Here is a 100,736-nt window from a genome sequence, read left to right as displayed (position 1 = left end):
TCCCGAACTCAGAAGTGAAACGATGCATCGCCGATGGTAGTGTGGGGTTTCCCCATGTGAGAGTAGGTCATCGTCAAGATTAAATTCCGAAACCCCAATTGCGAAAGCAGTTGGGGTTTTGTTTTTGTCCGCAGAAAAGTCACGGCTACTGGATTTCTATGCAATAGCTCGGCGCGTAGCTATCATGCGGGCCTCATTGTGAGGCGAGACCTGCATGCTGACGTTGTTAAAGCTTCTTAAAGATGGCCGATTCCATTCGGGTGAAGCATTGGGTGCTGCCCTGGGCGTCAGTCGTAGCGCCGTGTGGAAGCAGCTTCAGCATTTAGAAGCTGAGCTGGGATTGTCCATTCATAAAGTTCGTGGGCGCGGCTATCAATTGTCCGCGCCTTTGGCGCTGCTCGATCCTTCGGAGATCACTGCCCGGGCGATTTCCTGCGACTGGCCAGTCCAGGTTTACGACTCAATCGATTCTACGAACGCCGAGGCGCTGCGTGCCATAGAGCGGGGGCAGGCTGCGCCCTTTCTTGTGCTCTCGGAGCGGCAGACGGCCGGGCGCGGGCGACGGGGTCGCAAATGGGTCAGTCCCTTCGCTGAAAACGTCTATTACAGCCTGGTACTGCGTATTGATGGTGGGATGCGCCAGTTGGAGGGGTTGAGTCTCGTCGTCGGGCTCGCTGTTTTGCAGACGTTGCGTGAGCTGGGTATTGCAGCCGCTGGATTGAAGTGGCCCAACGATGTTCTGGTGGGTCAGAAAAAGATCGCTGGAATATTGCTCGAGCTGGTCGGTGACCCTGCTGATGTGTGCCACGTGGTTCTGGGGGTGGGAATCAATGTGAACATGCAGTCCGCTGACGAGGTGGACCAGCAATGGACATCCATGCGGCTCGAATCGGGCAAGTTGTTTGATCGCAACCAATTGGTCGCCATGTTGGGGGAGATGCTGCAGCGATACCTGGCTCGTCATCAAGCGGGTGGTTTTTTGGCCATACAGTCGGAGTGGGAGCAAAATCACCTGTGGCAAGGGCGAAGCGTGTCGTTGATTGCCGGTGTCAATCAAATTGATGGTGAAGTGCTTGGTATTGATGGCCAAGGTGCACTGCGCCTGAAGGTGGATGGTGTGGAGAAAGTCTTCAGTGGTGGTGAATTGAGCCTGAGGTTGCGTGATGATTCTTGAGCTCGATTGTGGGAATAGTTTCATCAAGTGGCGCGTGCTTGCGGCGAATGCCGGGCAGGTGCTTGGTGAGGGGGTTGTCGATTCCAATCTCGCATTGCTTGAGGGGTTGGGGGAGCTCAAGGGGCTTGCCCTCACTTTTTGCCGGCTGGTGAGCGTCAGGACGGCGGAAGAGACCGGTGCGCTGACGTCATTGCTGAAGGATACCTTTGATGTGCCGATAGTTTGCGCGGCGCCTGCTCGCGAAATGTCAGGCGTACGCAACGGTTATGAAGAGTTTGAGCGGCTGGGTCTGGATCGCTGGCTTGCAATGCTTGGAGGCTTTCATCTGGCTTCAGGTGCGTGCCTGGTGCTCGACTTCGGTACGGCCGTGACTGCGGACTTTATCGCTTCTGATGGAGAGCACCTGGGTGGTTTCATCTGTCCGGGCATGCCGTTGATGCGCAACCAGTTGCGTACCCATACGCGCAAAATTCGTTACGGAGATCTGGCGGCGGAGCAGGCTCTGGAGAGTCTTGTCCCGGGTCGTGCGACTGTCGAGGCTGTCGAGCGTGGTTGTTTGCTGATGTTGCGCGGCTTCGTAATGACTCAGCTCGAGTTGGCGCGCAGCTACTGGGGTGAGAACTTTGTCGTATTCCTCACCGGGGGGGATGCGAGCCTGGTTTCTGAGGTCGTGCCTCGGGCCAGGGTGGTTCCGGACTTGGTGTTTGTCGGATTGGCCATGGCCTGTCCCTTGTCCTGAGGTTTTTATGCGTTGGTTGTTTCTGCTGCTGCTTGTCCTCAATGGCTTTTACTACATCTGGCATCAACAAGAGGCTCCACTGCGCGCGAAGGATGTCACGCCTTTGAGTCTGTATCGCGGGTCTCAGCAGGATATACGCCTGTTGAGCGAGGCGGGTGACGCCTCCAAAGACAAGGCTAAAGCTGTCTCGCCAGACAATGGCTGCCTTTATCTGGGGGGATATACGCGCCAGGACGCCGCGCAGGCGGTTGAGCGGCGGTTGAGCGGGATGGAGGTCAAATACCAATCCCTGCCCAGAGGCTCGGAAAGCGCAGGGTATTGGGTGCGTATTGCGCCGGAAAGCCGGCGTTGGCTGGACGATCTGCAGCTGCAAAACCTTTCTAAAGAATTCAATGAGTTAAAACATAAAATAATGCCGTGCGAGGGGGTTGCGCCCACTGAGTAGTTTGCATAGAATGGCGCCCGCTCCACAGCGAACACCGGAAACGGTTAGCGATGTGAAGCGAGGTCAACGCAGCTAACCTCAAGATTTAATTGAGAAAATGCTTGACAGAAGGCTGGCATGATGTAGAATGCCGGCTCGCTTAGGAGGGGTTCCCGAGCGGCCAAAGGGATCAGACTGTAAATCTGACGTCTACGACTTCGAAGGTTCGAATCCTTCCCCCTCCACCATTTTTAGCGAGAGCTGTAAGCCTCGCGGGTATAGTTTAGTGGTAGAACCTCAGCCTTCCAAGCTGATGATGCGGGTTCGATTCCCGCTACCCGCTCCAAGTTTACAGGTTTTGCACAGTGTTACGCTCTTGTAGCTCAGTTGGTAGAGCACACCCTTGGTAAGGGTGAGGTCAGCGGTTCAAATCCGCTCAAGAGCTCCATATAACAAGGCAGATATGAAAATATCTGCCTTTGTTTTAGGTGGTTGTGGTTGCGCCTCGTTGTGTTTTCGGGGTTGCCGGTGTCTCAGATGCTGGTGTTGCAGTCGGGATTGCCTGGTAAGTGTTGTAAAGTCTTTTTCGGGTCGGCATAATGGTCGGCCTGATTTTGTTTTAGGTCAGTAGCTCAATTGGCAGAGCGACGGTCTCCAAAACCGTAGGTTGGGGGTTCGATTCCCTCCTGACCTGCCAGATTCACCTGGTGTGTCTGGCTTTCTTTTCACAGGATCTTCATAGATGACTCCTAAAGCTGAAGCTCAAGGCTCTCGTTTCGACCTCCTCAAGTGGCTTGTAGTAGTCGCTCTGGTGGTTGTTGGCGTTGTTGGCAATCAGTACTTTTCTGCTTCGCCGATCCTGTACCGCGTACTCGCATTGCTTGCCATTGCTGCCGTAGCTGCCTTTGTAGGCCTGCAGACGGTCAAGGGCAAGTCTTTCTTTGTACTGGTTAAGGAAGCTCGCACCGAGATTCGTAAAGTCGTTTGGCCAACTCGCCAAGAAACCACGCAGACCACCCTGATTGTGGTGGCTGTTGTTCTGGTTATGGCGTTGCTGTTGTGGGGGCTTGATTCCCTGCTCGGCTGGCTTGTTTCCTTGATTGTCGGCTAAGGGTGTCCCGTGGCTAAGCGTTGGTATGTTGTGCATGCTTACTCCGGTTACGAGAAGCATGTAATGCGCTCGCTGATCGAGCGCGTAAAGCTGGCCGGTATGGAAGACGGCTTCGGCGAAATTCTGGTTCCCACTGAAGAAGTGGTTGAAATGCGTAATGGCCAGAAACGCAAAAGCGAACGCAAATTCTTCCCTGGCTACGTGCTGGTGCAGATGGATATGAACGAGGGTACCTGGCACTTGGTCAAGGATACGCCTCGGGTGATGGGTTTCATCGGCGGTACCGCCGACAAGCCTGCACCGATCACCGATAAGGAAGCAGAAGCGATTCTGCGTCGCGTTGCTGACGGTAGCGACAAGCCGAAGCCGAAGACGTTGTTCGAGCCGGGCGAGTCGGTACGTGTCAATGACGGTCCATTCGCGGACTTTACCGGTGTTGTTGAAGAAGTTAACTACGAAAAGAGCCGGATTCAGGTCGCAGTGCTCATTTTCGGTCGCTCTACTCCGGTGGAGCTCGAGTTCAGCCAGGTCGAAAAGGTCTAGCTGAGCAACAATCCCAACCCCGCAGCCGTAGGCTGTGGGGTTTTGTCGTCACTGGGATAAACGCGCAAGTAACCGGGGAGCCTCTCGAGGCGTTCGAACCCGTAATTGGAGTGCCTCATGGCCAAGAAGATTACCGCTTACATCAAGCTGCAAGTGAAGGCCGCTCAGGCTAACCCAAGCCCACCTGTTGGTCCTGCTCTGGGTCAGCACGGCGTGAACATCATGGAATTCTGCAAGGCTTTCAACGCCCGTACTCAGGGTCTTGAGCCAGGTCTGCCGACTCCAGTGATCATCACTGTCTACAGCGACCGTAGCTTCACTTTCGAAACCAAATCCACCCCTGCTTCGGTTCTGCTGAAGAAGGCGGCCGGTCTGACCAGCGGTTCCGCTCGTCCGAACACCGTTAAGGTTGGCACCGTAACTCGTGCTCAGCTGGAAGAAATCGCGAAAACCAAAAACGCGGATCTGACTGCAGCTGATATGGAAGCAGCCGTGCGTACCATCGCCGGTTCTGCTCGTAGCATGGGCCTTAACGTGGAGGGTGTGTAATGGCTAAGCTGACCAAGCGTCAAAAGGCTATCGCCGGCAAAATCGAAGCAGGCAAGGCCTACAACTTTGTAGACGCTGCTGCCCTGCTGGCCGAGCTGTCGACTGTCAAGTTCAGCGAGTCGTTCGACGTAGCTGTAAACCTGGGTGTTGACCCGCGTAAATCCGACCAGGTCGTTCGTAGCGCTACCGTGCTGCCACACGGCACTGGCAAGACCGTTCGCGTTGCTGTGTTCACCCAGGGTCCAGCTGCTGAAGCCGCTCTGGCTGCCGGCGCTGACCGTGTAGGCATGGACGACCTGGCTGCCGAAATGAAAGGCGGCGACCTGAACTATGACGTAGTGATCGCATCCCCGGATGCAATGCGCGTTGTAGGTCAGTTGGGTCAGATCCTCGGTCCACGTGGCCTGATGCCTAACCCTAAAGTCGGCACCGTGACTCCAGACGTAGCTACCGCGGTTAAAAACGCCAAGGCTGGTCAGGTTCGTTATCGCACCGACAAAAACGGCATCATCCACACTTCCGTTGGCAAGATCGGCTTCGACGCCGTCAAGCTGAAGGAAAACGTTGAAGCCCTGATCGCTGATCTGAAGCGTATCAAGCCAGCTTCCTCGAAAGGCATCTACGTCAAGCGCGTTACCCTGAGCACCACCATGGGCCCAGGTCTGGTTATCGATCAGAGCTCGCTCGACGCGTAAGACACAGATTGGCGCAAGCGATTGCGCCAATTGAAAAATTGGGGTCCCTGCCTGGCGGGGGCTATCCAAGACCGTAGGCGACGCAAGTCTTAAACCACAAGCCTACGCAGATGGTGCTCCCGGTTCCTTACCGAATCAGACACCAAAACGACATCCGGTTTCGACCAGATGAAACGGTAACAAGCAGGAGTTAAACCCGTGGCAATTAAACTCGAAGACAAGAAGGCCATCGTCGCTGAAGTCAACGAGGCTGCCAAAGTCGCTCTGTCCGCTGTCGTGGCTGATGCCCGTGGCGTAACAGTAGGCGCGATGACCGGACTCCGTAAAGAGGCTCGTGAAGCTGGCGTTTACGTACGTGTTGTACGTAACACCCTGCTCAAGCGCGCTGTTGCTGACACTGAATTCAGTGTCCTCAACGACGTGTTCACCGGCCCTACCCTGATTGCGTTCTCCAAGGAACATCCAGGCGCTGCTGCCCGGATCTTCAAGGAATTCGCAAAGGGTCAGGACAAGTTCGAGATCAAGGCAGCTGCGTTCGAGGGCAAGTTCCTCGCAGCTAACCAAATCGACGTACTGGCAACTCTGCCGACCCGTGACGAAGCAATTTCTCAGCTGATGAGCGTGATTCAAGGCGCTACCAGCAAATTGGCTCGTACTCTGGCGGCAATTCGCGACCAGAAAGAAGCTGCTGCAGCCTAAGGCTCGTCAACTTCTCGCGTTTTTTGTTTTTTTCGATGGTCGCGTAGGCCGTCCCCAATATCAGGAATTAGATTCATGTCTATCTCTCAGAACGATATCCTTGAAGCAGTTGGCAACATGTCCGTAATGGAAGTTGTTGAGCTGATCAAAGCTTTCGAAGAAAAATTCGGCGTTACCGCTGCTGCTGCATCGGCTGGTCCAGCTGTTGCTGCTGCCGTTGCTGAAGAGCAAACCGAATTCAACGTCATGCTGACCGAAGCTGGCGAGAAGAAAGTTAACGTGATCAAGGCTGTACGTGAACTGACCGGTCTGGGCTTGAAAGAAGCCAAGGCTGTAGTTGACGGCGCACCTGCCATGGTTCTGGAAGCTGTTGCCAAAGACGCAGCTGACAAAGCCAAAGCAGCTCTGGAAGAAGCAGGCGCTAAAGTCGAGCTGAAGTAAGCATCGACTTTGCTCCTCCAGCCCGAGCGTTAAGCGACAGGCTGATGGCTGGTGGCTCTTGCCACCGGCCTTTTTCCGTTATTGGCAGCCGACTGGGTCGGTGCCGATAACGTGCTGTAACCACCCGATGCGGTGGCGCAAACCATGGGGTTTGCACGATTTTCTGGCTGCTCCCGTCGGGAGGGGCCAAACAAGCAGGTGACCAAGCTGGGGAACGCTGATGGCTTACTCATATACTGAGAAAAAACGTATCCGCAAGGACTTTAGCAAGTTGCCGGACGTCATGGATGTGCCGTACCTCCTGGCCATCCAGCTGGATTCGTATCGTGAATTCTTGCAAGCGGGAGCGACTAAAGATCAGTTCCGCGACGTGGGCCTGCATGCGGCCTTCAAATCCGTTTTCCCGATCATCAGCTACTCCGGCAATGCTGCGCTGGAGTACGTCGGATATCGTCTGGGCGAACCGGCATTTGATGTCAAAGAATGCGTATTGCGCGGTGTAACTTACGCCGTACCTTTGCGGGTAAAAGTGCGCCTGATCATTTTCGACAAAGAATCGTCGAACAAAGCGATCAAGGACATCAAAGAGCAAGAAGTCTACATGGGTGAAATTCCCCTGATGACTGAAAACGGTACCTTCGTAATCAACGGTACCGAGCGTGTTATCGTTTCCCAGCTGCACCGTTCCCCGGGCGTGTTCTTCGACCACGACCGTGGCAAGACGCACAGCTCCGGTAAACTGCTGTACTCCGCGCGCATCATTCCTTACCGCGGTTCGTGGCTGGACTTCGAGTTCGACCCGAAAGACTGCGTATTCGTGCGTATCGACCGTCGTCGCAAGCTGCCTGCATCGGTACTGCTGCGCGCGCTCGGCTATACCACCGAAGAAGTGCTGGACGCGTTCTACACCACCAACGTATTCCACGTGAAGGGCGAGACCCTGAGCCTGGAACTGGTGCCTCAGCGCCTGCGCGGTGAAATCGCTGTCCTCGATATTCAGGATGACAAAGGCAAGGTTATTGTCGAGCAGGGTCGTCGTATCACCGCTCGCCACATCAACCAGCTGGAAAAAGCCGGGATCAAAGAGCTGGATGTGCCTCTGGACTACGTCCTGGGCCGCACAACCGCCAAGGTCATCGTGCATCCGGCTACCGGCGAAATCCTGGCAGAGTGCAACACCGAGCTGAACACCGAGATCCTGGCAAAAATCGCCAAGGCCGGCGTTGTTCGCATCGAAACTCTGTACACCAACGATATCGACTGCGGTCCGTTCGTCTCCGACACCTTGAAGATCGACTCCACCAGCAACCAACTGGAAGCCCTGGTCGAGATCTATCGCATGATGCGTCCTGGCGAGCCGCCAACCAAAGACGCTGCCGAGACCCTGTTCAACAACCTGTTCTTCAGCCCTGAGCGCTATGACCTGTCTGCGGTCGGCCGGATGAAGTTCAACCGTCGTATCGGTCGCACCGAGATCGAAGGTTCGGGCGTGCTGTGCAAGGAAGACATCGTCGCGGTACTGAAGACCCTGGTCGACATCCGTAACGGTAAAGGCATCGTCGATGACATCGACCACCTGGGTAACCGTCGTGTTCGCTGCGTAGGCGAAATGGCTGAGAACCAGTTCCGCGTTGGCCTGGTACGTGTTGAGCGTGCGGTCAAAGAGCGTCTGTCGATGGCTGAAAGCGAAGGCCTGATGCCGCAAGACCTGATCAACGCCAAGCCAGTGGCTGCGGCGGTGAAAGAGTTCTTCGGTTCCAGCCAGCTGTCCCAGTTCATGGACCAGAACAACCCGCTGTCCGAGATCACCCACAAGCGCCGTGTTTCTGCACTCGGCCCTGGCGGTCTGACTCGTGAGCGTGCCGGCTTTGAAGTGCGTGACGTACACCCGACTCACTACGGTCGTGTATGCCCGATTGAAACGCCGGAAGGTCCGAACATCGGTCTGATCAACTCCCTGGCCGCTTATGCGCGCACCAACCAGTACGGCTTCCTCGAGAGCCCGTACCGCGTGGTGAAAGACGCTCTGGTCACCGACGAGATCGTATTCCTGTCCGCCATCGAAGAAGCTGATCACGTGATCGCTCAGGCTTCGGCCACGATGAACGACAAGAAAGTCCTGATCGACGAGCTGGTAGCTGTTCGTCACTTGAACGAATTCACCGTCAAGGCGCCGGAAGACGTCACCTTGATGGACGTATCGCCGAAGCAGGTAGTTTCGGTTGCTGCGTCGCTGATTCCGTTCCTCGAGCACGACGACGCCAACCGTGCGTTGATGGGTTCGAACATGCAGCGTCAAGCTGTACCGACCCTGCGCGCTGACAAGCCGCTGGTAGGTACCGGCATGGAGCGTAACGTAGCCCGTGACTCCGGCGTTTGCGTCGTGGCTCGTCGTGGCGGCGTGATCGACTCCGTCGACGCCAGCCGTATCGTGGTTCGTGTTGCCGATGACGAAGTTGAAACCGGTGAAGCCGGTGTCGACATCTACAACCTGACCAAGTACACCCGCTCCAACCAGAACACCTGCATCAACCAGCGTCCGCTGGTGCGTAAAGGTGATCGGGTTCAGCGTAGCGACATCATGGCCGACGGTCCGTCCACCGACATGGGTGAACTGGCTCTGGGTCAGAACATGCGCATCGCGTTCATGGCATGGAACGGCTTCAACTTCGAAGACTCCATCTGCCTGTCCGAGCGTGTTGTTCAGGAAGACCGCTTCACCACGATCCACATCCAGGAACTGACCTGTGTGGCCCGTGACACCAAGCTTGGCCCAGAGGAAATCACTGCCGACATCCCGAACGTGGGTGAAGCGGCTCTGAACAAACTGGACGAAGCCGGTATCGTTTACGTAGGTGCTGAAGTTGGCGCAGGCGACATCCTGGTGGGTAAGGTCACTCCGAAAGGCGAGACCCAGCTGACTCCGGAAGAAAAACTGCTGCGTGCGATCTTCGGTGAAAAAGCCAGCGACGTTAAAGACACTTCCCTGCGTGTACCTACCGGTACCAAAGGTACTGTCATCGACGTACAGGTCTTCACTCGCGACGGCGTTGAGCGTGATGCTCGTGCCCTGTCGATCGAGAAGTCCCAGCTGGACGAGATCCGCAAGGACCTGAACGAAGAGTTCCGTATCGTTGAAGGTGCTACTTTCGAACGTCTGCGTTCCGCTCTGGTCGGCCACAAAGCCGAAGGCGGCGCCGGTCTGAAGAAAGGCCAGGACATCACCGATGAAGTTCTCGACGGTCTTGAGCACGGCCAGTGGTTCAAACTGCGCATGGCTGAAGATGCTCTGAACGAGCAGCTCGAGAAGGCTCAGGCCTACATCGTTGATCGCCGCCGCCTGCTGGACGACAAGTTCGAAGACAAGAAGCGCAAACTGCAGCAAGGCGATGACCTGGCTCCGGGCGTGCTGAAAATCGTCAAGGTCTACCTGGCAATCCGTCGTCGCATCCAGCCGGGCGACAAGATGGCCGGTCGTCACGGTAACAAGGGTGTGGTCTCCGTGATCATGCCGGTTGAAGACATGCCGCACGATGCCAATGGCACCCCGGTCGACGTCGTCCTCAACCCGTTGGGCGTACCTTCGCGTATGAACGTTGGTCAGATCCTTGAAACCCACCTGGGCCTCGCGGCCAAAGGTCTGGGCGAGAAGATCAACCGCATGATCGAAGAGCAGCGCAAGGTTGCCGAGCTGCGTAAGTTCCTGCACGAGATCTACAACGAGATCGGCGGTCGTCAGGAAAGCCTCGATGACTTCTCGGACCAGGAAATCCTGGACCTGGCTCAAAACCTGCGTGGCGGCGTTCCAATGGCCACTCCAGTGTTCGACGGTGCCAAGGAAAGCGAAATCAAGGCCATGCTGAAACTGGCGGACCTGCCAGAAAGCGGCCAGATGCAGCTGACCGACGGCCGTACCGGCAACAAGTTCGAGCGCCCGGTTACCGTTGGCTACATGTACATGCTGAAGCTGAACCACTTGGTAGACGACAAGATGCACGCGCGTTCTACCGGTTCGTACAGCCTGGTTACCCAGCAGCCGCTGGGTGGTAAGGCGCAGTTCGGTGGTCAGCGTTTCGGGGAGATGGAGGTCTGGGCACTGGAAGCATACGGTGCCGCTTACACTCTGCAAGAAATGCTCACAGTGAAGTCGGACGATGTGAACGGCCGTACCAAGATGTACAAAAACATCGTGGATGGCGATCACCGTATGGAGCCGGGCATGCCCGAGTCCTTCAACGTGTTGATCAAGGAAATTCGTTCCCTCGGCATCGATATCGATCTGGAAACCGAATAACACGTGACGCGAATCGAGAGCGGGGCAGGATTGCCCGCTCTCTGCTCCGCCAGGAGGAAAGGCCTTGAAAGACCTACTGAATTTGCTGAAAAACCAGGGTCAAGTCGAAGAGTTCGACGCCATCCGTATCGGATTGGCATCGCCTGAGATGATCCGTTCGTGGTCGTTCGGTGAAGTTAAAAAGCCGGAAACCATCAACTACCGTACGTTCAAACCTGAGCGTGACGGCCTGTTCTGCGCCAAGATCTTTGGCCCGGTAAAGGATTACGAGTGCCTGTGCGGTAAGTACAAGCGCTTGAAGCACCGCGGTGTGATCTGCGAGAAGTGCGGCGTTGAAGTCGCGCTGGCAAAAGTTCGTCGTGAGCGCATGGCGCACATCGAACTGGCTTCGCCGGTTGCCCACATCTGGTTCCTGAAATCGCTGCCGTCCCGTATCGGCTTGCTGATGGACATGACCCTGCGTGATATCGAACGCGTTCTCTACTTCGAGAGCTACGTCGTTATCGATCCAGGCATGACCACCCTTGAAAAAGGTCAGCTGCTGAACGACGAGCAGTACTTCGAAGCGCTGGAAGAGTTCGGCGACGATTTCGATGCCCGCATGGGTGCCGAAGCTGTCCGCGAACTGCTGCACGCTATCGACCTGGAACACGAGATTGGCCGTCTGCGTGAAGAAATTCCGCAAACCAACTCGGAAACCAAGATCAAGAAGCTGTCCAAGCGTCTGAAGTTGATGGAAGCCTTCCAGGGTTCCGGCAACCTGCCAGAGTGGATGGTGCTGACCGTTCTGCCGGTTCTGCCGCCAGACCTGCGTCCACTGGTCCCGCTGGATGGCGGTCGCTTCGCGACTTCCGACCTCAACGATCTGTATCGTCGAGTGATCAACCGTAACAACCGTTTGAAGCGCCTGCTGGATCTGTCCGCTCCGGACATCATCGTGCGCAACGAAAAGCGTATGTTGCAGGAAGCCGTCGACGCACTGCTCGACAACGGTCGTCGTGGCCGCGCTATCACAGGTTCCAACAAGCGTCCTCTGAAATCCCTGGCTGACATGATCAAGGGTAAGCAGGGTCGTTTCCGTCAGAACTTGCTCGGTAAGCGTGTTGACTACTCCGGCCGTTCGGTAATTACCGTAGGTCCGACCCTGCGTCTGCACCAGTGCGGTCTGCCGAAGAAGATGGCTCTCGAGCTGTTCAAGCCGTTCATTTTCGGCAAGCTGGAAATGCGTGGTCTCGCGACCACCATCAAAGCTGCCAAGAAGATGGTCGAGCGCGAGCTGCCGGAAGTTTGGGACGTTCTCGCTGAAGTGATTCGCGAACACCCGGTTCTTCTCAACCGTGCACCGACCCTTCACCGTCTGGGTATCCAGGCGTTTGAGCCGGTACTGATCGAAGGTAAGGCTATCCAGCTGCACCCTCTGGTCTGCGCCGCGTACAACGCCGACTTCGACGGCGACCAAATGGCCGTGCACGTACCGCTGACGCTGGAAGCCCAGCTGGAAGCGCGTGCGTTGATGATGTCGACCAACAACATTCTGTCGCCAGCCAACGGTGAGCCAATCATCGTTCCGTCGCAGGACGTTGTATTGGGTCTGTACTACATGACGCGTGAAGCGATCAACGCCAAGGGCGAAGGTCGTGTATTCGCGGATCTGCAGGAAGTTGACCGTGTGTTCCGTGCCGGCGAAGCCGCACTGCACGCCAAGGTCAAAGTCCGGATCAACGAAACCGTCAACGACCGTGACGGCGGCAGCGTGACCAACACCCGTATCGTCGACACCACTGTCGGCCGTGCGCTATTGTTCCAGGTTGTGCCAAAAGGTCTGTCGTACGACGTCGTCAACCTGCCGATGAAGAAGAAGGCGATCTCCAAGCTGATCAACCAGTGCTACCGCGTGGTTGGTCTGAAAGAGACCGTTATCTTCGCTGACCAGTTGATGTACACCGGTTTTGCCTACTCGACCATCTCCGGCGTTTCCATCGGTGTTAACGACTTCGTTATCCCGGATGAAAAAGCCCGCATCATCGGTGCTGCCACCGACGAAGTGAAAGAGATCGAGAGCCAGTACGCCTCCGGCCTGGTAACCCAGGGCGAGAAGTACAACAAAGTGATCGACCTTTGGTCCAAGGCGAACGACGAAGTTTCCAAGGCGATGATGGCCAACCTCTCGAAAGAGAAAGTCATCGACCGTCATGGCGTCGAAGTCGACCAGGAATCGTTCAACTCGATGTACATGATGGCCGACTCGGGTGCGCGGGGTTCCGCAGCACAGATTCGTCAGCTCGCCGGTATGCGTGGCCTGATGGCCAAGCCGGACGGCTCCATCATTGAAACGCCGATTACTGCGAACTTCCGTGAAGGTTTGAGCGTACTTCAGTACTTCATCTCCACTCACGGTGCTCGTAAAGGTCTGGCGGATACCGCGTTGAAAACGGCGAACTCGGGTTACCTGACTCGTCGTCTGGTAGATGTGGCGCAGGATCTGGTTGTAACCGAGATCGATTGCGGCACCGAACACGGTCTGCTGATGACTCCGCACATTGAAGGCGGTGACGTTGTAGAACCGTTGGGTGAGCGCGTATTGGGTCGTGTTATTGCCCGTGACGTATTCAAGCCGGGTACCGAGGACGTCATCGTTCCTGCCGGCACTCTGGTAGACGAGAAGTGGGTCGAGTTCATCGAGCTGAACAGCATCGACGAAGTGATCGTGCGTTCGCCGATCAGCTGCGAAACCCGCTACGGCATTTGCGCCAAGTGCTACGGCCGTGACCTGGCTCGTGGTCACCAGGTGAACATTGGTGAAGCGGTCGGCGTTATCGCTGCCCAGTCCATCGGTGAGCCGGGTACCCAGCTGACGATGCGTACGTTCCACATCGGTGGTGCGGCAAGTCGGACCTCCGCAGCCGACAGTGTTCAGGTGAAGAATGGCGGTACCGTCCGTCTGCATAACCTGAAGCACGTTGAGCGAGTGGATGGTCACCTGGTAGCTGTGTCCCGTTCCGGTGAGCTGGCCATCGCTGATGACTTCGGTCGTGAGCGTGAGCGTTACAAGCTGCCGTACGGTGCTGTGATTTCGGTTAAAGAAGGTGACAAGGTCGACGCTGGCGCCATCGTGGCCAAGTGGGATCCGCACACTCACCCGATCGTTACCGAAATGAAAGGTACCGTGACCTACGTGGGCATGGAAGAAGGCATCACGATCAAGCGTCAGACTGACGAATTGACCGGTATGACCAACATTGAAGTACTCGACGCCAAAGATCGTCCAGCTGCCGGTAAGGACATTCGTCCAGCCGTCAAGATGGTCGACGACAACGGCAAGGATCTGTTGCTGCCAGGCACTGACGTAATCGCTCAGTACTTCCTGCCAGCCAACGCCCTGGTCGGTGTAGCGGACGGTGCGAAGATTGCGATCGGTGATGTTATCGCTCGTATTCCGCAAGAAACTTCGAAGACCCGTGACATCACCGGTGGTCTGCCGCGTGTTGCCGACCTGTTCGAAGCCCGTCGTCCGAAAGAAGCGTCGATTCTGGCTGAAGTCAGCGGCACCATCGCGTTCGGTAAAGAGACCAAGGGCAAGCGCCGTCTGGTCATTACCCCGAACGACGGTAGCGATCCGTACGAAGAGCTGATTCCGAAGTGGCGTCACCTGAACGTGTTCGAAGGCGAACAGGTAAACCGCGGCGAAGTTATCTCCGACGGTCCGAGCGATCCACACGACATCCTGCGTCTGCTGGGTGTGAGTGCGCTGGCCAAGTACATCGTCAACGAGATCCAGGACGTTTACCGTCTGCAAGGCGTGAAGATCAACGACAAGCACATCGAGACCATCCTGCGTCAGATGCTGCGTAAAGTTGAAATCGCTGAATCCGGCGATTCCAGTTTCATCAAGGGCGACCAGATGGAACTGACTCACGTACTGGTAGAGAACGAGCGCCTGGCGACTGAAGACAAGTTTGTCTCCAAGTTCACTCGTGTACTGCTGGGTATCACCAAGGCGTCGTTGTCCACCGAATCGTTCATCTCGGCGGCTTCCTTCCAGGAAACCACTCGCGTACTGACCGAAGCGGCGGTAACCGGCAAGCGCGATTACCTGCGCGGCCTGAAAGAAAACGTGGTCGTGGGTCGTCTGATCCCGGCCGGTACCGGTCTGGCTTATCACAGCGAGCGTAAGCGTCGCCGTGATGCAGACAAACCGTTGCGCGTAAGCGCCAGTGAAGTGGAAGCTGCACTGACCGAAGCGCTGAACTCGAGCGGTAACTGAGTTCTGCGGTAAATGAGTGTGAGGCCCTGGTCACTCCGTTCATCGAATCGAGACAAATTGTCGAGATTGGATGAGCGGGGAGGGCGGGGCCTTGCCTTGACTGGGGACAAGATCCTCTTTAGACTCTTGTACCCCTAAATTTGGCGGGAACTCGTTCCTGCCATTTTGCTTTTCTTGCAAGACAATAGCGTCGCAAGACAACAGTGGAGCTAGTAGATGGCAACTATCAACCAGCTGGTACGTCAGCCGCGTAAGCGTATCGTCGAGAAATCCGACGTGCCTGCGCTGCAGAACTGCCCGCAACGCCGTGGCGTGTGCACCCGTGTGTACACCACCACGCCGAAAAAACCTAACTCGGCACTGCGTAAAGTATGCCGTGTGCGTCTGACCAACGGTTTCGAGGTTTCCTCGTACATCGGTGGTGAAGGCCACAACCTGCAAGAGCACAGCGTGGTACTGATCCGCGGTGGTCGTGTAAAAGACTTGCCAGGTGTTCGTTACCACACCGTTCGCGGTTCGTTGGATACTTCCGGTGTTAAAGGTCGTAACCAGGGTCGTTCGAAGTACGGTACCAAGCGTCCGAAGTAATCGGCCGTTTTGCAGTTATTCATTTTATTGAGTCGATAAGAGTAAGGTCGGGCACGTATCCACTGGATCTGTCCCGGGCTAACCTGAAGACCGTTTGAGGGCTTATCAATGCCAAGACGTCGCGTAGCAGCCAAGCGTGAGATTCTGGACGATCCGAAATACGGAAGCCAAATCCTCGCCAAATTCATGAACCACGTAATGGAAAGCGGCAAGAAAGCCGTTGCCGAGCGTATCGTTTATGGTGCCCTGGATACCGTGAAGGCTCGTAAGGCCGGCACCGATCCCCTGGAACTCTTCGAAAAAGCACTCGACGCCATCGCTCCGCTGGTCGAAGTGAAGTCGCGCCGCGTTGGTGGTGCTACTTACCAGGTTCCGGTCGAGGTTCGTCCTTCCCGTCGTAACGCTCTGGCAATGCGCTGGTTGGTAGACTTCGCCCGCAAGCGCGGCGAGAAGTCTATGGCTCTGCGTTTGGCTGGCGAACTGTTGGACGCCGCCGAAGGTAAAGGTGCTGCAGTTAAGAAGCGTGAAGACGTGCACCGTATGGCTGAAGCCAACAAGGCTTTCTCGCACTACCGCTTCTAATTCTAGCGTCACTCATTTTGCGAGGGCTTTATGGCTCGTACTACACCGATTAATCGCTACCGTAACATCGGTATCGTTGCTCACGTGGATGCTGGTAAAACCACCACCACCGAGCGCGTCCTTTTTTACACCGGCAAAAGCCACAAGATGGGCGAAGTGCATGACGGCGCTGCGACCACTGACTGGATGGTTCAGGAGCAGGAGCGTGGTATTACCATTACTTCTGCTGCCATTACCGCCTTCTGGCAGGGTTCGGCCAAGCAGCACAAAGACCAATACCGCTTCAACGTCATCGATACCCCGGGCCACGTAGACTTCACCATTGAAGTTGAACGTTCCCTGCGTGTACTCGACGGCGCGGTCGTTGTGTTCTGCGGCACCTCCGGCGTTGAGCCTCAGTCCGAAACCGTATGGCGTCAAGCCAACAAGTACGGCGTTCCACGTATCGTTTACGTGAACAAGATGGACCGTGCCGGTGCTAACTTCCTGCGCGTGATCGCTCAGATCAAGCAGCGCCTGGGTCACACTCCGGTGCCGATCCAGTTGGCTATCGGTTCCGAAGACAACTTCCAGGGTCAGATCGATCTGATGACCATGGAAGCGGTTTACTGGAACGATGCCGACAAGGGCATGACTCCACGTCGCGAAGCCATCCCTGCTGAACTGCAGGAACTGGCTGAAGAGTGGCGCAACAACATGGTTGAGGCTGCGGCCGAAGCCAGCGAAGAGCTGATGAACAAGTACCTCGAAGGGGAAGAGCTCTCCATCGAGGAAATCAAGGGTGCTCTGCGTCAGCGTACTATCGCTGGTGAGATCGTTCTGGCTGTTTGCGGTTCTTCCTTCAAGAACAAGGGCGTTCCCCTGGTTCTCGACGCCGTTATCGACTACCTGCCGGCTCCAACCGACATTCCTGCCATCAAGGGTACCGACCCGGATGACGAGGAAGTTCAAATGGAGCGTCATGCAGACGACAACGAGCCGTTCTCGGCTCTGGCGTTCAAGATCGCTACCGACCCATTCGTGGGTACCTTGACCTTCGTCCGCGTTTACTCGGGCGTGTTGGCCTCCGGCGACGGCGTGATCAACTCGGTCAAAGGCAAGAAAGAGCGTGTGGGTCGTATGGTGCAGATGCACGCAAACGCCCGTGAAGAGATCAAGGAAGTACGCGCTGGCGACATCGCGGCCTTGATCGGCATGAAGGACGTCACCACTGGTGAAACCTTGTGCAACGCTGACAAGCCAATCATCCTGGTTCGCATGGACTTCCCGGAGCCGGTTATTTCGGTTGCCGTTGAGCCTAAGACCAAGGATGACCAGGAAAAAATGGGTATCGCTCTGGGCAAGCTTGCTCAGGAAGACCCGTCTTTCCGCGTCAAGACTGATGAAGAGACTGGTCAAACGATCATCTCTGGCATGGGCGAGCTGCACCTGGACATCCTGGTTGACCGGATGCGCCGTGAGTTCAACGTCGAAGCCAACATCGGTAAGCCTCAGGTTTCCTATCGTGAGCGCATCACGAAGAACTGCGAAATCGAAGGCAAGTTCGTTCGTCAATCCGGTGGTCGTGGCCAGTTCGGTCATTGCTGGATCCGTTTTGCTCCTGCTGACGAAGGTCAGGAAGGTCTGCAATTCTTGAACGAAGTAGTGGGTGGTGTGGTTCCTAAGGAATACATCCCGGCTATCCAGAAGGGCATCGAAGAGCAGATGAAGAACGGCGTAGTTGCCGGCTATCCGCTGATCGGCCTGAAGGCTACCGTGTTTGATGGTTCTTACCACGACGTCGACTCCAACGAGATGGCGTTTAAGGTGGCTGCTTCCATGGCGACCAAGCAACTGGCCCAGAAGGGCGGTGGTGAGTTGCTCGAGCCGATCATGGCGGTAGAGGTTGTTACGCCTGAAGACTATATGGGTGACGTGATGGGCGACCTCAATCGTCGTCGCGGCATGATTCTGGGTATGGAAGACACGGTTTCCGGTAAGGTGATCCGTGCTGAAGTTCCGTTGGGCGAGATGTTCGGTTATGCGACCGACGTTCGTTCGATGTCCCAGGGTCGCGCAAGCTACTCTATGGAATTCAAAAAATACAATACGGCTCCGTCGCACATCGTCGAAACCGTTACCAAAAAACAAGGCTGATTCAGTCCTTTAGGCAAGGAGTTAATTGTCGTGGCTAAAGAAAAATTTGATCGTTCCCTACCGCACGTCAACGTTGGCACCATCGGTCACGTTGACCACGGTAAAACCACTCTGACCGCAGCTCTGACTCGCGTTTGCTCCGAAGTTTTCGGTTCCGCAATCGTTGAATTCGACAAGATCGACAGCGCGCCAGAAGAAAAAGCTCGTGGTATCACCATCAACACCGCGCACGTCGAGTACAACTCGAACATTCGTCACTACGCTCACGTTGACTGCCCAGGTCACGCTGACTACGTGAAGAACATGATCACCGGTGCTGCCCAGATGGACGGCGCGATCCTGGTTTGCTCGGCCGCTGATGGTCCGATGCCGCAAACCCGTGAGCACATCCTGCTGTCCCGTCAGGTAGGCGTTCCGTACATCGTGGTTTTCCTGAATAAGGCTGACCTGGTAGACGACGCTGAGCTGCTGGAGCTGGTAGAGATGGAAGTGCGCGATCTGCTGAGCACTTACGACTTCCCAGGCGACGACACTCCAATCATCATTGGTTCGGCCCGTATGGCGCTGGAAGGCAAAGATGACAACGAGATGGGCACCACTGCCGTCAAGAAGCTGGTAGAAACTCTGGACACCTACATCCCAGAGCCAGAGCGTGCTATCGACAAGCCGTTCCTGATGCCAATCGAAGACGTATTCTCGATCTCCGGTCGCGGTACTGTTGTGACTGGTCGTATCGAGCGCGGTATCGTTCGCGTACAGGATCCACTGGAAATCGTTGGTCTGCGTGACACTACCGTCACCACCTGCACCGGTGTTGAAATGTTCCGTAAGCTGCTCGACGAAGGTCGTGCTGGCGAGAACTGCGGCGTTCTGCTGCGTGGCACCAAGCGTGACGACGTTGAGCGTGGTCAGGTTCTGGTCAAGCCAGGTTCGGTTAAGCCGCACACCAAGTTCACCGCAGAAGTTTACGTTCTGAGCAAGGAAGAAGGCGGTCGTCACACTCCGTTCTTCAAAGGCTACCGTCCACAGTTCTACTTCCGTACTACTGACGTGACTGGTAACTGCGAGCTGCCAGAAGGCGTTGAAATGGTAATGCCAGGTGACAACATTCAGATGACTGTTACCCTGATCAAAACCATCGCGATGGAAGACGGTCTGCGTTTCGCTATCCGTGAAGGCGGTCGTACCGTCGGCGCTGGCGTCGTAGCCAAAATCATCGAGTAAGCATCTCTTTTGAGATAGCTTCGATGCTTTGAAAAGCCCCCGCTCAGCGGGGGCTTTTTTATTGGGTTGACACCTATCTGGGGCGTCTATAGAATTGCGCCTCCTTTTAACGGGCGTATTGCGCCCGGTGGGAATAGCAGCCGGAGTCTGAAATCCAATGCAAAATCAGCAAATCCGTATCAGGTTGAAGGCTTTCGACCATCGCCTGATCGACCAATCAACCCAGGAAATCGTGGAAACCGCGAAACGTACTGGTGCTCAAGTGCGTGGTCCAATTCCACTGCCTACCCGTAAAGAGCGGTTCACCGTTCTGGTCTCCCCGCACGTCAACAAAGACGCGCGTGACCAGTACGAGATCCGTACTCATAAGCGCGTTCTGGACATCGTCCAGCCAACGGATAAAACCGTTGATGCTCTTATGAAGCTTGATCTTGCGGCCGGTGTGGAAGTGCAGATCAGCCTCGGCTAAGACTCGGTCTTAGTCGTGTAACGCTCTGAAATGGGCGGCCATAGCGGGTGAAAGCCCCGTACACTCATGAGGTTTACAACATGACTATTGGTGTAGTCGGTCGTAAATGCGGTATGACCCGTATTTTCACCGAAGAAGGTGTCTCCATTCCGGTCACGGTCATTGAGATCGAGCCGAATCGCGTCACCCAGTTCAAAACTGAAGAGACCGATGGCTATCGTGCAGTGCAAGTCACTGTCGGCGAGCGTCGTGCTTCGCGTGTAACAGCAGCTCAGGCTGGCCACTTCGCTAAGGCGAACGTTGCCGCTGGTCGTACCGTAATGGAATTCCGCCTTGAAGAAGGCGAGTACCAGGCCGGCGATCTGATCAACGCTGAAATCTTCGCCGCTGGTCAACTGGTTGATGTAACCGGTCAGTCCAAGGGTAAAGGCTTCCAGGGTACGATCAAGCGTTGGAATTTCCGCGGGCAAGATAACACCCACGGTAACTCCGTATCCCACCGCGTTCCAGGCTCTATCGGCCAGTGCCAGACTCCTGGTCGTGTATTCAAGGGCAAAAAAATGTCCGGTCATATGGGCGCTGAGCGCGTGACCGTGCAGTCCCTCGAAGTAGTGCGCGTGGACGCTGAACGCAATCTGTTGTTGGTCAAGGGCGCTGTTCCTGGCGCTACTGGCGGCAACTTGGTTGTACGTCCAGCAGCCAAGGCTCGCGGTTAAGGGGAAGCTGACATGCAATTAAATGTAAATGACGCTCAAGCGATCGAAGTTTCCGAACTGACATTTGGCGGCGAATTCAACGAGACGCTGGTTCACCAAGCAGTCGTGGCCTACATGGCCGGCGGCCGTCAGGGTTCCAAGCAGCAAAAGACCCGTTCCGACGTTCGTGGTGGCGGCAAGCGCCCATGGCGTCAGAAAGGTACTGGCCGTGCTCGTGCCGGTACTATCCGTAGCCCAATCTGGCGTGGCGGCGGTACCACTTTCGCAGCTCGTCCTCAGGATCACTCCCAGAAGCTGAACAAGAAGATGTATCGCGCAGCAATGCGTTCCATCCTTGCTGAGCTGGTGCGTACTGATCGTCTGGTCGTGGTTCAGGATTTCGCCGTTGAAACGCCGAAAACCAAAGACCTGCTGGGCAAGCTGAACAACATGAGCCTGACCGACGTTCTGATCGTGTCGGACGCTGTTGATCAGAACCTGTACCTGGCTGCTCGTAACCTGCCACACGTAGATGTACGTGACGTGCAAGGTTCCGATCCAGTTAGTCTGATCGCATACGACAAGGTGTTGATCACCGTGTCGGCCGTGAAGAAATTCGAGGAGCTGCTGGGATGAACCAGGAACGCGTATTTAAAGTTCTGCTTGGCCCGCACGTTTCCGAGAAGGCTACGGTTCTGGCAGACAAGAAAGGCCAGTTCGTTTTCAAGGTTGCTACTGACGCAACCAAGCTGGAAATCAAGAAGGCCGTCGAAAGCCTGTTCAGCGTGAAAGTAGAGCGTGTAACTACCCTGAATGTTCTGGGTAAGAGCAAGCGCACTGCTCGCGGTCTGGGCAAGCGTAATGACTGGAAGAAGGCAGTTATCTCCCTTCAGCCAGGCCAAGATCTCGATTTCAGCAGCAGTGCTGAGTAAGGAAGGGGTGCATCATGGCAATCGTTAAATGCAAACCGACTTCCCCTGGCCGCCGTTTTGTGGTCAAGGTGGTCAACCAGGAGCTGCATAAAGGCGCTCCTCACGCACCGCTGCTCGAGAAGAAATCGAAGACTGGTGGTCGTAACAACAATGGCCGTATTACCACTCGTCACATCGGTGGTGGTCATAAGCAGCATTACCGTATGGTCGATTTCCGTCGCAACGACAAAGATGGCATCGTCGCCACTGTCGAGCGTATCGAATACGATCCAAACCGTACTGCTCACATCGCACTGCTCTGCTACGCAGACGGCGAGCGCCGCTACATCATCGCCCCTAAAGGCGTGAGTGCTGGCGACCAGCTGATCGCAGGCGCTCTGGCTCCAATCAAGCCAGGCAACGCTCTGCAACTGCGCAACATTCCAGTCGGTTCTACCGTACACGGCATCGAACTGAAGCCAGGTAAAGGCGCACAGATCGCTCGTTCCGCTGGTGCTTCGGCTCAGCTGATCGCTCGTGAAGGCGTGTACGTTACCCTGCGTCTGCGTTCCGGTGAAATGCGTAAAGTCCTGGCTGAATGCCGTGCGACCCTGGGCGAAGTCTCGAACTCCGAGCACAGCCTGCGTTCGCTGGGTAAAGCCGGTGCCAAACGCTGGCGTGGCGTTCGCCCAACCGTTCGTGGTGTTGCCATGAACCCGGTTGACCACCCACATGGTGGTGGTGAAGGTCGTACCTCTGGTGGTCGTCATCCGGTATCGCCATGGGGCTTCCCGACTAAGGGCGCGAAGACTCGTGGTAATAAGCGTACCGACAAAATGATCGTCCGTCGTCGCAAGTAAATAGAGGGATACGACAGTGCCACGTTCTCTGAAAAAAGGTCCTTTTATCGATCTTCACCTACTGAAGAAGATCGAAGTGGCGGCGGAAAAGAACGATCGCAAACCGGTGAAAACCTGGTCGCGTCGTTCGATGATCCTGCCACAAATGGTCGGTCTGACCATCGCAGTACACAACGGTCGTCAGCACGTCCCAGTTCTCGTGAACGAAGACATGGTCGGCCACAAACTGGGCGAGTTCGCCGGTACCCGCACTTATCGCGGGCACGTGGCAGACAAGAAAGCCAAGCGTTAAGGGGTTAGGAAATGGAAGTAGCCGCTAAGTTGTCGGGCGCTCGAATCTCCGCCCAGAAAGCCCGCTTGGTCGCCGACCAGATCCGCGGGAAGAAGGTGGGCGAAGCGCTCAACCTGTTGGCTTTCAGCAGTAAGAAAGCCGCCGAGATCATGAAGAAAGTGCTGGAGTCGGCCGTAGCCAACGCCGAGCATAACGAAGGCGCAGACGTTGATGACCTGAAGGTCAGCACCGTTTTCGTCAACGAAGGGCGTTCGCTGAAGCGCATCATGCCACGTGCCAAAGGCCGTGCTGATCGCATCGTCAAGCGGTCTTGCCATATCACTGTCAAGGTTGCTGACAAGTAACGGAGTCGAAGAGATGGGTCAGAAAGTACATCCCATTGGCATTCGCCTGGGAATCGTCAAGGAGCACACCTCCGTCTGGTACGCAGACGGTCGGACTTATGCGGACTATTTGCTCGCAGATCTGAATGTGCGTGAGTACCTCCAAGACAAACTAAAAAGCGCGTCCGTAAGCCGTATCGATATCCATCGTCCGGCCCAAACTGCACGCATCACCATCCACACCGCTCGTCCAGGTATCGTTATCGGGAAGAAAGGTGAAGATGTTGAGAAACTGCGTCAGGACCTGACCAAGCAAATGGGTGTGCCTGTGCACATCAATATCGAAGAGATCCGCAAGCCGGAGCTCGACGGTATGCTGGTTGCGCAGAGCGTAGCTCAGCAGCTGGAGCGTCGCGTAATGTTCCGTCGTGCTATGAAGCGCGCCGTACAGAACGCCATGCGCATTGGTGCCAAAGGCATCAAAATCCAAGTGAGCGGTCGTCTCGGCGGTGCTGAAATCGCACGTACTGAATGGTATCGCGAAGGTCGTGTGCCATTGCACACCCTGCGTGCCGACATCGACTATGCCAACTACGAAGCTCACACCACTTACGGTGTGATCGGTGTAAAGGTTTGGATCTTCAAAGGCGAAGTAATTGGTGGTCGCCAAGAAGAACTGAAACCACAAGCACCAGCGCCTCGTAAAAAAGCTGCTAAGTAAGGGGTACGCCAAATGTTGCAACCAAAGCGTACGAAGTTCCGCAAGCAAATGACTGGTCACAACCGTGGCCTGGCATTGCGCGGTAGCAAAGTCAGCTTCGGCGAGTTCGCGCTGAAGTCTGTTGCTCGTGGTCGTCTCACCGCTCGTCAGATCGAGTCAGCGCGTCGTGCTCTGACCCGTCACGTAAAACGTGGCGGCAAGATCTGGATCCGTGTATTCCCGGACAAGCCGATCTCCAAGAAGCCTCTCGAGGTTCGTATGGGTAAAGGTAAGGGTAACGTGGAGTACTGGGTTGCCCAGATTCAGCCAGGCAAAGTCCTGTATGAAATCGAGGGTGTTTCTGAAGAGCTGGCGCGTGAGGCTTTCGCCCTGGCTGCTGCAAAGCTGCCGCTCGCCACCTCCTTTGTTAAACGGACGGTGATGTGATGAAAGCGAATGAACTTCGTGAAAAATCCGCACAGCAGCTGAACGAGCAACTGCTCGGCCTGCTGCGCGACCAGTTCAATCTGCGTATGCAGAAAGCAACTGGCCAGTTGGGGCAGTCTCATCTGCTCTCGCAAGTTAAGCGTGACATCGCTCGCGTGAAGACTGTGCTCAACCAGCAGGCAGGTAAGTAATCATGGCTGAAGCCGAAAAAACTGTCCGTACGCTGACTGGCCGTGTTGTCAGCGACAAGATGGACAAAACCATCACCGTTCTGATCGAGCGTCGCGTTAAGCACCCGATCTACGGTAAATACGTTAAGCGTTCGACTAAGCTGCACGCGCACGACGAAACCAATCAGTGCCACATCGGCGACAAAGTCACTATTCGTGAAACTCGTCCTTTGGCCAAGACCAAGTCTTGGGCGCTGGTTGATGTTCTCGAACGCGCTGTGGAAGTCTAAGGACTAGGGGTCGGAGAAATTATATGATTCAGACTCAATCCATGCTCGATGTGGCCGATAACAGCGGCGCTCGCCGCGTTATGTGCATCAAGGTGCTGGGTGGCTCCCATCGTCGTTACGCTGGTATCGGTGACATCATCAAGGTTACCGTGAAGGAAGCAATTCCTCGCGGTAAAGTGAAAAAAGGCCAAGTGATGACTGCTGTTGTAGTCCGCACTCGTCACGGCGTACGTCGTGCTGATGGCTCCATTATCCGCTTTGATGGCAACGCTGCTGTTCTGTTGAACAACAAGCAAGAGCCGATCGGCACCCGTATCTTTGGGCCAGTGACCCGTGAACTTCGTACTGAGAAGTTCATGAAGATCGTCTCGCTCGCCCCAGAAGTGCTGTAAGGAGATCCGACATGCAAAAGATTCGTCGTGACGACGAGATCATCGTGATCGCCGGCAAAGACAAAGGTAAGCGCGGTAAGGTGCTTAAGGTTCTCGCTAACAACCGTCTGGTTATTGGTGGTCTGAACCTGGTCAAGCGTCATACCAAGCCTAACCCGATGTCGGGCGTGCAGGGCGGTATCGTCGAAAAAGAAGCTCCACTGGATGCTTCTAACGTCGCCATTTTCAACAGCGAAACCAACAAGGCTGACCGCGTTGGTTTCAAAGTAGAAGACGGCAAGAAAATTCGTGTCTTCAAGTCGACCCAAAAAGCGGTTGATGCTTGAACACTGCTAGGTAGATGAGACCATGGCACGACTAAAAGAGATTTACCGGAAGGAAATTGCTCCGAAACTTAAGGAAGAACTTAAGCTTTCGAACGTGATGGAAGTTCCGCGCGTTACCAAAATCACCCTGAACATGGGTCTGGGCGAAGCGATCGGCGACAAGAAAGTCATCGAGCACGCTGTTGCTGACCTGGAAAAGATCACCGGCCAGAAAGTCGTTGTGACCTACGCTCGCAAATCCATCGCAGGCTTTAAAGTCCGTGAAGGTTGGCCGATCGGCGTCAAAGTGACCCTGCGCCGTGAGCGTATGTACGAGTTCCTGGATCGTCTGCTGTCGATCTCCCTGCCTCGGGTTCGCGACTTCCGCGGCCTGAATGCCAAGTCCTTCGATGGTCGTGGCAACTACAGCATGGGCGTGAAAGAGCAGATCATCTTCCCGGAAATCGACTACGACAAGATCGATGCTCTCCGCGGTCTGGACATCACCCTGACCACCACTGCCAAGAACGATGATGAAGGCCGCGCTCTGCTGCGTGCGTTCAAATTCCCGTTCCGCAACTGATTGGAGTAGGACCATGGCCAAGATGAGCATGAAAAACCGCGAGCTGAAGCGTCAGCTCACGGTTGCCAAGTACGCCAAGAAGCGTGCAGCACTGAAAGCTATCATCGTTGATCTGAACGCAAGTCCAGAAGCGCGTTGGGAAGCTACAGTAGCCCTGCAGAAGCAGCCACGTGACGCAAGCGCTTCGCGCATGCGTAACCGCTGCCGCCTGACCGGTCGTCCACACGGCGTTTACCGCAAGTTCGGCCTCGGCCGTAACAAGCTGCGTGAAGCTGCCATGCGTGGTGACGTACCGGGTCTGGTTAAAGCCAGCTGGTAAGTACTGTCAAAGTCTCGGTGTCCAGGATCGCAAGATCCTGACCACCGGTGGCCTTGAATCTGGATCAAGCCCCTTTTGGGGCTTGATTCATTTCTGGGGTGTGTCTAGAATACCCGGCTCGCCTGAGCCCGTGTTTTTCATGCCCGGAGATTCTCGGCGACACGTAATAGCCGCAAGGCTAATTTTTTTGTATTAGGAGCGTCTAGCCCATGAGTATGCAGGACCCGTTAGCGGACATGCTAACTCGTATCCGTAATGCCCAGATGGCTGAAAAGTCCGTCGTAAGCATGCCATCTTCCACGTTGAAGGTAGCTGTTGCCAAAGTCCTGAAGGACGAAGGTTACATTGCGGGTTATCAGATCAGCAGCGAAATCAAACCACTGCTGTCCATCGAGCTGAAGTACTTCGAAGGCCGTCCGGTTATCGAAGAAGTGAAGCGCGTTAGCCGTCCAGGCCTGCGTCAGTACAAGTCCGTCGATGATCTGCCAAAAGTTCGTGGCGGTCTCGGTGTGTCTATCGTCTCCACCAACAAGGGTGTGATGACTGATCGTGCTGCGCGCGCTGCCGGTGTCGGCGGCGAAGTTCTTTGCACTGTGTTCTAAGGGGGGATAAGCATGTCTCGCGTCGCTAAGAACCCCGTTAAGCTGCCAGCCGGTGTCGAAGTAAAATTCGCAGGCCAACAGCTTTCGGTGAAGGGTGCCAAGGGCACTCTCGAACTGAACATCCATTCGTCCGTTGAGATCGTTGAAGAAGCTGGTGAGCTGCGTTTCGCTGCTCGCAATGGCGATCAACAGACTCGCGCAATGGCTGGTACCACTCGTGCGTTGGTAAACAACATGGTCCAAGGCGTAAGCCAAGGCTTCGAGCGCAAGCTCCAGCTGGTCGGTGTTGGTTACAAAGCGCAAGCAAAAGGCACAGTGCTGAACCTGGCTCTTGGCTTCTCGCACCCAGTGGATTACGAACTGCCGGAAGGCATCACCGCTGAGACTCCTAGCCAGACCGATATCCTGATCAAGGGCATCGACAAGCAGCTGGTAGGTCAAGTGGCCGCCGAGATCCGCGACTTCCGTCCACCAGAGCCGTACAAAGGCAAAGGTGTGCGCTACGCGGACGAAGTCGTCCGTCGTAAAGAAGCCAAGAAGAAGTAGGGCATAGCAAATGACCGACAAAAAAGTTACTCGACTGCGTCGCGCTCGCAAAGCACGCCTGAAAATGCACGAACTCGAAGTCGTGCGTCTCTGCGTGTTCCGCTCTTCGCAGCACATCTACGCCCAGGTCATTTCGGCCGACGGCAACAAAGTCCTGGCAAGCGCCTCGACTTTGGATAAAGAACTGCGTGATGGTGCCACCGGCAACATCGACGCGGCCACTAAGGTTGGCCAGCTGGTCGCTACGCGTGCTAAGGCCGCTGGCGTCTCGCAGGTGGCTTTCGACCGCTCTGGCTTCAAGTACCACGGCCGCGTTAAAGCGCTGGCTGATGCTGCTCGTGAAGCTGGGCTGGAGTTCTAAGTTATGTCAAATAACGACCAAAAGCGCGACGAAGGCTACATCGAGAAGCTGGTTCAAGTTAACCGCGTAGCCAAAACCGTTAAAGGCGGCCGTATCTTCACTTTCACCGCGTTGACCGTGGTTGGTGATGGTAAGGGCCGTGTTGGCTTCGGCCGTGGCAAGTCGCGTGAAGTGCCTGCTGCGATCCAGAAGGCAATGGAAGCTGCTCGCCGCAACATGATCCAGGTTGATCTGAACGGCACCACCCTGCAGTACGCCATGAAGTCCGCTCACGGCGCTTCGAAGGTGTACATGCAGCCTGCTTCTGAAGGTACCGGTATCATCGCTGGCGGCGCTATGCGTGCCGTCCTCGAAGTTGCTGGCGTTCAGAACGTTCTGGCCAAGTGCTACGGCTCGACTAACCCGGTAAACGTGGTTCACGCCACTTTCAAGGGTTTGAAAGCAATGCAGTCTCCTGAATCCATTGCCGCCAAGCGTGGCAAAAGCGTCAAGGAGATCTTCTGATCATGGCTACCGTTAAAGTTACGCTGATCAAAAGCATGACCGGCCGCATCCCTAACCACAAACTGTGCGTTAAGGGTCTGGGTCTGCGTCGCATCGGTCACACTGTAGAAGTCCAGGATACTCCCGAGAATCGCGGGATGATCAACAAGGCTTACTACATGCTGCGTGTCGAGGGTTAATCGATGAAACTCAATGATCTGAGTCCAGCGCCGGGTTCCCGTCGCGAAAAGCATCGTCCGGGCCGTGGTATCGGTAGCGGTTTGGGTAAGACTGGTGGCCGTGGTCACAAAGGTCAGACCTCTCGCTCCGGTGGCACCATTGCTCCAGGCTTTGAAGGCGGTCAACAGCCGCTGCATCGTCGCCTGCCGAAGTTCGGTTTCGTTTCCCTGAAAGCCATGGACCGCGCAGAAGTGCGTCTGTCCGAGCTGGCCAAAGTGGAAGGCGACATCGTCACCGTGCAGTCCCTGAAAGATGCCAACGTGATCAACGTCAACGTACAGCGTGTGAAAATCATGCTGTCCGGTGAAGTGACTCGCGCTGTCACTATCGGCAAGGGAATCGGCGCCACCAAAGGTGCGCGTGCGGCTATCGAAGCAGCTGGCGGCAAGTTCGAGGAATAAATGGCTAAGCAAGGTGCTCTCTCTGCGCTCGGCAAAGGCGGTATGTCTGAACTCTGGGCTCGTCTGCGTTTTCTGTTCCTGGCGATTATCGTCTACCGAATAGGCGCACACATCCCGGTTCCAGGTATCAACCCGGACCGACTCGCGGACCTGTTTCGACAGAATGAGGGGACCATTCTTAGCTTGTTCAACATGTTTTCCGGCGGCGCGCTGGAACGGATGAGCATCTTTGCACTGGGGATCATGCCGTACATCTCGGCATCGATCATCATGCAACTGATGACCGCCGTCAGCCCGCAGCTGGAGCAGTTGAAGAAGGAAGGTGAAGCTGGCCGTCGCAAGATCAGCCAGTACACCCGCTACGGCACTGTCGTCCTCGCTCTCGTTCAGGCCATTGGCATGTCCATTGGTCTGGCGGGGCAGGGCGTTGCGTTCACTGGTGACTTTGGCTTCCATTTCGTCGCGGTATCCACGTTTGTGGCTGGTGCGATGTTCATGATGTGGCTGGGTGAGCAGATTACTGAGCGTGGTGTTGGCAACGGTATCTCGATGTTGATTTTTTCGGGTATCGTCGCCGGTCTTCCGAGAGCGATCGGGCAGTCTTTCGAGTCTGCACGTCAGGGTGATATCAATATCTTCGCCCTGGTTGCCATCGGTTTGCTGGCAGTAGCGATTATCGGTTTCGTGGTGTTCATTGAGCGTGGTCAGCGTCGTATTGCTGTTCACTACGCCAAGCGTCAGCAGGGCCGCAAGGTCTTCGCTGCGCAGACCAGCCACTTGCCGCTGAAGGTGAACATGGCCGGTGTTATTCCGGCTATTTTCGCGAGCAGCATTTTGCTGTTCCCGGCTTCGTTGGGTGCCTGGTTCGGTCAGTCTGAAGGTATGGGCTGGTTGCAGGACATCTCGCAGTCGATCGCTCCTGGTCAGCCGTTGAATATTCTGCTGTTTAGTGCAGGGATTATTTTCTTCTGCTTCTTCTATACGGCGTTGATGTTCAATCCGAAAGACGTAGCGGAAAACCTGAAGAAGTCCGGTGCCTTTATTCCGGGCATCCGTCCAGGTGAGCAGTCTGCGCGCTACATTGATGGCGTTCTGACTCGCTTGACCATGTTCGGTGCTCTTTACATGACGGCCGTCTGCCTGTTGCCCCAGTTCCTGGTGGTTGCAGCCAACGTACCGTTCTACCTTGGCGGGACCTCGTTGCTGATCGTCGTCGTGGTTGTGATGGACTTCATGTCCCAAGTACAATCGCACCTCGTTTCGCACCAGTACGAATCCCTGATGAAGAAAGCCAACCTGAAGGGTTACGGCAGCGGCATGCTGCGCTGACCCATAAGGTTCGAGGAGTTGGTGATGAAAGTTCGTGCATCGGTGAAAAAGCTGTGCCGTAACTGCAAGATTATTCGCCGCGAAGGTGTTGTTCGAGTAATTTGCAGCGCGGAACCGCGTCACAAACAGCGCCAAGGCTGAGTGTGATTGTGCTTCAAGCCCGGCAGCTAGTGCGCTGCCGGGTTGATTATTTGTTATTACAGCGATATTATCTCGCGCCCTATTTCTTGGCTTCCGGGGCGTAGGTAGCTGTCAATTGGAGTCCCACTGAATGGCCCGTATTGCAGGCGTTAACATTCCAGATAACAAGCATACTGTTATCTCGCTGACCTACATCTATGGTGTTGGTCGCACTACTGCACAGAAAATTTGTGCAGAGACTGGGGTAAACCCAGCAGCAAAGATCAAAGATCTGAGCGACGAGCAGATTGAACAGCTGCGTGGCGAAGTGGCGAAGTTCACCACTGAAGGTGACCTGCGTCGCGAAATCAACATGAAAATCAAGCGCTTGATGGACCTCGGTTGCTATCGCGGTCTGCGTCATCGTCGCGGTCTTCCAGTGCGCGGTCAGCGTACCAAGACCAACGCGCGTACCCGTAAAGGTCCGCGTAAGCCGATCCGCAAGTAATCGCCCCAGCGAATCGACAGGAATTTAATCATGGCAAAACCTGCTGCTCGTCCTCGTAAAAAAGTTAAAAAGACAGTGGTTGATGGCATCGCCCACATCCATGCATCTTTTAACAACACCATCGTGACCATCACCGACCGTCAAGGTAACGCTCTTTCCTGGGCTACCTCCGGTGGTTCGGGTTTCCGCGGTTCCCGCAAGTCCACCCCGTTTGCTGCTCAGGTAGCTGCTGAACGTGCTGGTCAAGCTGCGCTGGAATACGGCCTGAAAAACCTCGACGTCAACGTCAAAGGTCCAGGTCCAGGTCGTGAATCCGCAGTCCGCGCTTTGAACGGCTGTGGCTACAAGATCGCCAGCATCACCGACGTGACGCCAATCCCGCACAACGGGTGCCGTCCGCCGAAGAAGCGCCGCGTGTAATCCAGGAGATTGTAAAGAATGGCTCGTTACATTGGTCCAAAATGCAAACTCGCTCGTCGCGAAGGCACCGATCTCTTCCTGAAGAGCGGCGTGCGCGCGATCGAATCGAAGTGCAACATTGAAGCAGCACCTGGTATCCACGGCCAACGCCGCGGTCGCCAGTCCGACTACGGCACCCAACTGCGTGAAAAGCAGAAGGTCCGTCGTATCTACGGCGTTCTCGAGCGTCAATTCAGCGGCTACTACAAAGAAGCAGCTGGCAAGAAAGGTGCAACCGGTGAGAACCTGCTGCAACTGCTCGAATGCCGTCTGGACAACGTTGTATACCGTATGGGCTTTGGTTCGACTCGTGCCGAATCCCGTCAGCTGGTATCGCACAAGTCGATCAGCGTAAACGGTCAGACCGTTAACGTTCCGTCCTACCAGGTTCGTGCTGGTGACGTGGTCGCTGTTCGCGAGAAAGCAAAAAATCAACTTCGCATTGTCCAAGCTCTCGATCTGTGTGCCCAACGTGGCCGCGTAGAATGGGTAGAAGTAGACACTGAGAAGAAGTCGGGCGTTTTCAAGAACGTTCCAGCTCGCAGTGATCTGTCCGCCGACATCAACGAAAGCCTGATTGTCGAGCTCTACTCCAAGTAAGGGCTAGAAAATAGGTGCATCCATGCAGATTTCGGTAAATGAGTTCCTGACACCCCGCCACATTGATGTGCAGGTTGTCAGTCCAACCCGCGCCAAGATCACTCTCGAGCCTCTCGAGCGTGGTTTCGGCCATACCCTGGGCAACGCGCTGCGCCGCATCCTGTTGTCCTCAATGCCCGGCTGTGCAGTAGTCGAGGCCGAGATTGACGGTGTGCTCCACGAGTACAGCGCCATCGAAGGTGTACAGGAAGACGTAATTGAAATCCTGTTGAACCTTAAAGGTCTGGCTATCAAGCTGCACGGTCGTGACGAAGTTACGCTGACCTTGTCGAAGAAGGGTTCGGGGGTGGTTACCGCTGCCGATATTCAGCTGGATCATGATGTCGAGATCGTTAATCCCGATCACGTAATCGCTAACCTGGCGTCTAACGGCGCCCTGAACATGAAGCTCGTAGTAGCTCGTGGTCGTGGTTATGAACCGGCAGACTCGCGTCAGAGCGATGAAGACGAAAGCCGCAGCATCGGTCGCTTGCAGCTTGACTCTTCGTTCAGCCCGGTTCGCCGTATCGCATACGTGGTGGAAAACGCCCGTGTCGAGCAGCGTACTAACCTGGACAAGCTGGTTATTGATCTGGAAACCAACGGTACTCTGGATCCTGAAGAGGCTATTCGCCGCGCTGCAACCATCCTGCAACAGCAGTTGGCTGCGTTCGTCGACCTCAAGGGTGACAGTGAACCAGTGGTTGTCGAGCAGGAAGACGAGATCGATCCGATCCTGCTTCGCCCGGTTGACGATCTGGAACTGACTGTACGTTCGGCTAACTGCCTTAAGGCGGAAAACATTTACTACATCGGTGACCTGATTCAGCGTACCGAAGTGGAACTGTTGAAGACTCCGAACCTGGGCAAGAAATCCTTGACTGAAATCAAGGACGTTCTGGCCTCCCGCGGTCTGTCCCTCGGCATGCGCCTCGACAACTGGCCGCCTGCAAGTCTTAAGAAGGACGACAAGGCGACTGCCTGATCGTCGTAATCACCGAACGTAGTGTTTGGTAAGGAATGAACCATGCGTCATCGTAAAAGTGGTCGTCACCTGAGCCGCACCAGCTCGCACCGCAAGGCCATGTTCCAAAACATGGCGGTGTCGCTGTTCGAGCACGAGCTGATCAAAACGACTCTGCCAAAAGCCAAAGAACTGCGCCGCGTTGCCGAGCCGCTGATCACTCTGGCCAAGACAGACAGCGTTGCTAACCGTCGTCTGGCTTTCGACCGTACTCGTTCGAAAGCTATCGTTGGTAAGCTCTTCAACGACCTGGGCAAGCGTTACGCTACCCGTGAGGGTGGCTACCTGCGCATCCTCAAGTGCGGTTTCCGCGCTGGCGACAACGCGCCTATGGCGTACGTCGAGTTGGTTGATCGTGCTACTGCTGGCGAAGCTGTATCCGCCGAGTAAGACGTCAGTCTGAAACAAGGAACCGGGCCTAGTGCCCGGTTTTTTGTGCCTGTAAGAAATGTACCTTCGTATAATCCTTGAATCCTTCCCCTTGTCATATTATCGGTTTGGGGGCTGATCATTAGTTTTTATCTATCGATGTCTGCAAGTTAATGAATTTGTAGGTGTAACATTGATGATCAATACTCCTTCTCAGCCGATAGCCGGCAGTTCAAGACCGACAGAGGAAGGAAGATCGCATGAGCCAAAACAAAACGCTTACCACCGCCAGTGGCGCTCCTGTTGCCGATAACCAGAATTCCCGTTCCGCCGGCCCTCGTGGCCCGCTGCTGCTCGACGATTTTCATCTGATCGAGAAGCTTGCCCACTTCAACCGTGAAAATATCCCTGAGCGCCGTGTGCACGCCAAAGGCTCGGGTGCCTACGGTACGTTCACCGTGACGCGCGATATCACTCAATACACCAGCGCGAAGCTGTTTGAGGCAGTCGGCAAGCAAACCCCGACTTTCCTGCGGTTTTCCACCGTGGGCGGTGAGCGTGGTTCGGCCGATACCGAGCGTGATCCGCGTGGCTTTGCCTTGAAGTTTTACACCGAGGAAGGCAACTGGGACATCGTCGGCAACAACACGCCTGTGTTCTTCATTCGCGATCCACTGAAGTTTCCGGACTTTATCCACACCCAGAAGCGTTTGCCACAAAGCAACCTGAAGAGTGCCCAGGCGATGTGGGACTTCTGGTCGCATTCGCCCGAGGCGTTGCACCAGGTCACCATCCTGTTCTCCGACCGGGGTATCCCTGACGGATACCGTCACATGCACGGCTTCGGCAGCCACACGTACAGCCTCATCAACGCTCAAGGCGAGCGCCACTGGGTGAAGTGGCACTACAAGACCAAACAGGGGATCAAGAACCTTGCTCCTGCCGAGGCTGCGCGCCTGGCGGGTACTGATCCGGATTACGCCCAGCGCGACTTGTTCAATGCCATCGAACAGGGGGATTTCCCGAAGTGGCGCGTGTGCATTCAGATCATGAGCGAGGCTCAGGCGGCGGCGCATTACGAGAATCCGTTTGATGTGACCAAAACCTGGTCGCAAAAAGAGTTTCCACTGATTGAAGTCGGAGAGCTGGAGCTCAATCGCAATCCGCAGAACTACTTCGCGGAAGTCGAACAGGCGGCGTTCGGTCCCAGCAATATGGTGCCCGGCGTTGGTCTGTCGCCGGATCGCATGCTGCAAGGGCGGGTGTTCGCCTACGCGGATGCTCACCGCTACCGTGTCGGCACCAACCACCAACAGTTGCCAGTCAACGCTCCACGCAGTCCGGTCAACACCTACCAGCGCGATGGCTCGATGGCCTTTGGCAGCAATGGCGGTGCGGCGCCGAACTACGAGCCGAACAGCTACGTCGAGTCGCCGAAGCAGGCACCTCGTTACGCAGAGCCCGCGTTGGCCCTCAGCGGTGCGGCCGATCGTTACGACCACCGCGAAGACACTGATTACTACAGTCACGCCGGCGCGTTGTTCCGCTTGATGTCTGAACAGCAGAAATCGCTGCTGGTCAGCAACATCGCCGGTGCGATGGCGGGGGTGTCGAGTGATGTGGTTGATCGCCAGCTGCAACATTTCTACAAGGCTGACCCGGCGTATGGAGAAGCAATCGCAAAGCTGCTCAACGTACAGCTTAACGAAGTCTAAATGAGAAGCAGAACCGCCCTTGTTTTGGCGGTTTTTGCGTTATTTCAGCTGGTTTTCTCAGAATATCTTCGCTTTTATTGCGTCTTGCGAGTGACGATACGGGCATGTTGGTTCAAACTACAACTTTCAAGCAGGGAGATGTAGGGCGATGCAAGGCCACCCAGATGTGATCGATTACCTCAACACGTTGCTGACCGGCGAACTGGCCGCGCGTGATCAATATTTCGTTCATTCGCGGATGTATGAGGACTGGGGTTTCACCAAGCTCTACGAACGAATCAACCACGAGATGGAAGAGGAAGCAGGGCATGCTGATGCCTTGATGCGCCGGATTCTGATGCTCGAGGGCACTCCGCGCATGCGTCCGGACGATCTCGATGTCGGCACCACGGTGACCGAGATGCTCGAAGCGGATTTGCGCCTGGAATACAAGGTGCGGGCTGCGCTGTGCAAGGGCATCAAGCTCTGTGAGCAGCACAAGGACTACGTCAGCCGCGAAATGCTGCGGGTTCAACTGCATGACACCGAAGAAGATCATACCTACTGGCTTGAGAAGCAGCTGGGTCTGATCAAGTTGATCGGGCTTGAGAACTACCTGCAATCCCACGCCTGATTCAGTGAATACAAAAAAGCCCCTGTCACCGATGAAGTGACAGGGGCTTTTTCATGGCGCCCGGTTAAGCCCGGTCACGCTCCAGCAGCGGTTTGAGGTAGTAGCCGGTGTGAGACTGCTTCAGCTCTGACACTTCCTCCGGTGTACCGACGGCGATGATCTGCCCGCCCTTGGAACCACCCTCCGGACCGAGGTCCACCAGCCAGTCGGCGGTCTTGATCACGTCCAGGTTGTGCTCGATGACCACCACGGTGTTGCCGTGGTCACGCAGGCGATGCAGCACGTCCAGCAGTTGCTGAATGTCCGCGAAGTGCAGCCCGGTGGTCGGTTCATCTAGGATGTACAGGGTCTTGCCGGTATCACGCTTGGACAATTCGCGGGACAGTTTCACCCGCTGCGCCTCACCTCCGGAGAGTGTGGTCGCCGATTGCCCCAGCTTGATGTACGACAGGCCGACGTCCATCAACGTTTGCAGCTTGCGCGCCAGGGCCGGTACGGCATCGAAGAACTCCCGCGCTTCCTCGATGGTCATCTCGAGGGTCTCGTGGATGCTCTTGCCCTTGTACTTGATCTCCAGGGTTTCGCGGTTGTAGCGCTTGCTCTTGCACACGTCGCACGGCACGTAGATGTCCGGCAGGAAGTGCATCTCGACCTTGATCAGACCGTCGCCCTGGCAGGCTTCACAACGCCCGCCCTTGACGTTGAAGGAGAAACGCCCCGGGCCGTAGCCCCGGGAGCGGGACTCCGGCACACCGGCGAACAGCTCGCGGATCGGCGTGAACAGTCCGGTATAGGTCGCCGGGTTGGAGCGTGGCGTACGGCCGATCGGGCTCTGGTCGATGTCGACGACCTTGTCCAGGTGTTCCAGGCCCTTGATGCTGTCGTGGGCGGCCGCCTCAAGCGTCGTTGCGCCGTTCAGCGCGGTGGCGCTCAACGGGAACAGCGTGTTGTTGATCAGCGTCGATTTACCGGAGCCGGATACGCCGGTCACACAGGTCAGCAGGCCGATCGGAATCTCCAGGTCGACATTGCGCAGGTTGTTGCCGCGCGCGCCCTTGAGCGACAGCGTCAGCTTCTTGTTGCGCGGCGTACGTTTGGCCGGGACTTCGATTTTCACCCGGCCCGACAGGTATTTGCCCGTCAGCGAGTCCGGATGCGCCATGACCTCGGCCGGTGTGCCTTCGGCGACGATATGCCCGCCGTGCACGCCGGCGCCCGGGCCGATGTCCACCACGTAGTCGGCCAGGCGAATGGCGTCTTCGTCGTGCTCGACCACGATCACCGTGTTACCGATATCGCGCAGGTGCTTGAGGGTGCCCAGCAGCCGGTCGTTATCGCGCTGATGCAGGCCGATGGAAGGTTCGTCGAGGATGTACAGGACACCCACCAGGCCGGCGCCAATCTGGCTGGCCAGGCGAATGCGCTGGGCCTCGCCACCGGACAGGGTGTCGGCACTGCGGTCCAGCGACAGGTAGTCGAGGCCGACGTTGACCAGAAATTGCAGGCGTTCGCGGATTTCCTTGAGGATCTTGTCGGCAATTTCGCCACGACGACCGGTCAGCTTGAGCCCGCCAAAATAATCGGACGCATCGCCGATCGGCAGGTTGGTCACCGCCGGCAGGGTTTTCTCGCCGACCCACACGTGCCGCGCCTCGCGGCGCAGGCGGGTGCCGCGGCAGTCCGGGCATGACTGGGTACTGAGGAACTTGGCCAGCTCCTCGCGCACCGATGCCGATTCGGTTTCGCGGTAACGGCGCTCCAGGTTCGGCACGATGCCTTCGAACGGGTGCGAGCGTTTGACGATGTCGCCACGGTCGTTCAGGTATTTGAAGTCGACGTTTTGCGAACCGCTGCCGTGCAGGATGAATTTCTGTTGGTCGGCGGGCAGTTCGTTGAACGGCACTTCCAGGCTGAACTTGTAGTGCGCGGCCAGCGAGCCGAGCATCTGGAAGTAATAGACGTTGCGCCGGTCCCAGCCACGAATCGCCCCTTCGGCCAGGGTCAGTTCGCCGTTGACCAGACGCTTGATGTCGAAGAATTGCTTTACCCCCAGACCGTCACAGGTCGGGCAGGCGCCGGCCGGGTTGTTGAAGGAGAACAGCTTGGGTTCCAGCTCACTGATCGCGTGGCCGCAGATCGGACAGGCGAAGCGTGCGGAGAAGATCATCTCCTCACCCGGCTCGTCGTCCATCGGCGCTACCAGGGCGATGCCGTCCGCCAGTTTCAGCGCGGTTTCGAAGGATTCGGCCAGGCGTTGTTGCAGGTCGGCGCGAACCTTGAAACGGTCGACCACGACATCAATGGTGTGTTTTTTCTGCTTGTCGAGCTTGGGTGCTTCGTCCAGCTCATAGAGCTTTCCGTTGATCCGGGCACGGACGAACCCCTGGGCGCGCAGTTCTTCGAAAACCGACAGGTGCTCGCCTTTGCGCTCGCGGATGACCGGGGCCAACAGCATCAGTTTGCTGCCCTCCGGTTCGGCGAGGACCAGGTCGACCATCTGGCTGACGGTCTGCGCTTCCAGCGGAATGTCGTGGTCCGGGCAACGGGGAATACCCACGCGAGCATACAGCAGGCGCAGGTAGTCGTAGATTTCGGTAATGGTGCCGACCGTCGAACGCGGGTTGTGCGAGGTGGACTTCTGTTCGATGGAGATCGCCGGCGACAGGCCTTCGATGGTATCGACGTCAGGCTTTTCCATCATCGACAGGAACTGCCGGGCATAAGCCGACAGCGATTCGACGTAGCGGCGCTGGCCTTCGGCGTAAAGGGTGTCGAAAGCCAGCGACGACTTGCCGGAGCCGGACAGGCCGGTGATGACGATCAGCTTGTCCCGTGGCAGGGTCAGGTCGATGTTCTTCAGGTTGTGGGTTCGAGCCCCACGAATCAGGATCTTGTCCAAGGTGGCCTCGCTCGGCGGGCGTCGAAAACGTAGGAGTATACGGCCAAATACTGGATGGATGCACACTATCAAACGAGAGGGTTACTGTCTTACATGAAGAGTGTGTCAGCAATGCGCGTCAAAGCGTCGCGATATACCCCGCCAATCGATGGGACTGGTAGAATCGCCGCCGGTTCACATGAGGTTTTTCCATGCACGATCCCCACAGCGAGCGCATGAGTGGTAGCGAGACCCGCGCGGCAAGCGGTCTGGCCCTGGTGTTCGCCTTCCGTATGCTTGGCATGTTCATGGTGTTGCCGGTACTGGCGACCTATGGGATGGATCTGGCCGGTGCCACTCCGGCCCTGATCGGCCTGGCGATTGGCGCTTATGGCCTGACCCAGGCGGTCTTCCAGATTCCGTTCGGTTTCATTTCCGACCGCATCGGCCGTCGCCCGGTGATTTACCTGGGCTTGATCGTCTTTGCCCTCGGCAGCCTGCTGGCCGCCAATGCCGATTCGATCTGGGGCGTGATCGCCGGGCGAATCCTGCAGGGTGCCGGGGCGATTTCCGCTGCGGTCATGGCCTTGCTGTCCGACCTGACCCGCGAGCAGCACAGGACCAAGGCCATGGCCATGATCGGCATGACCATCGGCCTGTCGTTTGCGGTGGCCATGGTCGTCGGCCCGCTGCTGACCCGCGCGTTCGGGTTGTCCGGGTTGTTCCTGGCCACCGGCGGCATGGCGCTGTTCGGCATCGTGATCGTGATGTTCATGGTGCCGCGCTCCACCGGCCCGTTGCAGCACCGTGAGTCCGGAGTCGCGCGCCAGGCATTGATGCCGACCCTCAAGCATCCCGACCTGCTGCGCCTGGACCTGGGCATTTTTGTCTTGCACGCAATGTTGATGTCCAGCTTCGTCGCCTTGCCCCTGGCGCTGGTCGAAAAAGCCGGGTTGCCCAAAGAGCAGCACTGGTGGGTGTACCTGACCGCGCTGCTGATTTCTTTCTTCGCCATGATCCCGTTCATTATCTACGGCGAGAAGAAACGCAAAATGAAACGAGTTTTACTCGGCGCCGTCGTGACGTTGATGCTCACTGAGCTATTCTTCTGGCAGTTCGGCGACAGCTTGCGGTCTCTGGTGATCGGTACGGTGGTGTTCTTCACCGCGTTCAATCTGCTGGAAGCTTCACTGCCGTCGCTGATCAGCAAGGTTTCACCGGCAGGCGGCAAGGGCACGGCGATGGGGGTTTATTCCACCAGCCAGTTCCTCGGCTCGGCACTGGGGGGAATCCTCGGTGGCTGGCTGTTCCAGCATGGCGGTCTGTCGGTTGTGTTCCTCGGATGCGCCGCTCTCGCTGCCCTCTGGCTGGCCTTTGCTGTTACCATGCGCGAACCTCCCTACGTCACAAGCCTGCGCTTGCCGTTGTCGCCCGAGGCGATCCGCGAAGCGGGTCTGGTCGAGCGCCTGAAGGCGGTCGTAGGGGTAACAGATGCAGTCATCGTCGCGGAAGAGGCGGCGATTTACATCAAACTGGACACCGAACTATTGGATCGCACCACCCTTGAGCGCCTGGTGAACAACCCGGCCGGGGCAGCGTGCGTAGCCTAGGAGAACGTTATGGCCCGTGGGGTTAACAAAGTCATATTGGTCGGCACTTGCGGCCAGGATCCCGAAGTTCGCTACTTGCCTAACGGTAACGCCGTGACCAACCTGAGTCTGGCGACCAGCGAACAGTGGACCGACAAGCAAACCGGTCAGAAAGTCGAAAAGACCGAATGGCACCGTGTATCGATGTTCGGCAAGGTTGCAGAAATCGCCGGCGAATACCTGCGTAAAGGTTCACAGGTGTACATCGAAGGCAAGCTGCAGACCCGTGAGTGGGAAAAAGACGGTATCAAGCGTTACACCACCGAAATCGTGGTCGACATGCAAGGCACCATGCAACTGCTGGGCGGCCGTCCACAGGGCGACCAGCAGGGCCAGGGCGGCGGTAACAACTACCAGCAATCCGCTCCGCGCCAGCAGGCTCCACGTCCTGCTCCGCAACAGCAGCCACAGCGTCCGGCCCCTCAACAGGCCGCTCCGCAACCGGCTCCGGATTTCGACAGCTTTGATGACGATATTCCGTTCTAAAGCAGCTGCAAGCCTCAAGCTACAAGCAGCAAGCTGACAAAACAAAACCCGCACTTCGGTCTGAAGTGCGGGTTTTTTTATGGGCGGTGAAAGTTAACTGCAGACTCAGGCCGCGAGGAACTCGTCGGCCGACACCACACTGGCATAGGCAAATGCCAGGGCCGCCATGAACGCCGCATGAACCTGGGCCGCCGGGACCGACACGCCATTGAATTCCAGGTCACGGGTAGCGCAGGCGTCGTGGATCACGGTCACCGTGTAGCCGAAGTCAGCCGCCGCACGGGTGATGCCGTCGACGCACATGTGGCTCATGCTACCCACGATCACCAGTTCCTTGATGCCTTGCTCGTCGAGGATCGATTTCAGCTCGGTTTCGCGGAACGAGTTGACGAAGTGCTTGAGCACCACCGGTTCGTCAGCGCGGTTGATCACTTTGGGGTGCAGCTTCGCGCCTTCGGAGTTCGGGGTGAAGAACGGCGCCTCTGCGGAGGTGAATTCGTGGCGGATGTGCACCACCGGATCACCGGCATCACGGAAGGCCTTGATCAGGCGGACGGCGTTGTCGGCGGCGGCATCGGCGTCGACCAGTGGCCACTTGCCTTGGGGGAAGTAGTCGTTCTGGATATCGACTACGATGAGCGCTTGCTTGGCCATGACTGTTTCCTCGAAGTGTGTTTGGTGTGGAATGAAGTATTGGCGCTGGCAGGCGGTCCGGGGATTGGCCGCACCGACAATAAGAGGGGGAAAACTGACAATGGACGCAGAAAGGGCAATCGCCGAACTCGGTGTGCTGATCTATCCCGGCGCGCAGATGGCGGCGGTGCATGGCTTGACGGACTTGTTCGGGGTGGCGAACCGGATCGCTGCTGAACATCAGTCTGCACAGTTGCCGCTGCTGCGGGTCAGCCATTGGCAGGTCGAGGGTGATCAGCCGCCGGTCCGGGTCTTCGACAGCCTTCCCGGCCCGCAGCGTGCCTTGGTGGCCGTGTTGATCCCGCCATCGATTGCCGGTTTTTCCGAGGGCCAGGCGCCACAGGGCTTGATCCGCTGGTTGCGCGAGCAACATGCCAGCGGCGCGACACTGGGCGGGGTTTGCGTGGGCTCGATCCTGTTGGCTGAAAGCGGTCTGCTCGACGGTCGCAGCGCCACCACCCACTGGACCTCGGCCAAGAGTTTTGCCGAACGTTATCCGGCGATACGACTCAAGGCCGATACACCGATTGTCGATGACGGCGACCTGATCACCACCGCCGGACTGATGGCGTGGTCGGAACTGGGTTTGCGCCTGGTCAACCGGTTGCTGGGACCGAGCATTGCCACAGGTACCGCGCGTTTTCTGGTGGTGGAACACAGCGACAGCGCCAGCGAGTGCGGCAGCAATTTTGCGCCGATCCTCAGTCATGGCGATGCGGCGATCCTCAAGGTGCAACACTGGCTGCAAAGCACCGGGGCGACCGATGTATCGCTGACGGCGATGGCCGAAAAGGCAGGGCTGGAAGAGCGCACCTTCCTGCGACGTTTCCGTTCGGCCACCGGCCTCAAACCCACCGAATACTGTCAGCATCTACGAGTCGGCAAGGCCCGGGAAATGCTCGAGTTCACCAACGGCACCATCGACCATATTGCCTGGACCGTGGGTTATCAGGACCCCGGCGCGTTTCGCGCGACATTCAAGAAAATCACCGGGCTGGCGCCGAGTGATTATCGGATGCGGTTCGGGGTGAGCCCTGGATCGGTTGCACGGTAGTCACATCACACCCGATCTCCTGTGGGAGCGAGCTTGCTCGCGATGAGGGCATGACATTCAACATTGATGTGTCTGGAACACCGCTATCGCGAGCAAGCTCGCTCCCACAGGGTCGGGTGTGTGGGCTGGAGTCGTGCAAAATGCCGGAGTATCAAAGGGCGTCGTGCAGAATAAAACAGGCCCCATGCCATCACTTTCTACGCAACGGGCTGATTTAAAACCCCTCTTTGCGTAACGGGCTTTGGCCTGATCCCTGCACCCCCTTCAACTACATTCATCAAGCGTCGATTGAAGGGGGATGCATGACCCCAACAAACCGCAAGAAACTGGTGGTTGCCCATTCGGTACGCGCCGACGCGCCGCTGCACGAAGTCGAGACCAACCGCGCGCTGGCGCGCTGGCTGGCGCAGATAATGGGACTCAAGTACGGCGGCAGCTACGATCCGCAATTGCACGACGGTCGCGACCTCTACCTGTTGCCGACCCAGACGCTGGTGGGCGCTGAGGCTGCCCGGCAACTGGGGGTCAAGGGACCGGAGGATTTGTGGGGGGGGTATGTCGACCATGATTTCATCTGCACCAAAGCCATCAGTCATGGGCTGCTCAACCACCATGCCCATGCGCCGCCAGGCTGGGCTCCCTTGTTTTCCCAGCGGGTACGCAGCGTCGTACTCGACGGTCTCAGCGTGTTCTGCCTGAAGGATGCTCGCCCGGCGGCGGAACATCTGTTGTACACCGGGCCGATCCGCCTGAAGCCGATACACGCTTGCGCCGGACGTGGTCAGGAAGTGATCCAGAACCTCGACGAGTTCGATGAAATCCTGGCCAGGCCCGAGGCTGACGCGACCTTCACCGAAGGCGTGGTGCTGGAACAGGATCTTGATCAGGTGATTACCCACAGCGTCGGCCAGAGTTTCATCGGTGACAAGGTGCTGAGTTACTGCGGTGATCAATACTTGACCAAGGACGCCGAGGGCGAGGAAGTGTATGGCGGCTCGAACCTGTTGGTGGTGCAGGGCAGTTATGACGATTTACTGAAGCTGGACCTGGCCGATGACGTGCGCATGGCTATCAAGCAGGCGCAGGTGTTCGACAGCGCCGCGGATGAAGCCTATCCGCGTTTCTATGCGTCACGGCGCAACTACGACATCGCTCAGGGCATTGATAGCGGCGGCAAACAGCGTAGCGGTGTGCTCGAACAATCCTGGCGCATGGGCGGTGCGAGCAGTGCCGAGGTGGCGGCTTTGCAGCGTTTCGTCAACCATCCGGGGATGCGCGCGATTCGTGTGTCTTCGGTGGAAACCTACATCGATCAGCCGCTGCCGGCAGATGCCATCGAGGTGTATCGCGGGCCGGCGCAAAGCAGTGACTTTCTTCTCAAGTACGTAACGGTTAAATCCTATGACGGCTAGAAGCGAATCCATTCAGATCGACATCGATAACGAACAGATGAGCGGGACTTTCCTGAGCCCCAAATCGAAAGTCCCCGGCGTACTCTTCGTGCACGGTTGGGGTGGCAGTCAGGAGCGGGACCTGGAACGCGCCAAAGGCATCGCCGGTTTGGGTTGTGTATGCCTGACCTTCGACCTGCGCGGGCACACCGGCGGCACCGGCATTCCCTTGTCCCGGGTGACCCGGGAGGACAATCTGCGCGACCTGCTGGCAGCCTATGACCGCTTGCTCGCGCACCCGGCCCTCGATACTTCGGCGATTGCCGTGGTCGGCACCAGTTATGGGGGTTATCTGGCCTCGATTCTGACTTCGCTGCGGCCGGTGCGCTGGCTGGCGCTGCGGGTGCCGGCGCTGTACCGCGACGAGCAGTGGCACACGCCGAAACGCGACCTGGACAAGCTGGATCTGCGTGATTACCGAGGCACCCTGGTGCGGGCCGACGGCAACCGGGCCTTGCATGCCTGCTCGCAATTCCGTGGGGATGTCCTGCTGGTGCAGTCCGAGACCGACGACTATGTGCCCCACGCGACGATCATGAGCTACCGGGCGGCCTGCCAGCAGACGCACTCAATGACCCACCGCATCATCGACGGCGCCGACCACGCCTTGAGCGACCCGGTTTCCCAACAGGCCTACACCTCGATCCTCGTCGACTGGATCACCGAGATGGTGGTCGGGGAGCGGTTGAGCATTATTCAATCGTCCTGATATCGGGATGTTCTTGCGGGCCTCATCGCGGGCAAGCCCGCTCCCACAGGGATCGAGGGTGTACATAGAATCTGCATCCACCAGCAGACCCTGTGGGAGCGGGCTTGCCCGCGATGGCGGACTAGCAGACACCACAGATCACTTGGGTTTCCTTGAGATTCGTAACGACTTGGCCTTGGCCTCCACCAACAGGTACATCACCAGGGTAATCAACAACGGCAGGATGAAATAAATCGCCCGATAGGCCAGCAGCCCCGCCACCAGGCTGCCCCGCGAAACCTCGTGTTGCAGCAGCGCCACGAACACCGCCTCGAGCACGCCGAGCCCGGCCGGGATGTGGGTGATGACCCCGGCGATGGCGCTGATCAACAGCACGCCCAGCACCAGTGGATAGTCCAGTTTGCTCGGCAGCAAGGTGAAGATCACCGCCGCCATCAGCGACCAGTTCAGCGCCCCGAGGGCCAGTTGCAGCACTGCCATGCGCAGGGACGGGAGGTCGATTTCGATGCCGCGAATCGCCCACTCCCGACGTTTGGCAAAGCGGCATGCCGCCAGGTAGCCGGCGCTCAGCAGCAACAACAAGACCCCTACGCCTTGCAGCGCACTGCTGCTGAGCTTCCAGCCCGGCGGCATGCGCACCAGCCCGCTGCTGAACACAGCGCCGGCAATGACCATGTAGCCGAACCAGTTGGTCGCCAGGCTCAGGCCAAGGATCTTCGCGATGTTGCTCTTGCTGACCCCGAGCCGCGAATACAACCGGTAGCGCATGGCGATGCCGCCGACCCAGGCGCTCAGGTTCAGGTTGAAGGCATAGCTGATGATCCCCACGGGCAGTATCTGCTTCCACGTCAGGTTCTGGCGGATGTAGGTGCGGCCGATCAGGTCGAAGCAGGCGTATACCAGAAAGCTCACCAGGGTCAGCCCCGACGCAATGATCAGCGTGCGCACCTTGAAATCGGCCAGGTTATCGAACACCTCGTTCCACTCGAGGCGCTGGGCGAGCATCGTGAACAACACGATCAGCATCAGGAAAAACAGCATCGTCAGCGGTCGCTTCCAGCGGCTCCAGTGCGACTTGCCCGGGCTTTTGGCGTCAGTTGCCATGTGGGGCTCAGCGCGGTTCATGGTCAGCGCTCCCGGTCGGAGGGGGGATGGGTTTCAGGCGAGGTTTGTGCGCCGGCAACCAACCGGCCCAAGCCGGGAAATGCCGCAGGAAGTGAAACACCAGAAAACCTATGGTCATGTGCCAGACACGCCCGCGCGGCGCGATGTCGCGAGACATGGCCTTGCAATGGTTGTCGCTGAGGTCTTCCAGGCGATCGAACAGAACTCGATTGAAGCCACGGTCGCGGATCAGCACGTTGGCTTCCAGATTCATCGACAGGCTCAACGGGTCGAGGTTGCTGGAGCCGACGGTGCTCCAGTCTTCATCCACCAATGCGACCTTGCCATGCAGCGGGCGGTCGCAATATTCGTAGATCTTCACTCCGGACCTGAGCAGGTAATCGTAGGTCATGCGTGCGGCGAGTTTGGCCACCAGCATGTCCGGTTGCCCTTGCAGGATCAGCCGCACATCCACACCCCGGCGGGCCGCGTTGCGGATATCGCGCAGCAGGCGGAAGCCGGGAAAGAAGTAGGCATTGGCGATCACCACCCGACGCTTGGCCTGGCGCAACACCTGGCGGTAAACCTCTTCAATGTCGCTCGGGTGTTCACCGTTGTCGCGGTACACCAGACGTACCTGGCCATCGTGATCGCTGAAGGCCAGTTCCGAACGTCGCTGCCGACGGCGTTGCCACCAGTATTTGGCGTGCGCCGGGCGACCGCATTGCAGCAGAGCGAAGTGATGGATGTCGGCCACTGCCGGGCCTTGCACCTCCACGGAATAGTCCTGCTTGGCCTCGGGGCCAAAGTCGGCAAGGTGATCGGCAGAAAAGTTGATCCCGCCGATGAAGGCAATGCTGCCGTCCACTACCACTATCTTGCGGTGCAGGCGCCGGAACCAGTTGGTACGGATGCCCAGGCGTTTCGGCGCAGGATCGAACATTTGCAGGTGCACGCCGGCGGCGGTCAGTGCGGTGAGGAACCCGGTACTCAATTCGCCACAGCCAAAGCCGTCGAGGCTGACGGTGGTGCGCACGCCGCGTTGAGCGGCTTCGATCAGGATCTGTTGCAGTTCATTGCCAACCTTGTCCTCGAACAGAATGAAGGTTTCCAGCAGGATTTCACGTTGAGCCTGGCGCAGGGCGTCAAATACCCGAGGAAAATACGCCTCGCCGTTTTCCAGCAACTCGACGCGATTGCTGCCTTGCCAGCCGTATTCGACGTCGACCGCTGTCGGCTCGCGGATCGGTGGAGCGGGGATGTGATCCAGCGTGGTTTTTTCCATCGACTGGCTGCTCATAACTCGATCTCCACCGACAGCGGGACGTGGTCGGACAGGTGCGACCAGGGGCGACTGGTCAGCACTTGCGGATGGCTGGCCTTGAGGTTGCGCAGGTAGATGCGGTCCAGGCGCAGTGCCGGCAGGCGCGCGGGGAAACTGCGCGCCGGTTTGCCGTGGTGCGCGGCGAAGGCTTCGCGCAGACCGCAGGGTTTGAGCAACGCATCGGCGCGCTGACGCCAGTCATTGAAGTCCCCGGCGACGATCACCGGGGCATCGGCAGGCAGGGCGTCCAGGCGCTGGGCGAGCAGCTTCAGTTGCGCCGTGCGGTGACTTTCGCGCAGCCCCAGGTGCACGCAAATGGCATGCACTTCCTGGCCGTCGCCGGGCAGGCGCAACACACAATGCAGGATCCCGCGGTTTTCGTGACCGCTGATGGACACGTCGAGATTGTCGTGGCGGATGATCTGGAATTTCGACAACAGCGCGTTGCCGTGATCACCTGCCGGATACACCGCATTGCGGCCATAGGCGAACTGCGGCCACAGGGTGTCGGCGAGGAACTCGTATTGCGGCATCGCCGGCCAGTTGGTGTAGCGCTTGGGGTGGTGCTCGTGGGTGCCGTGGACTTCCTGCAAAAACACCACATCGGCAGATACGCTGCGCACCGCTTCACGAAGTTCCGGCAGGATGAAACGCCGGTTGAGCGCGGTGAAACCTTTATGGGTGTTGACCGTCAGCACCGTGAAACGGCTAACGGTCGTATTGATGGGCGTTTGTTCGTCGGTGACACCGACCGGCTCGGGAATGCTCATGGCAACACACCCTCGGCGGCAGGCTCGCCGGGGACGGTGGCGGGGTTTTTATCCAGATGCAGACGCTCCAGTAAATGGCGTGCGTCGAAGGGGGCGCGGACTTTGATGTCGTTGTCGAAATAACAGAACACTTCCCGGGATGTGCGTGCCTTTGGCTTCTGCCGGGGCGCGATCAATTGTGGATCAGCCGGTTGTTGGCCGTGATGCCAGGCTTCGATTCGTTCGCCCCAGCGTTTCAATGCTTGTGGGGTATAACCGCTGGCGTAGAGCGCCTCGGCACCATGCAGGCGCAGGTAGACGAAGTCGCTGGTGATGTCTTCGCGGTACGGCCATTTGCCTGCGGTGTCGGCGATGACCAGGGCCGTGTTGTAGCGCTTGAGCAAGCACACGAACAGCGGATCGACAAAGCTTTCATGGCGGATTTCCACGGCATGACGCAAGGGCTGCTTTTTGTAAGCCTTGAGGCTGGCGTGGCCGTTGACGTGAGCATCGTGCTGGCGGGCGAGGGCGGCAGCCTGTTGGGTATCATGGGGCAGTTGGTCGAGAAAGGATTCGAACAACTCGGCATCGAACTTGAAACTGGGCGGGAATTGCCAGAGGATCGGGCCGAGTTTTTCCTTTAGCTCCAGAACCCCGGAAGCAAAAAAGTTCGCCAGCGGCTTGTGGATATCCCGCAGACGCTTGATATGGGTGATGAAGCGTGGGGCCTTGACGCTGAAAACGAAGTCGAACGGGGTTTCGCCGTACCATTGAGCGTAACGTTCGGGCCGCTGCAGGGCATAGAACGATCCATTGATTTCGATGCTGTTGACCGCCCGCGAGGCGAACTGCAACTCGCGTTTCTGGGTCAGCCCCGGGGGGTAGAAATCTCCCCGCCAGGGCGTGTAGCGCCAGCCTGAAATACCGATATGAATCGCCGCCATGTCGCCTCCGGTCTGCCTGCCCTGTCTTAGGGTGACTGCGTGGTGGCGGTGAAAGTTTCGGCGTCGGTACGGACGGTAGAGGTCTTGAACACACCTCTACCCAGGGTTTATCAGTGGCCAGCGATAACGCGCGCGGAGCCCTCAGCCGGCTCGGCGTACACCGGGCCAAGGCGATCAAGACGTCCACTCCACGCCGTCAATGCCAGCGCCACCAGCACCACCAGGCCACCGATCCACGCGGTGTGGATCAACCCCATGTGGGCGACGATCAGGCCCCCGCCCCAGGCGCCAGCGGCAATGCCGAGGTTGAACGCGGCGATGTTCAGGCCGGATGCCACGTCCACGGCATGGGGTGTGTGATGTTCGGCCTGGCGCACCACGTACACCTGCAATCCCGGCACATTACCGAATGCCACGGCGCCCCAGACCAGAACGGTGGCCAGCGCCAGCCAGGGATTGCCGGCCGTGAAGGTCAGCGCGAACAACACGGCGGCGAGTAGGGCAAAAATGATTTTCAAGGCGCTGATCGGACCGCGTTTGTCCGCCAGTTTGCCGCCCCAGATGTTGCCCACGGCCACGGAGATGCCGTAGACCAGCAACACCAGGCTGACGGCGCTGGCGCTGAAGCCGGAGAGGTCCTGAAGTATTGGCGCGAGGAAAGTAAAGGCGGTGAACGTGCCGCCGTAGCCGATGGCCGTCATCGCATACACCAGCAACAGGCGCGGTTGCTTGAGCACCTGCAATTGCTGCAAGAACGACGCGGGCTTGCTGTGGGCGATATTTTTCGGCACGTAGATCAGGCTGCCGATGAAGGCGATGACGCCCAGGGTCGAAACGGCGAGGAAGGTTTCGCGCCAGCCGAAATGCTGGCCGATGAAGGTTCCCAGCGGCACGCCAGTGACCAGCGCCACGGTGAGGCCGGTGAACATGATGGCAATCGCGCTGGCGGCTTTTTCCTTCGGCACTAGACTGGTGGCGATGGTCGAACCGATCGAGAAAAACACCCCGTGGGCCAGGCCGGTGACGATCCGTGCGAGGATCAGCGACTCGTAGCCCGGTGCTTGCCACGCCAGCAGGTTGCCGAGGGTGAACAGCACCATCAACGACAACAGCAGCAACTTGCGCGGAACCTTGCCGGTGAGGGCGGTCAGTACCGGGGCGCCGATGGCAACGCCAAGGGCATACAGGCTGACCAGCAGGCCGGCGGACGGCAGGCTGACGCCGAGGTCGGCGCCAATAGTGGGTAACAGGCCAACGATGACGAACTCGGTCGTCCCGATGGCAAAGGCGCTGAGGGTCAGCGCGAGCAAGGCAATGGGCATGGCTGCAACTCCGGAAGATGATTCGATGGAGCGCAGTGTCGGGATTTTGCTCGTGAGGAAAAATATAGGGATGGACATTTGATATTTGCCTTGGACGCAAAGATCGCAAGAGCGGGTGTTAATCTGTGGCGAGGGAGCTTGCTCCCGCTCGGCTGCGCAGCAGTCGTTAACCCATTGCATGCGGTGTATCAGATGTTTCCGAATGGTAGGTTTTGGGGGCGCTTCGCACCCCAGCGGGAGCAAGCTCCCTCGCCACATGGGGTATCGCCATTCGGCTATCCAGAGCCAATGCCCGAACTTGCCCGGCATTTTTCGATCAGTTCCTTACCGACACAGCCAAAGGAGCGGGTGTTTTGATCAGGCTCAAGACCGCGATACTGCTGGGGGCGTTGCTGTTTGTGGGTAGCGAGCAACTGGAAGCCGCCGCGATACCGGGGCTGCCGGCCGCCGCGACCGCTGCGACGCCGCCAGCCCACCCCGAACCGCTGGTGCAAGGCGGCTTACTGGGGGCCATCAGTTCAAGCATCGACGAGGTCCAGACCAAGCTTGACCTCAACGAAAACCTGCTCGACGCCTGGCGCCTGCGTGCCGACCGCGCGGCCGATGAAGTGGATCAGCTGGTCAATCAGCCTTCGGCCCGCTCGCCCTGGAGCGTCGCTGGCGATTTCCTGATACTGACCTGCGTGTGGGCCGCCGTGTTTGCCTGTCTTTGGCTGCTTGGGCGACTGTTGGCCAAACGCCTGTGCGAACATCGCCTGCTGCTCAGCCGCGAACGCGGCCAGGCCCTGCTCGGTTATGTCTTGCCCTATACCCTTCCGGCGGTAGCCAGCCTGCCCCTGACGATTTATGCCAGCCAGTTTTTGCCGATATCCGCCGGTCGAGCGCTTGCGTTGTGCCTGGCTTATGCCACAAGCGCGGGGATATTTTCCGCGTCCTTGGTGCTGTCGCTGGTGGTGGTGTTCAATGCTGGCCACAAGCGCCGAGCGGTGCAGATTCTCCGTGAGAAGAGTGCCCGGCCATTGTTCGGCATCGGTTTTCTGGTGGCCTTGAGCGATGCCCTGACCAGTCCGCAAATCGCCCATCAACTGGGCAGCAATCTCACCAGCAGCATTGCCGTGTTCACTGGCTTGGCGGCATCGATTTCCTTCGGCTTGCTGGTGATCCGCATGCGCCGCCCGGTCGCTCACGTGATCCGCATCCTGCCGCTGGCCCAGCGTCAAAGCCAGCCGGCATTGCGCGAGACCCTGCGGATATTCTCCGGGCTCTGGTATTGGCCGATCCTGTTGATGGTGCTGGTCTCGATCATCAACCTGATCGGCGTTGGCGCGGACAACCAGAGGGTACTGCGCAGCGCCTTGTTCACCACGGTATTGCTGATTGCCACGGTGTTTCTCAGCACCACGCTGCACCATCTGTTCAAGGCGCGCGGCGAAGCGGACCTGCGCCGCAGCAGCGCCTACAAGGAGCGTTTTCTCAACTTGTCCCACGCCTTGCTGCGCATCGGCATGGCCATTGTGTTCATCGATATCCTCGGGCGGATCTGGGGCGTGTCGCTGTTCGAGTTCGCGGTGAGCAATGCCGTGGGCCGGGCGATCAGTGATTCCCTGAGCCACATCGGTTTGATCCTGCTGGTGACCTGGATGGTCTGGGTGGTGCTCGACACGGCGATTCAGGAAGCCCTGAAACCGCCGACCAACAAGCGCTCGTCACGCCAGCCGAGTACGCGGGTGAAAACCATCCTGCCGCTGCTGCGCAACGCGATCAAAATCATCCTGGTGGTGATCTGCGCGATCACCACCATGGCCAACCTGGGGATCAACGTCGCGCCATTCCTGGCCGGTGCCGGGGTCATCGGCCTGGCAATCGGTTTCGGCTCCCAGCAACTGGTGCAGGATGTGATCACCGGGCTGTTCATCATCATCGAGGACACCCTGTCCATCGGTGATTGGGTGGTGCTTGATTCCGGGCATGCCGGCACGGTCGAAGGCCTGACCATCCGCACCTTGCGCCTGCGCGACGGCAAGGGTTTCGTGCACTCGGTACCGTTCGGGCAGATCAAGGCCGTGACCAACCAGTCGCGGCAATTCGCCTATGCGTTTTTCTCGGTGCAATTCACCTACGACACCGATGTCGACAAGGCCATCGAACTGATCCGCGAGGCCGGGCATTCCATCAGCAACGACCCGTTCCTGCGCTACAACCTGCAAGGGCCGCTGGATGTGTTTGGCGTCGACAGGATGGACCTCAACGGTGTGGTGCTGACGGCGCAATTCCGCACGGTGTCCGGTGGCCAATATGCGGTGAGCCGGGCCTTTAACCAGCGGTTGAAAAAGCTTGTGGATAACTGCCCGTGGGTGAACTTCGCGCAGACTTATCCACAGCAGGCGCTGGTGCCGAGGCATCCGGTTGAAGCGCCACCGGAGGCTGAGCCGGAGCATGCGGCGGTGTTGATGCCGGATCGGCCGCGGTCTCAATAGCCGGTTTTGTACTTGAGGCTTTCAGTGGCTGGTCTGGCCCCATCGTCGGAACGCCGCCCGGAGCAAGCTCGCTCCCACAGTGATCTCTGTTGTGCCAAAAATTTGTATTCACAGAAAATCCCCTGTGGGAGCGAGCTTGCTCGCGATGGGGCCGGTCCAGACGACATTAATGCCGGATCAGTTTGCTGCGCACCTCGGCACTCGCCTGCTGATCCAGCTCCCCCCAAAACTGTTGCTTGCCGGCAATCTCGGCAGCAACCGGCAAACCGTCGCGATACACCAGCCGATTGCTCGCCAGCGCCGGGACTTTCGCACCAGGTAATAGTGTGCCGGCGAGGTTCAGCGGATCGACCCCGCACACCGCGACCAAACTCCCGTCATGGGGCCGACGTCGCATCTCCCGCAGCAATGGAATCGCCTCGGGCAGGGCGAATTGCTCGCCCGCCAGGCCGCTGACAAACCGTCCCCCACGAATCTCGCCGCGTGCCTCCAGGCGATGGAAGGTGCGCAGCAGTTCGCGCCAGCTCGGCAGCCAGTCCGCCTCACGTTCCAGCAAGCGCCAGAACACCACGCCGTAACGATGCAGCAAGGTCATGGCGATGTGTTCCAGGGTCTCGGCCGGCGTCGGTGCGGGACGCTGGTTTTCCACCACAGGGGCCATTGGCGCACGTCGCAACAAGGCCCAGCGCCCGGCGTCGTCCATGCCGCCGATGAATGCACCGCGTCCACGCCGACTGTTGCGCGGCTGGCGCTTGCTGGCCGGGGTGATCAGCGCGCGCAAACCGGCAAAGCTGTCGGCGTTCACCAGCCCCGCACCCACCAGTTCCTGCAGGGCGATTTCCAGTTCCGAACGCAGCAAGTGCGCCTCATGGATCAGCTCGTCGAAAAACAGCGCGCCATGCTGGCTGAGGGCGGCGTGGACCTTTTGCGTTTTCGGCGACAGCTCGCTCACCGGTGTCTGTTCGGTCAAGCCGCTCCAGAGGCCGACCCGGTTGCGCGGCAGCAAGACAATCGGTGTGCTGCGCAATGCGGTGCCGGTGTTTTTGTTTTGCGCAGTCAGGCGCGTCCACACCAGTCTGCCGCTGCGGCACAACTCATCCAGCCAGGTCGCCGAGTAGTCCTTGATCCGTGCGGACAGAATGTCGCTGTCCCAGGCGGAAGCGGCAGCGGGGTAGCCTTCGAATTGCCCGACGATGGCTGGCAACACCGCAGCACCCTGGCCCTGGCTTGCAGTCGACACATGCTGCCAATCAAACAGGAATCGCATGAAATCCTGCAACGCCACCGGTTCGATTTCCCGGCGCAGGCGCTTGACCGTATAGCGGTGAATTCGCGCCAGCAAATGCCGCTCGCACCATTCTTCTTCGGCGATGCCCGGGGTGAAGCGACCGCGCAACACGTAGCCTTCGCGTTCCAGTTGCGTCAGGGCCTGGGTCACTTGTGCTGCGGGCAAGCCGAGTGGTTCGGCAATGCGCTCGAGCGCAAGTGGGCCGAAGGCGCTGAGCCGTGCGCGGATCAGTTCGAGGGCGGCTTCGTCGGGTGCCCAGCTTTCATCGAAGTCTGGCAGCGCTTGCAGCGGTGGCGTCAATTCGGCCTGTGGATAAATGGCCTGCAGGCAGGTCAGGCGCTCCAGCGCCAGCCACAACGATTGGCCGGCATTGATCTGTAAACGGCTCGCGCGTCCGCTGTCGGCCAGGGTCTTGAGCCAGTCGAGCCATTGCGGATTGGCGCCGGCCTCGGCATCGGTGATGCACGCCAGGCTCATCAAGGCCTCGTGCATTTCATCGATACTGGAGGGCACCGGCCAGGCTTCGTCGCGCACGGCGGCAATCGCCTCGGCGTCCAGCGCTCCGAGGTCGTCGGTGGATTGCGGATCGCTCCAGCGCCGATTGAGTACCGCTTGGGTGCGGCGTTCTTCCAGCGGTGCATCGTCGAGAAAGGTGTAGGGGCGGGCGCTGAGAATCTCTGCCGCCAGCGGCGAGGGCGCCGGCAAGTCGCGGCTGATCAGGCGAATGTCACCGCGCTCCATGCGCCGCAACAAGGCCAGCCAGCCTTCAGTGTCCATGGCTTCGTGCAGGCAATCGTCGAGGGTCTGTTCCACCAGCGGATGGTCGGGAATCTCCCGTTCGCCGGCGAGGTTTTCCACGCAGGCAATCTGATCGGGAAACACGCTGGCGATCAGGTCTTCGCTTTTCATCCGCTGGATCTGCGGCGGGACTTTGCGCCCGCCGCTGTAGCGCGGCAGCGCCAGGGCCACGCCGGCATTCCAGCGCCAGCGCACGCCGAACAGCGGCGCGTCGAGCACGGCCTGGATCAGGATGTGTTCGGCGCTGTTGCTGTGCAGGTAGCGCCAGACATCGTCCAGTTCAAAACTGTGGCTGGTGGACAGCGACAGCACGATAGCGTCTTCGCTGGCGGCGGCTTGCAGTTCGAAGTTGAAGGTGCGACAGAAACGCTTGCGCAGGGCCAGGCCCCAGGCGCGGTTGATACGGCTGCCGAACGGCGTATGAATGACCAGTTGGGTGCCGCCGGACTCGTCGAAAAAACGCTCCATCAACAGCGTGTCTTGCGAGGGCAGGGCACCCAGTGTCTGTCGTGCGCGGGCCAGGTAGTCCACCAGTTGTTCGGCGCTGGCGAGGTTCAGGCCCAGGGTCCCGGTCAGCCAGTCGAGCGCTGGCTGCAAGTTACCAGGCGCGGTCCCCAGCAGGTCGTCGAGTTGTGCCTGCAAGCGCGCCACCGCCGAGGACAATTCGGCGCTGCGCCCCGGCGCTTCACCGAGCCAGAACGGAATGGTCGGCGGCTGACCCTGGGCATCCTCGACCCGCACCTTGCCGGTTTCCACGCGCAGGATTCGATAGGAGGTATTGCCCAACTGGAAGATATCGCCAGCGATGCTTTCCACCGCGAAGTCTTCGTTGATGGTGCCGATGTTCAGCCCTTGAGGCTCCAGCAGCACGGCGTAATCAGCGTTGTCCGGAATGGTCCCGCCACTGGTCACTGCGGTCAGTTTTGCGCCACGGCGACCGCGCAGGGTGCGGCTCACGGCGTCGCGGTGCAGGTAGGCGCTGCGCAGGCCCTGACGCCCGTTGTAGCCTTCGGCGAGCATGTGCAGCAGCGCCTGATAGTGTTTGTCGTCGAGTCCGGCGTAGGGCGAGGCGCGGCGCAGCATCTCCAGCAGCGCTTGCTCAGGCCACTCCTGGCAACTGACTTCGGCGATGATCTGCTGCGCCAGCACGTCCAGCGGTGCTTGCGGGATCAACAGGGTGTCGAGTTCACCCCGGCGCACGCAGTCGAGCAACGCGGCGCATTCGATCAGGTCGTCGCGGGTGGTGGCGAACAAGCGGCCCTTGGGCGTGCCGCCGACCTGGTGCCCGGAGCGGCCGACCCGTTGCAGAAACCCGGCAATCGAACGCGGCGAGGCGATCTGGCACACCAGGTCGACGTCGCCGATGTCAATCCCCAGTTCCAGCGATGCCGTGGCGATCAGCACTTGCAGGTCGCCACGCTTGAGCCGCTGCTCGGCGTCCAGGCGAAACTCCTTGGCCAGGCTGCCATGGTGGGCCGCTACGGCGTCCTTGCCCAGGCGTTCGCTCAGGTGCCGGCTCAGGCGTTCGGCCAAACGCCGGGTGTTGACGAAAATCAGCGTGGTCCGGTGCTCGCGGGCGAGGGCGGCGAGGCGGTCGTAGACCAGTTCCCAGACATCGTTGGTCATCACGGCCGACAGCGGCACGGGCGGCACTTCGATGTCCAGGTCGCGGGGGCGGGCGTGGCCGATGTCGACGATTTCGCACGGGCGGTCGCGACCGACCAGAAAGCGCGACACGGCTTCGATAGGTTTTTGCGTGGCCGACAGACCGATGCGCAGCAGCGGCTCGGGGCAGAGTGCCTGCAGGCGTTCAAGGCTCAGGGCCAGATGGCTGCCGCGCTTGCTGGCGGCCATGGCATGGATTTCGTCGATGATCACCGTTTGTGTGGTGCCAAGCATCTGCCGACCGGAGTCGGAACCGAGCAGCACGTACAGGGATTCCGGTGTGGTCACCAGAATGTGCGGCGCCGTCTTGCGCATCGCCGAGCGGTCTTTTTGCGGTGTATCGCCAGTGCGCACGGCGGTGCTGATCTGCAGTTCGGGCAGGCCCATCACACGCAATTGTTCGGTAATGCCGGCCAACGGGGTTTGCAGGTTGATCCGGATGTCGTTGGACAGCGCCTTGAGCGGCGAGACGTAGACCACCAGCGTTGCGTCGGGCAAGCCTTCGGGGCTTTCCAGGCCGCGGTGCACCAGATCGTCGATGACCGCGAGAAACGCGGTGAGGGTCTTGCCGGAGCCGGTGGGCGCGGCGACCAGGGTCGAGCGGCGCTGGCGGATCAACGGCCACGCCCGGGCCTGGGCGGCGGTGACCGCTGCGAACGTGTGGCTGAACCAGGCACTGACGGCGGGGTGGAAGCCGCTCAGGGCACTGTCTGCGGGGATGGGCAGGTTCATGCAGCAAGTTATGCGGGTGGGGGGCGCAAGATGCAAGTACCGCTCGGGATCTCTGTTGACTGACAGGGCCCCCATCGCGAGCAAGCTCGCTCCCACAGGGGGGCGGTGTTCACAAAACCATTGTGGGAGCGAGCTTGCTCGCGATGAGGCCAGTGGCAGCACCACAAATCCCGGACATCTACACTTTACGGATGACGGTTGCGCACTAAACCCGCAAAATGCAACGATTCCGGCAATTACCAACGACATCGCCTGGGGGCGATGTCGATATAGCCATCGTTCCAATCAGACTGGGCCTGCTGACTCTATGCGAATGCGCCTTATGTTACTGGGCGGCGGAAATGCCCTTGGGCAGGCGCTGATTCGCCTCGGTGCGGAGGAAGACATCGGTTTCCTCGCCCCCCGCCCGCCGCAAGACGGCTGGGATGCCGCGAGCCTGACGCAACTGCTCGACGACACCCGTCCCGATGCATTGATCAACCTTGCCTACTACTTCGACTGGTTTCAGGCCGAAGCGGTCAGCGAACAGCGTCTGGCCGGCCAGGAGCGTGCGATCGAGCGTCTGGCGGAACTGTGCCAGCACCACAACATCGTTTTGCTGCAACCTTCCAGCTATCGCGTGTTCGACGGCTCCCGCGCAACGGCCTACAGCGAAAAAGACGAACCCGTGCCCTTGGGCTTGCGGGGGCAGGCCTTGTGGCGGATCGAGCAAAGCGTTCGCGCCACTTGCCCGCAACACGTGCTGCTGCGTTTCGGCTGGCTGCTGGACGACAGCCCGGATGGTGCCCTTGGCCGTTTCCTCGCCCGTGCCGAACAACCCGAAGAACTGCTGATGGCCGACGACCGGCGTGGCAACCCGACGCCGGTCGACGATGCCGCCCGGGTGATCATTTCAGTGCTCAAGCAACTCGATTGCGCAGCGCCGCTGTGGGGCACCTATCACTACGCCGGGCATGAGGCGACCACGCCGCTGGCGCTGGGGCAGGCGATTCTGACCGAAGCCCGCAGCCTGCATCCGCTGGCCATCGAAGCCCCGACCGCCCAGGCCCACGCCGCGCGTCCGGATGCTGCGGAAGAGCCGCAACACGCGGTATTGGCCTGCAAGAAAATTCTGCACACCTTCGGGATCAAGCCACGCGCCTGGCGTGCGGCGCTTCCCGGTCTACTGGACAGGTTCTATCGCCATGGCTGACGGTCCCGTTTTGATCACCGGTGGTGCCGGTTTCATTGGTTCGCACCTGACTGACGCCCTGCTCGCCAAGGGCCATGCGGTGCGGATTCTCGATGATCTGTCCACCGGCAAGCGCAGTAATCTGCCGCTGGATAATCCCAAGGTCGAACTGATCGTCGGCGACGTGGCCGATGCGGCTTTGGTCGCCCAGGCAATGGCCGGTTGCAGCGCCGTGGCGCACCTGGCCGCCGTGGCGTCGGTGCAGGCCTCGGTGGACGATCCGGTGCGCACGCACCAGAGCAACTTCATCGGCACGCTGAACGTCTGCGAAGCCATGCGCCAGGCCGGGGTCAAACGCGTGCTGTTCGCCTCCAGCGCGGCGGTGTATGGCAACAATGGCGAGGGCGAGTCGATCGACGAAGACACCCCAAAGGCGCCGCTGACGCCGTATGCGGTGGACAAACTGGCCAGCGAGCAGTACTTAGATTTCTACCGTCGCCAGCATGGGCTGGAGCCGGTGATTTTCCGCTTCTTCAACATCTTCGGCCCGCGCCAGGACCCGTCCTCGCCGTACTCCGGGGTGATCAGCATTTTCAGCGAGCGAGCACTGAAGGGCTTGCCGATCACCGTGTTCGGCGATGGTGAGCAGACCCGGGATTTTGTCTACGTCGAAGACCTGGTCGACTTGCTGGTGCAGGCCATCGAGAAGCCCCGGGCCGAAGTGGGGGCGGTCAACGTTGGCTGGAACCAGGCGACGACCCTCAAGCAAATGCTCGAAGCGCTTGAGGCCGTGGTCGGCCAACTGCCACCGGTAAGCTACGGCCCGGCGCGCTCCGGTGACATCCGTCATTCCCGGGCGAACAACCGGCGTCTGCTGGAGCGCTTTCGCACCGCCTCGCAAACACCGATGAGCGTGGGGCTGGCGCGGTTGCTGGGGCGATAGATCGCTCACCCGCGGACATGAAAAAGGCGCCTTTTTACAGGCGCCTTTTTCACGGCCGGAATTTACTTACAGCGTGTGCAACTTCTATGGCGAGGGAGCTTGCTCCAGATCGACTCCGTCACGGTCGTCATCAGTATTGAGTTTGCTCGCCACGGCCTCATCCACCACCACGTGAACGTTACTTAGAACTTGTAGCCCAGACCGACCATGTAGACGAACGGATCCACATCCACATCGACCTTGGCCCGAGTGCCCGGTGCAATGGCGTTGTTTTCCACAGTGGCGGTGGTATCGATGTCGATGTAGCGCACCTGGGCGTTAATCATCACGTTGTCGGTCAGCATGTAGTCGGCCCCGACCTGCCAGGCCAGACCCCATGAGTTATCCGCCTTGAAATTGCTGAAACCGGCGGACTGGGCTCGGCTGCCGACATGTTCGTCGTAGATATAGGTGTAGTTGATGCCACCGCCGATGTACGGCTGGAACGCCGACTTGGGATCCAGCGGGTAATACACCAGGCTCAAGGTTGGCGGCAGCTGTTTGATGCTACCGAGCTTGCCATTGGCAGGGGCCAGCGCGGTGCCCTTGATTTTCACATCATGTTCGAAGGGGGTTGCCGCGAGCAGCTCGATACCGAGGTGGTTCGTGAGCATGTAGGCGAAGTTCAGACCAAGCTGTGTGTCGCTGCTCAGAGTCGCTTTGCCACCCAGGTCGGCACCCGCCAGCGGGCCTTGATCAACCTTGACGCTGGAGCTGTCGGCTTCCGGGTCGACGGTGATGGCGCCGGCACGGAGGATAATGTCACCGGCTTCGAAAGCATTGGCGAGCGGGGCTGCAAGCGCAAGGGCAACCAGCGAAGCGCTGAGCAAGGACTTGTTCATGGGGGCTCCAGAGGACGTTAAAAATGTTCGATGTCCAATGGTAAGGCGCCTAACGATTCGGTCTTTTGATGCAGCTCAATGAAAGTGGGAAGGGAGTGATTTTTGTGGTGTTGCTGATGGCCTCATCGCGAGCAAGCTCGCTCCCACAATGAGTTGCGCAATGCTGAAGATTTTTGTTTCAACATCGAACCTGTGGGAGCGGGCTTGCCCGCGATGGCGATTGTGTTGGCGACAAGGAAACTCCGGATTCACTCCGGTAATTCATACAGATAAATCTTGTCCGCCTCCATCTGATACCCGGCATCCGCCAGTTCGCTGGTGGACGCCTTGACCTGCAATGCGCCCTCGATCCAGTACGGCTGATACAACTCGTCGAGCTTCACGCCGACTTCGCTTTTGACGTGCACGATCTGGTTCGACGGCGGTGGCGGTACGTGGATGCAGGCGCCGAAATAGGGCACCAGCAGAAACTCCGTGGTGCGTCCTTCCTCGCTCACTTCCAGTGGCACGATGTAGCCCGGCAGGCGAATGTTCTGGCCATCGAGGGTCTTGACCACCGGTGCGTTGGGCAAGTCTTGTTTGGCGGCGGGCGCTGACTCGGCCGACAGCGCATTGCTCATCTGCGACAGGTCATGCAGGGGCGTCATGTTCGGCACTTCTTTCGGCGCATCCGGCGGAATCATCTCCGACCAGGTCAAATCTCGCGGCTGGGCTGCCCACAGGGGCAGGGCGACCAGCATCAACAGCGCAAGTACTGCGCGGGGCATGTTCAACGTCCTCATAAACGGATCGACAGGCCATCGGCCAGGGATTGGCGATAGGCGCGCCAGGCCGGCACACTGCCCATCAGCAACGCGGCGATCAGGATGCCACCGAGCAACGTCCATTCATACTCGCTTGGCCACGATAGCGGCAGATACAGACCGTAGTTGGCCTGCACATAACCCTGGGCCGCGGCGATGCACACATACAGCAACGCCACGCCGGCGATCACGCCCGACAGCGCCAGGGCAAAGGCTTCGAGCACCAGCAGCGTCGCGATGTGCCACGGTCGCGCACCCACCGAACGCAGGATCGCCATTTCCCGGCGGCGTTCGTTGAGGCTGGTGAGAATCGCCGTGAGCATGCCGATCAACCCGGTCAGCACCACAAACAGCGAGACCACGAACAAGGCTTTTTCCGCGGTGCCCATCAGGCTCCACAGCTCCTGCAGCGCCACGCCCGGCAGGATCGCCAGCATTGGCTCACCACGAAATTCATTGATTTCCCGTTGCAGGGCAAAGGTCGAAATCTTGTTGTTCAGGCCAAGCATGAACGCGGTGATCGCTTGCGGTGTGAGGTCCATGTTGCGCGCCTGATCGGCGGTGATTCGACCCTCGCCCCGGGCCGGCAACCCGTTATGCCAGTCGATGTGAATCGCTTCCATGCCGCCAAGGCTGATGTGCAGCGTGCGGTCCACCGGCGTGCCGGTGCGTTTGAGAATGCCGACCACGGTGAACGGCTTGTCGTCGTGCTTGACCAGGCTGATCGCTGCCACGCCGTGGGCCAGCACCAGTTTGTCACCGAGTTTGTAGTGCAGTGCCTCGGCCACTTCGGCACCGAGCACCACTTCGAACGGGTCGGTCGCAAACGCCCGGCCATCGGCCAGCTCCAGGTGTTGCTGGCGACCGTACTGGTAATGCTCGAAGTAGGCTTCGGTGGTGCCCATCACCCGATAGCCGCGATGGGAATCGCCGAGGGACATCGGGATCGCCCATTTCACTTTCGGGTTGCTGGCGAAGTGCTCGAAGCTGTCCCAGCGGATGTTGTTGGTGGCGTTGCCGATGCGGAACACCGAGTACAGCAACAGGTTCACCGAGCCGGAGCGGGCGCCGACGATCAGGTCGGTACCGCTGATGGTGCTGGCGAAACTGGCCTTGGCTTCGGTGCGCACGCGCTCCACGGCCAGCAGCAGGCACACCGACAAGGCAATGGCGAACGCCGTGAGGATCGCGGTGAAGCGGCGGTTAGCCAGGCTGGCCATGGCTAGACGAAACAGATACATCTCAGACCTCGGACGGGGTGGCGGCGCGATTGAGTTCGGCCAGCGACAGGTTGTGGTCGAACAGCGGCGCCAGGCTCTGGTCGTGGCTGACGAACAACAGGCTCGAGCCGGCCTCGCGGCACTCGGCGAACAGCAGGCGAATGAAATTCTCACGGGCATCGTAATCGAGGGCCGAGGTCGGCTCGTCGGCGATCACCAATTCCGGTTGCCCGATCAGTGCACGGGCGGCGGCGACCCGTTGCTGCTGGCCGATGGATAACGAATCGGCGCGGCGACCGAGGATATTTGCATCCTTCAGACCCAAGTGAGCGAGCAGCGTCGCGGCCGCTTTGTCGACGCTGCCGTGACGCTGTTTCGCCCGTTCGGCACGCAGCTTCGAGAAGTGGCAGGGCAGTTCGACGTTTTCACGCACCGACAGAAACGGCAGCAGGTTGAACTGCTGGAAGATGTAGCCGGTGTGATCGACGCGGAAGTGGTCACGGGCGCCGGCCGACAGCTGCGTCAGCTCCTGGCCGAGCAGGCGAATGCTGCCGCGATCGGGCTTTTGCACGCCGCCGAGCAGGCCGAGCAGGGTGGTCTTGCCACTGCCGCTGGGGCCTTTGAGAAAGAGGGTTTCACCGCGCTCCAGGCGAAACGCCGGGATGTCCAGCAGTGGCGGGTGACCGGGCCAGCTGAAGCCCAGGTCGGACAGTTCGATGAGTGCTTGGGTCATTTAGCCGACTTCATGAATGTTGATGACCTGTGTAGGAGCTGCCGCAGGCTGCGATCTTTTGATCTTCGAAGGTAAAAAGATCGCAGCCAGCGGCAGCGCCTACAGGAAATCTATTGTGAGTTCAGAATTTGAGGGCGGCAGCCTTGGCAGTCACGTCAACGCCTTGCTGCCCGTTCGGGCCGATCAGTTGTACCTGAATCGTCCGAGTGTCCGGGAACGCGTTGAACATGTTCGCCAGGTCCAGGGTCTTCAATGCGTTCGGTGTGGCGCAGGTGAACTGATAATGAGCGTGGATTTCGCTGTGGTCGTGATGATGTTCGTGGCCATCTTCATCTTTGTCGTCTTCATCATGGTCATCGTCGGCATCTAGCGTGTCCCCGAACAACGGGCTTTCCAGTTCCTGGTTTTCCACCACGCAACCGGCGGCTTTCGGCAGGTTGAACAGGGTCAGCGGTTGCTCAAGCAGAGCGCGGGCCGCGGCGACTTTGGCTTTGTCGGCATCGCTGGTGGCGACGTGTTCGAAACCCACCAGGTTCATGGCCGGGCTTTGCAGCTCCAGCGCCAGGGTCTTGCCGTCCAGCACTGCGTTCAGGCGTCCAACGCCATGTTCGTGGGCACCCAGGCTGCCATGCTCATGATCGTGTTCGTCGGCGGCATGGGCAACAGCCAGCGGCAGCATGGCAAACGGCAGAGCGAGAAGCAGACGACGCATGGCGAGTCTCCGAAAAGTAAAATGAAGAAAATGTTATGTAATCTTATAACATCAGTGCGGAGAGTTTGACTGCCTGCTTGGCGTAGCACAAGTCCCATGGGAGCATGCAGGGAAGAAAATTGCGGGAGCAGACTGATGTTGCGAATTCGCGGAAGCATCGGCGACTGGCCGGTGGATTTGACCCTGGAGATGGACGATGCGGACTGGGCGCGACTAGGGGCGCAGTTGCAGGTAGAAAAATCCCCGGTCAGCACCCCGGTGGCGAAACCGCTGAATCAGGATGATGCGCTGTGGCAGATCGCCCGGGATTTGCTGCGTCAGGCCGGACAGTTGAGTGGACCGGACTTGCTCGATCAATTGGAAGGCCTGACCGGCAGTGCGGCGGCGGGCAAGCGCCTGCTGGTGCGTTTGCGCCATTGTGCGGATGTGAAGGTGCTGAGCGGCGGGGATACGCCGCTCTACAGCTGGATCGAGTAGACCGTAAAAAGATCGCAGCCTGCGGCAGCTCCTACAGGGTGAAAACATATCCTCTGTAGGAGCTGCCGCAGGCTGCGATCTTTTGATTTTTAATAAAGCGCAGCAAACAGTTTACGGCGGTACGTGCTCACCAGCGGGTGATCATTGCCCAGCAACTCGAACACCTGCAGCAAGGTCTTGTGCGGCAAGCCTTCGCTGTAGCTGCGGTTGCGTATGAACAACTTCAGCAAAGCATCCAGCGCAGCATCGTACTGCTGACGGGCCAGCTGCTGGATTGCCAGTTGATAGACCGCCTCATCGTCCAGCGGATCTTTAGCCAGCCGTGCCTTCAGGTCGGCGGCGTCCGGCAAGTCCTTGGCCAAACCGAGAAACTTGATCTGCGCCTTGGCGCCGGCCAGCGCGGCCTTGTGCTCGTCGCTCTTGACCGCATCCAGCACGGCTTGCGCCTCGCCCAGTTCACCGCGCTCGGTCAGGCAGCGGGCGTACAGGATCAGCGCCTTGGCGTTGGTATTGTCTTCACCCAGGATCACTTTGAGCAGCGCTTCGGCATCAGCAAAGCGGCTGTCGTCGAACAACGCCTGGGCCTGCTCGAACGGATCGGCGGCGGCCGGTGGCGGCATCTGCACATGAGGTTCGAGCAGGGCGCGCACGGCGGATTCCGGCTGGGCACCGGCAAAACCGTCGACAGGCTGGCCATCCTTGAACAGCACCACGGTCGGCAGGCTGCGGATGCCGAAGCGGGCGACGATGTCTTGCTCGAGGTCGCAGTTGACCTTGGCCAGCAGCAATTCACCCTGGTAGCTCTCGGCAATGCTCTGCAACATCGGCATCAGCACTTTGCAGGGCGCGCACCATTCGGCCCAGAAATCCACCAGCACCGGCTTGTGGAAAGAGTTCTCGATCACCGACTGGTCGAAATCGGCAGTCGTGGCGTCGAAGATGTACGGCGTTTCCTGACTCATGGGCAATCTCTTGGAAGCGTGAATTCGCTCACTATAAGGGCTGGCGCAAAAGATCGCAGCCTTCGGCAGCTCCTACAGGGTAAACCGCATTCCATGTAGGAGCTGCCGAAGGCTGCGATCTTTTAACGGCGTCAATCACGCTGCGCGTGGTACAGGCTCACATGCCGAAACTCGTGGGGCTCGGCCAGATCCGGCAGGGTCATGGCTTCGAGCATCTCGATGCGCCGGTACAACGGATGGCGAAAATCCCGTACCCGGGAATCCGCCACCAGCGCCTCTCGGCCGCGACTGAGGAACTGGTCGAGCAGCGGCAGGTTCGCCCGGTCGTACAGCACATCCGCCACCAGGATCAGATCGAAGCGATCAGCTTCGGCGAAAAAATCCGTCGAGTAGTTGAGTTGCACGTCGTTGAGCTCGGCATTCGCCCGACACGCGGCAATCGCCAGTGGGTCGAGGTCGCAGGCCAGCACTTCCAATGCGCCGGCCCTGGCGGCGGCAATCCCCGCCACCCCGGAACCGGCGCCGAAATCCAGCACCCGCTTGCCTTCGACCCAGTGCGGGTTTGTGGCCAGATAGCGGGCCACGGCCAGGCCGCTGGCCCAGCAGAAACTCCAGTACGGTGGCTCATGCAGGATGCGCCGGGTTTCTTCGGGGCTGAAGGCGCGGTCCATGTTGTCGCCGTCGATCAGCCACAGCTTCAAATCGGTTTCCGGCAACGGGCAGGCCACCAATTGTGCATCACCCAGCAGTTCAACCAAGGCCCGTTGCAGGTCGAACGGTGCACTCATGGGGCTTTGACGAATTGCAATTGGCCCAGGGCCTGGGTGGTCGGCTGGGTAATCAGTTGCGACGGCAAGTGCAGGATCAACTGGCCGGACTGGCTGGCGCGGCCTCGCAGTTCCACGCGGGCGCCGGACGGGAAGGACTCCGGATTGAAGCGCAAGTGAAACGGCAATACCTGGTTGTTGCCGATCAGGCTGGAACTGGCGAGCAATTGTTGCGGGCGGTCTTTCTCGTCGATCACCAGCAATGCCAGCTCGACTTCAGCACCGGCCGGCACGCCTTGCAGGGTGCCGCTCAGCTCACGCTGATAGGCAGGCAGGGGGCCGAGGTCGGCGGCCTCCCGGGCTTTCTTCTGCGCTTGCTGCGGCGCCGGGCCAGGTGTTGGCGGCTGGGGCTTGGGTGCATCGCTGCCGCAAGCCACCAGCAGGCTGAAAACACTGAGCAAAATGAGCGGACGTAACGACATTGGTGGCTCCATAAAGCTGAATTCCATGGATCAAGTGATCATCCCGTCTGTATACCGCAAACCCTATGGCTTGTCTTGCCACCGGGATGCGCTACCATGGCCCTCCCTTTTTTTGTTGCCTGCCACCATGCACTGTCCCTTCTGCGGTGCCAACGACACCAAGGTCATCGACTCGCGTCTGGTCGCCGAGGGCGAACAGGTGCGCCGCCGGCGTGAATGCCTGGCCTGCGGCGAGCGTTTCACGACGTTCGAGACGGCTGAACTGGTGTTGCCGCGCCTGATCAAAACCGACGGCAGCCGCCAGCCGTTCGACGAAGAAAAACTCCGCGCCGGCATGCAGCGTGCGCTGGAGAAGCGCCCGGTGAGTGTCGAGCGCCTCGAATCGTCGCTGGTGCACATCAAACACAAACTGCGTGCCACCGGCGAGCGCGAGGTCAAATCCCTCGTGGTTGGCGAACTGGTGATGGCCGAGCTGCAGAAGCTCGACGAAGTCGCCTACATCCGCTTTGCTTCGGTGTATCGCCGCTTCCAGGACCTCAACGAGTTCCGCGAAGAGATCGATCGCCTGGCCCGTGAACCGGTGAAAGAATGACCACGCCCGCAGAACTTGCCATCCTCGATGCCCATTTCATGGCCCGTGCCCTGGAACTGGCGCGCAAGGGGCATTACACAACGCACCCCAACCCGCGTGTAGGTTGCGTGATCGTGCAGGATGGGCAGATTGTCGGCGAAGGCTGGCACGAGCGCGCCGGCGAGCCTCACGCCGAGGTCCACGCCTTGCTCGCGGCCGGTGAGCAGGCGCGTGGCGCAACCGCTTATGTGACGCTTGAGCCTTGCAGCCACCACGGCCGCACGCCGCCCTGTGCCGATGCGCTGGTGAATGCCGGCGTGGCCCGCGTGGTCGCGGCGATGCAGGACCCGAACCCGGAAGTCGCCGGTCGCGGTTTGCAACGCCTGGCTCAGGCCGGTATCGCCACCGAAAGTGGTGTGCTGGAGGGCGAAGCGCGAAAGCTCAACCAAGGCTTCCTCAAGCGCATGGAGCACGGCTTGCCGTTCGTGCGGGTCAAGCTGGCCATGAGCCTCGACGGTCGCACGGCGATGGAAAGCGGCGAAAGCCAGTGGATTACCGGTCCGGCAGCACGCTCGGCGGTGCAACGCCTGCGCGCCCAGGCCAGCGTGGTGCTGACCGGCGCCGACACAGTGCTGGCGGATAACGCACGCTTGACCGTGCGTGCCGATGAGCTCGGACTGGACGCCGAGCAAACAGCACTGGCCATGAGCCGGCCGCCGCTGCGTGTGCTGGTCGATGGCCGCCTGCGCGTTCCGCTGGATGCGCCGTTCTTCAAGGCCGGCCCGGCGCTGGTCGCCACCTGTGTGGCGGTGGAAGAGCAGTACGCCAATGGCCCGGAATGCCTGATCGTGCCCGGCTACGATGGCCAGGTCGACTTGCGTCAGTTGCTGGTCGAGCTCGCCAACCGTGGCGTCAATGAGGTGCTGGTCGAGGCCGGTCCGCGGCTGGCGGGTGCTTTCGCTCAGCTTGGGCTGGTGGACGAATTCCAGATATTCATTGCCGGGAAGTTCCTGGGTTCTTCGGCGCGGCCGCTGCTGGACTGGCCGCTCGCGCAAATGAAGGATGCGCCGGCACTCAAAATCACCGAAATTCGTGCAGTTGGCGATGACTGGCGAGTCATCGCCATCCCTGTGCCAGCGGCGAGCGTATAATTTCCGGCCATCGCTATAGCGCTGGCTTTGTTCTCGAGGAGAACCTCATGTTTACCGGCATCATCGAATCCATCGGCAGTATTCGTGCATTGACCCCAAAGGGCGGTGATGTGCGGGTACACGTCGAAACCGGCAAGCTCGACCTGAGCGATGTCAAACTGGGCGACAGCATCGCGGTCAACGGCGTGTGCCTGACTGCCGTTGAATTACCGGGCAATGGTTTTGCGGCGGACGTCAGTCGCGAAACCCTCGACTGCACTGCCATGAACGACCTTAAAAGCGGCAGCCCGGTCAACCTGGAAAAAGCCCTGACCCCGACCACTCGCCTTGGCGGGCATCTGGTCAGCGGTCACGTCGATGGTGTGGGTGAAGTGGTTGCCCGTACCGAAAACGCGCGCGCCGTGGAATTCCGCATTCGCGCGCCCAAGGACCTGGCCAAGTACATCGCCCATAAGGGCTCGATCACCGTCGACGGCACCAGCCTGACCGTGAACGCAGTCGATGGCGCCGAGTTCCTGCTGACCATCATTCCGCACACCCTGAGCGAAACCATCATGGCGTCGTATCAGCCTGGTCGCCGGGTGAACCTGGAAGTGGACTTGCTGGCCCGTTACCTGGAGCGTCTGCTTTTGGGCGACAAGGCCGCAGAGCCGACTGCGGGCAGCACCATTACCGAAAGCTTTCTGGCCGCCAACGGCTACCTCAAATCCTGACTCAAGGGGGTGCCTTGTGGCGCTCAATAGCATCGAAGAACTGGTTGAAGACATCCGCCAAGGCAAGATGGTCATCCTCATGGATGACGAAGACCGCGAGAACGAAGGTGACCTGATCATGGCCGCCGAGTGCTGCAAGCCCGAGCACATCAACTTCATGGCCAAGCACGCCCGTGGCCTGATCTGCATGCCGATGAGCCGCGAGCGCTGCGAACTGCTCAAGCTGCCGCTGATGGCGCCGCGCAACGGTTCCGGTTTCGGCACCAAGTTCACCGTCTCCATCGAAGCGGCCACCGGCGTGACCACCGGCATCTCCGCCGCCGACCGCGCGCGTACCGTGCAAGCGGCTGCCGCCCGTGATGCCAAGGCTGAAGACATCGTCAGCCCGGGCCACATCTTCCCGCTGATGGCCCAGGCCGGCGGCACCCTGGCCCGTGCCGGCCACACTGAAGCTGCCTGCGACCTGGCGCGCATGGCCGGTTTCGAGCCGAGCGGCGTGATCTGCGAAGTGATGAACGACGACGGCACCATGTCCCGTCGCGCCGAACTGGAAGCTTTTGCTGCCGAACACGACATCAAGATCGGCACCATCGCCGACCTGATTCACTACCGGATGATCCACGAACGTACCGTTCAGCGGATTGCCGAGCAGCCGCTGGACAGCGAACTGGGCCAATTCAACCTGGTGACCTATCGTGATTCGGTGGAAGGCGACGTGCACATGGCGCTGACCCTGGGCAACGTGTGTGCCGAAGAACCGACCCTGGTTCGCGTGCACAACATGGACCCGCTGCGTGACCTGCTGATGGTCAAGCAACCGGGCCGCTGGAGCCTGCGCGCCGCCATGTCAGCGGTTGCCGAGGCCGGCAGCGGCGTGGTGCTGTTGCTCGGTCACCCGCTTGATGGCGATGTATTGCTGGCGCATATTCGCGAAACCGCCGATCACGCCGCGGTGAAAAAACCGACCACCTACAGCACTGTCGGTGCCGGTTCGCAGATCCTGCGTGACCTTGGCGTACGCAAAATGCGCCTGATGTCGGCGCCAATGAAATTTAATGCGATATCCGGTTTCGATCTGGAAGTTGTAGAATACGTGCCCTCCGAATAATGACCGGTTGTTCCCGGCCTTGAATTCGCGGTTCAAATATCACTGAGGGACGCGTACGAGACGCGTCCCGGCTCTTTAAGAGATCTAACGAATGACCCTGAAGACCATCGAAGGTACCTTCATCGCCCCTAAAGGCCGCTACGCTCTTGTAGTAGGGCGTTTCAACAGCTTCGTCGTTGAAAGCCTGGTCAGCGGTGCCGTTGATGCCCTGGTTCGCCACGGCGTGAGCGAAAGCGACATCACCATCATCCGCGCACCTGGCGCCTTCGAAATTCCGCTGGTTGCACAGAAAGTCGCTCAAAAGGGCGAGTTCGCGGCAATCATCGCCCTGGGCGCAGTCATTCGTGGCGGCACTCCGCACTTCGAATACGTGGCTGGCGAATGCACCAAGGGCCTGGCCCAGGTGTCCATGGAGTTCGGCGTACCGGTTGCATTCGGCGTGCTGACCGTTGACTCCATCGAGCAAGCCATCGAGCGTTCCGGCACCAAGGCCGGCAACAAAGGTGCTGAAGCTGCCCTGTCCGCTCTGGAAATGGTCAGCCTGCTGGCGCAGTTGGAGGCCAAGTGATTAGCGACGATAGCGATCGTTTCAACCCGCGCGATCCAAAGCCTGCGGATGCCGGCAAGCCATCGAAAAGCGCCAAGCGCCGCGAAGCCCGTCAGCTCGCGACTCAGGCGCTGTACCAATGGCACATGGCCAAGCAGTCGCTGAACGAGATCGAAGCGCAGTTCCGGGTCGATAACGATTTCAGCGATGTCGACGGCGCGTACTTCCGCGAAATCCTGCACGGGGTTCCGCAGTTCAAGACCGAAATCGACACCGCACTCAAGCCTTGCCTCGATCTGACCATCGAAGAGCTGGACCCGGTTGAACTGGCGGTTCTGCGCCTGTCCACCTGGGAACTGCTCAAGCGCGTCGACGTGCCGTACCGCGTTGTGATCAACGAAGGTATCGAACTGGCCAAGGTCTTCGGTTCCACCGACGGCCACAAGTTCGTCAACGGTGTGCTCGACAAGCTGGCCCCGCGTCTGCGTGAAGCTGAAGTGAAGGCGTTCAAGCGCTGATCGGCGCTTGGAATGTCGACACGAAGCCATGGGCGAGTTTGAGCTGATCCGCAATTTCTTCGCCGCCGCGCCTTGTGCGCAGGGCGGCGAAGGCGTTGCCCTCGGGATCGGCGATGACTGCGCCTTGCTGGCTGTTCCTCCCGGGGAGCAGTTGGCGATATCTACCGATACGCTGGTGGCCGGCGTGCATTTCGCCGATCCCTGCGATCCCTTTCTGCTCGGTCAGCGCTCGCTGGCCGTGGCCGTCAGCGACCTGGCCGCCATGGGCGCCACTCCAATCGCCTTTACCCTTGCCCTGACCTTGCCGACGGTGACCGCCGATTGGCTGCAAGCCTATGCCCGTGGTTTGAACCAGATGGCGCAAGGCTGCGGCGTGGCGCTGGTAGGCGGTGACACGACGCGTGGGCCGCTCAGCCTGACCATGACCGTGTTCGGGCGCGTGCCGGTTGGCCAGGCGCTGACCCGCAGCGGTGCGCAACCGGGCGATCTGCTGTGTGTCGGTGGCGACCTGGGCAATGCCGCCGGTGCCTTGCCATTGGTGCTCGGCCAGCGCACGGCCGACGCGAGCATTGCCGAGCCGTTGTTGGCCCACTACTGGTCGCCGCAGCCGCAGCTTGGCCTGGGGCAGGTGCTGCGGGGCAAGGCCACTTCGGCGATGGACATCTCCGACGGCCTGCTCGCTGATTGCGGGCATATCGCACTGGCCTCGAAGGTCGGTATCGAAGTCGAGCGGGAGCGTTTACCGCTGTCGCAGAGCCTGATCGACTTTCTCGGCCGATCGGACGCCCAGGTGGCGGCCCTGAGCGGCGGCGACGATTACGTGCTGGCGTTCACCCTACCGTCCGTCGAGTTGCCGCTATTGCTGGCCGACGGCTGGCCGATCCATGTGATTGGGCAGGTGGTGACGGGACAGGGCGTGACGTTGCTGGACGCCGATGGCCAAGACATCACCCCGCAAACCCGGGGTTATCAACATTTTCGGGAGTCACCGTGACAGATCATCCCAAACAGGTCCCGGCGGAATTCGTACCGCCGTCGGTCTGGCGTAATCCATGGCATTTCCTGGCGTTTGGTTTCGGCTCGGGCACCTTGCCAAAGGCGCCCGGCACTTGGGGATCGTTAGTTGCGCTGCCCTTTATTCCGTTGTGGCAGATGTTGCCCGACTGGGGTTACTGGCTGATGCTTGGCATCACCATGCTGTTCGGCTTCTGGCTGTGCGGCAAAGTGGCCGACGATTTGCGGGTACACGACCATGAAGGCATCGTCTGGGACGAAATGGTCGGGATGTGGATCACCCTGTGGCTGGTGCCGGAAGGTTGGCAGTGGTTGCTGGCAGGCTTCTTGATGTTCCGCTTCTTCGATATCCTCAAGCCATGGCCGATTCGCTGGATCGACCGGCACGTGCATGGCGGCGTTGGTATCATGCTCGATGATGTGCTGGCCGGGGTGTTCGCCTGGTTGGCTATGCAGGGATTGGTGTGGTTTTTCGCCTGATCAAGGGTTACCAGGCGTTAATCGGGGGAGCAGGGATGGTTCTACGTGGATTGATGGTGGTGGTATTCGCGATGTTTTGCGCTTTCGCCCAAGCGGGAGGAGGGGGTGCTACGCCGCCGTCGGTGATTCATCTGGCCAGCGAGGACTGGGAAGACTACACCGCCGCTGACGGTCATGGCCTGGGCTGGGACGTGCTGCGACAAGTGTTCGAACCGGCAGGTGTCAAAGTGGACATCCGCACCGAGCCCTACGTGCGTTCGCTGGGCTTGGCCGAACGGGGTGAAGTCGATGCCTGCGTCGGTTCCTATCGCGACGAATCCGAGGCTGTGCTCTATCCCCATTGGAGCTTCGACACCGATCACATCTATGCCCTGGGCCTGGCGAGCAGTCCGGTGCCAACCCCCGAAACCCTGGGCAATTATCGGCTGGCCTGGGTCCGTGGCTACGATTACCAGGATTATTTGCCCAACGTGCAGCACTTTGCTGAAGTGCAGCGGCGCGACGGCATCGTGTCGATGCTGACCCACAACCGTGCCGACTATTACATCGACGCGCAGACCGAAGTCGATTACGTGCGCAATCGTGCCAAAGACCCCTCCCAGTTGCGCAGTACCCATATCGCCGAGTTGCCGCTGTACCTGTGCTTTGCCAAGACCGCAAAGGCGCGTAGCCTGATGGCGCTGTTCGATCAGCGCATGGAGCAGTTGGTCAAAAGCGGTGAGCTGAAACCTATCTTCGAGCGCTGGAAGCAGCCATACCCATTCGAAGACAATTGAACGGGGCCAATGTAGGCGCTGCTGAAGGCTGCGATCTTTTGATCTTTAAAAGTCAAAATCAAAAGATCGCAGCCTTCGGCAGCTCCTACAGAGATTGATCGGCCCGGATATCAAACTTTTTGATAGTTATCGCCGATAATTCAGCCTAAGCGTCGCTCGGAACCTGCTGTTACAATGCCGGCTCTGCGAATCTTCAGAACTTTTAGATCAGGAGCACACCGGTGCCTGTCGTTTTTGTCGCCGCTTCCAAGCTGCCAACGCCTTTTGCGCAATTCACCATGCATGGCTTTCTCGATGAAGGCACTGGCCGCGAGCACGTTGTGCTGAGCCTGGGTGAGTTCGACGACGGTGCCCCGGTACTCGGCCGGTTGCACTCCGAATGCCTGACTGGCGATGCCCTGTTCAGCCAGCGTTGCGACTGCGGCTCGCAACTGGAGGCCGCTTTGCAGGCTATCGCCCGTGAAGGTCGTGGCGTATTGCTGTACTTGCGCCAGGAAGGACGTGGCATTGGCCTGCTGAACAAGATCCGCGCCTATGAGCTGCAGGACGGTGGCGCCGATACCGTCGAAGCCAACGAGCGTCTGGGCTTTGCCGCCGACCAGCGTGACTACGCCATGTGCCTGCCGATGCTGGAGCACCTGGGCGTGAAGTCATTGCGCCTGATGACCAACAACCCGCGCAAGGTCAAAGCCTTGACCGACATGGGTATCGCGGTCGCCGAGCGCGTGCCGTTGCACACTGGCCACAACCCGCATAACCGACTCTACCTGGCGACCAAGGCCAGCAAGCTCGACCACATGATGGGCAATGAACATCAGGGCGAGGTAGACCGGGCGTGACCCGGGGTCAGGTTCGGCGGCGACTGTCCGTCAACTGGTGGCAATACCTGGCATTGGCCCTGTTGCCGCTGTTCGTGATCAACGCGGTGTTCGGCCAGAGCGAAGCCATTCTGCCGGTGCTGGCGATGCCGTTGTTCATCGCCGGTGTCGCTTCGATGTTTGTCAGCCTGAAGTTTTTCGGCGCCTACAAGCACGCGCTGATCGCCACCCAGAAAGCCCTCGATACCCCTGAAGAACCTGGCGCGTGGATCAACCTGGCGGCGAAGCGCCGTACAGCGTTCCTTGCCGCCGGCCTGCCAGCGTGGATCGGTGCCCTGGCGGTGTTCGTCGGGCTCGAAGCGGTGCCGTTGATGTTGCTGGCGCTGTCGACCGCCGTGCTGTTCTACCTCTACCGTATTCCGCGTCAGCTCGGTTGATGCGCGCGCTCTGGCTGGCGGTTTTGCTGCTGGCCGCCAGCCGCTCGGCCATCGCGGTCGAGCGAGTCGTCAGCCTTGCACCGTCACTCTCTGAAATCGTCGTGGAACTGGGTTCTGCCGACCTCCTGGTCGGTGTGCTGGACGCCGGTGACCGACCGGCTGAACTCAAGAACCTGCCCTCCGTTGGCCGCTATGGCCAGTTGGACATGGAGCGGCTGCTCAGTCTGCAGCCCGATCTGTTGCTGCTATGGCCCGGTAGCGTCGGCCCGGCCCAGCGGGACCAGCTCAAACGCCTGAGCATTCCCACCTACGTCGCCGAACCCCACAGCCTGGAGCAGCTTGCCGCGCAGATCGAGGCCATTGCCGCTCAGCTCGGTCGGCCTGACCGCGGCGTTTCATTGGCCGGCGACTTGCGCCAGCGGTTGGATGCATTGCGTCAACGCTATCGACGGGATCAGCCGTTGCGGGTGTTCTATCAGATATGGGATCGGCCGTTGTACACCGTCGGCGGCGAGCAGATCATCAGCGATGCGCTGGAGGTCTGCGGAGCCCAAAACGTGTTTGCCGACCTGAAACTGCCGGCACCGCAAGTCAGCGTGGAAGCCGTGTTGCAGCGTAATCCCGAGGTGATTCTGGCCAGCGATCAGGCGCAGCTCGATGCGTGGAAAGCCTGGCCCGTGGCGCAAGGACAGTTGCGATTGGTCACGGACAAGGGCCTGGAGCGGCCGAGTGGGCAGATGATTGAGGCGACTGCAAAGCTGTGCCAATTGATCGCACCCGACCGCTGAAATGTACTGTCGCTGACACTCTGGCCACGCCTTTGTAGGAGCTGCCGAAGGCTGCGATCTTTTGATTTTTCTTTTAAAGACAAGATCAAAAGATCGCAGCCTTCGGCAGCTCCTACAGGTGATCTCAGCGGATGTCGGGGGTCCAGGTCACGCCAAACATCCACGCCCGACCTTCCTCGCGATACCCGTACTGGCTGCCTTGGTAGCTGTACAACGCCCGGCTGTAACCCTTGTCCAGCAGGTTGTCGACCTTCAGCTCCAGCCTGACTTCACGATTGAGCGCCCAACTGCTGCGCAGCCCCAGCAAGGCATAGCCGCCGAGGGGCTGTTGATTGTTCAGGTCGTCATAGCTGCTGCTGACCGCTTGCCAACTGGCGCCGAGGCCCAGGCGGTCGAACTGTCGGTCCAGATCCCAGCTCAAAGTGCGGCGCGCGCGGCGGGCCAGGGTATGACCCGTGTCGCGGTCGCGCGGGTCGATGATCGCCACGCCGAGATTGCTTTGCCAGTCGAACAATTCCTGTTTCAGCGCTGCTTCGAAGCCGTTGATCCGCGCCGAGGCGACGTTCTCGGGGCGCGAGTTGCTGCCGAAGATGATCGCGTCTTCAAGGTCGGTGCGATACAGCGACGTTTCCAGACGACTGCTCTCGGTCAATTGGCTGCGCCATTGCAGCTCATAGCTTTTCGAAGTTTCAGGCTTGAGGTCCGGGTTGCTGAAGTCGGGGTAGTACAGGTCGTTGAACGTCGGTGCGCGGAAGCCTTCGCTGTAGGTGAACAGCACTTCGTTGTCCAGGTTCAGTGGCAGGGTGAAGGTCCCGCTCCAGGTGTTCTGGCTGCCAAATTGCTGGTTGTCGTCGTGACGCAGACCCAGCTCCGTGGAGAAACGGTCAGCCCGATAGCGGTGCTGGATGTACGCCGCACGGTTCCAGCGACTGTCTTCATCGAACGGGGTGCTGCTGTTGATCCGGTCTTCATACCAGTCACCTCCGAGCAGCAGACTGTTGCGCTCGTCAAGCGTCAGGTCGTTCTGCCAGTTCACCGAATCCCGGTAGGTATTGAACACGCTGCGTTCGTCACTGAGTTTGTCGAGGGTCTTCTCGCGGTTTTCGCTGTGGCCGAACTCGATGCGGGTTTTCCACAGGTCATTGAAGCGCGCGTCGATGTAGCTGCTGACACTGCTCACATCGAATTCGTTGTCGGGCTGCTGTTGGACCGACTCGAACGTATTCATGTCGAAGCGTCCGAACGGGTTGTCGAATTCGCTTTTGCCGCGATTATCGAGCGCGTTGGCGCCGATCTCGATGTCATCGCTGAGTGCGTGGCTAACGCTCAGGCTGAACGACTGGTTGCGGTACTCATCATGGTCGCCGTCGCTGGGGTAAGACTCGTGGGTGCGATTGATCCCTGCGCTTTCGTCGAGGCTGGCGCCGAGGTTGAAGCGGGTTCGCTCATCGCCGCCGGACAAGCCAAGGCTGCGCTCCCAGGTCTGGTTGCTGCCAAACGCTGTGTGCAGGCGCGGTTGCAGGCCCTGCTCGCCGCCCCGGCGGGTGAAGATCTGGACCACCCCGCCAATCGCATCGCTGCCATAAATCACCGAACGGGAGCCGCGCAGCACTTCCACGCGCTCGACCTGTTCGATGTTGAGGTGCTGCAGGTTGCTGTCGCCGGAGGTCGAACTGCCGATGCGCTGGCCGTCCACCAGCACCAGGCTCTGGGCTGACTGGGTGCCGCGGATGTACACCCCCGGCAGACTGCCGCGCCCGCCGGTCTGCACGATTTGCACGCCCGGTACACGGCGCAGCAGGTCGGTGACGCTATCGGGTTGCAGGCGATCGATGTCGTCGCGGGTGAACACGGTGTTGGCGGCGCTGCTGTCGTTGCGCGCTTCGACCTGGCGGTTGGCGCTGATCAGCACGTCGGGCAGCTTCAGCGCTTGATCGCGCTCGAAGGTGTCGGCCAGCAGTTGACCAGCCGGCAGCAGGGTCAGCGTCAGGGCGAGGGGAGAGAGTTTCATCGGAATCCGGGCTTTCACAATCAACGCAGGCTCCCTGTAGGAGCTGCCGAAGGCTGCGATCTTTTGATCTTGATTTTTCATGCCTGGAACCGCCGAAGGGCAAGATCAAAAGATCGCAGCCTTCGGCAGCTCCTACACAGAGGGATGTTTACAGGTCGAGCAGTTGCAGGCGCTCGCGGATCGAAGCCTCGATCCCGGCTTCATCCAGCCCGCACTCGGCCAGCATTTGCGCAGGCTTGGCGTGCTCGACGTAGATGTCCGGCAAGCCCAGGTGCAGCATCGACTTGAGGATGTTTTCCCGGGCGAGGAATTCGCTGACCGCGCCACCGGCGCCGCCCATGATCGCGTTTTCTTCGACAGTGACCAGCAGCTCGTGACTGCCGGCCATTTCGCGCACCAGCGCTTCATCCAGCGGCTTGACGAAACGCATGTCGACCACGGTCGCATCCAGCGTCTCGGCGACTTTCAGGGCTTCGGCCAGTTGCACGCCGAACACCAGCAGGGCGACTTTGCTGCCCTGGCGGCGGACGACGCCTTTGCCGATCTCGATCGGCTCGAGGTCTTTCTCGATGGTCGCGTTCGGGCCATTACCGCGTGGATAACGCACAGCCGCCGGGCCTTCGTACAGGTGACCGGTGGTGAGCATCTTGCGCAGCTCGTTTTCATCGCTCGGGGTCATTACCAGCATGCCGGGGATGCAGCGCAGGAACGACAAATCGAAGCTGCCGGCGTGGGTCGGACCGTCTTCGCCCACCAGACCTGCACGGTCGATGGCGAACAGTACGTCGAGATTCTGCACGGCGACGTCATGCACCAGCTGGTCGTAGCCGCGCTGCAGGAAGGTCGAATAGATGGCCACTACGGGTTTGGCGCCTTCGCAGGCCATGCCGGCCGCGAGGGTCACGGCGTGTTGCTCGGCAATGGCCACGTCGAAGTAGCGCAGCGGGAAACGTTCGCTGAACGCGACCAGGTCCGAGCCTTCCTTCATCGCCGGGGTAATCCCGACCAGGCGCGGATCGGCAGCCGCCATGTCGCACAGCCATTCACCAAACACACCGGAATATTTCGGCCCGCTGGCCTTTTTCGGCGCGGCGGCCGGGGCGTCCAGCGGTTCGAGTTTGGTGATGGCGTGGTAACCGATCGGGTCGACTTCCGCCGGGGCGAAACCTTTACCTTTCTTGGTGACGACGTGCAGGAACTGCGGACCTTTCAGGTCGCGCATGTTGCGCAGGGTGGCGATCAGGGTCGGCAGGTCGTGGCCATCGATCGGGCCGATGTAGTTCCAGCCCAGCTCTTCGAACAGCGTGCCGGGAACCAGCATGCCCTTGGCATATTCTTCGGTCCGGCGAGCGATTTCCCAGGCGCCGGGCAGGCGCGACAGCACTTTCTTGCTGCCTTCGCGCATGCTCGCGTAGGTGCGGCTGGAAAGGATCTTCGCCAGATAGTTCGACAAGCCACCGACGTTGCGCGAGATCGACATGTCGTTGTCGTTGAGGATCACCAGCATGTTGGCGTCCACTTCCGGCGCATGGTTCAGCGCCTCGAACGCCATGCCCGCGGTCAACGCGCCGTCGCCGATCACCGCGATGGCCTTGCGCTCGCTGTTCTGCAGGCGGGCGGCAATCGCCATGCCCAGCGCGGCACTGATCGAAGTGCTGGAGTGGCCGACACCAAAGGTGTCGTACTCGCTCTCGGAGCGACGCGGGAACGCAGCGACGCCGTCCTTCTGGCGCAGCGTGCCCATGCGCTCGCGACGACCGGTGAGGATCTTGTGCGGATAAGCCTGATGACCCACGTCCCACACCAGCCGGTCGTCCGGGGTGTCGAAGACGTAATGCAGCGCGATGGTCAGCTCGATCACGCCCAGGCCTGCACCGAAATGCCCACCGGTCTGGCCGACCGTGTAGAGCAATTCCAGGCGCAACTCATCGGCCAGGGTTTCCAGCTCGGCTTCGCCTAACCGGCGCAGGCCGTCCGGCGTGTTCGCGCGGTCGAGCAGGGGCGTGGTCGGGCGCTTGCGGGGAATCTCATGAAACGTCGTGGGCATCAGGCGAATCGTTATAGGTATAAAAGATGCGGCAGTTTACCTGATGCATCGTCCCCTGCCCACGCGTTGGTCTTTTTTGGCGGATTCGCCGTCAGTTGCGGCGATCGACGATATACCGGGCCAGATCACGCAATGGCTCGGCCGCCGCGTCAAACGGTCGCAGGGCGTGCAGGGCCTGGTCACGCAGCTCAAGGGCATAGGTCTTGGCGGCGTCGAGGCCGAGCAGGGCCGGATAGGTCGGCTTGTCCCGGGCAATGTCCGCGCCCTGGCGTTTGCCGAGGGTAGCGGTATCGCTTTCGACGTCGAGAATGTCGTCCTGGACCTGGAATGCCAGGCCGATGGCCTGTGCATAAGTCTGCAGGGACTTGAGTTCGTCTTTCTCGGCACGGCCGCTGGCCAGGGCGCCGAGTTTGACGCTGACTTCGATCAGCGCACCGGTCTTGTGCCGGTGCATGTACTCCAGGGCTTTCTGGTCGAGCTTCAGGCCGACCGAACCGAGGTCGATGGCCTGACCGCCGACCATGCCCGCCGGGCCTGCCGCCAGTGCCAGGGCGCTGACCATCTGCAGGCGGATTTCGGCCTCCGACGTGCTCAGGCGCGGGTCTAGCAGGGCGCTGAAGGCCAGGCTCTGCAAGCCGTCGCCGGCGAGGATCGCGCAGGCTTCATCGAATTTCTTGTGGGTGGTGGGCTGGCCGCGGCGCAGATCGTCATCGTCCATGGCCGGCAAATCGTCATGCACCAGTGAGTAGGCGTGGATCAGCTCCACCGCACAGGCGGCACCGTTGGCTTGCTCAGGCTTGCCGCCCAACGCTTCACAGGCGGCATAGGCCAGCAGTGGACGCACGCGTTTGCCGCCATTCATCACGCTGTAGCGCATGGCTTCGTACAGCCGTGCCAACTCGGGGCCTGGTGCCGTGAACAGGGTTTCCAGCGCTGCATTGACGCGGGCCTGGCTGGTGGCCGAGTACGCTGCAATCATTCTGGCTGATCCGCGTCGAAGGGTTCCTCGGCCAACTCGCCATCACGCTCGAGCAGTATCTGAACCTTTTGCTCGGCCTGGGCCAGCGCCGCCTGGCAATCGCGGGTCAGACCGATGCCTTGCTCGAAAGCGGCCAGCGAGTCCTCCAGCGACAATTCGCCATTCTCCAGACGCTCCACCAGCGTTTGCAGGTCGGCGAGGGACTGTTCGAAATCCAGTGCAGCTTTTTTGCGGGCCATGGCGGCGATTTCCGGTTGACGTTAAACCGGCGCGACACTAGCAGATAGGGGGTTTATGGGCAAACTCACAGACGACGCACGCCCTTGTAGGAGCTGCCGAAGGCTGCGATCTTTTGACTTTGTTTTTTGGAAGCAGGATCAAAAGATCGCAGCCTCCGGCAGCTCCTACAGTACCGGGTTATCAGGATAGTGGATTCGGTAGCGGGTGCTGCGCCCGCCACCGGGCAGGCGTTGCAGGCAGCCCTTATCCAGCAGTTCGGCCAGATGACGGGTTGCGGTCGCTTTGGATACTTTGGCGACGGCCTGGTATTGAGCCGCTCTAAGTGGGGTGAGTCGATTGGATCGGTTATTCGGCTCACATAATGAGCCGAATATGGCGCGTATTCGGCTCACCGTCCACCCGTTATCGTGATTCCCACCGCAATTTCGGGGCCATCCGATTGTTAAAAAACACCCGAATGGCTAACCTTCGAGCCGTATACGACCTGGCAGTCACGGGTCTTTCAGACGAAGCGCAGTATTCCCATCTGTAACGCGCCCAGGATCAGGCGCAAGGTTTCGTCATGCATGGCAGGAGGCGTCGCATGCGCTCATTTCTTTTGCAGATGATCGGGCTGGTTTTCGCGCCCGTGATTCTGGCCGCACCGAATGCCGAGTTGTCGGAACCGGTGGGCGGCTGGCGTTACAACGGTTTGCTGGATCGCACGGAAAACCCGCAAGTCGCTTATCCCACGCCGCCCATCGACCGGGGCGTGCAGCGCAATCGCACGATGATCGAAGGCCAACTCAAGGCCCTCGGCACTCAGCGTGGGCCGCACACGCTGGCGGTCAACGGCAATCCCCTGAATCTGTACACCGACGACCAGGGCCGTTTCGCACGGCCCTATGCGTTCGGCGCCGGTTCCAACAGCGTCGAAGTGCGTAGCGTTGAAGGCCAGTCGCTCAAGCGCGTTCAATTCTATGAAGCCAACAACCTGCGCACCCCGGCGCGGATTCGTGTGGTGCTGGGCTGGGACGACCCGAAGGCCGAACTCGATCTGCACATCATTACCCCCGACGGCCAGCACGCTTTCTGGGCGCACTCGGCGCTGGCCAATGGCGGCGGTCTCGACCCGGATGGCGTCGATGGGCCCGGCCCGGAGATGTTCACCATGACCGCACCGCTGCACGGCACCTATCTGGTTTACGTGAACTATTGGGGCAACTTCGGCAGCGAAGGCTATAACTTCGATGAGGCCGGCAACCAGAACGAGGTGATCACCTCGCAGATCAACCTGGTACTTAACGAAAACACCGTCGATGAAAAACGCGAGACCTTTATCGTGCCCCTGCGCGCAATCGGCGACCTGCTGCTGGTCAAGACTTTCAACTATTAAGCATCCCGTTCCACGGATGAACATCGGGTTTTGTGAACATGAGTGATAGCACTGTTACTCCGGCCGCTGGCGCACCCGCGGCCAAACCTTCCCTGCATTGGCCGACGCTGCTGATCGGCATATGCCTGGTCGCTGGCGTGGCCGGTGGGTTGGGGTGGCTCATGCACAAACCCAAGGCGCCGGCGCCTGCGTTGGCCAGTGACAAACTGGGTATGGGCCGGCCGGATGGTTTGCTGGAAACCTACTCCTTGAGCCAATTGCCCAAGGACCTGCTCGCGGTGCCCTTCCTCAAGGAAACCCTGACCGAAGATTTCGTCTTCTACTACGAAACCCACGCTGATCGTCTCGGCTTGATCGGCAGTTTGCGGCGGATCATCTACGAACATGACCTGAAGTTGCAGGACACCCTGATCGAGCAACTGTTCGATCAGCCTGCCGATGTAGCGTTGTGGCGCGGGGCGGACGGGCGGCTCAAGGATTTCCTGCTGGTGATGGATCGCGGCGGCCTGGCCAAGGTGCTGGAACCGCTGGCCAAAGTCGCGCTGGACGACTCGCAGCTGAGCAAGGTCGCTGACGTGAAGGTCGGCAGCGAAGACGTGCCGCTCTATCAACTCAATTACAACGCCAGCAAAGCGCTGCTGTTCGCGTCCCATGGCGACAAACTGGTGGTGCTGTCCAATCCGGCGAAGCTCTACGATCCGCAAAACGGTGCAACGGAGGAGCCGGGCAGCGTATCGACCACGGCCGTTGCCGCGCTGCTCAGTGGCGAAAAACTGTTTCCCGAAGCCTTCGGTCTGCCGCCTCGTGCGCCGCAGGTGAAACAACGCCTGTCGGTGAATGCCAGTGTGCTGGCCATGGGTTACCAGCGTTTCATTCCGAACTTCGCCGGCCTGCGTTTCGACATGGACGACAAGGGCTGGCACAGCTTCCTGGCCATGGATGAACTGGAGAATCAGCCGGACTTCGATTTCAAACCGATCTGGCAAGCCATGCCCATGGGCGCAAGCGCTTGCGTGGCGTTGCCGCTGGCTGCCGAACAACAGAAACCGCTGCTGGTGAAGCTCGGTGCCGAGGAAAGGGTGGCCCAGGCACTGACCGAACACATGGCTGGCGCGGCGGGGCTGTGCTGGTATGCCGATTCGCGGTTGTACACGCCCTTGCTGGTGGCCAGCCTCAACGATGACGAGAGCGGCAAACTCGATGGGGATCTGGGCAAACTGTTCGGCTCGATGGTCGGTGCGCACGAGAGCAATGTCGAGGACGGTGCCTTCCCAGTGGTGGAAAAACAGGAAGGCCAGAGCCATCAGTGGCAACGTCAGGTCAGCTCCAGTTTCGGGCCTTATGCGGCCAAGGAAGCTCAAGATCCCGATGCCATCACCGGCAAGGCGTTCATGAAAGTCAGCCTGGCGCGCCATGGTTCGACGCTGCTGTTTTCCCTCGACGACAAACTGGTGGACAAGGCCCTCGGCACCCTCGACAAACGCTTCCCGCCGATGGCCGACGTGGTGCCCAAGGACTTGCTGATGCCCGTCTATTTCGGCCCTGATTCGATGGCGCAACTGATGCAGCAGGAAACCCTCGACAGCCTGCCCCAGGACATGGAACCGGTGTTCTACAACGCCGCGCAAACCTTCCTGATGCCGAAGCTGCGTACGCTCGGTGGCTACGGCAAATACGCCCTGACCTTGCCCGAAGGCAGCGAGCCAGACGGCCATTGGCAGTGGCTGCCGCTGGAGTGGAAAGCGCTGTGACGGCATTGATTCGCAGTCTCGGCCTGCTGGCGTTGTTGCTGAGCGCAGCTACCCACGCCGTCGAGACGCCGTCGCTCGACCCGCAGCAATCCCAGGTTTTTCGCGCCTGGTTCGTGCGCATCGCCCAGGAGCAACTGAGCCAGGGTCCGAGCCCGCGCTGGTACCAGCAGGATTGCGCCGGGCTGGTGCGCTTTGCCGCCAATGAAGCGCTGAAAGTCCATGACGACAAATGGCTGCGCAGCAATGGCCTGTCCAATCGTTACCTGCCGCCGGAGCTGCCATTGAGCGATGCCCAGCGCGGTCTCGCCCAACAGTGGCAGCAGGGCGGCGGTAAGGTCGGGCCGTACGTCAACGCGATCAAATTGATCCAGTTCAACAGCCATCTGGTCAGCCGCGATGTGTCACAGGCACGCCCTGGCGACCTGATGTTTTTCGATCAGGGCGACGACCAGCACCTGATGATCTGGATGGGCCGCTACATCGCCTATCACACCGGCACCACCACACCCACTGACAACGGCATGCGTTCGGCAAGCCTGCAGCAACTCATGACATGGAAGGACACCCGATGGATACCCGATGCAGCCAACCCCAACTTCATCGGCGTCTATCGACTGAATTTTCTCTCCCAATGACCGGTGCCCGCATGCTGCGTTTTCTGTCTCTGATGTTGGTGTGGATGCTGCCACTCTCGGTGGTTAACGCCGATGACTCGGTCCCGGCCAGCGGCTATGCGCCAGTGGCCGGCGAGAGCTTCTTCCTGCTGGCCGACAGCAGTTTCGCCAGCGATGAACCAGCGATGGTGCGCCTCGAAGCGCCGGGCCGCGACTATCGGCGGTTTCGCATGGAACCTTATGGCGGCGCGGACATTCGGGTGTATCGCATCGACAAGCCGCTGGACTTCCTCAAGCGCCAGAAGAATCTGCATCGGGTGGTCAGCGACGGCCAGTTCAAGGGTGAAGGCCTGTCCAACACCCTCGCGTACCTGTGGGACAACTGGTATCGCAAATCCCGCCGGGTGATGCAGCGGGCGTTTTCCTACGAGTCGCGTAAACAAGTCACCGAGGAAGTGCCGGAACTGAAGATGGGCAATGCGATGGCCGCGCCGACGCCCTACGATGCGCAGCCGCAATTCGCGTTGATACCGGGTTTGCCGGTGGTCAGCCAGTTCCGTTACCCGTTGTGGCAGGCCAAGCCGATTCAGCCACCAGCGGGGGTGAACCTGGCCGGGTCTTCCAGCGAGTTTGTCAGTGTTGCGCCGGGCAACGTGTACATCCCGTTGGGCAATCTCAAACCGGGTCTTTATCTGGTGGAAGCGCTGATCGGCAAGTACCGCGCGACCACCATGGTGTTCGTCTCCAATACCGTGGCGGTGAGCAAGATTGCCGGTGACGAATTGCTGGTGTGGGCCGCGCGCAAACACGAAGGCAGCTCGGTGCCGAAGGTCAATGTGCTGTGGACCGACGGCCTGGGTGTGATGAGCAGCGGCGCCACCGATAGCGACGGCTTGCTGCGCCTGAAGCACGTCAGCCCCGAGCGTTCCTTCGTGATCGGTGAAGACGAAGAGGGCGGGGTGTTCGTCTCCGAGAATTTCTACTACGACAGCGAAATCTACGACACCAAACTCTATGCCTTCACCGACCGGCCGCTGTATCGACCGGGGGATTGGGTGTCGCTGAAAATCGTAGGACGTGAATTCAAGAACGCGCGGGACTCGGTGCAGCCAAGCGCTGCCGACGTCAATGTGAGCGTGCTCGATGCCACCGGCACGGCGCTGCAATCCCTCGATCTGAAGCTCGATTCCAGGGCCGGCACCCAGGGCCGCTTCCAGTTGCCGGACAATGCCGTGGCCGGTGGTTATGAACTGCGTTTCACCTACAAGGACCAGACCTACAGCAGCGCCTTCCGCGTCGCTGAATACATCAAGCCGCACTTCGAGATTTCGCTCAATCTGGCCAAGCAGGATTACCGCACAGGCGAGCCGGTCAAGGGTAACCTGGTGCTGCTGTATCCGGACGGCAAACCGGTGGCCAATGCGAAATTGAGCCTGAGCCTGCGCGCCCAACAACTGTCGATGGTCGACAACGAGCTGCAGTACCTCGGGCAATTTCCGGTGGAGCTGACCAGTACCGAACTGACCACCGACGCCAAGGGCAACGCAACGCTCGACCTGCCCGCCGCCGACAAGCCGAGTCGCTACATGCTCACCGTGTTCGCCAGCGACGGCGCGGCGTATCGGGTCAAGACCACCAAGGAAATCCTCATCGACCGTGGCGCGGCGAACTTCCGCTTGAGCGCGCCCCGACGCTTCAGCGCGGTGGGCGACAAGGTTGCGTTCAGCTACGCCCGCGAAGGCGAGCAGGCGCAGGCCGTTACGCCGGGCAGCTACGGCTGGGTACGTCTGGAAGACCAGAGCACCGGCGAAGGTAAACTCGCGGCAACCGACAAAGGTTTCACCCTGGCCTTTGACCGCCCGGGCACCTACAACCTGACGCTCAAGGATGACCACGGTCGCGTGGTCGGCGCCACCGGGCATTCGGTAACCGGTGAAGGTGTCAAAGCCGTGCCCGGCACCGTGGAAATCGTCCTCGACAAGCCCGAGTACATCACGGGCGATGAAGCGCTGGCGCTGATCACTTTCCCGGAACCGGTCAACGATGCCTTGCTGTCGCTGGAGCGGGACAAGGTCGAGGCGACCGCGCTGCTGTCCAGAGGCGGTGACTGGCTGAAGACGGAAAAGCTCAGCGATACCCAATACCGCGCGCGCATCCCGGTGAAGGACGGCTTCGCGCCGAACCTGACCTTCTCGGTGCTGTACACCAAGGGCGGCCAGTACAGTTTCCAGAACGCCGGCATCAAGGTGGTAACGCCACAAATCGAGGTGGCCATCGCCACCGATAAAGACACCTACCAGCCGGGCGAAACCGTCTCGGTGGACCTGACGACTCAATTTGCCGGTAAGCCGATCCCGGCGCACCTGACGGTCAGCGTGGTCGATGAAATGGTCTACGCGCTGCAACCGGAAGTGGCGCCGAGCATCGACCAGTTCTTCTATCACCCGCGACGCAACAACGTGCGCACCAGCGCCAGTTTGTCGTTCATCAGTTATGACGTCGCCTTGCCGGGCAGCCCCGGTGCACCAGGCAAAGCCAATCGCAGTGAGCGCGGCGTGAAGGTGCTGGAACGGCCGCGTCGCGAGGACGTCGACACGGCAGCGTGGCAGCCAGAATTGCTGACCGATGCCAACGGCAAAACCCGCTTCACCTTCAAGATGCCCGACTCCCTGACCCGCTGGCGTATTACCGCCAGGGCCATCGCCGATGACGGTCAGGTCGGGCAGAAGAAGCAATTCGTACGCTCGGAAAAACCGCTGTACCTGAAGTGGAGCGGGCCGATTCGATTCCGTACCGGCGACAAACCGGACCTCGGTGTGTTCGCCTTCAGTCAAGCCGAGAAACCGGTCAAGGCCGAACTGGTGACCCGTTACGCCAGCAACGAACAGCGCGTGCCTGTGACCCTGAACAGTGGCATCAACTACGTCCCGTTGCCGGCGTTTGAACTGGCCAATGGCGAGTGGAGCGCCGAGCTGGTGCAGGACGGCAAAACCGCTGACGCGTTGACGGTGAACCTGAGCGCGACCGGTGAAGGCTGGCGGGTGACGCAATCGCAGAGTCTCGATGTGAGCAGCGGCGATACACCGCTGACTCTGCCGGCAGACGCAACCGATATTCGCCTGCGCCTGGATGACAGTCCGCAAGCGTTGTTCCGTTCGGCCCTCGACGACCTGTTGAGCTACCCCTACGGTGGCGTCGAGCAGACCGCCAGTCGTCTGTTGCCATTGAGCATCGCCTACCCGACGCTGGCGGCGAATCCGCAGATCCGCGATCGCTTGCGCCTGATCATGCAAAACAGCCGCCTGCGCCTGGTACAAATGGCCGGCCCTTCGGCGAGCTTCACCTGGTGGGGCATGGACGGCGAGCCGGACGCGTTCCTCACCGCCTACGCCTATTACGCTGACTGGTACGCCAGCCGGGTGCTGGACCTGAGCCTGCCGCCGGAGCATTGGCAGCGGGTGCTGGAGGTCTACGCCAAACAGGCGAACAACACTCCGCTGCTGCAGCGGGCGCTGATCCTGTCGTTCGCCAAACAGATGCAGTTGCCGGTCAACACCTTGCTCAGTGGCCTGATGGAAGACCTGGCGAAAGCGGGCGAGGGCAGTGCCGCGAATCTGATGGAAGACGGCGAAGACAGCCTCGTCATGAGCGACCCGGATTCAGCCTTGGGACTGGCTGCCGCGCGAGTGCTGACGGCCTCGCTGGCCAGGCAGGCGAAGGTCGCCTTGCCGGATGCGTTCAACCGGCAACTGGCCGACGCGCAGCAACGTCTGGCGGTCAGTTCCCAGCCGTTTGCCGAAGCGCTGAACCTGTCGCTGCAACCCTTCGATCAGGCTCACGCCCAGGCGTTGTTGCAACGCCTGTTGCCGCAACAATCGACCCTGGAACGGGCATTGGCGCTCACCTGGCTGCAACGCAGCATCGAGCAGGCATCGCCCACCATTGCATTGGCCCCGGGTGAAGGCTGGAAGAAACAGCACGGGGTTTCTGGTGAAATGTATTGGACGTGGCAGGGGCCTGCGCCAGTACCAGCGGTATTGACGTTGACCGGGGTGCAGGAGCGTCCGCTGCGCGCTGCATTGAGCTATCGCAGCCAGCAGCCAGCGGTCGATCCGATGGCCGTGACCATCACCCGTCGCCTGTCGCGGCTGGTGCCGGGGGATGAGGCTTTCACTTTCAAACTCGAGGCAGTCGGCAACGCGCCGCTGTCCAGCGACAACCTCTATCTCGATGAAGTGATCATCACCAGCAAAGCTGCCAAACCGCTGCGCTATGGCCTGCTGGAAGTGCCGCTGCCACCGGGCGCCGATGTCGAGCGCACGACCTGGGGCATCAAGCTCATGGGCAAGGCTGGCACTGAACCGACATCGCTGGAGAAGGCGCGTTTCGAACCGGGGCAAATGGCTTATGCCGTTCCGGTCGATGCCTTGAGTGGCGAATTGCGCCTGCGGCATCTGGTGCGTTTCTCGCAGAAGGGGCAGTTCAACTTGCCGGCGGTGCGGTTCACTCAGGTGTATGCGCCGCAGCATCAGGCGATGGAACAAAAGGCAGCCCTTGGCCAGGTCACGGTTCACTGACGTGCACAGGTTGCTGCTGGGGTGGCTGCTGTGTTTGATTCCTGTGCTGGCGACGGCGCAGGACGAACCGCTGCGCCTGGCCTTCAAGGGCGATTTATTGTCGTTGAGCCGAACTCAGGTGATCGCCCGCGAGCCACTGCCGCAGACCTTGCAGACACCCTTGGGCAGTCTGTGGAAGTTGTTCGTCTACGCCTGGCTGGTGGACACCGGTGCGCGTGAGCCCGCTTATGAATGTCGCGGCCAGTCGAAGGAAGAAGTCTATTGCTGCACGGCGGGCGGCAGGATCGAGCGCGATCAGGCGTTGGTGAAGTCATGCGGTCTGTACTTCGAACCCGCGCGACTGGGCATCCGCGAGGCCGACTGGCGAACCTATTGGCAGGCACGGCAGGCGCCGCCATGGTTACTGGATTTGCCTTCGTTGCAACCGGCTACCCGGGTTTCGGTGGCGCAGCTGTTGAAGGTGTTGGCCGTGCTGCCGGCACAGGATCAAGCCCGACGTGTGTTGCTCGATGTGGTGCTCAATGCCGCCGATGGCCATGTCGTCGGCGAACTCGGAAGCCGCCTGCGGGTGAAGACCTGGAGCTGGTTGGCGGATCAGGATGCCACGTCACGCCAGGGCGGATTTGCCGGTTGGACGGCGGATGGTGCACCGGTCTGGGCCGGGGGGCGGGGCACCAGTCAGCGGGTACTGCGTGATTACGCGCAGGCATTGTCCGCGGTGATTCCTGTTGCCTGGCCTGCGGATGCAGGGAAGTGTGTAGAGGTCGACCTGTTCTCCCGCTATCCACTTCGACGTGTCTTGGCAGGAGGCTCTGCGGTGTCTTCCGGAGCGTTGCAGGGTGACTACCGCGTCGAATTCGCCAACGGCAATGCGCTGGATATCCACGGTGACGGTGAACTCTTTCTGCTGAACGACAAGCTCGTCGCCCGGCTGGATCGCGAAGAGTACGTCGCCCGTGTGCTCCAGCGCGAAGCCACTGCCGAGCCGGTCGAGGCCGCCAAAGCCCTCGCGGTGGCCATCCGCACGTACCTGCTGCAAAACGCCACGCGCAGCGGCGATTGCCTGAGCATCGACGACAGCAGTAGCCGTCAGCGGGTCGCGCCACGTCCGGCATCCTCCGAATCCCGCGATATCGCTGCGTGGACCAGCGACCTGGTCCTGGCCGGCAGCACCGTCACCTATCATTCCGATCAACCCGGCCCGGACAAGCTGTCCTGGCAGCAAGCCGTCGAACAGGCCGGTGCCGGCCAGCGCTACGACGCCATCCTGCTGCACGCCTACCCACGCGCCAGTCTCAGTCGCTGGGACAACCCGGTCGCGTCCTGCGAAGCGTTGCCCGCCGCACAAGACTGGCTGCAGAAACAACGGCGCGGCTGGCGTGTGCGGTTGGACGGCGAGGTCGGCTACAACGAAGTCAGCACCTTCGCCGTATGCCGCCTGGCCTTCGGACGCCCTTATGTCGACCGCGAACGCCAGCGAATCTACGTGCGTGGCGTGCTGACGCTGCAAGACCGCCTCGACCTGACCCACGAATACCTGCACCTGGCCTTTGAGGCACACCCCAACGGCCAGGATGAAACCTACATCGAAGGGCTCGCCCGCCACCTCTTGCTGGAATAGACCATGAAACTCCGTTATCCACAGGTCTTGCTGTGTCTCTGCTCGCTGCTGGCGTTGCCATCAGTGATGGCGGCGGACAGCGTCAAACTCGACACCCCCGCAGGCGGCTGGCGCACCGGCGCGCCCGAGGGCGAGGGGGAAAGCTTCCGGCAGGTCGTCAACTACCCGGCCTCATCGGTCAACACACCGGCAGGGCAGGCCAACACCGCACGCATCAGCGGCCAGATCAAAGCCACAGCGAAATCCACAGAGCCCGGCCGGCTGATCGTCAACGGGGTGAGCATGCCGCTGAAAATTGACCCGGCCGGCCGCTTCGATCGCCCGTTCTCATTCCCCAACGGCAGCAACAGCGTCGAAGTTCGCAACCCCGATGGCCAGCAACGCCACCGCACGCAATTCCTCAACAGCAGCGGCGGTGCGACCCCGGCCAAGTTACGTGTATTGCTGGCATGGGACAGCGACAACACCGACCTCGACCTGCACCTCATCACCCCCGACGGCGCGCACATCTGGTACGGCGACCGCATCGCCCCCAACGGCGCAGCACTCGACGTCGACGTCACGACCGGCTACGGCCCGGAAATCTTCGCCATGCCTGCACCGATCAAGGGCCAGTACCTGGTGTATGTGAACTACTTCGGTGGCGGCTACAGCAGTGATGAGGAGGGGCAGGAAGACGCGGTACAAGCGCTGACCACCGCGCAGGTGACGGTGATTACCGAGGAAGGGACACCGAGCGAGAAGATGGAGACCTTCCTGGTGCCGATGCGGGCGGTCGGGGAATTGACGTTGGTGAAATCGTTCAGCTATCCGTGAGGTTGAGGTACAACTTGCGCAGGGTTTGCACACGATTGCGCCCGTGATCCTTGGCGCCATACAGGGCTTCATCGTTGAGCTTGAAAGCGAAGTCCGACCGGCTGAGCCTCTTCCGGGCTAAGGGTAGCGGTCTATGGACTGGGTGGATTTAGCATCGGCCATTTTGGCTTGGCAAGTGTTCTCTGGGCGGGATGAATGCTTGTTAGCGTTGTTTCATGCAGAAATACATTGTGAATGTTCCTGCGTCGGTTTCAGGAGTAATTGAGAAAGCCCTCCAGCTGACATGGAAATGCCCTGACGTGAATGATCTTCCTGGCAATACCCCTCTCGATTCTGCTTTCAGTGAAATTACCCAACTGATTGTGACTGCTCGACAACGCGCAATGCAGGCTGTCAACACCGAGCTGATAGAGCTGCACTGGCAGGTTGGGGCCTACATCAGCCGCAAGATTGAAGCGGCGGAGTGGGGTGATGGGGTGGTGGCTCAACTGGCTCAGCACCTGGCCTATACGCAGCCTGGATTGCGGGGGTTCACCCGTACGAATCTTTTTCGCATGCGCAAGTTTTACGAGGCTTATAGGCATGACGCAAAAGTCGCAGCACTGCTGCGACAATTACCCTGGACCCAGAACTTGGTCATCCTCAACCAGAGCAAACACCCGGAGGAGCGCGAGTTTTACCTGCGCATGGCAATCCAGGAAAAGTGGTCGAGCCGCGAACTGGAGCGGCAGTTCAAGGCAGCTTTGTTTGAACGTTCAGTGGTCAGCCCGGCAAAAGTCTCAGCACCGCTGCGACAAATTCATCCCCAGGCCCTGAACGTGTTCAAGGACGCCTACGTGGTCGAGTTTCTGGCTCTGGAGCGTGGTCATGCAGAGACGGACTTGCATGGAGGCCTGCTGCACAAGCTCAGGGACTTTCTGATCGAACTGGGCAGGGACTTCTGCTTTGTGGGTTCGCAATATCCGTTGCAGGTAGGTGGGCGGGACTTTGCGCTGGATCTATTGTTTTTCCACCGCGGGCTGAACTGCCTGGTGGCGATCGAACTCAAGGTCGGGCGCTTTGAGCCGGAATACTTGGGGAAAATGGATTTTTATCTTGAAGCGTTGGACCGCAATGTCCGCAAACCACACGAAAACCCGGCGCTCGGCGTATTGCTGTGCGCGAGCAAAGAGGACGAAATCGTCGAGTACGCCTTGAACCGCTCACTGTCGCCAGCCTTGATTGCGGAGTACCGCACTCAATTGCCAGACAAGAAACTGTTGCAAGCCAAGCTGCAGGAGTTTTATGCGCAGAATACTGAAGGGGCTGAGTGATTTTTTTGTGAATCACTTTCTTTCAGACATTAAAAAGCCGGCTTGTGGCCGGCTTCTCGGGGACTGGCTTGGATCATTTTTGGTAAACCGCGCCAGCCTTCAAAACGTACACCCGGATCTTGCGTCCGGCTGTGGGACCTGGTGAGAAAATCATCTGTCAGGTCAGCGCATCTGAGCCGCAGGGCGGGTCGATGCGTAAATGTGGGGCGCAGCATACGCAGGTTTGACGGAAATTCCCAGCGGGAAGTGCCGTGCAGAGCCGTTCGGCCACCCGGGGGGGTGGCCGATGGGCGTTGTGGAGCGTTTAAAGAAACGGCACCGCAGGCCGCCGTTTGTTCAGGGTCGACCACCAGAACACCCAGCCCAGTACCCTGATGTTCTGTTCCTCGATTTGTGCCGCCCGGAAGATTTCATCCGGGTATTCGGCGCGGTTGTGGCTGCGCAATCGAAGGGAGTTGCCCGGTAGTCGGTGCAGGTACTTGATGCGCAGCATGCCGTCATGTTCGATGGCGTAGATCTCGCCATCGATAATCTGGGTCAGGCCACGATCAATCGCCAGGGTCGAACCGTCTTCAATTTTCTCTCCCATGCTGTTACCGCTCATGAAGGCGCAGATGGCGTCGCCGTGGTTGATTTCCAGTGAGTCGAGATGGCTGCGGGGCAGGCGGATGGATGTCTCGGGATCTTCTATGACGTGGGTTTTGTTGGAACCCGGGGCGATGACAGCTTCTTTGTAGAAAGGCAGTTCGACGTCGACTGGCTCGATGACCGTGTAGACGCCGCGGATGGTCTGGGCGTCGAAGATGTTGCCGGACTCCTCGAGCAGGCGCAGGTGCTGGGCGTCTTTCGAGCCTTCGCCGGTTTTCAGCCAGTCGCTGCTGACGGAGAGTTTTCTGGCGACTTCTTCCATGCAATGGGCAGGCACGCCGCGGGTGTACCAGTTATGTACATTTTGCGGAGCCGTACCCAGAAAGTCGGCAAATCCGGTGGTCGTGATGTTCGCTGCTTCGAGGAGCGCTTTAAAGCGTGGGCCGCTAGTGTTCTTTTTCATGAACGCGAGTCTACTGGCGGCTGGTAGGGGTTTGAATAAACGCCTCGTTCAAATTTCGCGGGAAATTTACGACCGGATGTAAGACGTTCTTGATGAATTTTAAACAGACAAAAACCAAAGCCGAGCATGGTTAAACGTCATGTTTAACGCGCTTATCAAGCGCCCACAAAAAACCCCGGATCACCCGGGGTTTTTCTTGAAGCCTGTCGCTGGAAGCTCGCGGCTTAACCTTTATAGGCTGCAACCGACTTGGTGATTGCGTCGCGGGCGGCGTCTGCACCGGCCCAGCCTTCGATCTTCACCCATTTGCCTTTTTCGAGATCTTTGTAGTTCGCGAAGAAGTGCTCGATCTGCTGGATCAGCAGTGCTGGCAGGTCGGTGTATTCCTTGACGTCGACGTACAGCTGGGACAGCTTGTCGTGCGGAACTGCGATGACTTTGGCATCGCCGCCGCCGTCGTCGGTCATGTTCAGGATGCCGACCGGGCGAGCGCGGATCACCGAACCAGGAGCAACCGGGTAAGGGGTCACGACCAGCACGTCGAGGGGATCACCGTCGTCAGCCAGGGTGTTCGGGATGTAACCGTAGTTGGCCGGGTAGAACATTGGGGTGGCCATGAAACGGTCAACGAACAGGCAATCGCTGTCTTTGTCGATTTCGTATTTGATCGGCGCGTGGTTGGCCGGAATCTCGATCGCGACGTAGATGTCGTTCGGCAGGTCTTTGCCAGCCGGAATCTTGCTGTAGCTCATTGGGCGTTGCCCCCGTTAGTTGACCAGAAACACTTGGCCGGATTGACCAAAAAGTGGCGGCGATTATAGGCATATTCCTGTGTCGACGCCATGTACCAGAAGTCGTATGGCGCTCACTGGTGTGCCTGATAGACAGGGTCATGCGCCTGAAGTTGCTTCAACCTTGCCAGCGGGTCCTGGCGATAGAACAGCTTCAGTTGCTGGTACACCTGTGGATAAGCCTCGTGCAGCAAATCCGGGGCGCTGAAGAAGTATTCGCTGGTGACGGCGAAGAACTCGGCAGGGTTTTCGGCGGCGTACGGGTCGATGGCGGTTTCAGCGTCGGGATTGCGCTCCAGTTGCCGGTCGAGGTCGTCGTAGGCCTCTTGCATGACCTTGGCCCAGTCGCTGACCCGCATGTCGGGATGCAGTGGCGGCAGGCCGTTGGCGTCACCGTTGAGCATGTCGAGTTTGTGCGCCAGTTCGTGGATCACCAGGTTGTAGCCTTCCCAGCCTCCGCTGGCCAAAACGCCGGGCCAGGCGAGGATGATCGGGCCTTGCTGCCAGGCTTCACCGCTGTGCTCACCGTCCCATTCATGCTCGACACCGCTGGCGTCGCGATGGCGCTGGGGGCTCAGGAAGTCGTCGGGATAGAGAATGATTTCGTGGAAGCCCTGATACCAGTTCAGGTCGCCGAGGTGAAGCAGCGGCAGTTGCGCCTGGGCGGCGAGCAGCAGGCGTTGCTCCTGGTGCAGTTCGACGCCGGGCAGGGCGCTCAGGTGCTTGTCTTCGAGGAACAGCACGCAGGCTTCGCGCAGCCATTGGTCTTCGGCGGCACTGATGCCATCAAGAAAGCTCAGGTGATGGCGCACCCGTTGCCACATGTCATCGGCAATCGGGTGCCTGGCCAGAGTGCGTCGGCGACGCCAGGCGCTCAGGGACCACATCGTGTCAGCGCGATTCGGCTTTGGAGCTCGAACCGGCAAGGCGGCTACGCACCATGCCGATGATCATCGGCACCAGCGACAGCAGGATGATGCCCACAATCAGCAGCGACAGGTTTTTCTTGATGAACGGTACGTTGCCGAAGAAATAACCGAGCGTCACCAGGCCACCGACCCACAGGATGGTGCCCAGCACACTGAAGGCGAAGAAGCGCGGATAGGGCATTTTCCCCACGCCGGCGACGAAGGGTGCAAAGGTCCGGATGATGGGCAGGAAACGCGCCAGAGTCACGGTTTTCCCGCCATGCTTGTCGTAGAAGTCGTGAGTTTGTTGCAGATAGTCGCGGCGGAAGATCTTCGAGTTCGGATTGCTGAACAGTTTTTCACCTGCCGTTCGTCCGATGATGTAGTTGGTGCTGTCGCCCAGGATCGCTGCCAGCATCAGCAGGCCGCCGAGCAGTACCGGGTCCATGCCGCCACCGGCCGCCACGGCGCCGGCGATGAACAGCAGGGAGTCGCCCGGCAGGAAGGGCATGACCACCAGGCCGGTTTCACAAAAGATAACCATGAACAGAATGGCGTAGATCCATGCCCCGTAGTTGGCTACAAGCATGTCGAGGTAGACGTCGAGATGCAGGACAATGTCGATCGGGTTGAAATCCATGGATAGCACCTGTGGTATTGGCCCGACTCTGCAGGCCTGTGCGGATGACTTCGCGTAAGACTACGGATAGGGGTAGTTTTTCTTACAAGCCGGGAATATCGGGATTATACGAGGCGACTGGTGAAAATCGCGTCGAGATTGTAGCGGGGAATGTCATGACAGGGCTGATGTTTGATAACGAACAGGTGGGAGCGAACCTGCTCGCGATGCCAACGCGAGCAGGGCGCAGGTGATTCAGAGTTCGTCGCTGATCGGCAGCACATAGTTCTTGAATTCGGTGTCTACCTTGAATCCGATGGATTCGTAGGTTTTCTGCGCGATTTCGTTGTTGCTGCTGGTGGAAACGCGCATGCGTACGGCATTGGTTTCCTTGGCCATTTTTTTCGCGGTACGGATCAGGTTGTCGGCCACCAGCTGGCGGCGGGCGTCCTCGGCGACATAGATGTCGTTGAGGATCCACACACGTTTGAGTGACAGCGAGGAGAAGCTCGGGTACAGCTGACAGAAGCCCATCAGCTTGTGGCTGTCGTCATCGGACAGCGCCAGGTAGATCACCGATTCCTTGCGACGCAGGCGTTTTTCGAGGAACGCCCGGGACGAGTCCGGATACGGCAGGGAGCCATAAAACTCGCGATATTTGACGAACAACGGGGTCAGCAGGTCCAGGTGTTCGAGGGTCGCTTGAATAATCCGCATGGTAGGTCTCGTCTTCAAGTGGCTGTCTTACGTCTCTGACGGCGATGGGAAACCCTTGGCGGCCGTGTAACGATCCTGCCTTAAACTGGTACGAATGTGCAATGCGGAAGCGGTTCAGGCATTCGGTGGCCCAAGCAGGAAATTATCTTTCATGTCGGCTCCCGCGTCCGATTCCAGTGTCTGAACCTGTGCTTCATCCTTCAGATTGACCCCTGACAACTGCCGTCGGCAGGCTTCGCGCATCAAATACAGCAAACGGTGTGCCGCCATGCCGTAACTCAGGCCTTCGAGCCGCACGTTGGAGATGCAATTGCGGTAGGCATCGGTAAGGCCGACCTTGGGATTGTAGGTGAAATATAAACCCAGGCTGTCCGGGGAGCTGAGGCCAGGGCGTTCGCCGATGAGGATGACGGTCATTTTCGCACCCAGCAGTTCACCGATTTCGTCAGCGACCGCCACGCGCCCCTGCTCCACCAATATTATCGGCGCAACAGTCCAGCCTTCGGCTGCAATCTGTTCTTCGAGACGTGCCAGAAAGGGCAGGGTATGGCGATGAACGGCCAGTGCCGACAGGCCGTCAGCAATCACAATCACCAGATCGACTCCGCCAGGATGCGCTGCAGCGTAGTCACGCAGGGTCTTTGCCGACGCGTCACTCAGCTTTCGTCCCAGGTCCGGGCGTTGCAGGTAACTGTTGCGGTCGATTGCGGCGCTGTGCAGTAAAAGGCTTTGGTGTCCGCGTTCGGCCAGTTGTGAGTTGAGTGCCGCGTGATCGAACGGCAAGTGCACCGCATCCCGTGCCTGGGCGTGGGCGTACTGGAAGTCCAGTTGCGCGCGGGTGGGAATACTGGTGCCGGTTCGGCCCAGGGCAATTCGCGCCGGTGTCAGGCGCCGCAGTTCCAGCCAAGGGTTGTGGGGGTCGAAGGGTAGTTTATCCATATCATTGATCATCCCAATTGCGCCAAGGCCTGCCGAAAGGCCGGCGGCAGGCTGTCACCGAAGAGAATCCTGCCGTCCGATTGAGTGAAGATGCCCATTTTCGCCAGCCATTGCTCGAACTCCGGCGCGGGCTTCAACCCCAGGGTCTGCCTGGCGTAGAGCGCATCGTGGAACGAGGTGGTCTGGTAGTTGAGCATGATGTCGTCGGAACCTGGGATACCCATGATGAAGTTGATCCCGGCGACCCCCAGCAGGGTCAGCAGGGTGTCCATATCGTCCTGGTCGGCTTCGGCGTGGTTGGTGTAGCAGATGTCGCAACCCATGGGCACACCGAGCAATTTGCCGCAGAAGTGGTCCTCCAGGCCGGCGCGGATGATCTGTTTGCCGTTGTACAGGTATTCCGGGCCGATAAAGCCGACAACGGTGTTGACCAGAAACGGGTTGAAGTGACGCGCGACGGCATAGGCGCGGGTTTCGCAGGTTTGTTGATCGACGCCATGGTGAGCGTTGGCCGACAGAGCGCTGCCCTGGCCGGTTTCGAAGTACATCAGGTTCTGGCCCAGGGTGCCGCGATTCAGGCTCAATCCGGCGTCATAGCCTTCCTTCAACACGTTCAGGTTGATGCCGAAACTGGCATTGGCCGCCTCGGTGCCGGCGATCGACTGGAATACCAGATCCAAAGGGACGCCGCGATTGACCGCTTCGATCGAGGTGGTGACATGGGTCAGCACACACGCCTGGGTCGGGATTTCGTAGCGCTGGATGATTGCGTCGAGCATCTCCAGCATCGCGCAAATCGAGGCAATGCTGTCGGTGGCCGGGTTGATGCCGATCATCGCGTCGCCATTGCCGTGCAGCAGGCCGTCGAGAATGCTCGCGGCGATGCCGGCCGGTTCGTCGGTGGGGTGGTTGGGTTGCAGTCGCGTGGACAGGCGCCCGCGCAGACCCAGGGTGCCGCGAAACTGCGTGACCACGCGGATTTTTTGCGCCACCAGCACCAGATCCTGCACACGCATGATCTTTGATACGGCGGCGGCCATTTCCGGCGTCAGACCGGGTGCCAGAGCGCGCAGGACCTGTTCATCGGCGGCATCACTGAGCAGCCAGTCGCGAAAACCGCCGACGGTGAGGTGGCTGACGACCGCGAAGGCATTTTTGTCGTGGGTGTCGATGATCAGGCGCGTCACTTCATCGGATTCGTAGGGGATCAGTGCTTCCTGCAGAAAGTGACTTAGCGGCGTGTCGGCCAAAGCCATCTGTGCGGCCACTCGCTCGCCATCGTTGAGCGCGGCGACGCCGGCCAGAAAATCTCCGGAGCGGGCCGGGCTGGCCTTGGCCATCACTTCCTTGAGGCTGTCGAAGCGGTAAGTCTGGGCGCCGACGGTATGGGCGAATGTGGCCATGGGGCGGTGTCCTCCAATAATTACTGCAATCTGCTCTTCCTGTGGGAGCGGGCTTGCTCGCGAATGCGGTGTGTCATTCAAAATGGATGCCGACTGACACGACGCCTTCGCGAGCAAGCCCGCTCCCACAGGGGAACTGCGTGCACTTCAATCATGCAGGCGCCGGGCAGCGGGCCCGGCACCGGTGCATTTAGATACCTTCGAGCATAGCGTCCGCCGGTGCTTCGGAGCGCTGCCGGGCGGTCAACTGGAAGTACAGGTAACCGGCGATCATGAACCCGAGGAAGATCAGGCCGATCAAGGTGTTGAACCACGCCATCGCCACCAGGCACACCACCGCCAGGAACAGCGCGATCCCCGGTACGATCGGATAGCCCGGTGCGCGGAAGGTGCGTTCCAGGTTCGGTTCGGTTTTACGCAGTTTGAACAGGCTCAGCATACTGATGATGTACATCACGATGGCGCCGAATACCGACATGGTGATCATCGCCGCCGTCAGCGTCATGCCTTGCAGGTTCACCAGGCCATCGCTGTAGATGGCCGCAATGCCGATCACGCCACCGGCCAGAATAGCCCGGTGCGGCGTCTGGAAGCGCGAGAGTTTGGCCAGGCCTTTGGGCAGGTAGCCAGCGCGAGCCAGGGCGAAGAACTGGCGTGAATAGCCAAGAATGATCCCGTGGAAACTCGCCACCAGGCCGAACAGACCGATCCACACCAGCATGTGCATCCAGGTCGAATTATTGCCGACCACGGCTTTCATCGCCTGGGGCAGCGGATCATTGATGTTCGACAGTTGGCGCCAGTCGCCGACGCCGCCGGCCATCACCATCACGCCGATGGCCAGGAACACCAGGGTCAGAATGCCGCTGACGTAGGCCTTGGGGATGGTGCGTTTCGGGTCCTTGGCTTCCTCGGCGGCCATGGCTGCACCTTCGATAGCGAGAAAGAACCAGATCGCGAAGGGAATGGCGGCGAAAATGCCAGGAATCGAGCCCATCGTGAACTCATTGGCACCCGACCAGCCGTTCAGTACGAAGTTGCTGAAACTGAAGCCCGGGGCGACCACGCCCATGAACACCAGCAGTTCTGCGACGGCCAGTACGGTGACCACCAGTTCGAAGGTGGCCGCGATGCTGACGCCGAGGATATTCAGGCCCATGAACACGAAATAGGCGCCAACGGCGGCGATCTTCGGGTCCAGTTCCGGGTATTGCACGTTGAGGTAGGCACCGATGGCCATGGCGATGGCCGGTGGGGCAAAGACGAATTCGATCAGGGTGGCGATGCCGGCGATCAACCCGCCTTTCTCACCAAAGGCCCGACGACTATAGGCAAATGGCCCGCCGGCGTGGGGAATCGCCGTCGTCAGTTCGGTGAAGCTGAAAATGAAGCAGGTGTACATCGTCGCCACCATCAACGCGGTGACGAGAAAACCCAGGGTGCCTGCGGTGCCCCAGCCGTAACTCCAGCCGAAGTACTCGCCGGAGATCACCAGGCCGACGGCAATGCCCCATAGATGCAGGGTGCCGAGTGTGGGTTTGAGCTGTGTGGAAGAAGTAGTCATAAGTCCTCTCTATTTTTTATTGTTCGATCTTTTGGACTTTCGGGTGTGACGGGTTGGGTGAAACGCTGAATGACGGGTACGCAAGGCCCGTGCCAGAGCGGCCAGACCTTGGGTGTTGTGTCATTTAGGGCGCCTTCGCGAGCAAGCCCGCTCCCACATTGGACTTGTGTTCACACTCCCCCCTGTGGGAGCGGGCTTGCTCGCGAAGGCGGTAGAAAGGGCGACACGGAGATCAGTGTCGCCCTCGGTTTTAGAAGAAGCCCAACGGATTGATGTCGTAGCTCACCAGCAGGTTTTTGGTCTGCTGATAGTGGTCGAGCATCATCTTGTGGGTTTCACGGCCGACGCCGGACTTCTTGTAGCCGCCGAACGCGGCG

General features: G+C 59.4%; 102 protein-coding genes, 4 tRNA genes and 1 pseudogene. 77 read left to right on the top strand and 30 right to left on the bottom strand.

Translation table 11 applies throughout. The features are described 5' to 3' along the window. Positions 1–214 precede the first annotated feature (214 nt). From birA to bfr, 49 genes are all read left to right on the top strand, one after another. Positions 215–1,174 carry a bifunctional biotin--[acetyl-CoA-carboxylase] ligase/biotin operon repressor BirA gene (gene birA, locus C9422_RS28295; protein WP_116582925.1) on the top strand — a complete coding sequence of 320 codons (960 nt, stop codon included), beginning with the start codon at positions 215–217 and terminating at the stop codon, positions 1,172–1,174. Further along, entirely contained in the window at positions 1,164–1,913 is a 750-nt protein-coding gene (locus C9422_RS28290) for a pantothenate kinase (RefSeq protein ID WP_116582924.1), read from the top strand. The genes birA and C9422_RS28290 overlap by 11 nt, the downstream gene beginning before the upstream one ends. A gap of 7 nt (positions 1,914–1,920) precedes the next feature. Beyond that, entirely contained in the window at positions 1,921–2,358 is a 438-nt protein-coding gene (locus tag C9422_RS28285) for a hypothetical protein (protein ID WP_116582923.1), read from the top strand. A gap of 142 nt (positions 2,359–2,500) precedes the next feature. Next, positions 2,501–2,585 (top strand) — tRNA-Tyr (locus C9422_RS28280). A 24-nt stretch (positions 2,586–2,609) separates the two neighbouring features. Continuing rightward, positions 2,610–2,683 (top strand) — tRNA-Gly (locus tag C9422_RS28275). Positions 2,684–2,709: 26 nt separating this feature from the next. Beyond that, positions 2,710–2,785: transfer RNA gene (locus C9422_RS28270), tRNA-Thr, on the top strand. Between the two features lie 173 nt (positions 2,786–2,958). Then, a tRNA-Trp gene (locus C9422_RS28265) sits at positions 2,959–3,034 on the top strand. Between the two features lie 45 nt (positions 3,035–3,079). Continuing rightward, positions 3,080–3,448: a preprotein translocase subunit SecE gene (gene secE, locus C9422_RS28260; protein WP_007984402.1), complete on the top strand. Its 369-nt coding sequence runs from the start codon at positions 3,080–3,082 to the stop codon at positions 3,446–3,448. Between the two features lie 9 nt (positions 3,449–3,457). Beyond that, positions 3,458–3,991 (top strand): transcription termination/antitermination protein NusG, encoded by a 534-nt coding sequence (nusG, locus tag C9422_RS28255; protein ID WP_007984405.1) that lies wholly within the window; start codon positions 3,458–3,460, stop codon positions 3,989–3,991. 117 nt (positions 3,992–4,108) lie between these two features. Next, positions 4,109–4,540, top strand: a complete 432-nt coding sequence (gene rplK, locus C9422_RS28250) for a 50S ribosomal protein L11 (protein WP_007933726.1) — start codon at positions 4,109–4,111, stop codon at positions 4,538–4,540. Continuing rightward, complete coding sequence (gene rplA, locus C9422_RS28245; RefSeq protein WP_003186095.1) at positions 4,540–5,235, top strand: 50S ribosomal protein L1; 696 nt, start codon at positions 4,540–4,542, stop codon at positions 5,233–5,235. The genes rplK and rplA overlap by 1 nt, the downstream gene beginning before the upstream one ends. A 198-nt stretch (positions 5,236–5,433) precedes the next feature. After that, entirely contained in the window at positions 5,434–5,934 is a 501-nt protein-coding gene (gene rplJ / locus C9422_RS28240; protein WP_007970413.1) for a 50S ribosomal protein L10, read from the top strand. 75 nt (positions 5,935–6,009) lie between these two features. Beyond that, positions 6,010–6,375: a 50S ribosomal protein L7/L12 gene (gene rplL, locus C9422_RS28235; RefSeq protein ID WP_007970414.1), complete on the top strand. Its 366-nt coding sequence runs from the start codon at positions 6,010–6,012 to the stop codon at positions 6,373–6,375. Positions 6,376–6,595: 220 nt separating this feature from the next. Continuing rightward, positions 6,596–10,669 carry a DNA-directed RNA polymerase subunit beta gene (gene rpoB / locus C9422_RS28230; protein WP_007970415.1) on the top strand — a complete coding sequence of 1,358 codons (4,074 nt, stop codon included), beginning with the start codon at positions 6,596–6,598 and terminating at the stop codon, positions 10,667–10,669. 64 nt (positions 10,670–10,733) lie between these two features. Continuing rightward, positions 10,734–14,933, top strand: coding sequence for a DNA-directed RNA polymerase subunit beta' (gene rpoC, locus C9422_RS28225; RefSeq protein WP_007970416.1), 4,200 nt, complete (start codon positions 10,734–10,736; stop codon positions 14,931–14,933). A 216-nt stretch (positions 14,934–15,149) separates the two neighbouring features. Then, positions 15,150–15,521 (top strand): 30S ribosomal protein S12, encoded by a 372-nt coding sequence (rpsL, locus tag C9422_RS28220; RefSeq protein ID WP_003186084.1) that lies wholly within the window; start codon positions 15,150–15,152, stop codon positions 15,519–15,521. A 108-nt stretch (positions 15,522–15,629) separates the two neighbouring features. Next, positions 15,630–16,103 (top strand): 30S ribosomal protein S7, encoded by a 474-nt coding sequence (gene rpsG, locus C9422_RS28215; RefSeq protein WP_007970418.1) that lies wholly within the window; start codon positions 15,630–15,632, stop codon positions 16,101–16,103. Between the two features lie 30 nt (positions 16,104–16,133). Further along, positions 16,134–18,239, top strand: coding sequence for an elongation factor G (gene fusA, locus C9422_RS28210; RefSeq protein WP_116582922.1), 2,106 nt, complete (start codon positions 16,134–16,136; stop codon positions 18,237–18,239). Between the two features lie 30 nt (positions 18,240–18,269). Continuing rightward, positions 18,270–19,463, top strand: a complete 1,194-nt coding sequence (gene tuf, locus C9422_RS28205; protein ID WP_007970421.1) for an elongation factor Tu — start codon at positions 18,270–18,272, stop codon at positions 19,461–19,463. A gap of 157 nt (positions 19,464–19,620) precedes the next feature. Next, the gene (gene rpsJ, locus C9422_RS28200; RefSeq protein WP_003186070.1) at positions 19,621–19,932 is read left to right on the top strand and encodes a 30S ribosomal protein S10; all 312 of its coding nucleotides are present in this window, start codon (positions 19,621–19,623) and stop codon (positions 19,930–19,932) included. An 80-nt stretch (positions 19,933–20,012) separates the two neighbouring features. Continuing rightward, positions 20,013–20,648, top strand: coding sequence for a 50S ribosomal protein L3 (rplC, locus tag C9422_RS28195; RefSeq protein ID WP_003186059.1), 636 nt, complete (start codon positions 20,013–20,015; stop codon positions 20,646–20,648). A 12-nt stretch (positions 20,649–20,660) separates the two neighbouring features. After that, positions 20,661–21,263, top strand: coding sequence for a 50S ribosomal protein L4 (gene rplD / locus C9422_RS28190; RefSeq protein WP_003228735.1), 603 nt, complete (start codon positions 20,661–20,663; stop codon positions 21,261–21,263). Then, positions 21,260–21,559 (top strand): 50S ribosomal protein L23, encoded by a 300-nt coding sequence (rplW, locus tag C9422_RS28185; protein ID WP_002555488.1) that lies wholly within the window; start codon positions 21,260–21,262, stop codon positions 21,557–21,559. The genes rplD and rplW overlap by 4 nt, the downstream gene beginning before the upstream one ends. A 14-nt stretch (positions 21,560–21,573) precedes the next feature. Next, on the top strand, positions 21,574–22,398 hold the full coding sequence (rplB, locus tag C9422_RS28180; RefSeq protein ID WP_003228734.1) for a 50S ribosomal protein L2: 825 nt from the start codon (positions 21,574–21,576) through the stop codon (positions 22,396–22,398). A gap of 16 nt (positions 22,399–22,414) precedes the next feature. Next, the gene (rpsS, locus tag C9422_RS28175; protein WP_002555486.1) at positions 22,415–22,690 is read left to right on the top strand and encodes a 30S ribosomal protein S19; all 276 of its coding nucleotides are present in this window, start codon (positions 22,415–22,417) and stop codon (positions 22,688–22,690) included. 11 nt (positions 22,691–22,701) lie between these two features. Next, positions 22,702–23,034 (top strand): 50S ribosomal protein L22, encoded by a 333-nt coding sequence (gene rplV, locus C9422_RS28170; RefSeq protein WP_003103908.1) that lies wholly within the window; start codon positions 22,702–22,704, stop codon positions 23,032–23,034. A gap of 13 nt (positions 23,035–23,047) precedes the next feature. Next, complete coding sequence (rpsC, locus tag C9422_RS28165; RefSeq protein WP_007970424.1) at positions 23,048–23,734, top strand: 30S ribosomal protein S3; 687 nt, start codon at positions 23,048–23,050, stop codon at positions 23,732–23,734. A gap of 12 nt (positions 23,735–23,746) precedes the next feature. Then, positions 23,747–24,160 carry a 50S ribosomal protein L16 gene (gene rplP / locus C9422_RS28160; RefSeq protein ID WP_003228729.1) on the top strand — a complete coding sequence of 138 codons (414 nt, stop codon included), beginning with the start codon at positions 23,747–23,749 and terminating at the stop codon, positions 24,158–24,160. After that, a complete protein-coding gene (gene rpmC, locus C9422_RS28155) occupies positions 24,160–24,351 on the top strand; it encodes a 50S ribosomal protein L29 (RefSeq protein ID WP_002555481.1) in 192 nt (63 codons plus the stop codon). Before rplP ends, rpmC begins: the two co-directional genes overlap by 1 nt. 2 nt (positions 24,352–24,353) lie before the next feature. Next, positions 24,354–24,620 carry a 30S ribosomal protein S17 gene (gene rpsQ / locus C9422_RS28150; protein ID WP_003176419.1) on the top strand — a complete coding sequence of 89 codons (267 nt, stop codon included), beginning with the start codon at positions 24,354–24,356 and terminating at the stop codon, positions 24,618–24,620. Positions 24,621–24,643: 23 nt separating this feature from the next. Beyond that, entirely contained in the window at positions 24,644–25,012 is a 369-nt protein-coding gene (gene rplN / locus C9422_RS28145) for a 50S ribosomal protein L14 (protein WP_002555479.1), read from the top strand. A gap of 11 nt (positions 25,013–25,023) precedes the next feature. Then, complete coding sequence (gene rplX, locus C9422_RS28140) at positions 25,024–25,338, top strand: 50S ribosomal protein L24 (protein ID WP_095059509.1); 315 nt, start codon at positions 25,024–25,026, stop codon at positions 25,336–25,338. A gap of 22 nt (positions 25,339–25,360) precedes the next feature. Beyond that, positions 25,361–25,900 carry a 50S ribosomal protein L5 gene (gene rplE, locus C9422_RS28135; protein ID WP_003210069.1) on the top strand — a complete coding sequence of 180 codons (540 nt, stop codon included), beginning with the start codon at positions 25,361–25,363 and terminating at the stop codon, positions 25,898–25,900. Positions 25,901–25,913: 13 nt separating this feature from the next. Further along, complete coding sequence (gene rpsN / locus C9422_RS28130) at positions 25,914–26,219, top strand: 30S ribosomal protein S14 (RefSeq protein WP_003176414.1); 306 nt, start codon at positions 25,914–25,916, stop codon at positions 26,217–26,219. A 209-nt stretch (positions 26,220–26,428) separates the two neighbouring features. Continuing rightward, positions 26,429–26,821 (top strand): 30S ribosomal protein S8, encoded by a 393-nt coding sequence (gene rpsH / locus C9422_RS28125; protein ID WP_003186040.1) that lies wholly within the window; start codon positions 26,429–26,431, stop codon positions 26,819–26,821. A 12-nt stretch (positions 26,822–26,833) separates the two neighbouring features. Further along, entirely contained in the window at positions 26,834–27,367 is a 534-nt protein-coding gene (rplF, locus tag C9422_RS28120) for a 50S ribosomal protein L6 (RefSeq protein ID WP_003176412.1), read from the top strand. 10 nt (positions 27,368–27,377) lie between these two features. Beyond that, positions 27,378–27,728: a 50S ribosomal protein L18 gene (gene rplR / locus C9422_RS28115; RefSeq protein ID WP_003186037.1), complete on the top strand. Its 351-nt coding sequence runs from the start codon at positions 27,378–27,380 to the stop codon at positions 27,726–27,728. A 3-nt stretch (positions 27,729–27,731) separates the two neighbouring features. Then, on the top strand, positions 27,732–28,232 hold the full coding sequence (gene rpsE / locus C9422_RS28110; protein ID WP_003186035.1) for a 30S ribosomal protein S5: 501 nt from the start codon (positions 27,732–27,734) through the stop codon (positions 28,230–28,232). 2 nt (positions 28,233–28,234) lie between these two features. Then, a complete protein-coding gene (gene rpmD, locus C9422_RS28105; protein WP_003176408.1) occupies positions 28,235–28,411 on the top strand; it encodes a 50S ribosomal protein L30 in 177 nt (58 codons plus the stop codon). 3 nt (positions 28,412–28,414) lie between these two features. Further along, on the top strand, positions 28,415–28,852 hold the full coding sequence (gene rplO, locus C9422_RS28100) for a 50S ribosomal protein L15 (RefSeq protein WP_003228720.1): 438 nt from the start codon (positions 28,415–28,417) through the stop codon (positions 28,850–28,852). Next, on the top strand, positions 28,853–30,181 hold the full coding sequence (gene secY / locus C9422_RS28095) for a preprotein translocase subunit SecY (protein WP_003228718.1): 1,329 nt from the start codon (positions 28,853–28,855) through the stop codon (positions 30,179–30,181). It abuts the gene before it with no gap. Positions 30,182–30,205: 24 nt separating this feature from the next. Further along, complete coding sequence (rpmJ, locus tag C9422_RS28090) at positions 30,206–30,322, top strand: 50S ribosomal protein L36 (RefSeq protein WP_002555468.1); 117 nt, start codon at positions 30,206–30,208, stop codon at positions 30,320–30,322. A gap of 130 nt (positions 30,323–30,452) precedes the next feature. Continuing rightward, positions 30,453–30,809, top strand: a complete 357-nt coding sequence (rpsM, locus tag C9422_RS28085) for a 30S ribosomal protein S13 (protein WP_009045849.1) — start codon at positions 30,453–30,455, stop codon at positions 30,807–30,809. Positions 30,810–30,839: 30 nt separating this feature from the next. Continuing rightward, positions 30,840–31,229 (top strand): 30S ribosomal protein S11, encoded by a 390-nt coding sequence (gene rpsK, locus C9422_RS28080; protein ID WP_002555466.1) that lies wholly within the window; start codon positions 30,840–30,842, stop codon positions 31,227–31,229. 18 nt (positions 31,230–31,247) lie between these two features. Beyond that, complete coding sequence (rpsD, locus tag C9422_RS28075; RefSeq protein WP_003176404.1) at positions 31,248–31,868, top strand: 30S ribosomal protein S4; 621 nt, start codon at positions 31,248–31,250, stop codon at positions 31,866–31,868. A gap of 22 nt (positions 31,869–31,890) precedes the next feature. Next, positions 31,891–32,892, top strand: coding sequence for a DNA-directed RNA polymerase subunit alpha (gene rpoA, locus C9422_RS28070; RefSeq protein ID WP_007970428.1), 1,002 nt, complete (start codon positions 31,891–31,893; stop codon positions 32,890–32,892). Positions 32,893–32,934: 42 nt separating this feature from the next. Then, positions 32,935–33,321 carry a 50S ribosomal protein L17 gene (rplQ, locus tag C9422_RS28065; RefSeq protein ID WP_007970429.1) on the top strand — a complete coding sequence of 129 codons (387 nt, stop codon included), beginning with the start codon at positions 32,935–32,937 and terminating at the stop codon, positions 33,319–33,321. Positions 33,322–33,560: 239 nt separating this feature from the next. Then, positions 33,561–35,015, top strand: a complete 1,455-nt coding sequence (locus C9422_RS28060) for a catalase (protein ID WP_116582921.1) — start codon at positions 33,561–33,563, stop codon at positions 35,013–35,015. A gap of 148 nt (positions 35,016–35,163) precedes the next feature. Then, positions 35,164–35,628 carry a bacterioferritin gene (gene bfr / locus C9422_RS28055; protein WP_007970123.1) on the top strand — a complete coding sequence of 155 codons (465 nt, stop codon included), beginning with the start codon at positions 35,164–35,166 and terminating at the stop codon, positions 35,626–35,628. Between the two features lie 64 nt (positions 35,629–35,692). Here the strand turns inward: bfr and uvrA are convergent, their stop codons facing one another. Next, positions 35,693–38,527 (bottom strand): excinuclease ABC subunit UvrA, encoded by a 2,835-nt coding sequence (gene uvrA, locus C9422_RS28050; RefSeq protein WP_116582920.1) that lies wholly within the window; start codon positions 38,525–38,527, stop codon positions 35,693–35,695. Between the two features lie 191 nt (positions 38,528–38,718). Between uvrA and C9422_RS28045 the strand changes: the two genes are divergently transcribed. Both C9422_RS28045 and C9422_RS28040 read left to right on the top strand, forming a co-directional pair. Then, positions 38,719–40,116 (top strand): MFS transporter, encoded by a 1,398-nt coding sequence (locus C9422_RS28045; protein WP_116582919.1) that lies wholly within the window; start codon positions 38,719–38,721, stop codon positions 40,114–40,116. Between the two features lie 9 nt (positions 40,117–40,125). Further along, positions 40,126–40,641, top strand: a complete 516-nt coding sequence (locus C9422_RS28040; protein WP_007970128.1) for a single-stranded DNA-binding protein — start codon at positions 40,126–40,128, stop codon at positions 40,639–40,641. A 105-nt stretch (positions 40,642–40,746) separates the two neighbouring features. Here the strand turns inward: C9422_RS28040 and C9422_RS28035 are convergent, their stop codons facing one another. Then, positions 40,747–41,295 (bottom strand): cysteine hydrolase family protein, encoded by a 549-nt coding sequence (locus C9422_RS28035; protein ID WP_116582918.1) that lies wholly within the window; start codon positions 41,293–41,295, stop codon positions 40,747–40,749. A 100-nt stretch (positions 41,296–41,395) separates the two neighbouring features. Between C9422_RS28035 and C9422_RS28030 the strand changes: the two genes are divergently transcribed. The 3 genes from C9422_RS28030 (at position 41,396) to C9422_RS28020 (ending at position 44,548) form a co-directional block, all read left to right on the top strand. Then, the gene (locus C9422_RS28030) at positions 41,396–42,388 is read left to right on the top strand and encodes a GlxA family transcriptional regulator (RefSeq protein WP_116582917.1); all 993 of its coding nucleotides are present in this window, start codon (positions 41,396–41,398) and stop codon (positions 42,386–42,388) included. Between the two features lie 302 nt (positions 42,389–42,690). Beyond that, on the top strand, positions 42,691–43,800 hold the full coding sequence (locus C9422_RS28025; protein ID WP_116582916.1) for a DUF3182 family protein: 1,110 nt from the start codon (positions 42,691–42,693) through the stop codon (positions 43,798–43,800). Beyond that, positions 43,790–44,548 carry a S9 family peptidase gene (locus tag C9422_RS28020; RefSeq protein ID WP_102701274.1) on the top strand — a complete coding sequence of 253 codons (759 nt, stop codon included), beginning with the start codon at positions 43,790–43,792 and terminating at the stop codon, positions 44,546–44,548. Before C9422_RS28025 ends, C9422_RS28020 begins: the two co-directional genes overlap by 11 nt. A 138-nt stretch (positions 44,549–44,686) precedes the next feature. Here the strand turns inward: C9422_RS28020 and C9422_RS28015 are convergent, their stop codons facing one another. The 5 genes from C9422_RS28015 to C9422_RS27995 form a co-directional block, all read right to left on the bottom strand. Continuing rightward, positions 44,687–45,673, bottom strand: coding sequence for a lysylphosphatidylglycerol synthase domain-containing protein (locus tag C9422_RS28015; RefSeq protein ID WP_116582915.1), 987 nt, complete (start codon positions 45,671–45,673; stop codon positions 44,687–44,689). Continuing rightward, positions 45,660–46,952, bottom strand: a complete 1,293-nt coding sequence (gene clsB, locus C9422_RS28010; RefSeq protein ID WP_116582914.1) for a cardiolipin synthase ClsB — start codon at positions 46,950–46,952, stop codon at positions 45,660–45,662. The genes C9422_RS28015 and clsB overlap by 14 nt, the downstream gene beginning before the upstream one ends. Further along, the gene (locus C9422_RS28005; RefSeq protein WP_116582913.1) at positions 46,949–47,746 is read right to left on the bottom strand and encodes an endonuclease/exonuclease/phosphatase family protein; all 798 of its coding nucleotides are present in this window, start codon (positions 47,744–47,746) and stop codon (positions 46,949–46,951) included. The genes clsB and C9422_RS28005 overlap by 4 nt, the downstream gene beginning before the upstream one ends. After that, positions 47,743–48,669: a DUF72 domain-containing protein gene (locus C9422_RS28000; protein ID WP_116582912.1), complete on the bottom strand. Its 927-nt coding sequence runs from the start codon at positions 48,667–48,669 to the stop codon at positions 47,743–47,745. The genes C9422_RS28005 and C9422_RS28000 overlap by 4 nt, the downstream gene beginning before the upstream one ends. A gap of 110 nt (positions 48,670–48,779) precedes the next feature. Continuing rightward, positions 48,780–49,991, bottom strand: a complete 1,212-nt coding sequence (locus C9422_RS27995) for an MFS transporter (protein WP_116582911.1) — start codon at positions 49,989–49,991, stop codon at positions 48,780–48,782. A gap of 353 nt (positions 49,992–50,344) precedes the next feature. On the opposite strand from C9422_RS27995, the gene C9422_RS27990 reads away from it, so the two are divergent. Beyond that, complete coding sequence (locus C9422_RS27990) at positions 50,345–52,468, top strand: mechanosensitive ion channel family protein (protein ID WP_116582910.1); 2,124 nt, start codon at positions 50,345–50,347, stop codon at positions 52,466–52,468. A 166-nt stretch (positions 52,469–52,634) separates the two neighbouring features. On the opposite strand, the gene C9422_RS27985 is transcribed toward C9422_RS27990, so the two are convergent. Next, the gene (locus C9422_RS27985; RefSeq protein ID WP_116582909.1) at positions 52,635–56,951 is read right to left on the bottom strand and encodes a DNA glycosylase AlkZ-like family protein; all 4,317 of its coding nucleotides are present in this window, start codon (positions 56,949–56,951) and stop codon (positions 52,635–52,637) included. A gap of 307 nt (positions 56,952–57,258) precedes the next feature. Here C9422_RS27985 and C9422_RS27980 point away from each other — a divergent pair, with 307 nt between their 5' ends. Beyond that, positions 57,259–58,143 carry a sugar nucleotide-binding protein gene (locus tag C9422_RS27980; protein WP_007970144.1) on the top strand — a complete coding sequence of 295 codons (885 nt, stop codon included), beginning with the start codon at positions 57,259–57,261 and terminating at the stop codon, positions 58,141–58,143. Then, on the top strand, positions 58,136–59,065 hold the full coding sequence (locus tag C9422_RS27975; protein ID WP_116582908.1) for an NAD-dependent epimerase/dehydratase family protein: 930 nt from the start codon (positions 58,136–58,138) through the stop codon (positions 59,063–59,065). The genes C9422_RS27980 and C9422_RS27975 overlap by 8 nt, the downstream gene beginning before the upstream one ends. A 182-nt stretch (positions 59,066–59,247) precedes the next feature. On the opposite strand, the gene C9422_RS27970 is transcribed toward C9422_RS27975, so the two are convergent. From C9422_RS27970 to C9422_RS27950, 5 genes are all read right to left on the bottom strand, one after another. Continuing rightward, positions 59,248–59,946 (bottom strand): OmpW family protein, encoded by a 699-nt coding sequence (locus C9422_RS27970; RefSeq protein ID WP_095965761.1) that lies wholly within the window; start codon positions 59,944–59,946, stop codon positions 59,248–59,250. A gap of 248 nt (positions 59,947–60,194) precedes the next feature. Beyond that, a complete protein-coding gene (locus C9422_RS27965; protein WP_007970150.1) occupies positions 60,195–60,713 on the bottom strand; it encodes a DUF3299 domain-containing protein in 519 nt (172 codons plus the stop codon). A gap of 11 nt (positions 60,714–60,724) precedes the next feature. Then, positions 60,725–61,990: an ABC transporter permease gene (locus C9422_RS27960; RefSeq protein WP_116582907.1), complete on the bottom strand. Its 1,266-nt coding sequence runs from the start codon at positions 61,988–61,990 to the stop codon at positions 60,725–60,727. A gap of 1 nt (position 61,991) precedes the next feature. Then, entirely contained in the window at positions 61,992–62,702 is a 711-nt protein-coding gene (locus C9422_RS27955; protein WP_007970153.1) for an ABC transporter ATP-binding protein, read from the bottom strand. Positions 62,703–62,823: 121 nt separating this feature from the next. Further along, entirely contained in the window at positions 62,824–63,414 is a 591-nt protein-coding gene (locus C9422_RS27950) for a DUF2796 domain-containing protein (protein WP_116582906.1), read from the bottom strand. A 135-nt stretch (positions 63,415–63,549) separates the two neighbouring features. Here C9422_RS27950 and C9422_RS27945 point away from each other — a divergent pair, with 135 nt between their 5' ends. Beyond that, positions 63,550–63,891 carry a hypothetical protein gene (locus C9422_RS27945; RefSeq protein ID WP_116582905.1) on the top strand — a complete coding sequence of 114 codons (342 nt, stop codon included), beginning with the start codon at positions 63,550–63,552 and terminating at the stop codon, positions 63,889–63,891. Positions 63,892–63,980: 89 nt separating this feature from the next. Here C9422_RS27945 and trxA read toward each other — a convergent pair whose 3' ends face one another. The 3 genes from trxA to C9422_RS27930 all read right to left on the bottom strand — a co-directional run bounded on the left by trxA (position 63,981) and on the right by C9422_RS27930 (position 66,102). Then, positions 63,981–64,853 (bottom strand): thioredoxin, encoded by an 873-nt coding sequence (trxA, locus tag C9422_RS27940; protein WP_007970158.1) that lies wholly within the window; start codon positions 64,851–64,853, stop codon positions 63,981–63,983. 131 nt (positions 64,854–64,984) lie between these two features. Next, positions 64,985–65,641: a methyltransferase gene (locus C9422_RS27935; protein ID WP_116582904.1), complete on the bottom strand. Its 657-nt coding sequence runs from the start codon at positions 65,639–65,641 to the stop codon at positions 64,985–64,987. Continuing rightward, entirely contained in the window at positions 65,638–66,102 is a 465-nt protein-coding gene (locus C9422_RS27930; RefSeq protein ID WP_116582903.1) for a YbaY family lipoprotein, read from the bottom strand. The genes C9422_RS27935 and C9422_RS27930 overlap by 4 nt, the downstream gene beginning before the upstream one ends. Before the next feature lie 127 nt (positions 66,103–66,229). Here C9422_RS27930 and nrdR point away from each other — a divergent pair, with 127 nt between their 5' ends. The 12 genes from nrdR (at position 66,230) to C9422_RS27870 (ending at position 75,023) form a co-directional block, all read left to right on the top strand. Next, positions 66,230–66,694 (top strand): transcriptional regulator NrdR, encoded by a 465-nt coding sequence (nrdR, locus tag C9422_RS27925; protein ID WP_003228656.1) that lies wholly within the window; start codon positions 66,230–66,232, stop codon positions 66,692–66,694. After that, on the top strand, positions 66,691–67,824 hold the full coding sequence (ribD, locus tag C9422_RS27920) for a bifunctional diaminohydroxyphosphoribosylaminopyrimidine deaminase/5-amino-6-(5-phosphoribosylamino)uracil reductase RibD (RefSeq protein WP_116582902.1): 1,134 nt from the start codon (positions 66,691–66,693) through the stop codon (positions 67,822–67,824). Before nrdR ends, ribD begins: the two co-directional genes overlap by 4 nt. Positions 67,825–67,871: 47 nt before the next feature. Further along, positions 67,872–68,537 carry a riboflavin synthase gene (locus C9422_RS27915; RefSeq protein WP_008018158.1) on the top strand — a complete coding sequence of 222 codons (666 nt, stop codon included), beginning with the start codon at positions 67,872–67,874 and terminating at the stop codon, positions 68,535–68,537. Positions 68,538–68,553: 16 nt separating this feature from the next. After that, positions 68,554–69,645 (top strand): bifunctional 3,4-dihydroxy-2-butanone-4-phosphate synthase/GTP cyclohydrolase II, encoded by a 1,092-nt coding sequence (gene ribBA / locus C9422_RS27910; protein ID WP_007970163.1) that lies wholly within the window; start codon positions 68,554–68,556, stop codon positions 69,643–69,645. Positions 69,646–69,736: 91 nt separating this feature from the next. Then, the gene (ribE, locus tag C9422_RS27905) at positions 69,737–70,213 is read left to right on the top strand and encodes a 6,7-dimethyl-8-ribityllumazine synthase (RefSeq protein WP_003228649.1); all 477 of its coding nucleotides are present in this window, start codon (positions 69,737–69,739) and stop codon (positions 70,211–70,213) included. After that, positions 70,210–70,710 (top strand): transcription antitermination factor NusB, encoded by a 501-nt coding sequence (gene nusB, locus C9422_RS27900; RefSeq protein ID WP_007970164.1) that lies wholly within the window; start codon positions 70,210–70,212, stop codon positions 70,708–70,710. Before ribE ends, nusB begins: the two co-directional genes overlap by 4 nt. A 28-nt stretch (positions 70,711–70,738) precedes the next feature. After that, positions 70,739–71,704 (top strand): thiamine-phosphate kinase, encoded by a 966-nt coding sequence (gene thiL / locus C9422_RS27895; protein WP_116582901.1) that lies wholly within the window; start codon positions 70,739–70,741, stop codon positions 71,702–71,704. After that, complete coding sequence (locus tag C9422_RS27890) at positions 71,701–72,204, top strand: phosphatidylglycerophosphatase A (RefSeq protein ID WP_007970166.1); 504 nt, start codon at positions 71,701–71,703, stop codon at positions 72,202–72,204. Before thiL ends, C9422_RS27890 begins: the two co-directional genes overlap by 4 nt. 35 nt (positions 72,205–72,239) lie before the next feature. Next, positions 72,240–72,980, top strand: coding sequence for an ABC transporter substrate-binding protein (locus C9422_RS27885; RefSeq protein WP_116582900.1), 741 nt, complete (start codon positions 72,240–72,242; stop codon positions 72,978–72,980). Positions 72,981–73,201: 221 nt separating this feature from the next. Further along, positions 73,202–73,819: a GTP cyclohydrolase II gene (gene ribA / locus C9422_RS27880; protein ID WP_007970170.1), complete on the top strand. Its 618-nt coding sequence runs from the start codon at positions 73,202–73,204 to the stop codon at positions 73,817–73,819. Continuing rightward, complete coding sequence (locus C9422_RS27875) at positions 73,816–74,235, top strand: MFS transporter (RefSeq protein ID WP_102702040.1); 420 nt, start codon at positions 73,816–73,818, stop codon at positions 74,233–74,235. The genes ribA and C9422_RS27875 overlap by 4 nt, the downstream gene beginning before the upstream one ends. After that, the gene (locus C9422_RS27870; RefSeq protein WP_116582899.1) at positions 74,235–75,023 is read left to right on the top strand and encodes a cobalamin-binding protein; all 789 of its coding nucleotides are present in this window, start codon (positions 74,235–74,237) and stop codon (positions 75,021–75,023) included. The genes C9422_RS27875 and C9422_RS27870 overlap by 1 nt, the downstream gene beginning before the upstream one ends. Positions 75,024–75,147: 124 nt before the next feature. On the opposite strand, the gene C9422_RS27865 is transcribed toward C9422_RS27870, so the two are convergent. The 5 genes and pseudogenes from C9422_RS27865 to C9422_RS27840 form a co-directional block, all read right to left on the bottom strand. Beyond that, entirely contained in the window at positions 75,148–77,034 is a 1,887-nt protein-coding gene (locus tag C9422_RS27865; protein WP_116582927.1) for a TonB-dependent receptor domain-containing protein, read from the bottom strand. A gap of 148 nt (positions 77,035–77,182) precedes the next feature. Beyond that, positions 77,183–79,081, bottom strand: a complete 1,899-nt coding sequence (dxs, locus tag C9422_RS27860) for a 1-deoxy-D-xylulose-5-phosphate synthase (protein ID WP_116582898.1) — start codon at positions 79,079–79,081, stop codon at positions 77,183–77,185. Positions 79,082–79,172: 91 nt separating this feature from the next. Next, on the bottom strand, positions 79,173–80,060 hold the full coding sequence (gene ispA, locus C9422_RS27855) for a (2E,6E)-farnesyl diphosphate synthase (RefSeq protein ID WP_116582897.1): 888 nt from the start codon (positions 80,058–80,060) through the stop codon (positions 79,173–79,175). Then, positions 80,057–80,299, bottom strand: coding sequence for an exodeoxyribonuclease VII small subunit (locus tag C9422_RS27850; protein WP_116582896.1), 243 nt, complete (start codon positions 80,297–80,299; stop codon positions 80,057–80,059). The genes ispA and C9422_RS27850 overlap by 4 nt, the downstream gene beginning before the upstream one ends. Positions 80,300–80,464: 165 nt before the next feature. Next, positions 80,465–80,623, bottom strand: a pseudogene (locus tag C9422_RS27840) (DUF4172 domain-containing protein); the annotation flags it as partial. Between the two features lie 260 nt (positions 80,624–80,883). Between C9422_RS27840 and C9422_RS27835 the strand changes: the two are divergent. From C9422_RS27835 to C9422_RS27805, 7 genes are all read left to right on the top strand, one after another. Next, positions 80,884–81,675, top strand: coding sequence for a YfaP family protein (locus tag C9422_RS27835; protein WP_116582895.1), 792 nt, complete (start codon positions 80,884–80,886; stop codon positions 81,673–81,675). 38 nt (positions 81,676–81,713) lie between these two features. Further along, entirely contained in the window at positions 81,714–83,426 is a 1,713-nt protein-coding gene (locus C9422_RS27830) for a DUF2138 domain-containing protein (RefSeq protein ID WP_116582894.1), read from the top strand. After that, on the top strand, positions 83,423–84,061 hold the full coding sequence (locus C9422_RS27825; protein ID WP_116582893.1) for a DUF1175 domain-containing protein: 639 nt from the start codon (positions 83,423–83,425) through the stop codon (positions 84,059–84,061). The genes C9422_RS27830 and C9422_RS27825 overlap by 4 nt, the downstream gene beginning before the upstream one ends. Then, positions 84,058–88,617 carry an alpha-2-macroglobulin gene (locus C9422_RS27820; RefSeq protein WP_116582892.1) on the top strand — a complete coding sequence of 1,520 codons (4,560 nt, stop codon included), beginning with the start codon at positions 84,058–84,060 and terminating at the stop codon, positions 88,615–88,617. The genes C9422_RS27825 and C9422_RS27820 overlap by 4 nt, the downstream gene beginning before the upstream one ends. A gap of 1 nt (position 88,618) precedes the next feature. After that, on the top strand, positions 88,619–90,238 hold the full coding sequence (locus C9422_RS27815; RefSeq protein WP_116582891.1) for a DUF2300 domain-containing protein: 1,620 nt from the start codon (positions 88,619–88,621) through the stop codon (positions 90,236–90,238). Positions 90,239–90,241: 3 nt separating this feature from the next. Continuing rightward, entirely contained in the window at positions 90,242–91,054 is an 813-nt protein-coding gene (locus tag C9422_RS27810) for a YfaP family protein (protein WP_007970187.1), read from the top strand. A gap of 299 nt (positions 91,055–91,353) precedes the next feature. Continuing rightward, complete coding sequence (locus tag C9422_RS27805; protein ID WP_116582890.1) at positions 91,354–92,367, top strand: YhcG family protein; 1,014 nt, start codon at positions 91,354–91,356, stop codon at positions 92,365–92,367. Positions 92,368–92,671: 304 nt separating this feature from the next. Here C9422_RS27805 and C9422_RS27795 read toward each other — a convergent pair whose 3' ends face one another. The 9 genes from C9422_RS27795 to C9422_RS27750 form a co-directional block, all read right to left on the bottom strand. Next, positions 92,672–93,418: a S24 family peptidase gene (locus C9422_RS27795; RefSeq protein WP_116582888.1), complete on the bottom strand. Its 747-nt coding sequence runs from the start codon at positions 93,416–93,418 to the stop codon at positions 92,672–92,674. Positions 93,419–93,642: 224 nt separating this feature from the next. Next, positions 93,643–94,170 (bottom strand): inorganic diphosphatase, encoded by a 528-nt coding sequence (ppa, locus tag C9422_RS27790; protein ID WP_007894323.1) that lies wholly within the window; start codon positions 94,168–94,170, stop codon positions 93,643–93,645. Positions 94,171–94,283: 113 nt separating this feature from the next. Then, positions 94,284–95,096 carry a zinc-dependent peptidase gene (locus tag C9422_RS27785; protein WP_116582887.1) on the bottom strand — a complete coding sequence of 271 codons (813 nt, stop codon included), beginning with the start codon at positions 95,094–95,096 and terminating at the stop codon, positions 94,284–94,286. A 4-nt stretch (positions 95,097–95,100) separates the two neighbouring features. Further along, positions 95,101–95,757: a DedA family protein gene (locus tag C9422_RS27780; protein WP_095965734.1), complete on the bottom strand. Its 657-nt coding sequence runs from the start codon at positions 95,755–95,757 to the stop codon at positions 95,101–95,103. A gap of 234 nt (positions 95,758–95,991) precedes the next feature. Next, positions 95,992–96,453, bottom strand: coding sequence for an N-acetyltransferase (locus C9422_RS27775; protein WP_007970197.1), 462 nt, complete (start codon positions 96,451–96,453; stop codon positions 95,992–95,994). A gap of 114 nt (positions 96,454–96,567) precedes the next feature. Then, positions 96,568–97,401, bottom strand: a complete 834-nt coding sequence (gene eutC, locus C9422_RS27770) for an ethanolamine ammonia-lyase subunit EutC (protein WP_371924906.1) — start codon at positions 97,399–97,401, stop codon at positions 96,568–96,570. After that, positions 97,401–98,795, bottom strand: coding sequence for an ethanolamine ammonia-lyase subunit EutB (locus tag C9422_RS27765; protein WP_116582886.1), 1,395 nt, complete (start codon positions 98,793–98,795; stop codon positions 97,401–97,403). Before C9422_RS27765 ends, eutC begins: the two co-directional genes overlap by 1 nt. Positions 98,796–98,985: 190 nt before the next feature. Then, the gene (gene eat, locus C9422_RS27755) at positions 98,986–100,359 is read right to left on the bottom strand and encodes an ethanolamine permease (protein ID WP_104451318.1); all 1,374 of its coding nucleotides are present in this window, start codon (positions 100,357–100,359) and stop codon (positions 98,986–98,988) included. A gap of 250 nt (positions 100,360–100,609) precedes the next feature. After that, a partial coding sequence (locus C9422_RS27750; protein ID WP_003137649.1) for an aldehyde dehydrogenase family protein occupies positions 100,610–100,736 on the bottom strand: 127 nt, incomplete at its 5' end.

Origin of the sequence: Pseudomonas sp. B1(2018), assembly GCF_003097365.1 — a bacterium.
GTDB lineage: Bacteria > Pseudomonadota > Gammaproteobacteria > Pseudomonadales > Pseudomonadaceae > Aquipseudomonas > Aquipseudomonas laurylsulfatiphila.
The sequence above is the reverse complement of the archived record's forward strand: the minus strand, read 5'-3'. Positions and strand labels throughout refer to the sequence as shown.

Coding starts and splice junctions, on each gene's coding strand:
- C9422_RS28005 (WP_116582913.1), bottom strand. CDS start 47,746: ATGAGCATTCCCGAGCCGGTCGGTGTCACCGACGAACAAACGCCCATC.
- C9422_RS27830 (WP_116582894.1), top strand. CDS start 81,714: ATGAGTGATAGCACTGTTACTCCGGCCGCTGGCGCACCCGCGGCCAAA.
- rpsN (WP_003176414.1), top strand. CDS start 25,914: ATGGCCAAGATGAGCATGAAAAACCGCGAGCTGAAGCGTCAGCTCACG.
- rpsM (WP_009045849.1), top strand. CDS start 30,453: ATGGCCCGTATTGCAGGCGTTAACATTCCAGATAACAAGCATACTGTT.
- C9422_RS28290 (WP_116582924.1), top strand. CDS start 1,164: ATGATTCTTGAGCTCGATTGTGGGAATAGTTTCATCAAGTGGCGCGTG.
- secY (WP_003228718.1), top strand. CDS start 28,853: ATGGCTAAGCAAGGTGCTCTCTCTGCGCTCGGCAAAGGCGGTATGTCT.
- rpsH (WP_003186040.1), top strand. CDS start 26,429: ATGAGTATGCAGGACCCGTTAGCGGACATGCTAACTCGTATCCGTAAT.
- rpmJ (WP_002555468.1), top strand. CDS start 30,206: ATGAAAGTTCGTGCATCGGTGAAAAAGCTGTGCCGTAACTGCAAGATT.
- rplK (WP_007933726.1), top strand. CDS start 4,109: ATGGCCAAGAAGATTACCGCTTACATCAAGCTGCAAGTGAAGGCCGCT.
- C9422_RS28030 (WP_116582917.1), top strand. CDS start 41,396: ATGGACGCAGAAAGGGCAATCGCCGAACTCGGTGTGCTGATCTATCCC.
- C9422_RS27865 (WP_116582927.1), bottom strand. CDS start 77,034: ATGAAACTCTCTCCCCTCGCCCTGACGCTGACCCTGCTGCCGGCTGGT.
- rpsG (WP_007970418.1), top strand. CDS start 15,630: ATGCCAAGACGTCGCGTAGCAGCCAAGCGTGAGATTCTGGACGATCCG.
- C9422_RS28035 (WP_116582918.1), bottom strand. CDS start 41,295: ATGGCCAAGCAAGCGCTCATCGTAGTCGATATCCAGAACGACTACTTC.
- rplR (WP_003186037.1), top strand. CDS start 27,378: ATGACCGACAAAAAAGTTACTCGACTGCGTCGCGCTCGCAAAGCACGC.
- rplD (WP_003228735.1), top strand. CDS start 20,661: ATGCAATTAAATGTAAATGACGCTCAAGCGATCGAAGTTTCCGAACTG.
- rpsJ (WP_003186070.1), top strand. CDS start 19,621: ATGCAAAATCAGCAAATCCGTATCAGGTTGAAGGCTTTCGACCATCGC.
- C9422_RS27810 (WP_007970187.1), top strand. CDS start 90,242: ATGAAACTCCGTTATCCACAGGTCTTGCTGTGTCTCTGCTCGCTGCTG.
- C9422_RS28060 (WP_116582921.1), top strand. CDS start 33,561: ATGAGCCAAAACAAAACGCTTACCACCGCCAGTGGCGCTCCTGTTGCC.
- clsB (WP_116582914.1), bottom strand. CDS start 46,952: ATGAGCAGCCAGTCGATGGAAAAAACCACGCTGGATCACATCCCCGCT.
- rplP (WP_003228729.1), top strand. CDS start 23,747: ATGTTGCAACCAAAGCGTACGAAGTTCCGCAAGCAAATGACTGGTCAC.
- rplN (WP_002555479.1), top strand. CDS start 24,644: ATGATTCAGACTCAATCCATGCTCGATGTGGCCGATAACAGCGGCGCT.
- C9422_RS27935 (WP_116582904.1), bottom strand. CDS start 65,641: ATGAGTGCACCGTTCGACCTGCAACGGGCCTTGGTTGAACTGCTGGGT.
- C9422_RS27785 (WP_116582887.1), bottom strand. CDS start 95,096: ATGTGGTCCCTGAGCGCCTGGCGTCGCCGACGCACTCTGGCCAGGCAC.
- rpoA (WP_007970428.1), top strand. CDS start 31,891: ATGCAGATTTCGGTAAATGAGTTCCTGACACCCCGCCACATTGATGTG.
- bfr (WP_007970123.1), top strand. CDS start 35,164: ATGCAAGGCCACCCAGATGTGATCGATTACCTCAACACGTTGCTGACC.
- rpsD (WP_003176404.1), top strand. CDS start 31,248: ATGGCTCGTTACATTGGTCCAAAATGCAAACTCGCTCGTCGCGAAGGC.
- C9422_RS28020 (WP_102701274.1), top strand. CDS start 43,790: ATGACGGCTAGAAGCGAATCCATTCAGATCGACATCGATAACGAACAG.
- rpmD (WP_003176408.1), top strand. CDS start 28,235: ATGGCTACCGTTAAAGTTACGCTGATCAAAAGCATGACCGGCCGCATC.
- C9422_RS27765 (WP_116582886.1), bottom strand. CDS start 98,795: ATGGCCACATTCGCCCATACCGTCGGCGCCCAGACTTACCGCTTCGAC.
- C9422_RS27950 (WP_116582906.1), bottom strand. CDS start 63,414: ATGCGTCGTCTGCTTCTCGCTCTGCCGTTTGCCATGCTGCCGCTGGCT.
- C9422_RS27915 (WP_008018158.1), top strand. CDS start 67,872: ATGTTTACCGGCATCATCGAATCCATCGGCAGTATTCGTGCATTGACC.
- rplF (WP_003176412.1), top strand. CDS start 26,834: ATGTCTCGCGTCGCTAAGAACCCCGTTAAGCTGCCAGCCGGTGTCGAA.
- rplC (WP_003186059.1), top strand. CDS start 20,013: ATGACTATTGGTGTAGTCGGTCGTAAATGCGGTATGACCCGTATTTTC.
- ispA (WP_116582897.1), bottom strand. CDS start 80,060: ATGATTGCAGCGTACTCGGCCACCAGCCAGGCCCGCGTCAATGCAGCG.
- rplW (WP_002555488.1), top strand. CDS start 21,260: ATGAACCAGGAACGCGTATTTAAAGTTCTGCTTGGCCCGCACGTTTCC.
- rpsK (WP_002555466.1), top strand. CDS start 30,840: ATGGCAAAACCTGCTGCTCGTCCTCGTAAAAAAGTTAAAAAGACAGTG.
- secE (WP_007984402.1), top strand. CDS start 3,080: ATGACTCCTAAAGCTGAAGCTCAAGGCTCTCGTTTCGACCTCCTCAAG.
- dxs (WP_116582898.1), bottom strand. CDS start 79,081: ATGCCCACGACGTTTCATGAGATTCCCCGCAAGCGCCCGACCACGCCC.
- fusA (WP_116582922.1), top strand. CDS start 16,134: ATGGCTCGTACTACACCGATTAATCGCTACCGTAACATCGGTATCGTT.
- C9422_RS27985 (WP_116582909.1), bottom strand. CDS start 56,951: ATGAACCTGCCCATCCCCGCAGACAGTGCCCTGAGCGGCTTCCACCCC.
- rplV (WP_003103908.1), top strand. CDS start 22,702: ATGGAAGTAGCCGCTAAGTTGTCGGGCGCTCGAATCTCCGCCCAGAAA.
- rpsL (WP_003186084.1), top strand. CDS start 15,150: ATGGCAACTATCAACCAGCTGGTACGTCAGCCGCGTAAGCGTATCGTC.
- rplB (WP_003228734.1), top strand. CDS start 21,574: ATGGCAATCGTTAAATGCAAACCGACTTCCCCTGGCCGCCGTTTTGTG.
- C9422_RS27955 (WP_007970153.1), bottom strand. CDS start 62,702: ATGACCCAAGCACTCATCGAACTGTCCGACCTGGGCTTCAGCTGGCCC.
- ppa (WP_007894323.1), bottom strand. CDS start 94,170: ATGAGCTACAGCAAGATTCCGGCTGGCAAAGACCTGCCGAACGACATC.
- C9422_RS27960 (WP_116582907.1), bottom strand. CDS start 61,990: ATGTATCTGTTTCGTCTAGCCATGGCCAGCCTGGCTAACCGCCGCTTC.
- C9422_RS28025 (WP_116582916.1), top strand. CDS start 42,691: ATGACCCCAACAAACCGCAAGAAACTGGTGGTTGCCCATTCGGTACGC.
- rplX (WP_095059509.1), top strand. CDS start 25,024: ATGCAAAAGATTCGTCGTGACGACGAGATCATCGTGATCGCCGGCAAA.
- C9422_RS27795 (WP_116582888.1), bottom strand. CDS start 93,418: ATGAAAAAGAACACTAGCGGCCCACGCTTTAAAGCGCTCCTCGAAGCA.
- C9422_RS27870 (WP_116582899.1), top strand. CDS start 74,235: ATGCGCGCGCTCTGGCTGGCGGTTTTGCTGCTGGCCGCCAGCCGCTCG.
- rpmC (WP_002555481.1), top strand. CDS start 24,160: ATGAAAGCGAATGAACTTCGTGAAAAATCCGCACAGCAGCTGAACGAG.
- C9422_RS27820 (WP_116582892.1), top strand. CDS start 84,058: ATGACCGGTGCCCGCATGCTGCGTTTTCTGTCTCTGATGTTGGTGTGG.
- C9422_RS27980 (WP_007970144.1), top strand. CDS start 57,259: ATGCGAATGCGCCTTATGTTACTGGGCGGCGGAAATGCCCTTGGGCAG.
- C9422_RS27930 (WP_116582903.1), bottom strand. CDS start 66,102: ATGTCGTTACGTCCGCTCATTTTGCTCAGTGTTTTCAGCCTGCTGGTG.
- C9422_RS27995 (WP_116582911.1), bottom strand. CDS start 49,991: ATGCCCATTGCCTTGCTCGCGCTGACCCTCAGCGCCTTTGCCATCGGG.
- thiL (WP_116582901.1), top strand. CDS start 70,739: ATGGGCGAGTTTGAGCTGATCCGCAATTTCTTCGCCGCCGCGCCTTGT.
- rplQ (WP_007970429.1), top strand. CDS start 32,935: ATGCGTCATCGTAAAAGTGGTCGTCACCTGAGCCGCACCAGCTCGCAC.
- C9422_RS27975 (WP_116582908.1), top strand. CDS start 58,136: ATGGCTGACGGTCCCGTTTTGATCACCGGTGGTGCCGGTTTCATTGGT.
- birA (WP_116582925.1), top strand. CDS start 215: ATGCTGACGTTGTTAAAGCTTCTTAAAGATGGCCGATTCCATTCGGGT.
- C9422_RS27780 (WP_095965734.1), bottom strand. CDS start 95,757: ATGGATTTCAACCCGATCGACATTGTCCTGCATCTCGACGTCTACCTC.
- rplA (WP_003186095.1), top strand. CDS start 4,540: ATGGCTAAGCTGACCAAGCGTCAAAAGGCTATCGCCGGCAAAATCGAA.
- C9422_RS27835 (WP_116582895.1), top strand. CDS start 80,884: ATGCGCTCATTTCTTTTGCAGATGATCGGGCTGGTTTTCGCGCCCGTG.
- C9422_RS28285 (WP_116582923.1), top strand. CDS start 1,921: ATGCGTTGGTTGTTTCTGCTGCTGCTTGTCCTCAATGGCTTTTACTAC.
- C9422_RS27775 (WP_007970197.1), bottom strand. CDS start 96,453: ATGCGGATTATTCAAGCGACCCTCGAACACCTGGACCTGCTGACCCCG.
- rpsQ (WP_003176419.1), top strand. CDS start 24,354: ATGGCTGAAGCCGAAAAAACTGTCCGTACGCTGACTGGCCGTGTTGTC.
- rplE (WP_003210069.1), top strand. CDS start 25,361: ATGGCACGACTAAAAGAGATTTACCGGAAGGAAATTGCTCCGAAACTT.
- C9422_RS28045 (WP_116582919.1), top strand. CDS start 38,719: ATGCACGATCCCCACAGCGAGCGCATGAGTGGTAGCGAGACCCGCGCG.
- C9422_RS28040 (WP_007970128.1), top strand. CDS start 40,126: ATGGCCCGTGGGGTTAACAAAGTCATATTGGTCGGCACTTGCGGCCAG.
- rplO (WP_003228720.1), top strand. CDS start 28,415: ATGAAACTCAATGATCTGAGTCCAGCGCCGGGTTCCCGTCGCGAAAAG.
- eat (WP_104451318.1), bottom strand. CDS start 100,359: ATGACTACTTCTTCCACACAGCTCAAACCCACACTCGGCACCCTGCAT.
- rplL (WP_007970414.1), top strand. CDS start 6,010: ATGTCTATCTCTCAGAACGATATCCTTGAAGCAGTTGGCAACATGTCC.
- ribE (WP_003228649.1), top strand. CDS start 69,737: ATGACCCTGAAGACCATCGAAGGTACCTTCATCGCCCCTAAAGGCCGC.
- C9422_RS27885 (WP_116582900.1), top strand. CDS start 72,240: ATGGTTCTACGTGGATTGATGGTGGTGGTATTCGCGATGTTTTGCGCT.
- C9422_RS28000 (WP_116582912.1), bottom strand. CDS start 48,669: ATGGCGGCGATTCATATCGGTATTTCAGGCTGGCGCTACACGCCCTGG.
- trxA (WP_007970158.1), bottom strand. CDS start 64,853: ATGAGTCAGGAAACGCCGTACATCTTCGACGCCACGACTGCCGATTTC.
- C9422_RS27970 (WP_095965761.1), bottom strand. CDS start 59,946: ATGAACAAGTCCTTGCTCAGCGCTTCGCTGGTTGCCCTTGCGCTTGCA.
- rpsE (WP_003186035.1), top strand. CDS start 27,732: ATGTCAAATAACGACCAAAAGCGCGACGAAGGCTACATCGAGAAGCTG.
- C9422_RS27945 (WP_116582905.1), top strand. CDS start 63,550: ATGTTGCGAATTCGCGGAAGCATCGGCGACTGGCCGGTGGATTTGACC.
- C9422_RS27965 (WP_007970150.1), bottom strand. CDS start 60,713: ATGCCCCGCGCAGTACTTGCGCTGTTGATGCTGGTCGCCCTGCCCCTG.
- nrdR (WP_003228656.1), top strand. CDS start 66,230: ATGCACTGTCCCTTCTGCGGTGCCAACGACACCAAGGTCATCGACTCG.
- rpoB (WP_007970415.1), top strand. CDS start 6,596: ATGGCTTACTCATATACTGAGAAAAAACGTATCCGCAAGGACTTTAGC.
- rpsC (WP_007970424.1), top strand. CDS start 23,048: ATGGGTCAGAAAGTACATCCCATTGGCATTCGCCTGGGAATCGTCAAG.
- C9422_RS27850 (WP_116582896.1), bottom strand. CDS start 80,299: ATGGCCCGCAAAAAAGCTGCACTGGATTTCGAACAGTCCCTCGCCGAC.
- ribD (WP_116582902.1), top strand. CDS start 66,691: ATGACCACGCCCGCAGAACTTGCCATCCTCGATGCCCATTTCATGGCC.
- C9422_RS28015 (WP_116582915.1), bottom strand. CDS start 45,673: ATGAACCGCGCTGAGCCCCACATGGCAACTGACGCCAAAAGCCCGGGC.